A 115,343-nucleotide genomic window follows, 5' to 3' on the forward strand; every position below is an offset into this window, starting at 1 on the left:
CTGGGCCTGGATTTCGTCAACGATTGCGTTCACCTGCGGTTCTGATCCACCAGAGACAATCAAGAAGGCGTCGGTAACGCCCAAGCGGTCGGCAACGTCAAGCGCGACCATGTTTTCTGCCAACTTTTCAGACGCTGCGTGCGCAGCGATCTTCACGAGGGCAATTGAATCTGCATGTGCTCCCATTGAGTGGGGTGTCTCCTTGTTAGAGGTGTAGATCGAGAATCTTATTGTGCTATGAAATTAGTTGCCCAGCAACATGATCAACCCGGCGATCAAGGCTGCTCCGCCTAGGCTCAGTGCAACAATCATGGCGATGAGCATATTGTTGGCACGTCGCACGCCGTGAGTCTGAACGTCTAACGGTTCTAGACCTTGGGCATTGACGGCGTTAATGCGAGGCATTTCAACAGCAGATGCATCCGATGCCGCTTCCGGCTTCGACTGCGAAGCAGCAGGCTGACCGGTAGTCTTCGCTACGGGTTTTGGGGCCACGTCACTGGCAACCTTAGCGGCAGGCTTGGCCGCTGGTTTACCTGCTGCTTTCGGTGCTGGCATAGGAGTCTGCTTTGGACCAGGCTTCGCGGTAGCAGTCGGCTTAGCCGCTGGCTTTTTTGCTGCAGGGGCAGCATGATCCTTCTTCGAAGAAATCTTGCCATCTGGGTCAAGGTTCAATGAGACGCTTTGGGTCTTTGGACCTTGAACGCCAGTCTTCGCGATTCGATCCTCGACCTCGCGGATGTTACCCATCGCGCCGGTGAATGGATCTGAAGATTTGTCGTCTTTGCCCCGCTTTGCGTTTTCTACACGCAGACGTTCACGTTCAGCAGCACGGCGGGAAATAATCGCCGCGCGTGCTGCCATTTCGCGCTGATGCGCAAGGACTTCGAGATCGATCTCGGAGTCATCCTCGCCAATGAGGTTCGGATCAATAGCCGCTTTCGGGGCGTGGGCCCGCCGTGCTGCCAACGCCTGCTCAACGCTCATGACGGTGGTCGCCGGCGAGTCATCTTGGTCAGCTTGCTTCTTCTGCGGCTTTGCTACTGGCTTTGGCGCTGAAGCTGCCGGGGTGCCGCTCTTACCTTGGTCCGCTAGCGCTTGAAGGCGAAGCTGACGACGGGTCAGCGGCTTTGGATCATCACCGGGATCAACGGTCGGGATGTGAGTTGTGAGGGCATCGACTTCGCCTTCAAGGCGACGACGCTCACGAAGAGCTTCGCGGTTACGAGCACGGCGTAGCGATGCTCGCTCCCCCGTTGATTCTTCGCTCTTGGTTTCCTGACTTGGCTGGTCAGCCTTAGCCCCTGGCTGCTGCTTTGGCGCGACCTGGTTTTTTGCTTCGGTGACCGAGGACTGCGCAGGTTTCTGGGGCGCTACAACCTTGGGCTTAGGCGCAACAGCACTCTCTGGCTTTTGCGCGGCTTTGTTTGCAGGGGCCGATTTGGCAGCCTGAGCGTCAGCTTGCGTGCTAGGAGCGCCCTGCTTAGGTGCGGGGTTCTGAGCCGGCTTGTTTGCACCTGTTGCGGTGGGCTTGGCCTCTGCAGGCACTACTGGAGTCGAAGATTTAGGAGCTGACTTCTGCGCTGGCTTTGACTCAGTCGTCGAGACCTTTTTTTCAGCTACAGGTTTAGCATCTCCAGCTGGCGCTTGAGGCTTCGCCGGTGCTGGCTTTGGGCTCAACTTTTGGGCAGAACCTGAATCAGTGTTCGCCGGCTTGGCCGATTTCTCGGACTTCCCGGTGTCCTTCTGATCTGCAAGTTCTTTAGCTTCTTGTTCAGCCTTGCTACTTGCTAGCAAAGCTTCCATTTCGGCACGTCGCTTTTCGCGCAGAGCTCGCCTGCTAGAAACTGGCTGCGAGTTATCGCTCATCCTGTACTTCTCCCGACCGCATAGACAAATACCGTCACCCTTACCTAGAGATTATGCCGTGTTACGTTACCGAATATGAGGTTACGACGCGGTATACAGCCCATATTTTGCAATGTACTGCACCACACCATCAGGCACAAGGTACCAAACTGGCTTATCCGCAGCGACTCGTTCGCGGCAATCCGTAGAAGAAATCGCCAGTGCTGGAATTTCGAGCTGTGACACATTCTCTCGCCCCAAATCGCTCATCACGTAACCTGGGCGACTGACGCCAACAAAATGCGCAAGATCCCACACCTCATCGATGTCACGCCAACTCATGATTTGGCTCATCGCGTCCGCGCCGGTGATGAAAAAGAGCTCCGCTTCCGGGCGTTGTGCTCGTAAATCCAACAAGGTATCGCGCGTATAGGTTGCACCTTCGCGGTCGATGTCCACGCGGCTCACTGTGAACCGAGGATTCGAAGCCGTCGCAATGACAGTCATCAAGTAACGGTGCTCAGCACTGGTTACTTGCTTGTCTGCCTTCTGCCACGGTTGACCGGTGGGTACAAAAACTACCTCATCCAAATCTAGCTCAGCAGCTACTTCACTGGCTGCCACCAAGTGGCCATTATGGATGGGGTCAAAAGTACCGCCCATCACGCCGAGGCGTAATGGGCGGTTACGAGGCTGCCGCTCAGTCAAGACTAGTGACTGTGTGGTTCGTGAGTCTTGAACTGGCGGTGGATGTCTTGGTCTTCTTCCTTAGCAGGATGACGGTTGCCCACGTTGGTGTAGGAAACGGTGATCAGAAGCAAGATCATCAAAGCAACAAAGATGCCGCCACCGATAAGCAGGGACCAGGTATGCCCACTGATGCCAGTGGTAGAGGCTTCAGAGGCCAGAATCAGCGCGTTCAAGTAATTCTCCAGTCGTATCCACGGAGTCAATTGGCCCAGCAACTCGTGCTACTGGCTCAATGTTCCGAAAAGTAACGGTACGTTTCTTCTACATCCTACCGAAAAGCGCCGTCAGAAACTATTTACGAACGTGGCCGTCACCTTGAACGATCCACTTGGTGGTGGTGAGCTCGGTCAGACCCATAGGGCCACGAGCGTGCATCTTCTGGGTCGAGATTCCAACCTCTGCACCCAAGCCGAGCTGGCCACCGTCGGTGAATCGAGTTGATGCGTTCACGATGACCGCAGCCGATTCAATTTCAGCGATGAACAGTTCAGAGTTCGCCAGTGACGAAGTCAGGATGGCTTCGGTGTGACCGGTGGAGTATTCACGGATGTGATCAAGGGCTTCGTCGATGTCATCAACGACCTTGACCGCAAGATCCAAGTCCATGTACTCAGTGCTCCAGTCTTCCTCCTGCGCAGCAACGGTCTGAAGCCCCGGAACTAGAGCCGCGGCACGCTCATCAGCGTGCAGGGTCACCCCAGCTGCAGACAGGGCCTTGAGCACCGCCGCGGCAGCAGTTGAATCCTTATGAATCAACAAGGTCTCCACGGTGTTGCACACACTGGGACGCTGGGTCTTGGCGTTGGTCAGGATATCGATTGCCATCTGCTCTTGTGCATCAGCATCCAAAAAGATGTGCACGTTACCTTCACCGGTTTCAATCACTGGCACCTTTGCGGTGGTGACAACACGCTGAATCAGCTCACGTCCGCCACGAGGAATCAGTACATCTACTTTGCCACGTGCGCCCATCAACGCATCAGCACCATCGCGACCGTACTGATCAATTGACGCCACCAGATCTCGCGGAAGCGAAACAGATTCCAAGGCGTCACGAATAATTGAAACCAGCGCCTGGTTCGAGTTGAACGCAGCTGTGCCACCACGCAATAGCACAGCGTTGCCACTCTTGAGCGAGAGGCCAGCGATGTCTACGGTAACGTTGGGACGAGCCTCGTAAATTGTTCCGATGACTCCCATAGGCACGTTGACCTGTCGCATGCGTAGACCATTTGGTAGCGTCTCGCCTCGGACAACGCGTCCTACTGGATCTGGCAGACCTGCTAGTTCGTGCAGGGCGGCAATCAGCCCGTCAATGCGTTTGTCGTCAAGCTTCAAGCGGTCCAGCATTGCTGGCGACGTGCCGTTGTTCCGGCCAACTTCTAAGTCTTTTTTGTTTTCTTCAATGATCCTGGCACGGCCCGAGTCGATCCCGGAGGCCATGGCAAGTAGCGCACGGTCTTTCCAGTCCCGGTTGGCACGCTTGAGAACTCGCGATGCACGGCGAGCTCGATCAGCGAGCTGATAGACCGAAGCGGTAACGTCGGTGATCTGTTCTTCTGTTCGTACTGCGTCGATACTCATAGTTTCCATCCTAGAAAATAGGTTCGATCAAAGCTAGGTCGTCGACATGCACCACAGACTTGTCGTAACCTTCACCCAATTCGGCGACCAGTTCGTTGGTGCTATGCCCCAGCATCTCTGGGAGTTCTTCTGAAGAGAAGTTCACTAGTCCACGAGCAAACGGAAGGTGATCCGAGCCACAGATTTCTACTGCGTCACCAGCTTCAAAGGCGCCCTCAACTGCAACAATGCCGGCAGCAAGCAGTGAGTTGGTCCCCTTGGCGATCGCCTTGACGGCACCATCATCGAGGATCAGCTTTCCCTCGATACCAGCGAGGTAAGCAAGCCAGACGTCGCGGGCAGAACGGCGCGAGTTGCGGGCAGCAAACCACGTACCCACATCGTGGCCACGCAAAGCCTTGGCTGCGTTGTCCGTGCTGGTCACCAGCGTCGGGATTCCTGCCGATGAGCTAAGAGTAGCTGCGTCAACTTTGGTGATCATTCCTCCAGTTCCAACCCCGGCTGCGCCAGGGGTACCCAGGTCAACGGCTTCAAGCTCGTCAGGATGCTCAATGGTGCTGATGCGGTTTCCGCCGTCATCAGGATGAGCGTCATAGACGGAGTCGACGTCGGAGAAAAGCAACAGGGCATCGGCCTTCACCAGGTGAGCTACCAAGGACGCCAAACGGTCATTGTCACCAAAACGAATTTCACGTGTTGCTACCGCATCGTTTTCGTTCACGATCGGCAAGACACCGAGGTTTAACAAACGAACCAATGAACGTAAGGCGTTGGTGTACGAAGAGCGACGCATGAGGTCATCTGCGGTCAGCAGGACCTGGCCGACTCGAAGGTCATGCTCTTCAAAAAGTTGCGTGTACTCGGCCAGCAGCAGTCCTTGACCTACTGCGGCCGCGGCCTGCTGGGTTGCCAAGTCCTTTGGACGCTTTGGCAATCCCAGCGGGGCCAACCCGGCTGCAATTGCACCGGAGGAAACGAGGATAACCTCAGTCCCGTTATTCACGGTCTCGGCGAGAGTGTCCACCAAGAACTTCAGTCTTTCATGAGATATTCCCCCGCTAACCGTAGTAAGCGAGCTGGATCCGACCTTGACCACGAGCCGCCGCGCTTCTGGCAGTTCGTGAGGAGAGGTAATGGCTGAAATGGTCTTAGTGGCACTTTCACTCATACTTTAATTTTCCTCCTGGGCTGCCTTCTTTTCTGCAGCCTTTTTGTTGCGTTTTGCGTTCACCGATTCAGTCCAAATGCCAGCCTTGCGCTCAGCTTCTAGCTCGGCACGAGCTTCAGCCTTGGCAATCTTGCGATCTTCGTGATCGGCGCGCTTTTCTTCGCGGGTCTTACGGTTTCCACGGTCTTCTAGTCGTACGTCCTCACCGCGTCGGCTTCCGCCGAGCAGTTCAGCACCTGCGGCCATGGTTGGCTCCCAGTCGAAGACCACGGAATCTTCTTCGGAACCAATGACGACTGCGTCGCCCGGCTTGGCTCCGGCCTTGAATAGTTTGTTCTCTACCCCCAGTTTTGCTAAGCGGTCGGCTAGGTAGCCAACTGCCTCATCATTACGGAAGTCGGTCTGCATGATCCAGCGTTCTGGCTTTTCACCAATAACGCGCCACAGTGGTTCCAGGTTTTGTTCTTCACGGCGGATGTAGAACTCTTCCTGCTTGGCAGCTCGTGGACGAATCACCGGCACCTCAACTACTGGTGCTTCGATAACCTGTTCAGCACGGGCCTGTTCTACCAATTCAGCCATAGCGAAGGACAGTTCACGTAATCCATTACGTGAGAGTGCAGAGATTTCGAAGACGCGGTATCCGCGCTGTTCCAGCTCTGGACGGACAAATTCAGCCATTTCGGCGCCGTCTGGCATGTCAACTTTATTCAGGGCGATCAGCTTTGGACGCTCGATCAGTGGCACGATGGTTCCATCGGTGCCGGCGAAGGTGGAGTCAGCTTCATAGTTGGCCAACTCTGCTTCGATAATGTCTAGGTCGGTCAGCGGGTCACGATCAGATTCCAGTGACGCACAGTCCAAAACGTGCACGATGGCTGCACAACGCTCAACGTGGCGCAGGAACTCGTGGCCGAGCCCCTTGCCCTCCGAGGCGCCTGGGATCAAGCCAGGTACGTCAGCGACGGTGAAGCGAGTCTCTCCAGCCTGAACTACACCTAGGTTAGGGACCAGAGTGGTGAACGGGTAGTCGGCAATCTTCGGACGTGCTGCCGAAACTGCGGCGATCAAAGAAGACTTGCCAGCTGAGGGGTAGCCAACGAGGGCAATATCCGCCATGGACTTCAGTTCCAGGACAATGTCCTGGCTGGTGCCGGGAATACCCAGCAATGCGAAGCCTGGAGCCTTGCGCTTATCCGAAGAGATCGCAGCGTTGCCCAGACCACCCATGCCACCAATTGCGGCGATGTACTCGTCGCCGATGTTCACCAGGTCGCCAAGGATGTCACCATCTTTGGACTTAATCACGGTGCCGGCAGGAACGCCGAGGACCAGATCCTCACCGTGCTTGCCCGGGTGCAGTCCACCCTTGCCTGGTTCACCGTTGCTAGCCTTACGGTGCGGCAGATGGTGGAAGTCCAGCAGCGTGGTGACCTGAGGGTCGACGCGAAGGATGATGTCGCCACCCTTGCCGCCGTTACCGCCATCGGGTCCGCCGAGCGGTTTGAATTTCTCGCGCTTGATGGACACACAACCGTGGCCACCATTACCTGCGGTGACATGAAGGGTTACGCGATCAACGAATGCAGCCACGGGGCCATCTTCTCCTAGTACGGGGTTGCGAGCTGTGCTCGCAGAAAAGTCTAACTATGCACGCAAGGGGCGGACCGAAAAACGGCCCACCCCTTGTGTACTAAAAAATTTGCCTGTTGCCTAAATTAGGCTGCAGCAACAATGTTCACCACGCGGCGACCACGACGGGTGCCGAACTCGACTGCACCAGCAGCCAGGGCGAACAGGGTGTCATCCTTGCCACGACCTACGCCGGCGCCTGGGTGGAAGTGGGTGCCACGCTGACGAACGATAATTTCGCCTGCCTTGACTTCCTGACCACCAAAGCGCTTTACGCCTAGGTACTGTGCGTTGGAATCGCGACCGTTGCGAGTGGAACTCGCACCTTTCTTATGTGCCATGCCTTTTAGCCTCTTTCGCTACAAAAATGGATATTACGATCGGCCCAATTAGGCGATCGAGGTGACCTTGACCTTGGTCAGAGCGGCACGGAAGCCCTGGCGCTTCTTGTAACCGGTCTTGTTCTTGTACTTCTGGATAACGATCTTCTCGCCGCGAAGGTTTTCTACAACCTCAGCGGTGACCTTGACCTTAGCCAGGTCAGCAGCTGCGGAAGTTACCTTCTCGCCATCTACCAACAGCAAAGCTGGAAGCTCGATGGAGCTACCTGGGGCAGCCTGAAGACGGTCAACGGTGATGAGGTCTCCAACGGAAACCTTCTCCTGGTGGCCGCCTGCGCGGACAATTGCGTACACCACGTGGGTACTCACTTCTACTCGACGTTTATTGTCTTACCGGCGCAGATATCGACCCGAACATCCAACCAAGGATGCGAAACCCGGGGATCTCATGCGCTTGTGCCTTGACGCCGAGCGGACGAAAAGTCCGTGATCTTGGCGTTTAGCACCGATCAACTAGATTACGCTAGTGACCACCGCTGGGGCAAATACAAAGTGCCCCAGCGGGGTAAGCGTGACCAAGTTCATCTATTTCAGTTCGCGTACGGGAACACCAACTCCGAGCATTACCGGTTGCCCGGCAGGCTCAGCTGACTGTTCCTTCTTCGAACTGGAGACATCCATTTGAACTACCGAACCGGTAGCTTCGGATACCTCAGCCACGAGAACTTCTGCTTTGGCGTCGCCCTGAGCCGAGGTGGCTCGACGACTGCGTCGCTTCGGTTTCGTGGAACTCTGTGGGGCCACCGCACTAGCGGTAGCCGATGCTTGGACTGGAGCGTTAACCTCAGTGGCAATGGGAGCGTTTGCTGCCGGCATGGCCAATCCGGTAAGTACCGGCTGGTCTTGTTGCGACTGCACTACCCCACTGCCGCCCTGCGGACGTGAAGCACGGCGTGAGCGCTTACGAGGCTGCACATCAGCCTTCGGCTCTTCCTGAAGTTCTACCGCGGCCGGTTGAACGTCTTGGGCGGGAGCCTCTGACTGATCAGCTTTGGCCTCTGCTGCCTGCGAGTCGCCCTGAGAACGATTCCGTCCCCGGGAGCGTGAGCGACGGCGTGACTTACGTCCGCCCTCATTCTCTTCCTCGGCTCCATCCTTACCCGGCAAGGCAGCCTCAAGCGCCTCGAGAGTGACCGACACGTCGCCGTGAGGCAATGCACTGGTCTTGATCACAGGAATCTGTTCGCCTTCGATGTTCACCGCATTTTCAGCGTGTACCTCTAAGTGTGAAGCAGCAGCGATGCTAGCCAACGCATTACGGGTGGCCTCATCTTTCTCGCCCTCGCCATTATTCTCCTGCTTGGCAGCTGGCTTGGTCTCATCTTTCTCGCCACCACGACGGCGACGGGAGTTACGAGCAGGCTTCTCATTGAACTTCTTCACATGAGCTTCGCCGGCGGAATTGAAGGTACGGCGGGACTCTACTGGCTCCTCGTGGGTGATCACACCGGCACCAGCGCAATGCTCGCACTCTTCTCCAAAGACTTCCAGCAGGCCGGTGCCCATACGCTTACGAGTCATCTGAACTAGACCCAGCGAGGTCACCTCGGCCACCTGGTGCTTGGTGCGATCCCGACCAAGGCACTCAACCAAGCGACGCAAGACGAGGTCTCGGTTAGATTCCAGAACCATGTCGATGAAGTCGATGACGATGATGCCACCGATATCGCGTAGGCGAAGCTGACGGACAACTTCCTCGGCCGCTTCCAAGTTATTCTTGGTCACGGTTTCTTCGAGGTTGCCGCCGGAACCGGTGAACTTACCGGTATTCACGTCAACGACGGTCATTGCTTCGGTTCGGTCAATTACCAATGAACCACCCGAAGGCAGGTATACCTTGCGGTCCAGCGCCTTGGCGATCTGCTCGTCAACACGGTAGTTGGTGAAGATGTCTTCTTCGGACTCCCACTTTTCCAAGCGTCCCATCAAATCCGGTGCCACATACATGACATAGGCCTCGATGGTGTCCCAAGCGTGCTCGCCGGAAACGATCAACTTGGTGAAGTCTTCATTGAAGACATCGCGCACTACCTTGATGGTTAGATCTGGTTCCGAGTACAAAAGCTCAGGCGCCAAAGTCTTAGTCGAGGTCGACTGCTCTTCAATACCTTCCCACTGCGCGCGCAGGCGGTTGATATCGTTGGTCAACTCTTCTTCCGAAGCGCCTTCAGCGGCGGTACGAACAATCACTCCAGCGTTCTCCGGCAGGTGATCCTTCAAGATCTTCTTTAGGCGCTGACGCTCAACATCTGGCAGCTTGCGCGAAATACCGGTCATTGACCCGCCCGGTACGTACACCAAGTAGCGACCAGGCAACGAGATCTGACTAGTCAGGCGTGCACCCTTGTGGCCCACCGGATCCTTGGTGACCTGCACGAGTACCGAGTCGCCGGCCTTCAATGCGTTTTCGATGCGACGTGGCTGACCTTCGAGGGCAGCAATGTCCCAGTTAACCTCGCCTGCATAAAGCACAGCATTGCGGCCACGTCCGATATCCACGAAAGCAGCTTCCATCGATGGCAGTACATTCTGTACCTTGCCAACGTAGACATTGCCAATCAACGAGTCCTGCTGGGTCTTGGAAACGAAATGCTCTGCGAGCACACCATCTTCTAGGACACCAATCTGGATGCGGTCTTCACGCTGGCGAACGATCATCTTGCGTTCCACGGATTCGCGACGTGCCAAGAACTCGGCTTCGGTGATCACCTGACGACGACGACCGGTCTCGCGAGATTCACGGCGACGCTGACGCTTGGCTTCCAGGCGGGTCGAGCCGCGTACCGAGGTGACCTGATCGCTGGCGGCGAGATGACTCTCGACGTTGGCGCGTGGGGCACGAACACGAGTGACGGTGTTGGGCGGATCGTCCTGCGAGCCACCCTCAAGTTCCAAATCCACATCCCCGCGACGTCGTCGGCGACGACGACGTGAGGTCACATCCTCGGCATCCGAATCAGAGGTGGCTGCTTCGCGACGTGCTGGCTCATGCTTCTTAGCCACGGCCTGCGCCAGAACTGCCTGCGCGGTTTCTGGAACGGCGAAGGGGTTAAGGATCATAGAGCTTCCGTGCTCGGCAAGCAGTAACCCGGTATGGTCCTCGACTACAGGTGCTTCCACCTGAGGTACTACGGTCTCTTCGGTCGAGGTAGCGGAGGCGACCTGCTGATCGCGCTCGTGAGCTTCTTCTCGTGTTGCTGCTTGCTCGACCGCTTCGTCACTGGCAACGTGGCGCGCAACCTGAGCCTTGCGCTCAGCCTGACGACTAGCGCGCTTGGTGGAATCAGGGGTGGCTACCTGGGTGCGTCGAGTAGCCCTCCAACGGTATGGGCTCTCTTCGACTCCGGCAGCAGCATTGAGCTCTGCCAAAGTCATGGCACGACGCAGTGGCCGTGCTGGGGTGGTGGAAACGCTGGTACGACGGGCACGTGTTGAACGATTGCCTCGCTTGTTACCTTGCGCCCCGCCCTTTCGTTGATTAGCTGCGCTCATTAGATTCGCGTACTCCTACTTTGTCCCGCTTAGGCATCCTCCACAGACGGCGCCTTAGCTGAAACTACAATCATCACGTGTCACTTGGCCGACTAGTTGTCATCGGTCAGACACAAAAGCTCTCTATTTTCCGCAAGATTGCCACTAACCCTGTAATAGAGCTGGACGCAATTCCTGCGGATCAACGTGGCCCATGAAAACCGGCTGCTTTCCTTTGCAGCCCTACGATCCGCGGTATTCCCTCGGGAGGCGCACGTATTGGGCACTCAACCGAAGCGATTCATCGCCAGTCGATCTGTTGTTTCAAAAGTCTGTCGTCGGGTTGAAAGCAGACTGTGGATCCGCGAGCAACCATCACCATTCTCTCATATATAGTTCACACCACGTTCATCGCTTCTCATCAGTTCCACAGAATCACTTCCTAATATGAAAAGGCTCAATGCGGAAACTCCCGCTTTCCTACAAATTTATGGAATAGTCGAAACATGGTTTCATCACTAGAAAAGAGCCACAACCCGGGCGTGTTGCCGTGGTGGGCTAAAGAACGCGGTTTCGGACTGCTCTTGGTAATCACGGGATTCATTTCATGGTTAGCAGCCGGAATTCTCGTATTAGAGCGATTAGAGCTTTACAAGAATCCTGACTACGTCACTAGCTGCGACATTAACCCGTGGATCTCTTGTGGCACTGTGATGAGATCAGCGCAGGCCGGGATCTTTGGTTTTCCCAATCCGTTTTTTGGCATCGTGTGCTTCGCCGTAGTAGTGACCATCGGCGCGGTACTTCTGGCCGGAGCTTCGAACTTCCAGCGCTGGTTCTGGATCTGTTTCCAAGTCGGCGTTACCGCCGCTATGGGCTTGGTCATTTGGTTCTGGTCGCAGGCGCTGTATGAAATCAACGCACTTTGCCCTTACTGCATGGTCGTGTGGGCCATGGTTATTCCGCTATTCGTCTTTACGACAGCGCGTAACGTCGTCACTGGTGTGATCCCTGCCGGCGAAGGGCTCAAGCGCTTCTTCGCCGAGTGGAGCTGGATCATTACCGCAGTTCTTTGGATTCTGGTCGCAGCTTCAATCGTTCTTCGTTTCCCTAACGCATTCTTCGGCTAAGCCTGGACAACCAATCCCTTCAGCCGGGTCGTTGTTTTTACAACGACCCGGCTGATTCTTTTAACCAGCGCCAACCGACCGATCACCCCATTTCAAACGCTTGCTCAGCTATGTCTCGGTTTCGCCGGTCGTGATCATTCGACTACTTCTGAGCAATGACCGGTAGATTGAGTACATGGCAAGTGACATATGGAACACAGAAAATGCCCAAAATTATGGAATCGATCTACTGATTTCTGATCAATTACGCCTACGTGAGTTACAAGAGGAAGATCTCGCATTCCTCACTCAGTGGTGGAATAGCCCAGAATTCATGGCGCTTCAAGGGAGCCTTGTACTCCCCCATCCGGTCAATGAAGCCGCCTCGCTGTTTAAATCCCGTAGCTTGAATCGTGGAACCACCGACGGAGTCGGACTGTCCATCACGCTGCCCGATGACACGTTAATCGGTCACACCGCGCTCTACGACTACAACGCTCCAGCACGATCGGCCGAACTGATGATCATGATCGGTGGCTCTAATGTGGGCCAAGGCTACGGTACGTTGGCCACCAAAATGATCATTGATTATGGTTTCCGAGAAATGGGTCTGAACCGGATCGGTTTGAATGTTTGGGCTTATAACGAGCGAGCTTTGCGCACGTTCATTAGCGCCGGCTTCCACGAAGAAGGACGAATCCGCCAAGCAGGCTTCCACGATGGGAAGTTCCACGACAAGATCGTCATGGGCCTTCTAGCTGAGGAATACTTCAAGGCTTAAAGTCGCACACTGTTTCAGGTGATCACTGAGTCAAGAGTGATCACCTGATCTCGTTAATGAATAATCTCACCTAATGAAACGTCTATCTTTTGATCACCTCAGGTCTTCTTCGCATTAGATTCACTGATGCGAAATTGGTAGACGCTGTGGTGTCGGCCTAGGTGCGAGTCAACCTGTTGACCTATGGTTAGAACTAAATTAGTACAAGCTATGAGGAGCAACAATGGCTTTGTTCGGCAAGGGTAAATCCCAACCGCCAAAGAAGAAACAGATAGATTCAGTAAAAACTTCAGCACACACTCAGCAATTGGCCTCAGGCGAGGCAAGCCCGGAATTCACCGTCGGTGGACTATGGACAGATCTTTTGGGCCGGCTTGGTATCCGTAGCGCCCAGCTCCTCATTGTGGGAGCGCTGGCCGGATTCCTCATTATCGGCATGCTCCGGCTGACGATGATCGTGATCCCCACCCTCTTGGCAGTGATCATTTCTTGCGCACTCTGGCCCCTTGTAGTGAAGCTGCGCAAGACTTTCTCACCAATGCTTTCGGCCTGGATCGTTTTCCTTGGCACATTCTTGGTTCTCGGAGGCATCGGCACCGGCCTTGTTTTCTCGGTGATCAATGAATGGCCGAAATTGGTAGACAAGGCTGTTCAAGGTTTCAATCAGCTCAATGACATGGTTCAGACCCTGCTGGGTGATCTTCCTTTCCAGATTGATCAGAGCCAGATTGATGACGCGGTCAAGACGGTCACGAACTTCATTACTAGCTCACAGTTCGGCACTGGAGCGCTCAATACGCTCAGCGCTGCCGGCAGCTTCTTGACCGGTTTGGTTCTTCTTCTGGTGATCCTGTTCTTCTTCTTGAAGGATGGGGACCGCATTTGGGCCTTTGCTGTTTCATGGACTCCTTCGCACTACCGCAATAAGTGGATCCAGTCCGGGGACCGCGCTTTGAAGACTTTCGGCGGTTACATTCGTGGCACTGCCACCGTGGCCCTTGTGGATGCCATCGGCATTACTGCGACGTTGTTGATTGTTCGTGTGCCCTTGGCTATCCCGCTGGGTGTCATAGTTTTCCTCGGGTCTTTCGTACCCATGGTTGGTGCCACCGTCGCCGGTGTCTTGGCCACACTGATCGCCTTGGTGACTAATGGCCCGGTCGTAGCCTTGATCGTTCTAGCATCCGTGATCGTCGTCAACCAGCTAGAGGGCAACTTCCTGCAACCGGTGGTTATGGCCAGCGCCTTGAACCTGCACCCATTGGTCGTACTGCTGGCTTTGACTGGCGGTACCGTACTGGCAGGCATCATTGGTGCGGTACTCGCTGTCCCACTAGTAGCCGCAGCGTGGGCGGTTATTAAAGTCTGGACTGGCAGAGACAAGTCCAATCCGGTAGCGGAGGCTAGTGCCGACATTCAAACCGAAGCAGAGATCGAAGAGGAAGATGAAGCCTTGGATAACAAGGATCATGACTTGGACGACTCAGCCGAAGCACCAAAAGGCTAGCAACGCCTGATGGTTTACTCTCCGGTGAAGCATCCCTGAGTTTCAGGGTGGTTTACCGGAGAGTTTTCCTTTACCCATCGTGTCCCAAGTAGTATTACGATGAGCTTCGCCGATGAAATAGTCGCTGACTATTCAACGCAGGCCCACCTACTAATCACATCAGTAGTTATATTCTCTTCTAAACAACGTTGTCACGAGACTAGGCTTTGTGTTTAATGTGACGTAGGTAAGGGAAACTTTCCACCCCCGGAGGTTTCACTTGAAACGCGATATTGCATTTCCTGATCCGGCTACATCTCGCTTCAGGAGAACACTGCATGAGCGACTGGAAGGATTGTATATGTCGAATTTTGATCACGGGCCAGCTGATGATGTTTTTCCACATCTGGCCGACTCAATAGCAGAGCATCACCAAGTCGTCACGATAGGATCGCCCGAAGAACAGCAACTGGATCACCGGAGCGACAGCGACCCACAGGCGACCGAAAGCCTTGACGACTGGCTGTAAGGATCCACAGACGCAAAGAATCCCGGCAGATCATGAGATCTGTCGGGATTCTTTACATTCAGCTTATTTGCCGAACCAGATACCAATTTCACGTTCTGCAGACTCTACGGAGTCCGAACCGTGAACGAGGTTCTGCTGAACCTTCAGGCCCCAGTCTCGTCCGAAGTCTCCACGGATGGTGCCTGGCGCTGCGGTGGTTGGGTCGGTGGTACCAGCCAGGGAACGGAAACCAGGGATAACGCCCTGACCTTCAGCAACAATGGCGACCACCGGACCGGAGAGCATGAACTCAACCAGTGGTTCGTAGAATGGTTTGCCTTCGTGCTCTGCGTAGTGCTCGGCCAGAAGCTCGCGAGTAGCTTCCACCTGCTGCAGCTTGGCAATGGTGTAGCCCTTAGCTTCAATGCGGGCAAGAATCTGTCCGGTCAGGGCGCGCTTAACGCCATCAGGCTTGACCAAGATCAGGGTACGTTCAGTCATTTGACTACCTCTTCGTATCGTTGATGTATTACTAGGTTATTAAGCTTGTTCTGGGTGCGCTTGGTCCCAAGCTTCTTGGGCTGCGGCGCGACGTCGATTTTCAACGTCAATTTCTTCACCCTTTGATAGTGCATACCACCAGCACAGGGCGAATGCCGCGGCAAGATAGAACATGTCCACCAAAATGAAGCCACTGAGGAAAAAGACCAGCTGTAGGACCCATCCGATGATGAATCCGATTCTCTTTGACAACAATGCACAGGTAACAATGCAGAGCAAGGCGATGACTGCACCAAGGCCTAGCACTACCGCTGGCTCTCCCCCACGCTTGAGTCCGAAAGCCGCCAAGGTGACAAAAACAGCCAACAGAGCTTCACAAACCAACACGGTGGAAGCAAACATCGTTTTAGTGGAACGCTGCTTCTTTTTCATACCGGGACGCCACTCGCGCTGCGCACGGGTGAGTTTGGCCATTACGATTCACTTCCTTTGAGCAACAAAGAAATCTCGCCCACCAGTGTAATCGAACCGGTGACCAGCACGCCGCCGCCGAGATCTTCCCCAGCTTCGGCGCGGCCTACAGACCACTCCACTGCATCTTCAAGATCTTCGGTGACGTGGATGTCTTCTTCAGGCCAGCCTGCGTTCATGGCCATATTGGCCAACTCTCCAGCGGGGATAGCACGCGGTGAAGATGACTGGGTAATGCAGAGATCTTCAACCATGTCGCCGTACTCTTCACGCATGGTGTAGAGCATGGCCTCAGCATCTTTTTCCTGCAAAATGCCAACCATTAGCACCAGTCGAGTGAACCCGAATGATTCCTTCACGGCATCAGCTGAAACGCGAATTCCTTCCGGATTGTGTCCGGCATCCACCAGGATGCTCGGCGCACTACGCACCAGTTCAAGCCGCCCAGGGCTGGAAGTTGCCGCGAAACCTTGGCGGACAAGGTCCGCATTCAGCTCGCGCTGGCCTCCACCGAGGAATGCTTCAACGGCAGCCAACGCCACCGTGGCATTTTGTGCCTGATGGGCGCCAAAAAGCGGCAAGAAGATCTCGTCGTAGCGTCCGGCCTGTCCCTGAATAGACAAGAGCTGACCGCCAACACCTAATTTGCGCTCCAAGAGTTTGAAGTCCAAGGTGTCAAAAGCTGCGGGAACTTCGAGTTCACGCGCACGCCCCAGCAGCACGTCGGCCGCATCCGATGGTTGCACCGAAGAGACTAGGCATCCTCCTGGCTTAAGGATCCCCACTTTTTCTTCGGCAATTAGCTCGGTGGTATCACCCAGCAGGTCTGTGTGGTCCAACGAAATCGGGGTGAACACCGAAACATCGCCATCGGCCACATTTGTGGCATCGGTGATCCCGCCCAATCCAACTTCGAGCACTACCACGTCCACCGGCACCTCGGCGAAGATCGCGAAAGCCAGGATAGTGACCGCTTCAAAGTAGGTCAGCTTGTTTTCACCGCGCTCAACGAGCTCAGCATCCACCAGGTCGATGAATGGCAGGATCTCATCCCATACGCGGACAAAAGTTTCGTCGTCGACGGGTTCGCCGTCAATGCTGATTCGTTCGGTGACCGAAACCAAATGAGGCGAAGAGTATCGCCCGGTGCGCAGGTCATGAGCACCGAGCAATGACTCGATCATGCGTGCTGTTGAGGTCTTGCCGTTGGTTCCGGTGATATGAATTACCGGACAGGACTTATTGGGTTCCCCCAAAATTTCCATGGCACGGAACATCGGATCCATCCGAGGTTCCATCTTGTTTTCGGGCGCTCGGGCCAGCAACTGGCCGTAAACCCGCTGTAGTTCGCTCACTAGTTAGCCTCTACTGTGGTGGTGTCCAGCTTCTGTACGCTCACGCTTTCAGCCTTTGCGTTCTCATCGACTCGCAACTCCAACTGCGCGGTCAAAGTTTCACCGGAGATCAGCTCGCGGTTAGCTTCCAGCGCTGCGATGGTGGCAGCGTTGGCGGTGATCACGGTCTGGATACGGTCCGATACCTGCAGGTCTGCGTCCTTACGTGCCGACTGAATGGAACGGATCATGTCACGTGCGGTACCTTCGGCAGCCAGCGCGTCAGTAACTTCGGTGTCCAGCACCAGGAAGCCACCGTCGATCACTGCTGCAGCGATCTCGCCTTCGGCATCTACCACGGTGTCCAAGGTGTACTCACCTTCGACGAGTTCCAAACCACCGGCGGTCACGACTCCGTCGGTCACTGACCAGTCGCCGGACTTGGCGCCCTTGATAGCCTGCTGAACATTCTTGCCCAATCGTGGACCGGCTGCACGAGCGTTGACTACCAACTGCTGACTGATACCGTAGCTAGCCGCATCGACGCCTTCAGCGTCAATCAAGGTCACAGCCTTGAGGTTCAGTTCGTCCTTGATGATCGATGCGTAGGTGCCATCCAGGCGAGCAGCGTCGGTGAGAACAATCTTCAGCTCAGCCAGCGGCAAACGCACGCGTAAGTTCTTAGCCTTGCGCAACGAAGAACCCACCGAGCAGATCTTGCGAGTGGTTTCCATGGTTTCGAGCATTGAAGTGTCGGTAGGGAAATCGTTAGCATCTGGCCAATCGGTCAGGTGTACCGAACGTTCACCGGTGAGCCCACGGTAGATCTCTTCGCTGGCCAGTGGCAGCAACGAAGCGGTGACTTTCACTAGGGTTTCCAGTGCGGTGTACAGGGTGTCGAAAGCCTGGGTGTCTTCGTCGAAGAAACGCTGACGGGACCGGCGCACGTACCAGTTGGTCAGGGTGTCCATGTACTGGCGAACAGCCTCGGTTGCGTCGGAAACCTCGTAGGTATCAAGGGCAACTGTGACCTCGCGTACCAGCTGACCGGTTGCGGCAAGCATGTACTGATCCAACGGATCGGTGGAGGCGGTCGAACGCTTTGCCTCGTAACCTGCCCCGTTGTTGGCGGAGTTGGTGTAGAGGTTGAAGAAGTGCCAGACGTTCCACAGTGGCAGCAGCACCTGGCGCACGCCGTCGCGAATGCCCTGTTCGGTAACCACCAGGTTGCCGCCGCGCAGGATCGGGCTGGCCATCAGGAACCAACGCATCGCATCGGAACCATCGCGGTCAAGAACCTCGGTGACATCCGGGTAATTGCGCAGGGACTTAGACATCTTCTGACCATCGGAACCCAAGACGATTCCGTGCGAGATCACGTTGGTGAAGGCTGGGCGGTCAAAGAGCGCGGTGGACAAGATGTGGAGCATGTAGAACCAGCCACGGGTCTGGCCGATGTATTCCACAATGAAGTCGGCAGGGTTATGACCGTTCTCAAACCAATCACGGTTCTCGAATGGGTAATGCACCTGAGCGAAAGGCATGGAACCGGAATCGAACCATACATCCATGACGTCTTCCACGCGCACCAAGGTGCCACCAGCTGCACAGCCTTCATGGGCTTTGGTCAGCTCGTCGATAAATGGGCGATGAAGATCTGGCTGGCCCTCATGGTTCACTGGCAGTCGTCCGAAGAAGTTCTTCAGTTCCTCTAGCGAGCCGAAGACTTCACGATGAGTACAATCGGCACCGGTGCACTCCCATACCGGGATGGGCGAGCCCCAGAAACGGTTGCGGGAGATGGACCAGTCACGGGCATTTTCTAGCCACTTACCAAACTGTCCATGCTTCACGTTGCCCGGAATCCAGTTGATCTGTTCGTTCAGTTCCAACATGCGGTCCTTGAACGCGGTGACCTCTACGTACCAGGAGGAGATCGCACGGTAGATCAGCGGGGTGCGGCAACGCCAGCAGTGTGGGTAGGAGTGCTCGTAGGAAGCCTGCTTTACCAGCTTTGCTTCGTCCTTGAGCACATTGGTGATGGTCTTATTTGCGTCGAAGACCTGAACACCAACAATGTCGTTGAGCGGACCATCGGCGAAGACGGAAAGGAACTTGGCGCCTTCGTCGACTGAGAGGATGACCGGAATGCCGTTTTCTTCGCAGACCTTTTGGTCATCTTCACCGTAGGCAGGTGCCTGGTGGACGATGCCGGTACCGTCTGCGACAGTTACGTAGTCCGCGGTGACGATCTGCCAAGCGTTCTCGGTACCGTACTTTTCGGTATCGGTGTAGGTATCCCACAACGGCTGGTAACGTACGCCGGCCAGATCCGCGCCAGCGAAGGTGGCGGTGATCGCGGCGGTAGCTTCCTTGACGTCCTTGTAACCAAGGTCCTTGGCGTAGGATCCGAGCAGGTCCTTAGCCAATAGGAATGGACCGGCAGCGTCCGAGGCCTTCACACCAGCTTCACCAGCCGGTACAACGACGTATTCGATCGATGGGTGCACAGCCAACGCGGCGTTGGTTGGCAGAGTCCACGGAGTGGTGGTCCAAGCCAGAGCTTGAACGCCAGCTAGTGCCTTGGAAGCTTCGGTTTGCCCGGCAAGGATGGTGAAACCGACGGTGACAGTCTGATCCTGGCGGTTCTTGTAAACGTCGTCGTCCATACGCAGCTCGTGGTTGGACAGTGGGGTCTCGTCCTTCCAGCAGTATGGAAGCACGCGGAAGCCCTGGTAAGTCAGGCCCTTGTCCGAGAGTTGTTTGAACGCCCAGATCACCGACTCCATGTACTCAACGTTCAGGGTCTTGTAGTCGTTTTCGAAGTCGACCCAACGAGCCTGACGGTTCACATACTCTTTCCACTCATCGGCGTACTTCATCACCGAGGTGCGGCAGGCGTCGTTGAACTTATCGATGCCCATGGCTTCGATCTGCTTCTTGTCGTTCATGCCAAGCTGCTTCATGGCTTCCAGCTCGGCGGGCAGACCGTGGGTGTCCCAACCGAAGCGACGCTCAACACGCTTGCCACGCTGGGTCTGGTAACGAGCTACCAGGTCCTTGACATAGCCGGTAAGCAGGTGGCCGTAGTGTGGCAGGCCGTTAGCGAAGGGAGGGCCATCGTAGAAGACGAACTCTTCGCCCTCACGCTGATCAATGGAGGCCTGGAAAGTGTCATCGTTCTTCCAGTATTCGAGGACGCGCTTTTCTAGTTCTGGGAAGCGCGGTGAAGCCGGGGTCGAACCGGATGGGTCAGAGGTGACCTTCGGGTAAAAGCTCATCGAATGGGCCGTCCTTCAAGCGTAGGGTCGATAAATCCTTGCCTACGAGGACGGCAGAATTGCCGCGGTACCACCCCGCTTATCCCCCACCAAATGATAGGGAACCACTTATCATCAGCTGTGACGGGCTGGTCCCGTTCGGTTCTACTAAGCGAGCATGAAGCTCACCTTTCTTCCGAAGGCTCCCCGGTGATGGCCGGATCAATACCTGAATACATCTATCGTACCGCGTGATGCCCGTGCTGAAAATTCGCCAGAACGTCACTGAACACAAGTGAGTGCAGGCTCACAACACAACATCTGAATGCCAAGCCTTCACTTCCTACATTTTCAGAATAGCGCGTACAGGGGGTCTTGCCGCAAGGCCCCACCTATGGTTCATAATCAATGACTTCCGCTTTGAAATCCGCCTACGTCCGGGAGTCTACGTGCCATTAAGAACCAACATCGAAAGTTATTTTGAGATTTCCGCACAGCAAGCCATGACCGATGCGGCACTTAGCATCGCCGAGGATGACCAGCGGTTGATCGCTATTGCCTTGCGCGTTGAGCAACTCCGAGCTGAAACATTGAACCGAATTGTTCGACGGGGCCAGGACCACGCCGGAAAATTGCAGCAGTCCTTGGAACGCGATGTTGAACTGAGCGAGTTAGCCCAACAACTTCGCCAGTTAGAGCGCACCGGCCCCTTAGCGTGCTTAGGGTTCATGGAGAATGCCGAGACCGGCGAGCGCCAGTACGTTGGACGCATCGGGCTGAGCAATGATCACGGAAAACAACTCATGCTTGATTGGCGAACGGCAGCTGCCGAACCATTTTTCGCGGCCACCCACGAAAGAACTTACGGACTGTCAATGCGTCGGCGTTATAAATGGCGTCGCCAACTCATCACAGATTTTTGGGATGAGGTATTCGAACCTTCACTCTTAGCTTCACATTCGAAGTTAGATGATCACTCTTCGTTTCTTGCTTCATTGGACACTGCCCGGTCATCCAAAATGCAGGATGTACTTTCAACGATCCAATCGGATCAAGACGCCATCATTCGTGCCAGCTCCAAGGGAGCCTTGGTCGTGGACGGCGGACCTGGAACTGGCAAGACAGTGGTGGCGTTACATCGGGCCGCTTACCTGCTGTATGCAGACCCGCGCTTGCGCAGTCAAGGCGGCAGGGTCTTGGTAGTGAGTCCACACGATGCCTATTCGGCGTACGTCTCGGATGTTCTGCCGAATCTTGGAGAGGACGAAGTACAGATATCCACTCTTTCGAACATAGTTTCGATTCATGATGAAGTGCTAGCTGAGACGGATCCGGAACTCAGCCAAATTAAGTCAACTGGCTCAATGCTTCGAACCATCAAAAGGGCCGTGCAGGTTTTCCAAGAACCGCCTTCCACCAGTCTAGAAATTCAACTTACCGACGGCACGGTGAGCATCTGTGTCTCTTTGTGGCGTAGTGCCATATCAATGATCGATGCCACGGCGCCCCACAATGAAGCACGGGGTCAATTACGTAATGCCCTTCTGGAGCTAATACTCCCCCGGCTTACAAATGACCAGTCCCGTAAGCAGAGCTTGCACCGCGAACTCGAAAGCAGCACCGACTTCAACGAGTATCTGAACGAGTTCTGGCCACTACTAGATCCGATGAATCTGTTGCGTACCCTCTATACGACGCCAGCACTGTTGCATTACAGCGGGGTCGAGCTAAACAGCGCGCAGATCCAGAAACTGCTGGACGCTGGGTCAGCACTCTCGTGGACTACAGCGGATCTCCCGCTCATCGACTACGCACGTTTCTTGACCGGCGATCTTTCCATTGAAGCGCAACATCGGCACCGTCAGGCGGTTCAGCATGCAGAACGTCAGCAGTGGAAGGAGGTGATCTCCGATTTGCTAGAGTCCGCCGACGACAAGGAAGATCTCAGCTCTCAATTGATCCACGCTGACCTTCAGGAACAACTGATCAGTCAACACCTAGAACCGGAGCACGCGCCTGAACGTTTTGACGGCCCCTATTCACATATCGTCGTTGATGAAGCCCAAGATCTCACCGATGCGCAGTGGGCCATGATCCTGCGTAGATGCCCTTCCGGGAGTTTAACTATTGTCGGTGATAGGGCTCAGGCATCGGCAGGCTTTGTTGGTACATGGGAGCAACGCTTAAAGAAGCTAGGGATTAAAGAGCTCACCGTGTCCGAGTTGAAGGTGAACTACCGTAGCACTGCCCAGATTATGGAAGTTGCCGCCGAACAGGTCCGTGAGCAAATACCACATGCCAATATTCCAGAATCCTTGAGAACTAACGGAGAACCTGTTCACTTTGCGCTTCCTGATCAGTTGACACCACTACTTGAACAGTGGCTAAGCACTCACCCTGAAGGAACCGCAGCAGTTATCGGGCATCCGAACTTCGAATCAACAGATCGGGTAAGTTCCCTGTCCGTGGAGAACGCCAAAGGTCTTGAATTCGATTTTGTTGCAGTCTACCGACCAGAGAGATTCGGCCAGGGTCAATCTGGTGCGGTGCGCCGATACATCGCCATGACCCGAGCAACAGCTCAAATGGTGGTGTTCACAGGTCAGTAGAGGTTCACGAATTTAGTAGGCTGGCTTCATGAGTACACCTGAGCAGCTACGACTGGACGCCCACATCCAGCAGCATTCTTTTGCCTCGCCAAGAGTGCTGCTGTGGGGGCAACATTTGGTCACTGCGATCTTGCTGGTGATTGCACTGCTTCGCCAAGTTTCAACACCAGATCATCTGTGGACCGCAATCCTTGTGTCGGTGCTCTTTGCGGGCTGGTATGCAGTGGGATTTATCCCTTTCAGCAAGAACAAAATCGTCAACAAACCTGCCTGGTGGCTCGCGATACTACTGGTCATCTGGATTTCAAGCCTGTTTATCTCGGCAGAATTCATGTGGCTGGCCTTCAGCCTGTGGCTGTTACTTGGTCATCAGCTTCCCTTCGTGCCCTCCATCCTTTGGTCCTTGGTGGTCTATGCATTCACCCTGATCGCACCGTACCTGCAACACAGTGAACTAAGTGTCGCCGCCGCGGCTGGCCCGTTGGTTGGTGGACTGTTCGCTTGGGGCATCTCGCGTGGGTATCTCCAGATGGAACGTGACGCTCAAGAGCGCACCTCATTGCTCAACTCCCTGATCCGCGCTCAGGAAGAAACCTCAGCATTGCAAGAGGAGTTGGCCCGCTCGCAACGAGAGGCAGGCATAGCAGCTGAACGTACTCGTCTAGCCCGAGAAATCCACGACACCATAGCGCAACAACTTTCCTCGATAGGACTACATGCTAAAGCCGCCAACGCAGCAAACAATTACGAGGCCGCACATGAAGCCTTAGAGCGCATCGACCATCTTTCCGGACAGGCCCTGAGCGATCTTCGTCGAATCATCGCCGCCCTAGCTCCAGCGGAGCTTGATTCCCAAGCGCTCGCCGGAGCCTTGTCCCGAATTCTTGACGACTTCGCGGTGGATTCAGGTGTACGAACGAGGATCGATATAGAACCAGGCTTGCCGTTGCTAGACCCCAGCGTGCAAATAGCCTTGCTTCGCACTGCCCAGTCAGCGTTGTCCAATGTCCGCCGCCATGCACGAGCCACGGCTGTAGTGCTGAGCTTGAGCTACAGTGACGACGAGGTACGTTTGGACATCGTGGATGATGGATGTGGCTTCACCCCACCGACCGGACGCCTGCAACACAATCCCGCTGTGGGTGGTTTCGGTCTGACCGCCATGAACCGTCGGCTTAAAGAGCTTGGCGGCGGACTTGACGTCGAAAGTGCCCTGGGTGAGGGAACAGCCCTCTGCGCTCATCTTCCGCTTCGCTTCGCAAAGGAAATTTCATGATCCAAATCTTGTTGGTTGATGACCACCCCATCGTTCGTACCGGCCTACGTGCATTGTTGGACAACTATGAAGATATCGAAGTTGTTGGTGAGGTCTCTACCGGCGAGCAAGCCGTAGACTTCGTCAGAAACGCAACGGTTGATGTTGTCCTGTGCGATCTTCGCTTGGGTGCCGGCATGAACGGCGCACAAACAACAGCCGTGCTCCGAAAGCTTCCCAAGGCTCCACAAGTCTTGATCTTGACGACCTTTGATAAGGACGCAGAGATTTTGGCATGTATCGAAGCCGGTGCCTGCGGTTATCTGCTCAAGGATGTCAGCGCACAAACCATTGTTGATTCTCTGCGGCAAGCCGCCGCCGGACACATGGTTTTGGCCCCTGAAATGACTCTTCGTGTGGTCGAGGGCATGCGCCGCCCCAAGGTGGAACTGACTGCACGTGAACGAGATGTGCTTTCTCAACTTGCTACGGGAGCCGGCAATAAACAAATTGCCAAGGCACTTTTTGTCTCTGAAGCTACGGTCAAAACCCATCTGGTTCACATTTTCGACAAGCTTCAGGCTACTACCCGAACTGATGCCATCAACAAGGCCAAAGACCACGGACTGCTCTAGTACTAAACTTGCTCGACTAGACACGCCAAAACCCGCCTCAACCTTTCGGTTGATCTTTTATTCAGCTATTTCCACGATGGATGAACCGGCAAAATCTCGTTGACTGGAACTATGAAAGTTTCAGTCGTAACTCGGGTCGCTCAATCATTGACCGGCCGCCGCGGTGCCCGGATCTGGCTCGCCGCGATCATCGCATGTATCGCCATTCTTTTTGGTGCCTTGAGCAGTCTCGAAGCGCCTGCCCGCTCTGACAGCTCTATCGTGAACGGCTCCGATTCGGCCCAGGTTCATCAGATCTTGGACGAAAATTCTACGGACACGCAAACATCCGCACTGTTGGTCGCCACGCGATCAGACAATTCGGCGCTGGGCAATAAAGAGATTGCCGCTTTTGAGGCCGAGGCCAAAGTCCTCAGCAAAAACACCAACGTGTCTGGTGGAGGTCTTCTTGTCAGCGAAGATGAACAAGCAGCCATGCTTCCCCTGACCTGGAGCACGGTGTCTACCGAAGCCGACAGGGAAACCCTGAAAGAACTGCGCAGTTGGATACAAGAAAATCCGGTCCCAGGTCTTGACGTGCAAATCACCGGTTCCACCGCCTTTGCGGTTGATATCACCAATGCCTTCGCAGGTGCTGACTTCACGTTGCTGGCAGTCACGGTAAGCATCGTCGCTGTCTTGCTCATCCTGACATACCGTTCACCAGTGCTGTGGTTGATTCCGCTCGCGGTTGTTGGAATCGCCGACCGAAGCGCTTCGCTTATTGCCAATCTTCTTGGCAACCTCTGGGATTTGAGCTTTGATTCGGGAGTACTCAGTGTTCTGGTCTTTGGCGCCGGCACCAACTACGCGTTGTTGCTGATCTCCCGCTACCGTGACGAACTGCAGAAGACCACCGATCATCGTCGCGCCCTGGCTAAAGCTTGGGCCGCCAGCTTAGAGGCCATTCTGACTTCCAACCTCACCGTTGTCCTTGCACTGTTGACGTTGGGGCTGGCAGTTATGAATGACACCCGGGGTCTGGGTATTGTCTGCGCTGCAGGTCTATTGATCGCTGCCATTTTCGTCCTCCTCCTGCTACCACCAGTCCTAGCAATGAGCGGGCGTAAAGCATTCTGGCCGCTGATTCCTCGACCTGGAAGCGAGATCAAGAAGGACAATTTCTTCTCTCGTGCGGCACGACTTGTGATGCACCGTCCTGCGCTTAATCTGGCTGCTCTAGTAGTGCTACTGCTGGTACTTGCCAGCGCGTTGGCCGGCACTCGTATCGGTTTGTCACAGACCCAACAATTCCGTACTGCGACTGAGTCTTCGTCAGCGATGGAAGAACTCGCTGCCCACTTCCCTGCTGGTGAAGCGCAACCACTGACCGTTCTCGCTCAAGCCGATCAAGTTGATGCGCTGAACAGTGAGTTCGAGAACGTTGCTGGCGTGAAGCGAATTGGCAAGGCTACACAGGTCGGCGATTCATCCTGGCAGCAGTTCTCTGTGGTTCCTGAGATGGATCCAAATTCTTCTCAGGCTCAGGATTTGGTAGCTGAGCTTCGCACCATGGCGACAGACAATGGGCAAGTACTCATTGGTGGGCAGACGGCCGCGCAACTTGATTCTCATCAAATGCATCTACGCGACTTGTACGTGATTGCGCCGTTGATCATGGTGATCTGCTTTGTCATGCTCGGCTGGCTCACTCGCTCATGGAAGACCGCCCTGACTCTGGGGCTAGTCAATCTACTGAGTGCGGCAGCAGCTGTGGGCCTCGGATCCCTCGTTTCGTCATTCGTCTTTGACGCCAAGGCTCTAGATGTCCAAGTTCCGTTGTTGGCCTTCGTCTTCTTGGTCGCCCTCGGCGTGGACTACACGATCTTCTTCACACAACGTGTCCGACAGGATGTACAGACCCTTGAGCTTCGTGAGGCTGTGAAGCAAGCCGCAAGTCGTACCGGCTCCGTCATCACCAGCGCCGGACTCGTTCTAGCCGGAGTGTTTGCAGCGTTGGCAACGCTACCGTTGACCGTTTTGGGTCAGCTGGGATTGATCGTTGGACTCGGCGTCTTGCTTGACACCTTCATCGTTCGAACCCTGCTACTCCCCTCACTGTTCGCAGTACTGGGATCAGGGCAACGACCAATTTTCGGCAAAACACGGGCACCTGCAACGCTGACTGCGGAGCCATCAGATCTCAAAGAAAGCGAAATCAATGCGTAAGCTCGTCAACTTCTCCTTCATCTACATGATCCTTGGCGTTGCCTCGGGATTGTTCTACCGCGAATTCACAAAAATCAATGACTTTCCCGAAGATCAATGGACACAGCTTTCGGTAGTGCATACGCACTTCTTGATCCTCGGGTTCGTCATGCTGCTATTGGTCTTGCTCCTGGAAAAGGCCTTCGCGTTGAGCAAGCACGGTAAGCTCTTCGCATGGTTCATGGGCACCTACAACGCAGGGGTAATTCTCACTGCAGGAATGCAGCTTACTCATGGCATCATGACCGTGCTCGGAGTTGAGTCGTCCAAGATGATCTCCGGCATCGCAGGTCTTGGACACATGTCCATCACCGCGGGTATGGTCTTGCTGTTTGTTATCCTGCGTCGCAGCGTGAGCGAAAACAAGAACTTCGAAGAAGCCGCCGTCACAAACTAAGCGATAGTGGCACACTGTCGCCCGTCGGAAGAGCCCAGACCGTGAAGGTCTGGGCTGTCTTCATTCTGTCTACCAAGTACCTCCCAAACTAGGGTGTGCCTCTGCTATACATTGAGGCAAGGACATTCATCAAAGGGGAGATCATTGAGCAGTGAATTATTCTCCATTGTAGACACGGAAACCACGGGACTCTTCCCTGGCGGAAACGACCGTATCGCCGAGATCGCTGTCGTTACTATGACCCGTTCCGGAGAAGTAGTTGAGAAATGGGAAACGTTAGTAAACCCTCAGCGTGACCTCGGTAAACAAACAATTCACGGGATCCAGAGTAGAGACCTACTCAATGCACCGACGTTTAAAGAGGTTGCTGAAGAACTGCATTGGAGGCTATCCGGTACAGTTTTGGTAGCTCATAACCTCTCTTTTGATGCCAGGTTCTTGCAGGCGGAATTCAGAAACAGTTCCAAACCCGTTCCAGATGAGTTTCTAAATCAGGGCATTTGCACTATGCGACTGTCGCATCGGTATTTGCAGGGCGCCGGTCGCTCTCTACAAGACTGTTGCGATTCATTTGGTATCGAGCTTCTGAACTCTCACAGCGCTGCTGGCGATGCCGTAGCAACAGCAACGCTACTTGCCCGGTATATGGAACTAGATCCTTACGAACGCGAATGGGACACAAGACTTCAAATGGCGTCGGCCAACGCTTGGAATCCTTCAAGGCCACAAAGTCATTTCGTTCCCGTGATTCGCCGATCTTCCCACGATAAATCTTCGGATCATTTTCTCGAAAAATTAGCGACTCAACTTCCCGAGTTCGAAGGAACAGCATCTGAAGAAAACTACCTGGCGCTGCTCGACCTCGCACTCATGGACCGATATCTCTCCGCTCACGAAGAGAAGCAATTGATTCAAGCCGCCGGGGAAATCGGCCTTGACAGGAACAGAGCTCTGGCGTTACACGAGATCTATTTCAGACAGCTCGTAGATGCCGCTTGGTCAGACGGGATTCTCACTGATGATGAAATTTCAGATCTAAAAAAGGTTGTCACCTTGCTCGGACTACCCGCGGCGATGATCGAGGCGGTTCCAGATACTCCAACTAAGCACGAATCTGAGCAACCTACGTCTACTGGGCAAAAGAGCGCCCGAATCACGCCGGGATCCTTGGTCGTCTTGACCGGTGATATGAGTCAACCACGTTCTGAGATCGAGAAAAAGCTCAACGCGGCCGGATTTACGCCGCATAGAGCCATAACGAAGAAGGTAGCGTTGTTGGTTGCCGCCGATCCTGACTCGCTCTCCGGCAAAGCGAAAAAGGCCCGGGACTACGGAATACCTGTAGTCGGCGAAGACTACCTGTGGAACTCGCTACTGTAGATCAACAATCTAACCACAGACACGAATGGCGGTGACCGCTGGCATTTTCGTGCCAGCGATCACCGCCATTGAGCAACTTGAGTCTGGGGTGAGACTTACAGACTCTCAGCTAATTTTTTTGCGCGAGAGATTTCTAGGAGTTCTTCACGCTCGACAACCTTCACGCGATCACGGGTGATGTCACCGAAGCGAGTCGAGACGGTACCAGCGGCAGTGCCCAAAGACTTCTCGTGCTCATCTAGGGTCTTCCAACCATTCCAGTCCGAATATGCAACTTCGCGGCTTTCAAGCAACTCTGAAATCGTCTGCTCTGACTCTGGCTGAGCCAGGTTGCCCAAATCTTCGAGCAAGTGGGTGATGGTCTCTAGTGCGTCACCCTTGGTGTGACCGATCAGGCCGATTGGGCCACGCTTGATCCAGCCGGTTGCGTACAGACCCGAAACGTGGGTTCCCGAAGCGTCCAGCACTCGTCCTTCAACGTTGGGAAGAACACCCTTGGCGCCGTCGTATTCAATCTCTTCAACGGCTGAGCCAAAGTAGCCAACTGCACGGTAAATTGCCTGCAGAGGGTATTCAACAAATTCGCCGGTGCCGCGGGCCCCGCCATTGCCGTCAAGCTCGTTGCGTTCCACCTTCAGACCGGTCACCTTACCGTCTTCGCCCAGAACCTCAACTGGGGACTGCAGGAAGTGCAGGTGCAGGCGACGTGAAGCGCTTGGTGCCTCTTCGCGTTCTTCCTGCTCAATGAGCCAGTTAGTCAGGGTGGAAACCATAGTCTTGGTCTGGTTGTTAGTCTTCATTGCTTCGTCTGAAGCTTTATCGAATTCAAAGTCCTCTGGGTAGAGAACAATGTCGACGTCCTTCGAGTGTGAAAGTTCGCGCAGTTCCAGCGGGGTGAACTTCACCTGGGCTGGACCACGACGACCAAAGACGTGCACGTCGGTGACGGCAGAGTCATTGAGCTGTTCGTAAATGTGCTCAGGGATTTCGGTTTCCAACAGCTGGTCAGCGTGCTTGGAGAGGATTCGAGCAACGTCTAGTGCCACGTTGCCGTTACCTATAACAGCAACTTCCTTGGCTGACAGATCCCAGGTCTTATCTGCATCTGGGTGTGCGTCGTACCAAGAAACGAAGTCAGCTCCTCCGAAGGAACCTTCGAAGTCGATACCTGGGATGTTCAGGTCTGCGTCCTTCTGCGCACCGGTGGAGATGATCACGGCGTCGTAGCGTGCGCGTAGATCTTCTAGGCTGATGTCGCGGCCAAGGCCAACGTTGCCGTAGAAATCAATCCAGTCGTTATCTAGCACCTTGTGCAAGGCGTTGATAATGCCCTTGATTCGTGGGTGGTCTGGAGACACACCGTAACGAATCAGACCAAAAGGAGTAGGCAACTCGTCGAAAAGGTCTACATGTAGCTTCAGGTCACCTGAGGCAACCGGCTGGCTCTTGTTCAGCAAGTCTGCGGCGTAGATGCCCGCAGGACCGGCGCCAACGATGGCTACACGCAGTGCGCGGGAGCTGAGGTGCTCTGGGACGATAATTTCACTCATCAAACAACTTCTCTTTCTTAGTCAACGAATGAGGCCGGCTCGGTAGCATCGGCGTTCTCTAGCGGCAGGAGGTCTACCAGTTGGTCGGAGGCTTCCGGGGCTAGCCGAACGACATCACCAATAACGATGACGGCCGGATTCGCCACTGCGGCCTTGCGGGCGCGCACTACAATCTCTTCTAGCGTACCGATAGTTGTGCGTTGCGTCTGTGAGTAACCTCGCTCTACTATCGCAATCGGCGTACTTGACGGCAAACCTCGGGTAAGCAATGTCTCAACAATTTGTGGCAAATTAGATACGCCCATCAACACCGCAAGCGTGTGGTCCGGACGGATCGGAACATCTGAAAGTTCAGTATGGCCACTAATCACCGTGAAACCTTTGGCGATTCCTCGGTGGGTCACCGGAATTCCAGCGGCACCTGGCACAGAAATCGCACTGGTAATCCCGGGAATGACACGGGTGGAAATCCCGTATTGAGCAGCGAAGAGAACTTCTTCCCCGCCACGACCCAGGACGAACGGGTCTCCACCTTTGAGGCGAACAACATGTTTGCCTTCCAACGCGAATTTAACCAGCAACTCATTGGTCTCGTCTTGAGTCTTGACGTGACAGCCCGGGCCCTTACCCACGTCGATCACGGTGACATCTTCGGCCAGGTCAGCCAACAATGCGGTGGGCCCCAAACGATCAGCGAGAACCACATCTGCGGAAAGCAAGGCTTTGTAACCGGCTACGGTAATCAGTTCGGGGTCACCCGGGCCACCACCGATGAGTGTGATATGTCCTTTAGCCATTGTTCTCCCCTGTTCGGCTCATGCCACGATCACGCAAAAGCTTGCGTTCGATTGGAGCAAAGACAGCCAGCTCAATCAATACGCCCACCAGCAAGATGGTCAGGATGACCAACATGACCAGTGAAAGATCAGCCAGATCTCGTCCGCGCTGCAACAAGGAACCCACGCCCAGGGCCAACGATCCGCCGACGGCAATTAGTTCCGCTGCCATCAACGAACGCCAAGCGAAAGCCCAACCCTGTCGAAGGCCAGCCACATAGCCTGGCATCGCAGCCGGCAATTCAATGTGGAGCACATGCTCCCACTTGGAGGCGCCCAGTACCTTGGACAGCGACTTGTACTGCGAAGGGATCATGTCAATGCCGGAGAGCAGACCATTGATGATCGAAGGAATCGCGCCCAACAGCAACACCGTATAGATGGTGGCATCGCTCAGGCCAAACAGAATGATCGCTGCTGGCACCCAAGCAATGGATGGAAGCACCTGCATGGCCGAAACCAACGGGCCTACACCCTTGCGCAGCAGCGGCTGGTGAGCCAGAAGCAAAGCAATTGGCGTCGCAATCACGACGGCGATCACAAAACCGCTAATTGCACGGAACAGTGAGTTACCTACCGCGGAAGCCAGTGACCCGTCAGCCAGTAGCTGCGGCAACTTCTGAGCGACAGACAGTGGACCAGGGAATAGGTCTTCACGTAACGGGCTCACCCACGAAACGATCTGCCAGAGGCTCACGAGGACCACGACGGTGAGAATTGGAGCAACCACTGCATCAAGACGCCCGCTTGGACGTAACTTGATAGCTCGCACGGGCCTCACGTTAGTTCGAGATTCGGTCAGTGAGCTCATGTTTACGTTGCTCCTTTCTAAGTATCGTGGTGAGTTCGTCGGCCAAGGCTGCTGCCTGAGCCGGATTGTTACGAAGGTCATCGGTGATGCGACGCGTTTCAAGAATGCGGCCCGGATGTGAGGACAAAACCAGAATCCGCCCCGAGAGGCGAATTGCCTCACGTACGTTGTGCGTCACGAAGATGATGGTCTTGCCGGTCTGTTCCCACAATGCTCGAAGCTGTTCGTGCAACATGTCTCGGGTAATGGCATCAAGGGCCGCAAATGGCTCATCCATCAGCAGTACCTGCCGGTCCTGGGCTAACGCTCTGGCCAGTGCTACACGCTGGCGCATACCGCCCGAAAGCTCATGTGGCTTCTTATCGCTAGCATGACCAAGCTGGACAAGCTTGAGCAGTTCATCGACTCGTTGTGCTCGTTCTTTGACCGGGTGACCGGCAAGCTTGAGCGCCAAGTCGACATTCTCGCTCGCGGTGAGCCACGGCAGCAGATTGGCATCCTGGAACATGAAAGCAGCACCATCTTGTGGAACTTCTAACCAACCAGAGGTCGGTGCCAGAAGCCCGGCAATCATATTCAGCAGTGAAGACTTGCCACAGCCCGAAGCACCAAGGACGGCGATGAATTCGCCATCTTCAATTTCTGTACTGAGCCGGTCAATGACCAGTCCCGTGCCAGGGTAGCTGAGGGAAACTTCGTTGAGTAGTACTCCCATTACCGCTCCTGATTATCGAGAAAACGAGTGTCAACAAGTCCGTCAGCATCTCCGCCAGATCCAACGCCTACGGCCAGAGCATGATCAACAAGCTCCTGATAGGTCTCAGGCAATGGGTCCGAACTGAAGTTAACTTCCTTCAAAGCAGCGGCCATTACCGCTTCATCAAAAGTGCTGCCGTTGGCCTTAGCCAATGCCTCTTGCACTGCTTTCAATTTTTCTTTGTCATCGGCGCTGTTCAGCCAATCAATCGCTTCCGTATTGGCGTCCACCAATTTCTGAACGGTTGAAGGGTGGCTGGCCATGAAGTCTTTCGACACAACTAAAACAGTTGTCGGGAACTTACCTTCGGGCCAAAGATCGGCTTCGTTCACCAAGCGGTGAGCGTCGTTTTTCTCTACCAGCAAGGATGCGTATGGTTCAGGAAGCCAAGCCCCATCAATTTCCCCACGCCCAAAGAGCTGCGCAACGGTGCCATTGGAGCTTGGTGTTACCGTAGCTTCCTGTTTCAGTTTCAGATCCTTGAGGTGACTGCGTAGAGCCACGTCTTGGGTTCCACCAAACTGCGGGCTAGCTAGATTAGTTCCTGCCAACTGCTCAGGCTTGGTGATCTTGTCGTTGACCACCAAACTCGCCCCGCCGTAAGCGACACCGGAAACTACATTCAAAGACTCACCGTGGCTGGACAAGTAACTGTTCAGCGCAGGGTTCGGCCCCAGATAGGCGGCATCGATAGCCCCTGAATTCAGTGCTTCAACTGCCGCCGGTCCGGCATTGAAGATCTGCGATTCAATCTTCGTACCGTCTTGATCCAGCTGATTTTTCAGAATCCCTTGGGACTGCGAAATCAGTGCTGGAGCGTGGGTGAGATTGGCAAAGTAACCAATCTTCAACTCCTTAGCCGGCCCCTTGTCCGCAGCCTGGGCCTGAATCTCATTGGGTCCAGGCAAGAAGGTTGTGACCACTGCGGCGGCGGCCAGCACGCCCACTGCGACTAGTCCTAGGAACCGACCCCGGTACCCGGACTTACCACTATTAGCGGTAAGACGAACTCGATCCTTATTTTCTGCCGGCTGGGGCAGGTCAGGCTGCTTCATTGTTTTCCTCGATGATCCCAGCAGCCAGGGTGCGCCCAGAGGTAGGATCAATCAGCAAGAAGCTTCCGCCAGTGCGTGAAGTAGCGTACTGCTCGATGGCCAACGCTGCCTGGCTACGCAAGGTGATACGACCCAGATCGTTCAGTTCCAAGCTTTCGGCAGGCTGCTGCGAGTAATCTGCAACGTTGATGACGTAATCGATGGTGGACAGCTTGGCTGCGGAAACTTTGGTGCCGTGCTTGATCAACAGACGCTGACCATTGGTGAGCTTGGCTGAATCAAGAACGCAGATATTGGCTTGGAATTCACGATGGGCCGTTGGCAACTCGCCAGCCACAATCGTGTCACCACGAGCAATGTCGAGGTTGGTCTCTAGTTCAACAACGATGGCGTCACCGGCTTGAGCCTGCTGTGCTTCACCAGCTGGGGTGCTGATGCCCTTAACTCGGCTGGCCACTGGCTGCCCGTTGGAGAGCACCTGAACGTTGTCCCCCACCGTCAAGATGCCATCGACCAAGGTTCCAGCGTAGCCGCGGTAGTCGCGGTACTGTTCTGGGTCTAGCCCTGGGGCCAATCCACCCTGCGGACGGATCACATACTGAACGTCTAGACGAGCGGTCCCGCCACCCAGCTTTGGCTCAATATCTTCGAGCAGGCCAAGCAAGGTTGGGCCGGTGTACCAAGGTGCTACCTGCGAAGGCTCAACGATGTTGTCGCCCTGAAGTGCAGAAACTGGGATTACGGTAGTGGAGATAATGCCCAGCTCGTCTGCCAGCGCCAGTACTTCGGCTTCGATTTGACCGAAGGCCTTCTCATCCCAGTCGATCAAGTCCATCTTGTTCACTGCTACAACCAGGCGTGGAACACGCAGCAGGGCGAGCACGCCAAGGTGGCGACGGGTCTGCTCTAGTACACCGTTACGTGCATCAACAAGCACGATCGCTGCATCTGCAGTGGATGCGCCGGTGACGGTGTTACGTGTGTACTGTACGTGACCTGGGCAGTCGGCGAGGATGAAGGAACGCTTATCGGTTGAGAAGTAGCGGTACGCGACATCGATGGTGATGCCCTGCTCGCGTTCTGCGCGCAGACCATCGGTGACCAAGGCTAGGTCGAGGGTTCCCTCGGTGCCACCGAAGCCACGTTCTGCGCTGGTACGAGCGATGTCATCCAAGGAATCCGCCAGAATTGCTTTGGCATCGTGCAACAGGCGGCCAACCAGGGTTGATTTGCCGTCGTCGACCGAACCGGCGGTAGCAATACGCAATAGTGTGGTGGTCATTTTAGAAGTACCCTTCGGTCTTGCGGTCTTCCATACCCGCTGCGGAAATACGATCATCGGCACGGGTAGCGCCGCGTTCAGTCACGGTGGCGATGGCCAATTCGTCCAGCACCTTGCTCACGTTGTCAGCCGCTGAAAGCACGGCGCCGGTGCAGCTGGCGTCGCCCACGGTACGGTAGCGAACCTGCTTGAGCTCTACTGGCTCGTTCTCATTGGGCAGACTGACCGGAGTGACCGCGCGCCACATGCCATCACGTTCAAATACTTCGCGAGTGTGCGCAAAGTAGATCGGTGGCAGCTCAATGTTTTCGCGCTCGATGTAGGCCCAGATATCGCGTTCGGTCCAGTTGGAGATCGGGAAGGCGCGCACGTGCCAGTCCGGCTCGTGGCGACCGTTATACAGGCTCCACAGTTCAGGGCGCTGGTTACGTGGATCCCACACACCAAACTCATCACGCAACGAAAGAATACGTTCCTTGGCGCGGGCCTTGTCTTCGTCACGGCGTGCACCGCCAAAAACAACATCAAAGCCGTTATTTTCAATGGTGTCCAACAAGACGCGAGTCTGCAGGCGGTTACGGGTACCGTCAGGCAGTTCGGTCAGTTCACCGCGGTCGATGTATTCCTGCACGGAACCAACCACGAGGTTCAGGCCGTACTTTTCAACTACCGAGTCACGGAACTTGATGACTTCATCAAAGTTGTGGCCAGTGTCGATGTGCGCCACTGGGATGGGAACGCGCAGCGGTGCTACGGCCTTGGCCAGCAGGTGCAGGACAACAACGGAATCTTTGCCGCCGGAGAAGAGCAGTCCTGGCTTCTCAAATTCGGCGAGTACTTCGCGGATGATGTGAATTGATTCGGCTTCCAGGGCGTCCAAGACGCTGCGCTGGGTGCCGGTTGGGGCGTTAGCGATGGTAGTCAAGGCATTTTCCTTAGATGTGGAGGCCGCATTCGGTCTTGTTTAGTCCTGCCCAACGGCCGGCGCGTGGGTCTTCCCCCTCGGCCACTGGCTTGGTGCATGGCTCGCAACCGATGGATGGGTATCCGTTAGATAGCAGTAGGTTGACCGGCACCTTGTGCTCGGTGGCGTAGTCGATCAGTTCGTCAAAGGACCATGGGGCCACCGGGTTGAACTTGATCAGGCCGTTCTTTTCGTCAAAGGTGACCAGCGGAGTATTGGTTCGAGTTGGTGCCTCATCACGGCGAACACCGGTGAACCAGGCACTGTAGCCAGTTAGCGACTTGGCCAATGGGTCAACCTTGCGCATCTGGCAGCAAGCTGCAGGATTGCTGGCAAAGAGGTCCTTGCCGTACTTCTCATCCTGCTGGGCGACAGTGAGTTCCGGGAGGACATCAACGATGTTGACATTCAAGGTGCGGGCTACTTCATCGCGGGTGCTGCGCGTTTCCACGAAGTGATATCCGGTGTCGAGGAAGAGCACGTCAACATTTGGCAGCTGCTCGGCCACCAAGTGTGGGAGAACAGCGTCTGCCATGGAGCAGGCCACTGCAACTTCGTCGGCACCTAAATGCTTGGCCGCAAAGGCAACAACCTCGGCTGCAGTGGCATCCCATCCCAATTCCTCGGCGCCGAGTTCGGCGATCTCGCGCAGCTGCGCTTCGCTACGGGTGCGGGTTGGAGTCTGATTGCTCATTTCAGTTCATCCTCTTCTGCTCGGTGCGCCCACGCGGCGAATGATTCACCGTCGGTGGCGGTTTCCGAATAGTTCTTAACAACTCGTTCAACGTATTGAGGCAATTCATCGGCGGCGACCTTCAGGCCTCGAACCGTCCGTCCCAGGGCGGCTTCACCATTTTCATAACCAGCAAGTGTTCCGCCCAGGTGAACCTGGAAACCGGAGACTTGTTCACCTTGGTCGTTGGTGATCAGCTGACCCTTAAATCCAATATCTGCAGTCTGGATTCGTGCACAGGAGTTCGGGCAACCATTAACGTGCAGGCTCAAGGCACGTGGCAGTTTTCCTTCGTGGTCTTTGAGACGATCCTCGATCTTCGCCACTGCGTCGATGGTGGTGTCTTTGGTGTCCACAATGGCCAACTTGCAGAATTCGATGCCGGTGCAGGCAATAGCCGAACGCTTAAACAAGCTAGGGTAGGCCTCTAGTTTCAGCTGGCGAGCAGCACCGACAAAGTCCTTCACATGCTCCTGCGGAATATCCAGGGCGATGATCTTTTGGTGCGGGGTGGTGCGCAGTCGGGTAGACCCATGGGACTCAACCAGATCGGCCAATGCGATCAGCGAGGTGCCGGAGACACGACCAGCCGGAGCGGTTAGTCCGATGTAGAACTTGCCGTCGTTCTGCTCGTGCACCCCGCTGTGGTCCCCCGCTTCTTCTGGCTGTGCAGGTAGTGGACCATCTGGCAGTTCATAGCCCAGGTATTCGTCCTGCAGGATCTGGCGGAACTTCTCGGTTCCCCACTCTGCAAGCAAGAACTTCAGGCGTGCACGGTTACGCAGGCGGCGGAAGCCATAGTCACGGAAAATTGAGACGACACCTTCCCAAACATCTGGTGCCTGCTCTTCGGTGACAAACGCACCAAGGCGTTCACCGAGGCGTGGGTTCGCTGAAAGGCCCCCACCGACCCACAGGTCATACCCTGGGCCGAGTTCTGGGTGAACCGCGCCGATCAAACCGATGTCGTTAATCTCGTGCACAACGTCTTGGTTTGGGTGGCCGGTGATTGCAGTCTTGAACTTACGAGGCAGGTTCGCAAACTCTGGGCGACCGATGTAGCGGCGAGAGATCTCTGCGATGACCGGTGTTGGATCGATGATTTCGTCTTTGCTGATGCCGGCCACTGGCGAACCAAGGATGACGCGCGGCACGTCGCCGCAGGCCTCAGTTGTGTGTAGGCCAACAGCTTCAAGGCGCTGCCAAATCTCGGGGACGTCGATAACGTCAATCCAGTGCAGCTGGATGTTCTGGCGGTCAGTTAAATCCGCGGTGTCACGGGCGAAGTCGCTGGAAATCTGACCGATGACGCGCAACTGCTCAGTTGTTAGCGCGCCACCATCGATGCGCACGCGCAACATGAAGTAGCTGTCTTCTAATTCTTCGGGGCTTAGCGTCGCAGTCTTGCCGCCAGGGATGCCCTGGGCGCGCTGGGTGTAAAGACCCCACCAGCGAAAGCGCCCGTGCAGGTCCTCGGGATCAATGGAGTCGAAACCTTGCTTAGAGTAAACGTTCTCAATACGTTCACGAACATTTAGGCCGTTGTCTTTGGCCTTCATCTCTTCGTTGGCGTTCAGCGGCTCGGTGCCGTCGATCTTCCATTGGCCGTTGGGCTTGGACGCCCTTTTTGGACGAGCGGGTGTGGTTGTCTGCGTCATGCATTCAAGCGTAGAAACCCACCCTAGGGGGTCAGCAAACGCGTTCGGTCATATGACCGCTCAATGACTAAGAAGTTAGAACTTCTTCATCTGGCGTCATAAAACCGGCCTTTTTCAACGTCTCTTTAAGTCGCATAAGGAAACATTGAGCAATAGTTACGTCAGGTAACAGTGGTCTTGTCACAACATCGGCGCCCGTGCTAACGAGCTTGTGCTGGAAGTATCCCTCGGCGAGCAAGGAACTCAAAACAACGACCGGGCGTTTCATCGCTTCGTCCACGACTTGAGCAATATGCGGTTTTGCACCTGCGCAGTAGCCGACCTCAACATCACGTTCTAGAATCTTGGCGATTTGGCGCGCAAGTTCTTTTGCTTGTTCCTGCCCGACTTCCAAACGCGTCCCTGCCGCGGCCAGAGCAACCATTGGGTCATTCTCCAAATGCTCCTTCGCGCGATCGGCAAGCAGTTGAGCTAATTGCGGTAACGGGCCTAGTGGGCTTGCAGCTAGAGTGTTTTCACGTGACTGTACCGCCTGTGCAATATCCAAGGTCGTATGGACTCCGTCCGAGACCAACAAGGGCAAGACCACCGCTGGTTCCAAGGTAGGTAGTCCAGCTACAACAGCGTCGAGCGACGGCTCTTGCACATCGACGTAAGCCTCGTGCCACCGAAGCTCTATCGATAGCTCTTGCTTGGCCAGGTCCTCGAGCTGATCGCGAAGATCATGAATTAGCTGTTGTCCATAGGCGTTGTCGGTGCCGTGTGATGTAGCAACAACGTGAATCGTGCACTGCTTTGTTTCGGTCATTGGCTGAGTCCTCACCAGTGGAATGCTGAACGTTTATTACGCGTTGCGAATGAGCTTGTGGTTAGCGGCCTGAGCCTGCGGGCGGATCACAATTTCATCCAGATTCACATGTGCCGGTGCACTGACCGCGTAACGAATAACTTCAGCTACGTCCTCAGCGGACAGCGGGTTCTCGACTCCTGCATAGACGCTGTCTGCGGCGCTCTGGTTACCAAGGCGACGCAGCGAGAATTCTTCGGTGTGTACTAAGCCAGGCAGAATTTCGATGACGCGAATTCCATGTTCAACTTCTTCTAGACGCAAGGCCTTCGTCATCGCTCGTTCGGCAGCCTTGGCCGCGTTATATCCGCTTCCACCTTCATAACTGGCCAGTGCAGCAGTTGAAGTCACATTCAAAACTGTTCCCCGGGCATGGCGAAGTTGTGGCAGTAGTGCACGGGTCAGACGCATCGTGCCCATCACGTTGGCCTGCCACATAAAGTCCCAGTCTTCATCGATGGCATCGGCCCAGTATTCCGTGCCGCGTGCGCCACCGGCACAGTTGATCAAAGTATCTGCCCCTCCGGCCGATTCAACAGTTTTTGCCAAAACATCCACATCCGTCTGTACGCTAACGTCGGCCGGAACAGAGATTGCCCCAGTTTCTTTGGCCAAGTTTTCTAGACGGTCGGCGCGACGCGCGACGGCAAAAACGGTCCATCCTTGGTTTCGGAGCGCGCGCACAGTAGCTTGGCCAATTCCACTGGAGGCTCCAGTGACAACGGCGGAGCGCGGACTTTCAGTTTCAAAGTTATTCATGCTTCTAACTGTAGGACTAGTTGATTACCAGTTGGTAAGGCATGAATTTCTCTTACGTTTCATTGTCCCGCCCTTTTTGTTCTGTTGCGCAGTTTGAAAATCACCAAATCGACCTGCTGTATCGCCAGGGCTGAGAGAGAATTATTGGGCTATCCGCTCACGGTACTGATCGCCTTGCCAGCCGTCGTGGTGCAGGCCATGGGAATGAATGCCAAGGCACCGTCCAAAACATGAAAGAATAAGGCTATGGCAGAAGAAAACTTGGGCACAGACACGCCCGCAACAGTTTCCGTTCCTGACAAGCCCGCTTTGGAAGGCTTGGAAGAACGTCTTTCGTCCCGGTGGCGCACCGAGGGCACCTATCACTTCAACGAAGACACGACCCGCGAGGCCGTGTACTCCATCGACACTCCCCCACCAACGGCATCCGGTTCCCTGCACGTAGGACACATGTTCTCCTACACCCAGACCGACGTTTTGGCTCGATACCAGCGCATGACTGGCAAGAACGTGTTCTACCCACTTGGCTGGGATGACAATGGTCTTCCCACTGAGCGTCGAGTACAAAACTACTTTGGCGTCCGTTGCGACCCGACCAAGCCTTACATTGAGGGCTACCGTCCACCAGAGAAGCCGGCCAAGAACCAGCGCGACTGGGATGTCATTAGCCGTAAGAACTTTATTGAGGTCTGTGAGCAACTTGCCGTTGAAGACGAAAAGGTCTTCGAGCAGCTCTTCACCACCCTGGGCCTGTCGGTTGACTGGCGCATGACTTACCGCACCATCGATGACAACTCGCGCGCCGCTTCGCAGCGTGCTTTCTTGGACAACTTGAACAAGGGCGATGCCTACATGGCAGAAGCTCCAACCCTGTGGGACGTCACGTTCCGTACCGCAGTGGCTCAGGCTGAACTCGAAGACCGCGAAATGCCAGGTGCTTACTACCGTTATGCATTCAACGCAGAGAACGGCGAGCAGGTCTTCATCGAGACCACTCGTCCAGAACTGCTGGCGGCCTGCGCCGCACTGGTTGCACACCCAGATGACGAACGCTACCAGCACCTGTTTGGTAAGACCGTCACCTCACCAATCTTCGGCGTACCAGTTACCGTTCACCCACACCCATTGGCTCAAGCCGATAAGGGTTCGGGCATCGCAATGGTGTGTACCTTCGGCGACCTGACCGACGTGACTTGGTGGCGTGAACTGCAATTACCTACCCGCCCAATCATCGGACGCGATGGCCGCATCCTGGCTGACACGCCAGAGTGGATCACCACCGAGGCTGGCAAAGAAGCTTACGCACAGATCTCTACGAAGACCGTGTTCTCGGCTAAGGAAACTGTCGTAGAGATGCTTTCCGAAGCGGGTCTACTTGACGGTGAACCTAAAAAGATTTCCCGTCCGGTGAACTTCTTCGAAAAGGGCGATAAGCCTCTGGAAATTGTCACCTCGCGTCAGTGGTACATCCGCAACGGTGGCCGCGACGAAGAACGACGAAACCAGATGATCGCTCGTGGCCAGGAAATTGATTTCCATCCATCGTTCATGCGCTCGCGCTATGAAAACTGGGTTTCTGGTCTGAACGGTGACTGGCTTGTTTCTCGTCAGCGTTTCTTCGGTGTTCCAGTACCAGTGTGGTACCAGGTTAACGAACATGGCGAGCCAAATTACGACGCCCCGATCCTCCCAACCATCGATGCTCTGCCGGTTGACCCAGCCGCAGATGCTCCGTCCGGTTATACCGAGGACCAGCGTGGAGCTGCCAACGGCTTCATTGGTGACGCCGACGTTCTAGATACGTGGGCTACTAGCTCACTGACACCACAAATTGTTGGTCGTTGGGGTCGAGACGACGAGTTCTTCTCAAAGGTCTACCCATTTGACCTGCGCCCACAGGGCCACGACATCATCCGCACCTGGCTATTCTCCACTGCGGTTCGCGCGGATTCATTGCACGATAGCGCACCATGGAAGCATGCTGCGATTTCGGGTTGGATTCTGGATCCAGACCGTAAGAAGATGTCTAAGTCCAAGGGCAACGTGGTTGTTCCTAACGAGGTTTTGGACAAGTTTGGTGCAGACGCGGTGCGTTATTGGGCTGCCAGCGCCAAGCTAGGTGCAGATACCGCGTATGAGATCAACCAGATGAAGATCGGCCGCCGACTGGCGATCAAGATTCTCAACGCCTCGAAGTTCGTATTGAACTTGGGTGCCACCGAAGCTAACGTCCTCACCGACGATGCTGCGGTAGTCACCAATGGGTTGGACCGTTCATTGTTGGTCCGCCTGTCCACCGTGATCGATGACGCACAGCGTGCTTTCGAGAACTACGACTATGCACGGGCTCTGGATATCACCGAGTCATTCTTCTGGTCGTTCACTGATGACTACGTAGAGCTGGTCAAGGACCGCGCCTACGGTGGTCACGGCGAAGCCGAACAGGCTAGCGTCTTGGCTACTTTGGCGACGACGTTGGACTCGGTTCTGCGCCTGTTTGCGCCATTCTTGCCATTTGCTACCGAAGAGGTATGGGGATGGTGGCGCACCGGTTCGGTTCACTTGACCCAGTGGCCAAGCACCGATCACCTGTCTTCGGCAGTGCAGGGTGCAGATCCTGCGATCTTGCCTCTGGTCGGTGTTGCTCTCTCGGGCATCCGCAAGGCAAAGTCTGATGCAAAGGTCAAGCAGCGCACGGAAGTTCTCTCCGGAGAAATTCATGCACCAGCTGCACAGGTGGAGCAGCTTCGAGCTGGTTTCGAAGACCTAAAGTCCGCGGCCAATGCCCGCGAGCTGTCGCTAGTCGAAGCCGAGGGCGAGGGCGAGCTAACGGTCACCAACGTCGAGTTGGCTGAAACCGAAGAGGCCTAGCCCAAAGCCGATATGGTCTGGTTGCCATTCCGTTAGCGGAATGACAACCAGACCATATTTTTACCCTTATTTCTCCCCCGTGGAGTCCTGCGCATCCTCCGAGGGTCCCGGGCGGGTGATCTTGCGTGGTTGAGCACTGCGTCGACGATCTTCAGTGAAATATTCTTGCTGTTCGTCTACGCCGCAGTCTAGGCGATGCCTTTGAACGGGAACATCGTTCCCATCTTTTGACGAGTGATCTGTTCGCATCGTCCCTACTTTCTCGATTGTTATCGGTGAAAAGCCCCATCGAATCCTCTTCACCGACGGTTTATCGATTAGCTCTGTGCGTTCTGGTAAGCCTGCTGGATGACTGAACCCCAGTATGGACCGAACATCGTGTTACGCACGGTGTTGTAGCCGAAGCTGTTGACCGAGTTCTGGTAGCCCGACGAACCGGAACCTAAGAACCAAGGTCCACCCGAGGAACCACCGGTCATGGTGCAAGGAATACCTTGCGACTGAGTTTCACCAAATGGATCGTCAGTTGCAGTTCCCGAGCACGACTGAAGGGTTTCACCGTTGAATGGCGAAGCTGCAGGGTATCCGTAAGCTTTGTACGCCAAGCCACGTGCCTGGTTGAAGGCCACACCGGAGGCTCCAACTGTGTCGGTCAGGGTTGCACCGCTGCTGTTGGAAACTACGGCGAAGCCGGTGTCGTAAGTGATGTCACCACTACCGGACCACTGCGATGTGGTCACCAGTTCTGTCGCGGCGAAAGTTCCGTATGGAGTCTTACCATTTTCGTACGCTGGTGCGAAGACCCACCGAGTAGCGAATGCGCCTGGGCCTTCATTCAGGCAATGCCCGGCAGTGGAAACAGTAGATTCGTTTGCGGAGACGACCGCGTTGCCGGAGCAAACGTAATCGGAACCACCAAGGGTGAAGAACACCTTACCGATGTGTGAAACTGGGCTTTCTGCACTTGCCCGAGTCTTGCCACCGGTTGCGCTTTTCAATACTCCCGCGTTGGCCTTGGCTGCATGACCAGGCACCTTTGCGGACTTGCCAGACTCCACCTTCGCTGCGGAACCTGACTTACCTTTGACGAGTGAGTCAGCGTTCTTGGCCGCTTTCATACGATCAGCAGTCCAGTAGTCGATGGCACTGTCGGCCTTCTGGGAGGATATCTTAATCGACTGGATGTCATCGTTGGGTGCTTGAGGCGCTGCGGTGGCCATCGGCGCGGAACAGAGCATCAATGCTCCTGCGAAAAGCGCTGCTCCGGCCAACTTGCGTCGACCCTTGAGCCTTGCTGAATCCGCCTTTTGCATACGAACTTGCACGATATAACTCCTTGTCCAGTGGCACTTGACCACTATCGATGGGGGTGCTGTAGCACTCGTGCAAATTAGTCAAACACACACTTCACACAAATTCCATAGGAATCTTTTCCTCCGTTGATCACTGACGTATCAACGAATTACCTTTTGAATATGAAGTAATTCAGCGTGCTCATGGCTAGGCGATGATCGGAAACTATGGCTCTAGGCGCGACAGGAAACAACGCTAAATTTACCCAGAGGTGACTTTTCCTCTAGAAATCAGTTTTGTGATGCGTGTCATCTGCTCGTGCAAGGTCCCTTGGAACGCGTCGATGGTTGATGGTAAGTATGAAGCGAAATAGTCGGTATCGGATACTTTGCCATTGCTTCGCGGTGGCTCACCCGGTGAAAAATTTTTTGCCGGCGCTCGGATGAATTAGGACTAATTGTCGTATTTGCCCACTCATAGAAAGCGTAGGCACCCTAGACAGGACAGTCCCCCAGCCCTCGAGGATCAGGTAAGGTCCTGCGAAAACAGTGTCATCACTGTTGCGCGGCTATGCCATGCGTACTTTGTGACCGCGACCAAGACCTGACCAGAGGTAACGATGCGACCCCCAGGATCGCCGACACAATAGCCGTCACCAACAAGCCAGTTGCTAGGCCATGACTGACTTGATCGAAAATATCCCTTGATAGTTCACGAGTGAAGTGGGAAAGTAGTCGCTCTTGAATGTAGTCGGGCACTAGTGTCTTCAGCGCGATGTAGCTCAGTCCGGTTGTCGCGGTTAGCCAAAGACATGCCTTGGACAGGTAGCGCGGTGCGAGCGTCACACCGGCAAGCAGCAAGGCACCATTGATGTAAATGGCCCACGGTCCAACCGATTGAATCAGCAGGTAGACCTTTTGAATTGTTGGTAGTGCGTCTTCTTGGACAAGATCTAGGCTCCACGAGAAGTTGCCGATAGCAGGCAAACCTGCAATCCCTAAGGCACCAAGACTCTTTGTCACACCAGCGAACACGTCATCGAATCGGAAGCTTAGCTTTCCTGCCTGGTCCAGATCGGCCGTGCCTTGTTCGTTGAAGATCCGGTCCGTGGTTTGGTGACTAGTCCGCAAGGTCGACTGCCACGTCGCGGCGAAGCTTTCGGACTGCACGATCCGCAAAGTACTGGACTGAATGACTTCGTCGGCCTTGTTAGCCAGTTCATCGGCCGGTAACAGTTGGGACAATAGACCGTCACCGGTAACTGCCATGATGTTGTCTTCTATTTGCAACTTACCCGAAATTGACGTGGTGACTTGCTCTGCCACCAAATCTTGTAAACCTTGATTATTAGCCAGCGGCCCCAAGGTTTCCACGAATCCGTCAGTATTCGTGATGTGGTTGGAAGCCCAGAGACCAGCTATTGAAATCGGAGCAATGATCACACTTAGTATGATGCAAAGGCTCGATACTGTGCGACGCCACAGCGCTGGTTGCGAACTGAAAACCACGTTGACTTCTTTCAAGAGCAGACTTAGCTGAATCGAATCGGCGGCTAGCAACATTGATAAGCCGAGCAGTAAGGGCACGTTTGGATCTACGACCGGTTACGCGTTAAAGCGTTGAAGGACATTTCCTCAGCAATTGGAAATGCCCTTCAACAATTTAGCAGTCAACCCTAGTCAAATACTGGGCTTTCTGTACGAGTACGCTTCATTTCGAAGAAGTACGGGAACGATGCCAACTGTGCGGCCGCGTCAAACAGCTTACCCGCTTCTTCGCCCTGCGGAATACGGGTGATGACTGGACCAAAGAATGCGACGCCGTCGACGGCAACAACCGGAGTTCCAACGTCCTGGCCAACCTTGCTGATGCCGTTTTCGTGGCTGGTTCGCAGTGCTTCGTCGTAAGCATCGGCGTGAGCCGCTTCAGCGAGCTCAGCTGGAAGACCTGTCTTCTCCAGAGCTTTTTTGATAACTTCGTCGCGGTCGGTGATCTTGTCGTAGTGCAGGAGTTCACCCATGGCGGTGTAAAGACTATCAACGACCTCTTCACCATGATCCTGTGCAGCTTTGATTACCACCCGCACTGGGCCCCAAGACGAGTCCATCATGGCGCGGTAATCTTCTGGAAGGTCGCGTCCTTCGTTGAGCACCGATAGGCTCATGACGTGCCACGAAACATCAATGTCGCGGACTTTTTCTACTTCCTTGATCCACCGGCTAGTCGCCCACGCGAATGGGCAGACCGGATCAAACCAAAAATCGACTTGCTGGCGCTCCGCCATGTGATTCCAACCTTTCAGAGAAAATAATCTTGCGATTGTTATACAGGTTACGCAGACTTTTTGTCGCGCTTGGCCACCATTGCGTGAGTCAGCATCGCTGGCTCCTCACCATCAAGAACGGTGGCACGAGTCACCAGAACTTCAGCTACGTCTTCACGGCTAGGAAGATCAAACATGACCCCGCCCAGAGTTTCCTCCAAGATCGAGCGCAAACCACGAGCTCCTGTCTCACGCTCAATAGCCTTCTCAGCGACGGCATCGAGTGCGGACTGATCGAAATTCAAAGCGACGCCGTCCATTTGGAACATCTTCTGATATTGCTTCAGCAGCGCGTTTTTTGGTTCCGTCAATACTCGGACGAGTGCATCTTTATCAAGGTGCTCAACAGTCGTGATTACCGGCAGACGACCAATGAACTCTGGAATCAAACCAAACTTCAATAGATCCTCAGGGCGTACATCCGAGTACGACGCCGTTTCGCTCTTCAGCGCGGTTAATGGTGCACCGAAACCGATACCCTTTTGCCCTGCGCGAGAAGAGATAATTTCTTCTAGCCCAGCAAAAGCACCGGCAACGATGAACAAGATGTTGGTAGTGTCCAACTGAATAAAATCTTGGTGCGGGTGCTTACGCCCTCCCTGAGGCGGAACAGCCGCTACGGTTCCCTCGAGGATCTTCAGCAATGCCTGCTGTACACCTTCACCGGAAACATCTCGGGTGATAGATGGATTTTCGCTCTTACGGGAAATCTTATCGATCTCGTCGATGTAGATGATTCCAGTTTCTGCTTTTTTGACGTCATAGTCAGCGGCCTGGAGCAACTTCAGGAGAATGTTCTCAACGTCTTCGCCAACATAGCCCGCTTCGGTGAGGCTAGTGGCGTCAGCGACAGCGAAAGGAACATTAAGTTTCTTGGCCAGAGACTGCGCAAGATAAGTTTTGCCGCAACCAGTCGGACCAATGAGCATGATGTTCGACTTTGAAACTTCGACTTCGCCCAACGGATCATCGTTGGTCAATGCAGCCACGGGACCATGATCTTGGTTTCCGTGGATTCGCTTGTAGTGGTTATAGACTGCCACTGAAAGCGCGCGCTTGGCGTTCTCTTGACCAATAACGTAATCCTGCAAGGAATCGAAGATCTCGCGAGGCTTGGCTAAGGAGAATTCCTCATGCACCTGCTCTTCTGCAAATTCCTCTGCAATGATTTCGTTGCAAAGCTCGATGCATTCAGTACAGATGTAAACCCCATGGCCTGCAATTAGCTTCTTAACCTGCTTTTGACTCTTTCCGCAGAAAGAGCATTTCAGTAGATCTGAGCCTTCACCCATGCGTCCCATCGCACCATTCTCCCGTTTACTTGAGTAGCTGTGGACTTACTCAATTCTAGGCTAGTTGTACCCCAAATTAGATGAATATGGCGGTTTACCTGTGTTGCGCGACTTCACGAATGTAAAGTCGCGCCCCTAGGGTAAACCGCCATTCATCGGGGATTATTCCGTTTTAGTTTTAGCTTCCCAGCTGAGCACGGTTCAGCTTACGTGGAGTCAGAACCTCATCCACGATGCCGTAGGTCTTTGCCTCGGCGGCAGTCATGAACAAGTCACGCTCCACGTCATCGCGAACCTTCTCTACGTCTTGACCCGAATGCGACGCCAGAGTCTCTTCCAGCCACGAGCGCATACGCATGACTTCTTCGGCCTGGATCTGCAGGTCAGTTGCAGTGCCACGTTCGCCACCACCCATAGCGGGCTGGTGGATCAGAACTCGTGCGTTTGGCAGCGCAAGACGCTTACCTGGGGTACCTGCTGCAAGCAGGACCGCGGCAGCGGAGGCTGCCTGTCCCAAACAAACGGTCTGAACCTCGGGACGGATGAACTGAATCGTGTCGTAGATCGCAGTCATTGCAGTGAACGAACCACCTGGCGAGTTGATGTAAAGGGTTACATCGCGTTCTGGATCCATAGATTCCAGAACCAGCAACTGAGCCATTACGTCATCTGCCGAAGCGTCATCAACCTGTGCACCGAGGAAAATGATGCGGTCTTCAAATAGCTTTGCGTATGGATCCTGGCGCTTAAATCCGTATGGGGTGCGCTCTTCGAACTGAGGAAGAATGTAGCGAGCCGATGGCATCTGGCCACTGACTGCTTCAGGATTGAAGTTCATGGTTTTCTCCTTGGACAAATCTTTGGGTATGAAGTGGTGGATTCGACTACTGAGGCTCTACGCCGCCGCCACCAGTAACAGACCCTGCGTTCTTTGCGACCTGGTCAACGAAGCCGTATGCCAAACCTTCTTCAGCGGTGAACCACTTGTCACGCTGGTTGTCGATGAGGATTTGCTCCACAGTCTGACCGGTCTGCTCAGCGGTCAGTTCACTCATGACCTTCTTCATGTGCATGATTAGCTCAGCCTGGATCTTGATGTCCGAGGCGGTACCGCCAATGCCACCTGAAGGCTGGTGCATCAGAATGCGAGCGTTAGGAGTCGCGAAGCGCTTGCCCGGGGTACCCGAGGAAAGCAGGAACTGCCCCATGGACGCTGCCAGGCCGGTTGCTACGGTGACCACATCGTTCGGGATGAAGTTCATCGTGTCGTAGATGGCCATACCTGCAGTGATCGATCCACCTGGTGAGTTGATGTACAGGTAAATATCCTTCTCAGGATCTTCTGCCGAGAGCAGGAGCAACTGCGAGCAAATGGCGTTCGCATTGTCATCGCGGACTTCGGAGCCCAGCCAGATGATGCGCTCCTTGAGCAAGCGGTTGTAAATGTAGTCGTCACGGCTGGCCGGATCAACGGCGGCCATAGTAGGAGTGCGCGAATCATTTGACATGTTCTCTACCTCTTCCAAACGTGTAGATCAGATTCTGGGATTTCTGTTTCCAACCCCAAAGCTGCAACTGGTTACTTTGAGATTACTTACTTCAATGCGTTCATGGGTGGTTTCATGCCCCTGTTTCGCTCACGGCGCATGATGCACGCCTGGAGCGAACAAAAATGGCCATTGACCGCCTTTGGAGGCGGCCAATGGCCATCAAAGTATGAGTGAAGACTACTTAGCTTCTTCGGTTTCAACCTCAGCAACTGCTTCTTCTTCGCCCGCTGGGTTCACGAAGGAAGTCAAATCCACTGCTTCACCCTTGGAATCGGTGACCTTAGCGAACTCAAGAACCTTAGCCAGAGCCTTGCGACGACGAACCTCGCCCATCAGCATTGGAACCTGGCCGGCACCATCGAGCATCTGTGCGAACTGGTTTGGCTCCATGCCGTACTGACCAGCGGTCTGAACGATGTAATCGATCAGCTCGGACTGCTCAACTCCAACTTCCTCGGCGTCAGCAACTGCGTCCAAGATGATTTCGTTCTTGAAAGCACGTTCGGTGTTTTCACGAACTTCAGCGCGGTGCTCTTCGGTGTCGTGGCCCTCTTCAGAGTTTGGAGCATTGAAGTGCTGTTCAATCTGCTCGTCGATAACCGAGGCAGGAACAGGAACCTCAACCAGTTCAACCAACTTGTCGAGAACCAATTCGCGTGCCTCTACACCCTGCTCAACAACCTTGCCTTCAGCAGCGTCCTTGGTCAGGTTTTCGCGCAATTCAGCGATGGTGTCGAACTCGGAAGCTAGCTGAGCGAAGTCATCATTAGCTTCTGGAAGTTCACGCTGCTTAACAGCATTGATAACAACCTTGACGGTCGCAGCCTTGCCGGCGTGCTCGCCGCCAGCCAGGGTGGTTTCGAAGGTTGCATCTTCGCCGGCGGACAGGCCAGTAACAGCCTCGTCCATGCCCTCAAGCATGTTGCCGGAACCGATCTGGTAGGACAGGCCCTGCGCGGAGTCAACTTCTTCGCCCTCAACCGACGCGGTGAGATCGATGGTAACGAAGGAGTCTGCAACTGCTGGAGCTTCAACTTCCTTCAGGGTGCCGAAGCGGCCACGCAGGTCGTCGAGAGCCTTCTCGACATCCTCGTCAGCAACTTCCTTGGCTTCAACAGCAACCTCGATGCCCTTGTAGTCCGGAAGTTCAACCTTCGGACGGATGTCTACCTCAAGGGTGAATACCAGCTGGCCCTCGCCCTCCTTCTCGATGGAAGGCAGTTCGGTGATGTCAACCTCTGGGCGGGACAGTGGGGTCAGCTCGTTCTCGACCATTGCCTGCTGGTAGTAATCGTTCAGACCTTCGTTGACTGCAGTCTCGATGACATAGCCACGACCAACGCGCTGATCGATCAGGCGGGTGGGAACCTTACCCTTGCGGAAGCCTGGGACCTGAATCTGCTGAGCGATGGTCTTGTACGCCTCATCGACGCGGGGCTTCAGTTCCTCGTAAGGAACTTCAACGGTCAGCTTAACCCGAGTCGGGTTGACGTTTTCGACGGCGCTCTTCACAGCGTTGTACTCCTGAGTTGTCTAATATTAGGTCTAATCTGCAAAAAACCCCGCAACATGGTGGCGTTGCGGGGTTGTTCGACAGAGTCGGGGTGACAGGATTCGAACCTGCGACCTCACGCTCCCAAAGCGCGCGCTCTAGCCAAGCTGAGCTATACCCCGATAAAGTTCGGAAAACCTAACTTCATCTGGACTTTCCGTCCTGCGTTCAACTTAGGAATCAATTGTTTCCCGTGCTGATCACAAGAAACTAAGTTACACGGGTTCGGACCAAAAGCAAAATCGAAACCTACGCATGTCGAACAATCACTTACGCATGATTCCGCGTATATACGCGAAATTCGCGCCCTAAAAGCCAAACTTTACGACTTCACGTGAGTTGAATTACAGAATTTCACTGCCAAATCGGCTCACATGCACGAGAAAACAACTTTGCCGGAAATCAAGATCCGACTAGCATCACCCGCCGAGCAACGCCCACTTCGTTTCGAGTGCAGTTACCCTGAGGCTACTGCCCTAAGGTGTCGATGCATTTTCGTCTAACACCAAAGCCGAGTTACAGGTATCGATTCAATCCGGCAGAAGAGCCTGAGAGACTAAGAGAAGCATTGCAAAGGCGAATTCATGCCCTGCTCAACGATGGCGGCACGTGCGCACGAGAGCGGATGCAATCTTCAACAAAACAAAAAACTCCGACTCTCAAGTTGAGAGCCGGAGCCTTTTTTCCGAGGGGATGACGGGAATCGAACCCGCGTAATCAGTTTGGAAGACTGAGGCTTTACCATTAAGCTACATCCCCATTTCGAAGCTTTATCGCTTCGAACAAGATTGAGTCTAGACCATAAAAGATACGCTTTGCAAATCGAGGATTCCCGTTCTCACTTGGAGCCTCTCAACTAGCATCTGTTTTGGGCATCTCAAAGCAATACACGCCGTCATCTGCGTAGCAAAACTGTTTCGCTCATCGCATCCCTGCGACGGCTCAGCCCTTTACCGCCGCCGCGCGGGGCATTTTCTGGCAGCGCGGGCACCAGTAGAGCTTGCGCGCCGCAACTTCCATGAGGGAAATACTGCCACTGCAGCGTCGACATCCTTGACCCTGGCGTTGATAAACGTAATACGCATTATCAGGCCATAGAGGGAGTCCAGCTTGACGGTCTTCAGGCAGAGTCGTGATGATTTTTCCATCATTTACTCCGTCTTCCATAACGCTGACAATGTCGTTCCATAGCTGTCGCGCTTTGCGAGGAGTCAGGAGGTTGGCCGGCAACGCTGGCGCAATACGATTGCGGAATAGTGACTCGGCACGATAAATATTTCCAACTCCGCTGATCATGCTTTGGTTCATCAGAGCAATGCCGATAGGAGTTTTCGTCCTGGAGAGATTTTCTTTAAACTCCCGATAGCCCATTTCCATCACCGACTCTGATGCCGGCAACTCTTCGGCGGATTTCGCTGCTCTGAATTCATTAGCAGCACGCGCGAGTGGATCTGGACCTAAATTGTCGAGGTGTTTCTGTACATGTAAATAGTCGAGGACCTCACAGGCCGTCGGACCGCGCAAATCTGCCCACCCATGTTCAGAAACGATCCGCGCACGAACTGCGCCTATCGGCGCTGGAGGGCCGAGGTACTCCCCCACTTCAGGCTGAGAACCTAGTTCCTTCTCACCGATCTTGCGTGGAGCACCGATGGAAGAATAACCGCTGAAGTACTCGTCTCCGCCAAAGCTAAATGCCCCATACAGCCCCAGGTGTACTCGGAGGTACAAGTCATTTGAGAAGCGACAGAAAAGTTGTTTTCCTTTTGCAAAAGCGATTTCCAGGACTTGACCATCGATGCGTAATGCGTCTGTGGCGAACCTGCCCTGCGGAGAGGATAGATACACGACTTGCCCGCCAAAGACGTCATCAAATTGGCGGGCAAGTCGGTGTAGTGAGTGGCCTTCTGGCACGGTTAGTCGATGACCTCGCCGGTGGTTTCGTACGAAGCAATCTTGCCGATTCGGCGCACGTGACGCTCAGCTTCGCTAAATGGTTCTGTCAAGAAAGCTTCGATGAGTTCGGCAGCTTCTTCAACGGAGTGCTGACGGCCACCAACTGCGATCACGTTGGCGTTATTGTGTTCGCGAGCCAACTTAGCGGTATCCAGATTCCAAGCCAACGCAGCGCGAACCCCTTCGACCTTGTTGGCAGCGATCTGTTCCCCGTTGCCGGAGCCGCCTAAGACAATGCCTAGAGAATCCAATCCTTCACGCTGCTCCTTCACAACCGCTTTCGCTGCGTTGATGCAGAACGCAGGGTAGTCGTCTTCAGGATCATATGACTCCGGACCATGGTTGACCATTTCGTACCCTTTGCCGGTTAGGTACTTCACCAAGTGGTCACTGAGCTCTAGTCCGGCATGGTCGGTAGCAATATGCACGCGCATAGTCTGTTGCCTCTTTTTTGCTTGGAGGGGCTATTACTGTCCCATCTAGCTTAGCGATGTCCTGCGAACTCCTTGTCATGTAACGATGTTCTGTCGGTAATATCGCCATCTTTTCTCACCAATTGAGATCGAGTTCTTGAAGTTTTCCGCTGATCTGAAGCATCTGCGTAAATTGTTCTCCAGATGACTTGCTTTACACCCCGTCAGAAGTGACACAATATATAAATATTCAGTATCCGTTTCATAACTGTCTCGGACGCACACTTCATCAAGAACTGGAGACCCAATGCCAGGAATGAACCTCACCCGCGCTGAGGCCACCGAACGCGCAGGACTGCTCAATGTCGACAGCTATGAGGTGAATCTGGATCTCACTCGTGGAGAGCGGGTTTTCACATCCAAAACTACTGTTCGATTCACCGCCACAGAAGGTGTATCGACCTTCATCGATGCCGTCACCGATACCGTACGTTCGATCAACCTCAACGGTGTGGAACTTGATCCGACATCCCATGCAGACGGCATCCGCATTCAGCTTCCCAACTTGGCAGCACAAAACGTCTTGGTCATTGACGCCGACGCTTTGTATATGAACACCGGAGAAGGCCTACACCGCTTTGTGGACCCAGTTGACAAAGAGGTCTATCTCTACACTCAGTTTGAAGTCGCCGACTGCCGTCGAATGTTCGCAGTCTTTGAGCAGCCAGATCTCAAGGCGACCTTCCAATTCACCGTCACGGCGCCAAAGTACTGGAATGTAGTGTCTAACGCTCCAACGCCGACTCCCGAAGAACAAGGTGATTCTGCAACCTGGTCCTTCGCACCAACTCAGCGCATCTCCTGTTACATCACGGCACTGATTGCTGGGCCTTACCAGGTTGCCCGCGATTCACTTGTTTCCGCCAGTGGGCGCACCGTGGAACTGGGCGTATTTGCACGCGCTTCCATGATGGAGTACCTCGACGTAGAAAATATCGTGACCATCACTCGTCAAGGATTCGAGTTCTATGAGAAGAACTTCGGCACTCCTTATCCGTTCGAGAAGTACGACCAACTCTTTGTACCGGAATTCAACGCCGGAGCCATGGAGAACGCAGGTGCAGTCACCTTCCTTGAAGAATATGTGTTCCGTTCCCGTCCAACCGGTGCCATGGTTGAGCGCCGTGCAATCACCGTGCTGCACGAGTTGGCACACATGTGGTTCGGCGACCTAGTGACCATGAAGTGGTGGAACGATCTTTGGCTCAACGAGTCATTTGCTGAATTCATGTCTACCTTGGCAGCAGCCCAGAACACCGAATTTACCAGCGCGTGGACCACCTTTAACACCTTGGAAAAGAACTGGGCCTACCGCCAGGACCAGCTGCCTTCAACTCACCCAATCGTGGCGCCAATCAACGACCTTGAGGATGTTGAAGTTAACTTCGATGGCATTACCTACGCTAAGGGTGCTAGCGTTCTGCGACAGCTTGTTGCCTTCGTTGGTCAGGAAGAATTCATGGCTGGCGTGCGTGAGTATTTCGCGAAACACGCATGGAAGAATACTGAACTTCCAGATCTACTCTCCGAACTCGAAGCGTCCAGTGGTCGTGACCTGAGCGATTGGGGTGCGCAATGGCTTGAGACCGCCGGCGTTAATACGCTGAGGGCTCAGATCTCAACCGATGAGTCCGGCGCAATCACTACCTTTAACATCAACCAGAGCGCCGCGTCTGACTACCCCACACTTCGCCAGCACCGTCTTGCCGTTGGCTTTTACAGTCTTGATGAAAGTGGCGCATTGCAGCGGGTTCATCGTGAAGAGCTAGACGTCATCGGCGAATCCACCCCAGTTCCTTCCTTGGTGGGACTCAGCCAGCCTGACCTGGTACTGCTCAACGATGATGACTTGACCTACGCGAAGATTCGCCTCGACGAGCGTTCGCTGGCGACGGCAACTGAACATCTCAAGGACTTCCAGGAGTCACTGCCTCGAACGTTAGTCTGGTCGGCCGCATGGGACTCGGTCCGAGATGCGGAATCCCCCGCCAGCACTTACGTCCAGCTGTTGCTGAATAACATTGGGCACGAGGTTGATTCAACGCTCATCATGGTTCTTTTGCGCCAGTTGAACACTTCTTTGGACAGCTACGTTGCCGATGACCGCAGCGAGGCATTGTCCGTTCAGGCCGCGGATCGCTTGTGGCAACTGGCAACCGAGGCTCAGGCTGGCTCTGACGCACAGTTACAGCTAGCCAAAGCTTTCGCCCATCGTTCCCGCACTGCTGAACAGCTTGAAATCGTTCAGGGGCTCTTCGATGGCTCGCAGACCCTAGACGGACTGACCATCGATACCGATCTAAGGTGGTCGTTGACCATCGCACTCAGCGCCGGCGGGCGATTCTCAGCAGAGCAGATTGATGAAGTTCTCGCCAAAGATGACACCGCAAAGGGTAAAGCCTCGTGGTACACCGCTCGCGCTTCGCGCCCCCTGCCAGAGGCTAAAGCCCAAGCATTTGAAGCAGCGACGTCTGCAACGTTGTCTAACGATCAGCAAAGTGCCGTGATTTCAGGCTTCAACAACACCCATAACAAAGGCCTGATCGCAGACTACTCAGATAAGTACTTCGACCTGCTGGTCAACGCTTGGGAAAGTTTCTCCCACGAGATGGCCAAGCAGATTGTTTTGGGCTTCTACCCAAGCTCGCAGGTCTCCCGATCCACTTTGGAAAAGACTGAGGCCTTCTTGGAATCGTTGGGCGAAAAGCATCCAGCCCTTCGCCGCCTGCTGTCCGAGTCCTCAGCCGATGTACGACGCGCGTTGGCTGCTCGTCAAGCCGATATCTAGGCTGTAGTAACTGGAGATTGTTCAGGGATGTACGCATAGCTCGCCAAGCTCGTGCGTACATCCCTGGCCAGTTAAAGATGCGACAATATTTTCATGGACCTTTCGCATCACCAGTACCGTGTCAGTCTCGAATGGACCGGCAATCGCGGTACCGGAACCGATACCTATCGAAGCTACGGTCGAGACCATATTGTGCGCGCACAGGGCCTACCCGATCTTCCAGGAACCGCGGACCCCACCTTCCATGGTGATAGGGATCGTTGGAACCCCGAACAGCTACTTCTCGCAGCGTTGAGCCAATGCCATATGCTTTCCTACCTGCATATCGCAGTAAATCACGGCGTGAGGGTCACCGCATATACCGACTCAGCTCAGGGCACGCTCCGACTGAACGCAGACAACAGTGGCGAATTCACCCAGGCCGTGCTCCGTCCGGACATCCAACTGGCCGACGAATCACAGCGTGAACTAGCCAACTCTCTGCACGAACAAGCCAACAAGGTGTGTTTCATTGCAAGGTCCGTCAACTTCCCGGTCCTTCATGAACCGGTACTTCCGAGCAATTCTTGAGGAACAAAAATGAGTGAACATCCGCAGATCCCGCACAGCGTAAAGCAGGATCCTTTCAGCAAGCCTCTCGTTTTAGGCGCTTCAAGCCAAGAGTTTCTTGATCTGGCTGAGCAACCTGTAGACGCCTCCCTCTACCCGGGAACCTTCTACAACGAAGTGGGCGGTCGCGAAGTATTCGCGAAATTGACCAAGAATTTCTATGATTCGGTTGCCCAGGACGAGGATTTCCGAGCCATGTACCCGGAAAAGGACTTGCACCCAGCTCAGGTGCGACTTCAACTATTCCTCGAGCAGTACTGGGGTGGCCCGAGCACTTATTCGGAGCATCGTGGACACCCACGTCTACGGATGCGTCATGGCAATTTCACGGTCAACTCGCACTACCGCGATGTGTGGCTGGGCCATATGAACAAGGCCATAGATCAGCTCGAATTGCCACCGCTACAAGCTGAAACGCTCCGTGATTACTTCGAGCGTGCGGCCCACTCAATGATGAACACGCCGGGCTAATCCAACGTAAATACCAAGGAAGGGTCTGAAACCATACACGGTTTCAGACCCTTTCTTGATCTAACAAGACTTTAGCCCAGCAGCGAAGATTGACGTACTACCGCGTGACCGAGCCCATTGCTCACGCGGTACCAGGTTCCACGGCGCAAGATTCGACTTTGCCCATCTTTGGTCAAAAAACCAAGTGCATGCATTGCGAAGGCAGCCCCCATTGGTAGAGGCGTGTCTTGACCCTCAATTTCTGAGGACCAGATTCGTTGGCGAATTTGCGCAATGACAGGTTTTCCGGGATTCTCTGGCAACGCCTGGGCAACGGCGTCGATTCCGGTTTGGGCCGCACGCGATAGCTCGCTGTCAAGGACGCTCCCCGATTCTTCCCACTGCGTCATTGGCACTGAAATCCCAGCCCAACGAGCGGTAGCTTCTACAGGAGGCACGGTGAATTCCACTGACGTGTCCCCCATCCTGGCTAGTCGGTCCTGAATTGAGGCCATTGAGTAACTCGTGTTAAGTTCGGCAGGCTGGGCCAGTCGATGCACTCGCATTCCCAGGACCGTGTACTGTCCTTGTCCCAATTCAGCTGGAACGAGTACTGGCACGTAGACGGCCAGCGCGGTTCCCCTTGCAACGAATAGCGCTGCATCATCTTCAATAGTCTTGGCCCGACTAATGAAGTTTGAAAGGTCACTGACGGAATTTACATCGTCAAAAATCAAAACGTCGCTTGCCATGGATTAATGTTCTCACGGTCGCACGCTCGCCCTGCCACAAATTAGCTACCGGCGTGAACAGCACCCTAATAATCGTATAGTTTACGTACAGGCAGGTCCGCCCGACGAAATGATACTTTCGAGTAACATTGGGTAAAGATATACACCATAAAAATTTTCAAGGAGTTTATGCCGTGACCGGAGACCTTGGTACCACTCAGGCACTACTGGAGTTGCTAAATTTGGATGGCGAGAATCAGGCTCGAACCGATGAGGATATCTTTATCGGACGTATGCCTAAACAGAATCGCAAGCGCGTATTCGGCGGCCAAGTACTCGCACAGTCCGTCATGGCGGCATCTCGCACTGTTGACCCAGAACGAGCCATCCATTCCCTTCACGGCTACTTCCTTCGACCTGGTGATCCTGCGCAAAACATCACCTTCGGGGTGCAACGTCTACGCGATGGACGTTCTTTTTCGGCCCGCAGAGTCCATGCGTATCAGAACGGCGATCCTATTCTCTCCATGATCGCTTCTTTCCAAGAGCCTGCACAGGGCTTGGAACATTCTGATCCAATGCCTATCAACGCTCCCGATCCAGAGTCGCTTCCTACCACCGCTGAACTCGTAGGGCACCTTGATCACCCGGTAGCGAAAGAATGGGCATTTGAGCGTCCCTTCGATGTTCGTCATGTATCCGAGCCTATCTACCTGTCTGGCGATCAGACTAAGAGCGCCGATACGGCTGTCTGGCTGCGGACCACTTCAGCCATGCCAGACGCCCCCACCTTCCACCGCGCAGCACTGGCCTATGCCAGCGACTACGTGTTGCTCGAACCAATCTTGAAGGCCCATGGCTTGGCTTGGATTCATCCAGGATTGAGCATCGCGAGTTTGGACCACGCCATGTGGTGGCACAGGGATTTCAGGGTCGACGAGTGGCTTCTTTACGTCCTACATTCGCCTTCGGCTTCCTCTGCGCGCGGATTAGGCACCGGACAATTCTTTAATCGCCGTGGTCAGCTTGTGGCAACAGTTGCTCAAGAAGGCATGGTGCGACTTCCCGAATTCGGTGCCAAGAAATAATCTAGGCACCACCACTCCTAGAGCTCCAGCTCCACGTCGCCATTAGGTACGCCCACGCAGGTAAGGATCTTGCCCTGTGTAATCGGGGCGCTGGGTTCCATGGGATAGCTCACGTTGCCTCTGAGCAAAGTAACTGCACATTCACCACACGATCCGGCTTGGCATGAGCTCGGGGCGCTGATTCCGCGTGACTGCAATGCATCAAGCAGAACGCCGTCTACCGGCTGCCAGGTCATTTCCTTTCCGGATTTAGCGCAGCTTACTTGGGCTTGGTCAAAATCCTGGAACAGACTACTGAAGTCCTTTTGGGGTGAAACAAACGCCTCAGTGTGGACGCGGCTGGAGTCGATACCTTCAACGCGACAGATCTCTCGGACCATCGAGGTGAACTGCCCGGGGCCGCAGATCATGACGCTGTCACAGCCCTTCACGACTTGAGCAATGGCTTCAATGTCCGGACGTGCCACGGTGGTATCAAAGTGCAACACCGTGGATTCAGTTGCCGCTTGTTCGACCTGCTGCTTGGCCCTTAAAAAGAGTTCACTAGGTGCCCCGCGTTCAACGTGTAGCAACCTCAAATTGGGCTTTTGAGACGAAGCCTGAAAATTTCGAAGTAAACCCAGCACCGGAGTAATGCCGATGCCGGCAGTGACAAATGCCGTACGTTCTCCCAGCACTCTATCGGCTGTAACCGTCCCGTAGGGACCCGATATCAACAGTTCGTCACCTGCTTGCAGCTGCGAAACCTTCTTGGAAACTCTTCCCTGAATTCTTACGGCAATTGTGACGTCCTGGCCGTGGACTGCGGTGATCGTATAGTTCCGCCACACAGGGTCCGGGAAGTGAATTCGTAAATGTGATCCCGGCTCGTCATGTTCGCTCAACCAGCCGTGCGCATCACGTAAGGTGACTTCAACAATGTCCACGGAGACCTTCTTGGTTTTCTGAATTGTGGCATACCGTGGAGAGCGTTTAGCGGGCACAAGATGTGAAATATCTTCGCTTGGCATCTCAATGTCAATCTCATTGCCAACTTCGAGAACGCCAGGGTCCAGAACCGTGCCGTAGATTCCGCAATGCAAATGGCCAAAATGAGTAGCTAACAATCGCGGCCCATTAGTATCAACGTCTGTACTTTCGGGATTCACCGAGGTCGCTGAGCAACGCTCGATTGATTTAGAGATGGCTATTCGCGCTTCACCAATGCGTAGAACCTTTCCGATAAGCCCAAACTCGGCAAACGCAGGTAATCCTTCAACGAGGATATTGCCACGGTACCGACGCGGATCCATGATGATCTCGCCGGCGGCAGAAAGCCTTTCAACCGTCCTAGGGTTGATGATTGAAATACCTGAACGCTGTGAATCAAACATTCCCTGCGACATTGTCACTGCACGTCGTTGCACGGAGCCTTGTGTAGGAAGGTGCTCAGCAAGATAGTCTCCTAGCCGTTCGACTCCCTCACGAGTAGATGAGTCGAATGTCAACGAAGACCCAGAATTATCGGTGGGTGCCGATACAGTGATAAGTGGCGGAACGGAGCTAACTCGCCACTTTTGAAGGCTTTTGTTGTTCTTCAGGACCGTGAAACTATGGCAATTCCCCCACTGGCCATCAAGAATTTCAACTGTTCCGTTGGTGAACGCAATGCCCCGATCGCCTCGAATTCCACCACCAACGCACACTGCGCCCGAACTAATTGGCTCTCCGGGTAGTCCTTTGATGGGAAACCGAAATAACTGCGCGATCTTCATGGGATGAGTCTAGTGAACTGCGAGAAGCCTCGACCACAACGTGAAGACTAGCCGTCATCTTTTTGCTCATCGATGTTTTCAAGTCGACGTGCACCGGAGCCATCTTTCGAGAGTTGGTCTTCTGGATTGAGCAGTCCGCATGCCTGCATTGAAAGACAGCCGCACCCGATGCATCCCATAAGTCGATTTTCTAGTTCTTCAATGGCCCGACGACGAGTTTCCAACACCAGTTTCCACTCTTCGGAGGCCCGAAGCCAATCCGATTCTGAGGGGACCCGACCCATCGGCACCGGAGTTAAGGCCCGTTTGATGTCACTTAGGGAGATTCCTAGTTTCCGACCTACTGTGATCAACGAGATCCGGCGAAGCAGGTGTCGCGGATATCGGCGTTGATTTCCACCTGTGCGCAGGGACGAGATCAGTCCGACTTCTTCGTAGTAGTGAAGCGCTGAGCGGGCGACTCCCGTTCGGTCACTGACCTGTCCGATTGTCAGCTGCTCTTCGGCTGGAATTTCTTCTGGGTCACTTTCAGGGTGCTCTGTGCGAATCATCACGACTCCCCTCCTTGACCTCAAGTTTACTTGAGGTCTTAGGGTGGAAGTAATCAATATCGTTGGTGGAAGCCCGCAAAACTTCCACATCAGCAACTGGACCATTGAACTATGATCCAGGCGAAGGAGCCACCGGATGAGCCAATTGTCAGATGATTTTCGTACCGCATTCCGTCATCATCCAGCTGGTGTTGCCCTGATTACTGCAACCGTTGACGAGGTGCCTTACGGGCTGACGATCTCTTCCTTAGCTTCTCTGTCGATCAACCCGGTAGCGGTGTCTTTCTCGCTTGCCAAGGAGTCCGGAGCAGCCGGCGCAGTATTGGCAGCGCCTAGTTTTGTCATCCACATGCTCAGTGAACAGCAAGAGGAGCTAGCGACGAACTTCGCAAGGCCCGGGGCCCCACGCTTTACCCCGGAGCAAGATTTCCATTTCCTGCCAACTGGTGAACCACATTTTGTTCAGGCGCCAGTCGCATTTCGGGCCACGATTCATTCTTCGGTGAGTGTTGGCGGATCACGCCTGATCGCAGCCGAGGTTCACGAGATCTTGCAGGGGCGTTCGGGACAGCATCTAGCTCATCAGAATCGTGAGTACCTACGAATTTCGGAATTGTTCAGCGTTTCAGAGACACAATAATTCTCCCGTGATCCCACGGTTGTTACATAGCAATGGCCGCCACTTTAGTGGCGGCCATTGCTATGTACTTTATTAGTCGCGAGTAAGGCGACGGTGGGTTACACGATGCGGCTTGGCCGCATCGGCGCCCAGACGCTCAACCTTGTTCTCTTCGTAGGACTCGAAGTTGCCCTCGAACCAGTACCAGTTCGACGGGTTTTCTTCGGTACCCTCATAAGCCAAGATGTGGGTAGCAACTCGGTCCAGGAACCAACGGTCGTGCGAGACCACGACGGCGCAGCCTGGGAAGTCGAGTAAGGCGTTTTCCAAAGAGGAAAGGGTCTCAACGTCCAAGTCGTTGGTAGGCTCATCGAGAAGCAAGAGGTTGCCACCCTGCTTCAAAGTCAAAGCCAAGTTCAGACGGTTGCGCTCACCACCGGAAAGCACGCCAGCCTTCTTCTGCTGGTCTGGGCCCTTGAATCCGAAAGCCGAAACGTAAGCACGCGATGGCATTTCAACCTGGCCAACATTGATGTAGTCCAGGCCATCCGAAACAACTTCCCACAGGGACTTCGCCGGATCAATATTTTCACGGTTCTGGTCAACGTACGAGATCTTGACGGTTTCGCCAACCTTCAGCGAACCACCATCCAGCTCTTCCATGCCGACAATGGTCTTGAACAGAGTCGACTTACCAACACCGTTCGGACCAATGACACCGACGATGCCGTTGCGTGGCAACGAGAAGGACAGGCCGTCAATCAGTACACGATCTCCGAAGCCCTTCTTCAAATCGGTCGCCTCAATGACGACCTGCCCCAGACGCGGGCCAGGTGGAATCTGGATCTCTTCGAAGTCAAGCTTGCGCGTGCGCTCGGCTTCCGCAGCCATTTCTTCGTATCGAGCCAAACGGGCTTTGGACTTGGTCTGACGTCCCTTAGCGTTCGAACGAACCCATTCGAGTTCTTCAGCTAGACGCTTCGCCAGCTTCTGGTCCTTCTTACCCTGAACTTCCATACGCTCGCGCTTCTTCTCCAAGTAAGTGGAGTAGTTGCCTTCGTATGGGTGCAGGCGACCGCGGTCAACTTCACAGATCCACTCGGCGACGTGGTCCAAGAAATAACGGTCGTGAGTAACTGCCAATACTGCGCCTGGGTATGCAGCTAGGTGCTGTTCCAACCACAGTACGGACTCTGCGTCCAAGTGGTTGGTAGGCTCATCGAGCAGCAACAGATCTGGCTTTTGCAGCAACAGCTTACAAAGAGCGACACGACGTCGCTCACCACCGGAAAGGTGAGTTACCATTTCGTCACCTGGTGGGCAACGCAAAGCATCCATGGCCTGCTCAAGCTGGCTATCGATGTCCCACGCATCTGCTGCGTCAATAGCTTCCTGGAGCTTGCCCATTTCTTCAAGAAGTGCGTCGAAGTCGGCGCCGTCCTGAGCCATCTCTTCGGAAATCTCGTTGAATCGGGTGATCTTCTGGTAGATCTCGCCTACACCTTCCTGGACGTTGCCCAGGACGGTCTTTTCTTCGTTCAATGGTGGCTCCTGCATCAGGATGCCTACCGAATATCCTGGCGAGAGTCGTGCCTCGCCATTGGACGGGGTATCGAGACCCGCCATGATCTTCAAGATCGTTGACTTACCAGCACCGTTCGGCCCGACAACACCAATTTTGGCGCCTGGGAAAAACGACATGCTGACATTGTCAAGGATGACTTTGTCACCAACGGCCTTGCGAGCCTTGGTCATCGTATAAATGAATTCCGCCATGTTGTTAAGGCTAGTCGGTGTTGGGGGTCAAATCCGAATCCGAACTGAACTATTTTGGCTTGGCGGTGCTCGGATTCACACAAGGAGACCAACCACCGCCATCCAACCCCCACCTAAGCAGCTTGTCCCTGACCTTTCGGCCAACTACCGTCAGAGTCAGCCTGCGATTCGGAATGCGATACACGTTCGATTTCTGAAGTGTCTGTGCGAACCCTAGTGAAGGTGCTCGTGCCAAAACGGAGGTCATGCCCAACACTAAATGCTTCAATATCGGCACTAGTTCCTCGTGTGCCGTCAGCTCTCTCAAATTCCCTGATTTGCAACTTGCCGAAGATCACGACGTGATCTCCTTGGGCCAGTGACTCCATGGTGTTTTCCGCTAATCCCCTGAAAGCAGATACGGAAAACCAGTTTGTCGGCCCATCTACCCACTGGCCCGATTCGGGTTCACGCTTCCGCTCATGAGTAGCAGCGCGAAACTTCAAAACAGAAACGCCCTTTTGGGTAATGGTCAATTGCGGGTCCGTGCCGACGATCGCACGGATGGTCACTAGATCACTCAAGGGATCTACTCCTTCTAGTCCAGACACCAAGGACTGTTCCCGGTGTTAGACCTCATGATGCTGCTCTGCCATAAGCGATGGACCGCCGGATTTACGGATTGTGGATATTTACCGAGCAAAAGCTGAAGGGCGAGGCCCTCAGCAACCGCTCCGTGACTTGGCGTGGCCAGGGACCATCTGCTTCGCGACACAACGGACTCTACGAATCCTGTCTACACACGCATTGCACTGAGTCAGAATCGAAAGCACCCGACCATCAAGTGAGCTCAAGTCGTACTTTTAGGAGGCAATGAGCTAAACTATTTTTCGGTTAAGCCTCCGTAGCTCAGCTGGATAGAGCAAGAGCCTTCTAATCTCTAGGTCGTGGGTTCGAATCCCGCCGGGGGCACACTCAAACCGCTGTTCACTTAGCAAATTAAGTGAGCAGCGGTTTCTCATACCCCTCACCTAATGCACCGCATCAGCACTCAAAAAGTCCAAATCTCACGATGCCTGCGGAGATTCACAAGGCGTATTTCGATTCTTTGAGTTCCACACTCTGAACGGCTGACAGTGCCGTGCCACACTCGACTCTGTGCACCGGCTTAACACGAGCCTTGCATCTTCGCTGAATCAATAGGACAGGCAACTGGACGGTAACTTTGGCATGAAATTTGCGATAAACTCTAGAGAATATAGAAATCGAGAGGGCAGCACTTTTTCATGATTCAACTGGTCGCCACTAGAGAGCGACTCGTCCCGTCTGAACGCACCAGTATCAACCTAATATTCCTGCTTGCAGGACTATCTTTCGCTTCATGGGCCGGTCGACTGTCGATCATCGATACAGTTCTAGGACTTTCCGGGTTAGGCCTAGGCTCATTCCTACTTTGTATGACAGTTGGAACGCTCGTTGGCTTAAGCATCATTCCGACAATCAGCCGATTTGTTCCAACGAAGCGACTTCTTTGCTCACTACCGCTGGGGCTCGCGCTGTGCCTACCCATACTTGGCATCGCAATTTCAGTCACGCAAAACACCGCACTGGCTTACGTTGCCTTGTTCATCAACGGGATCATTTTCGGCTGCCTGGACATCATGATGAACGTCAGTGGTGCACGAATTGAACGCGAATTGGGACGCAGTATCATGCCGTCTCTGCATGGCTTCTTTAGTCTAGGGTCTTTGATTGGCGCCGGGATAGCAACAGCTTCTATCGCGCTGCATATCCAGAGTATCTGGCACTTTGTGTTCGTCTCCGTTCTCATCATCGCCCTAGCCTTCGTCGCTCATCTCGGATTAGCTTCGTGGGAAAACGAGAATTTCGCCAACCGCGCCAAGAAAAAATCCGAGGAAGGATCCCACAATCCCCGCAAGCTTGGGCTGCTGATACTTTTGGGTCTGATGGTCGCTGGGCTAAGTTTTGCCGAAGGCGCAGCCAACGACTGGATTGCGGTGGCCAGTGTCGACGGCCACGGCTTGAAGCACCAAGAAGGTGCCCTGATGTTCACGCTGTTCGTCGGCGCCATGACCATTGGGCGATTTGTCGGTGGCATGCTCGTAGACCGTCTCGGACACAAATACACGCTGCTGCTTATGGGATCCGTTGGTTTGATCGGCGTTTGTCTATTCATCACCAGCGCTAATCCATATCTCATCGGAATGGGCTCAGCGATGTGGGGATTGGGCAGCTCATTAGGCTTCCCCGTTGGAATGAGTATCGCCGCGGCGAGGAGCGAGCGACTTGGCCCCAAAGCAGTAAGCATTATTAGTGCATTCGGTTACGGGGCGATGCTTGGCGGTCCCCCACTAATCGGGCTCATCGTCGATAGCGTCGGGCTGCCACAGGCCCTGTGGGTCTGTGCCGTTGTTTTGGTCATGTCACTTCTTCTGACACCCCGGGTCAGCCGGCGTCCCAAATAGAATTTTCTTGCTGCCTTAGACGGGAATTACGGCTCGCTCCTTAATATTGCGCATCACGATGGTGCTGGTTAGTTTCTCGACTCCTGGCAATCCCACCAACACATCGTCGTAAACGCGCTGAAAGTGACTTAGATCTTCGGCAAGCACGCGAAGCAGGAAGTCGGGATCCCCGAAAAGCCGCTGCGCGTCCACGATGAGATCTACTTCCTCAACGGCCGCTTCAAAATCTTTAAGCTCGGCCCGGTTTTTCAGGGTTGCAAACACCAGCGCCTCAAACCCTAGGCCCACGCGATCGGCCGCGATCACTGCCTGATACCCAGTGATGATTCCGCTACGCTCCAGCTCTCGAATACGACGGTGGCAGGGAGCCACCGACAAACCGACTTTTGCAGCAAGCGCCGTTGCGCTTATTCGACCATCGAGCTGCAGTTCAGCGAGGATCGCACGATCTAAATCATCCATAGATTTAGCCTATCGCACAAAATTCTTGCGCAAGATTCCTTCTATATAGATGTTTTTTGCTTGGATATCGAATTCTAACCAAAAATCAGCAAACACATTTTGGCCGAAATTTCCTAAGGTTGATTCAACGCCAACAACCCCTAGGAGAGACTGCTATGGAACTCACTCAATTTGCCGGATTCCTCCTAGTATCAGTAGCGCTGTCATGCACTCCTGGCGCGGACTGGGCCTACGTAATTTCATCCGCGTTAGGGCAACGCAGTTACCGCCCAGCCGTCTGGGGTCTGATCTCCGGCTACTTGCTCCACACCGCCTTGCTGGTTTGTGGCATCGCAGCGCTGGTCGCGAGCTCACCAATGGCATTGTTGTGGCTAACCGTTGCTGGATCGTTCTACTTGTTGTGGCTGGGAATCTCGACACTGGTGTCGTTCAAAAAAGCTAAGTTTTACGACGCGGACCAAGCGACCGCTTCTTCTACAGACAAAGTTGAGCTTTCAACACCTGTAGCCGAACACGAACCTTCAATGAGCGGGTCCGTTGCTGTACTGACAAGAACCAAAAAGATCAAGACCCACCCGTCCCCTTTTCTTCGCGGTCTGCTCACCAGTGGCACCAATCCCAAAGCCCTCCTTCTGTACGTGGCTTTGATCCCGCAGTACTTCAACCCCTCGGCCTCGTTGCCAATATCCCTCCAAACTCTGATCTTGGGGCTAACACACGTAGGCGTCTCGATCATCGTTTACTTTTGTGTTGCCGTGACAGCTCGAGCTTTGTTGCGCTCACGCCCAAGGGTCGCGCGAGGTGTCACGCTGTGTTCCGGCATCATCATGGTCTGTCTAGCATTAGGCCTGATCTACGAACAATTTTTCGTCGCATAACTCATTTATTGAACACTGATCAAGACAATTGAACGGTGATCAAGTATGCTCTGTATCGGCGGTATTTCGACCGTCCGATCCGTTAGCCAGATTGACCTCGCCACCGCTTGGGTTTGCATCTGGCTCAGAGCATCACGCTGGAGCTTTTGTGGAACTACCCCCGATCCGCATCGAGAACGTCACCGTTCGTTATGACGAGCGCGACGTACTCAAAGACGTCAACATCACGCTAGATGAGCGACGTATCGGCATCATTGGCGCTAACGGTGCCGGAAAGAGCACGCTGTCCCGATTGCTCAATGGTCTAGTGCTTCCCACGGTTGGAACAGTTCGCATCGGCGAGTTGTCTACGAAAGAACACGCTAAGCAAATCAGGCGTGAAGTTGGCTTCGTCTTTCAGAATCCAGCCAATCAAATCATCATGCCGATAGTCTCAGAAGATATCGCCTTTGGACTCAAGAACCTTGGACTGCCAAAGAACGAACGACAGCTACGTGTGTCCACAACACTTTCTGAACTAGGCATCTCTCACCTCTCAGACCGTGAAAGCCACACTCTCTCAGGTGGCGAGCAGCAGATGGTCGCCCTCGCGTCGGTGCTGGCCATGCGCCCTAAGACCGTTGTATTCGATGAACCCACCACCATGCTGGACCTACGCAATCGACTCGGCTTCCAACGTGAAATAGCCAAGTTGGAGCAAAGAGCCATCGTGATCACCCACGACTTGGAAATCCTCGAGGACTTTGAACGCGTACTTGTTGTAACCAACGGTCAGGTGTCCTTTGACGGCCTCCCCCAGGCCGCAATAGACCATTACCGCGCTTGGAGCCACGCATGAGCGCGGCTCACAACGCTTCCTACCTATCGAGGATCAAGCCTGGCTGGAAGTTTGGAAGTCTGCTCGTATTGAGTATCGGACTATACCTAATCAGTTCGTGGCAAGTGCTCCTGGTGGCATTCATCCTCAGTGTCGCCCTGCTGGCCTCAGCGCGAGTGGATCTGAAACAACTTCGAGCCCCATTGATCTCAATCGTGATCATTCTCGGTGTCGTTTTCATCCTGTTAGGGATTCAAACAAATTGGCTAAACGCAGTGTCTTCAGTTCTGCGCCTACTAACCATGTGCCTGCTGGCCTATTCAGTCAGTCTGAGCACACGCTTTTCCGAAATGCTGGAGCTGTTTCAACAAGTTGCTTCTCCAATACGCGTCGTCGGCGGAAATCCTGATCAAGTCGCGTTAGCCCTATCCATGACCATTCGTTTCATCCCCGAACTCAAAAAGGTCTACAACGAAGTCCGAGAAGCCCAACACGCCCGCGGTCTGGCTAACAATCCCTTAGCTGTCACCGTGCCATTGGTCATTCGATCTTTGAAGATCGCTGATGAAACTGCTGAGGCACTAGATGCCCGCGGCTTCGACTCGGCACCGGCCAACCACTAGCTGCACCACCTCATCCACTCTCACTCGCTCTGCCAAGGAAAACCATGTCGCTCTCCACTTCTACATCCCAGACCAAGAACACCGTTTACATTGCTATCTTCGCCGCCATGATTGCCGCTATGGGACTACTTCCACCTATTACCCTTGGCATCATTCCAGTGCCTATCACCTTGCAAACCTTGGGCGTCATGTTGGCCGGGGCACTGCTTGGTCCTTGGCGCGGTGCGATGGCGTCACTGGTTGTGGTTGTGCTGGCATTGGCCGGGCTACCATTACTGGCCGGCGGACGTGGCGGACTTGGAGTACTGCTAGGCCCAACCGGTGGATACTTGGTTGGCTGGATTCTGGGTTCTTTCATTATCGGAGCATTGTTCAAGTACTGGGTCCTTCGCGTTACCGGCAAAACGGCACAATTCCTCGCTGGGCTAGCCTCAGTCACCGCCGGAGGAATCGGCGGTATTTATCTTTGTGGTGTCCCGTGGACCGCAATGGTTACCGGTCTTGATTTCGGCACTTCATTGCTTGGCTCGGCAGCGTTCCTCCCAGGAGACCTTTTCAAAGCGGTTGTGACCACTCTGGTGGCCTTGACGGTTCACCGCAGTTACCGCGGGCTGATGAAGTAACAGCATGGATTTTTGGGACGCTCTGGTTCACTGGGCGCGGGTGCGACCACATCATTTTGCTGTGCGCACTGCTAGTCATGAACTGACCTATGCGCAGCTAGCTGACCTTACGGCTCAGTTAGCCACTACGTTGGCTGAGGTTCCACACCAACGCGTCGGAATCTTGACTAGCGAGCCAGCCCACATGGCTCTTGGTTTTCAAGCATGCGCGCTATCGGGCAAGACGCTGGTGGTGCTCGATCCCGCGTGGCCCGCGTCCCTATTAAGCGACATGGTCGCCCGGCTTGGGTGCACCCATCTGATTGCTCAGGATCTTCCAGCAGCACTACTAGAAAACAATCTGAGCCTTATTGACGTACCCCAGAGTAGTTCGGGCTGTGAGCTGAGCCCGTGTTCAAATGTGCCGGAGCGTGAGTTGCTGATTATTTGCACTTCGGGCACAACCTCACACCCCAAAGCAATCTTGAGAAGTGCACAGTCTTGGACAAAGTCCATCAATGCCGGCGCCTCGATTTTGGGGGCCACCGATCAATGTGTCACGCTGTCCCCCGGACCGGTTTCGCACGGTCTTGGTCTGTATTCGTTAGTGGAGTCCTTACAGACCGGTGGAACATTCGTTGGCGCAGGCCGTTGGGATGCTAACCGGACCGCTTCCCTCCTTCGGCGCGTTAGCTGCAATCGAATAGTCAGCGTTCCCACTATTCTTCAACGGATGCTCGATAGCCTAGATTCGGAGCTGGTCAACGAAATTACTTGCGTTGTCAGTGGCGGCGAATCATTGAGTGCCGAGTTGGTGGACCGGCTATACGATCTACCTAAAATGAAACGTTGCGTTGAATACTTCGGCAGTAGCGAACACAGTTTGATCGCCTACTCGCAACGGGCGCCTCGAGGGGCGAACCTGGGAAGCTTTACTGGGGTCTTATTCCCCGGAGTAAAAGTTCACCTCCATGACCACGACACACCCACTGGTACGGGCCAGGTCTATGTAGACAGTCCTTTTAATGCCAAGGGCTATCTCACAGAGACTGCTCCACCAATAGCCCGATGCAACAAATCAACAAGCATTGGCGATCGAGCCAGCCTGGTAGGGCAACAAGGAATAGTTTTCCAGCCACGTTCGGACGGTATGTTGATTCTGAACGGCAACAACATTTATGTGCAGGAGCTAGAGCAAGTCTTCGCACAAATCGGCCTGCCACAGGTCAAAATCCGAGTTTCTGATGGTCGTGATCAAGCGTGTCTGATCGCCTACGTATGTTCGGCCCCGGTCGATGAACAAAGTCTTCAGAAACAACTCGCACAACTCTTACCGACGTACAAGATTCCCCACGAAATTGTCTTTCTCAGCCAGTGGCCACAAACCTTCAGCGGAAAAGCAAAAATCCCATCACCACTGGAACAAGCCAACGAAATCATGAAAAGGGTGCGATTAAGATGACTGACGCCTTCATTATCAATGCGTTACGCACTCCCATCGTCCGGGCCGGAAAAGAATATGCCCGCACCACTGCCGAGCGCCTGCTGGCACCGGTTTTTGATGCCCTGCTTCAATGTAGCTCGATTGCTCCCGCTTCTGTAGATCATGTGTTTGCTGGCAACGCCGCCGGGCCCGGAGGTAATATCGCCAGGGTTGCAGCGCTGGCGTCAAAGCTCCCGTCATCGGTGGGAGCTACCAGCCTCGATGCACAGTGTGCCAGCGCATTAGAGGCCATTGCAGCCGGAGCGAGGATGATCAGCTGTGGTGAGGCGGATGTAGTGCTCGCTGGTGGCGTGGAATCAGTGAGCACAGCCCCGTGGCGAGTCGAAAAGCAGACCTCGATGATCGCGCCGCCGAAATTATATTCCCGGGCACGTTTTACTCCACGCCCCGATCCAGATCCTGATATGGGTACAGCGGCGGAAAACATCGCTCAACGGTTCGTTGTCACTCGTGAACGTCAGGATGCTTTCGCTCTGCAAAGTCATCAGCGGGCCGTTCAGGCTCAAGCGGCGGGAATTTTTCGCGATGAAGTTGTGCCAATCCAGACCGCGTCGTCACTAGTTGGAGCGGACACCTGTCCGCGACCAACGCTCAGCGCAAGTAAGCTGGCCGCGCTCAAACCAGCGTTCGCGGAAGGTGGCAGCGTCACTGCGGGAAATTCTTGCCCGATCAATGACGGGGCCAGCGCAGTGCTTCTTGTTAGCGAAAGGGTGCTTGAACAGATACAGCCTGATTTCGCCTTGCGTTATCTTGGTTCATCCTCCGCAGGTTGCGATCCAGAAGTTCTAGGAATGGCCGCTACTCCCGCCTATCAAAAGCTCATCAAACTATTGGGCGCCGAGACACAAGAGCAATCGCCACTGATCGAGTTTAATGAAGCCTTCGCCGTTCAAGCGCTCGCTTGTCTCGATGAACTGGGCATCGCTACCGACACAGTAAATCGGGAAGGTGGCGCATTAGCGCTGGGACATCCGTACGGAGCCAGCGGCGCGGTGCTACTCACCAGGCTTTTCTCGCAAGCCCGAAGAAAGAAACTTCCAGGGCAGAGGTCTATCGCACTTATGGCAGCTGCCGGTGGGACTGGTAGTGCAATAGGTTTTGAATCCGTGTGCCTGTAGCAACAGATACATAAAGCGCGAGGCGCTACCGACCCCGTGGGGTTGGTAGCGCCTCGCGCTTTAGAGCTGGTGCTTAGATATTGAACCCAAGGGCTCGCATCTGATCGCGGCCGTCATCGGTAATACGTTCTGGACCCCAAGGTGGCATCCAGACCCAGTTCAGACGGTGATCATCGACAATGCTCTCCAGTGCCTTGGCAACCTGCTCCTCGATAATATCGGTGAGCGGGCAAGCAGCGGTGGTCAAGGTGAGATCCAGCAGTAGAACTCCGTCTTCTGCGTACTTCAAGCCGTAGAGCAGCCCTAGATCGACGATATTAACACCGAGTTCCGGGTCAATAACGTCTTTTAGTGCTTCCTCAACGTCTTCCAGTGGAGTCGAGACGGCTCCCTGGCTCTGTTCGGTTGATTCACTCATGAAAAATACCCTTAGGCCTTGACGTTCAGGTAACGGTCGTAGCCTTCTTCTTCCAGACGGTCGGCAAGTTCCGGGCCGCCCTGTTCTGCTACGTGACCATCCACAAACACGTGGACGAACTGTGGCTTGATGTAGCGCAGGATACGGGTGTAGTGGGTGATCAAAAGAGTACCCATCTCGTTCTCATCCTGAGCGCGGTTAACGCCCTCGGATACGATCTTCAGCGCGTCAACGTCAAGGCCCGAGTCGGTCTCGTCGAGAATTGCAAACTTAGGCTTGAACAGCTCAAGCTGAAGGATCTCAACGCGCTTCTTCTCGCCACCGGAGAAGCCTTCGTTGACGTTACGGCCAGCGAAGTCTGCATCGATCTTCAGCTTGCTGAATGCTTCCTTGACGTCCTTGGTCCAGGTACGCAGCTTCGGAGCTTCTCCGTCGATGGCGGTCTTGGCGGTACGCAGGAAGTTGGTCATGGTTACGCCTGGTACCTCAACTGGGTACTGCATAGCCAAGAACAAGCCAGCCTTGGCGCGCTCGTCAACGCTCATCTCCAGTACATCTTCACCATCGAGGGTGATGGAACCGGAGGTGACGGTGTAGCGTGGGTGGCCGGCAATCGTCGAAGCCAAGGTCGACTTGCCTGAACCGTTAGGACCCATGATTGCGTGGGTCTCGCCGGTGTTAATGGTGAGGGTTACACCCTTGAGAATTTCCTTCTCGCCCTGCTCGGTTTCAATCGAGACGTGCAGGTCTTTGATTTCCAGAGTAGACATACGTCGTTCCGTTTCTTTCTAAAAAGCTCTGAGGCTAAAAAGCTGGTGAAGCGAGCACTACCTAGTTCTCGGTAGCAGCCAGTTCTTCTTCGATGGTCTCGGTCAGGCGCTCCTGAAGAGCTTCGTCGCCGATTTGCTGAACGATTTCGTTCAAGAAACCACGCACTACCAAGCGGCGTGCGGTCTTTTCATCGATACCGCGGGCCATCAGGTAGAACAGGTGTTCGTCATCGAAGCGGCCGGTGGTCGATGCGTGTCCAGCACCATCAATCAGACCAGTTTCGATTTCCAGGTTAGGAACCGAGTCAGCACGTGCACCGTCGGTCAATACCAAGTTGCGGTTAGCTTCGTAGGAATCGGTGCCCACAGCTGCCTTCTGAATCAGCACGTCGCCAACCCAAACGGTGTGTGCGTCCTTGCCCTGCAACGCACCCTTGTACAGTACGTTGGACTTGCAGTTAGGGACTGCGTGGTCAACGAACAGACGGTGCTCAAGGTGCTGACCAGCATCTGCGAAGTACAAGCCGTAAAGCTCAATCTCCGCACGTTCGCCTGCAAAGCGAGCCGATGGGTTCACGCGAACCAGGTCACCACCGAAGGATACGGCGATGTGCTTGAACGAAGCACCCTGGGCCACCACTGCCTGCTGTGAGGAAGCGTGCACTGCGTCATCTTCCCAAGCCTGAAGTGAAACCACGGTCAAGCGAGCGTTGGCTCGAACATCAAATTCGACGTTCTGCGCCAGCACTGCCGAACCAACGTGGTCCAAGATCACGGTAGCTTCCGAGTTCTCTTCAGCAACAATGATCAGGTGCTGGGCTGCAGGAACCAGTGACTCGCCGGTGATGCGAAGGCTAGCGTTCGCGCCCTCAGCATTCTTTGGAATGGTCACTACCTGAGTCTGGGAAGCAAACTTCCAAGCATTGGCAGAAACACGATCATCGGGAGTGTGCGCAACACCGTTGAGCGAATCCTCAGCCGAGATTACCGAAAGCTGAGCGATGTCGTTTCCGGTGAGTTCAACCTTTGGAGCAGCACCGGTGAGATCCTCACTGTGCAGACCCAACAGGCGCTTCAGCGGGGTGAAACGCCAGTCCTCTTCGCGACCGGTCAACTTGGCGAAATCCTCAACGTTGGTGCTGGTCAAACGACCGGCACGCGAAGAATCAGGAGTTTCGACTCCGCCACCGTGGCTGTGTGCCTTGGTAGACGCACCGCCTAGTGGCGAGTTGTCATTGTCGTTGATTGGCGAAAGGTCTTCGCCCTCTTCGGTGAAACCAGGGATGGATGGTGCGCCAATGCGTACCTTCTCGTCTGGGATGTGGGTGGTGGTCTCCGACATTCTTAACCGACCGATCCTTCCATCTGAAGTTCAATAAGGCGGTTCAGTTCCAGCGCGTATTCCATAGGAAGCTCGCGAGCAATTGGCTCAACGAAGCCACGCACGATCATCGCCATGGCTTCGTCCTCGGCCATGCCGCGGGACATCAGGTAGAACAGCTGCTCTTCGGAAACACGTGAAACGGTAGCCTCGTGGCCCATGGTGACATCGTCTTCACGAACGTCAATGTATGGGTAGGTATCTGAACGCGAAATCTGGTCAACCAGCAGTGCGTCACAAACCACCGAGTTCTTGGTGCCCTTGGCACCTTCCTGAACCTGAACCAGACCACGGTAAGCCGAGCGTCCACCGTTACGAGCCACCGACTTGGCCACAATGGCCGAGGAAGTGTTCGGAGCGATGTGAACCATCTTGGAACCGGTGTCCTGGTGCTGGCCCTCGCCGGCGAAAGCGATGGACAAGGTCTCGCCCTTAGCGTGCTCGCCAACCAGGTAAACCGCTGGGTACTTCATGGTGACCTTGGAACCGATGTTGCCATCGACCCATTCCATGGTTGCGCCTTCTTCACAGACGGCGCGCTTGGTCACCAGGTTGTACACGTTGTTCGACCAGTTCTGGATCGTCGTGTAGCGAACGCGGGCGTTCTTCTTCACGATGATTTCCACAACGGCCGAGTGCAGCGAGTCCGACTGGTAGATCGGGGCGGTGCAACCCTCAATGTAGTGAACGTACGAGCCCTCATCGGCGATGATCAGGGTGCGTTCGAACTGACCCATGTTCTCCGTATTGATACGGAAGTAGGCCTGCAGTGGAATTTCTACGTGTACGCCCTTAGGAACGTAAACGAAGGATCCACCAGACCATACGGCGGTGTTCAGCGAAGCGAACTTGTTATCGCCAGCAGGGATAACCGAACCGAAGTACTCTTCGAAGATCTCTGGGTGTTCCTTCAGACCGGTATCGGTATCAAGGAAGATCACACCCTGAGCTTCAAGGTCTTCACGCAACTGGTGGTAAACAACCTCAGACTCGTACTGAGCGGCAACGCCGGAAACCAGGCGCTGCTTTTCAGCCTCAGGAATACCCAACTTGTCGTAGGTGTTCTTGATGTCTTCTGGAAGCTCATCCCAAGTAGCAGCCTGCTTCTCGGTGGAACGCACGAAGTACTTGATGTTGTCGAAGTCAATGCCCGAGAGGTCTGGACCCCAGGTTGGCATTGGCTTGCGATCGAAGTACTTCAGCGCCTTCTGGCGGCGGTCGAGCATCCATTCTGGCTCGGACTTCAGTGACGAAATATTCGCCACTACATCCTTGTCAACGCCGCGGCGAGCGTTAGCACCCGCGTCGTTCTTATCTGACCAGCCATATTCGTAATTGCCGATTCCGTGGAGTTCGGGGTTCTTCTCCAGAATTTCGGAAATTACACCTGGGTCTGCTGACTCCTGTGCAATCTGATCCGTCATCGCGGCCTCTCCTGCTTCGTGAACTGAATTCGAGTTCTCTTCTCGGCGCGCATTGGCGCCTTTTCACGCCCCACGGGGATGTGGGTCGTGCACACGTGGCCGCCGCCGGCAAGGGTCGACAATCGTCGAACGTCGACTCCTATTAGTCGGGCGAACATTTCGGTTTCGATGTCGCAAAACACCGGAAACTCACGTGCCAAGTCTTGTATCGGGCAGTGCCCCTGACACAGCTGAACGCTGTGCATCAAAGCGGTTGCAACTTTTGTATCTACTTTTCGGCTGTACCCCACGAACCCATCGGCGCTAAGGAGATTGCTTAGTACCTCGGCTCGTGCTTCCAGTCCTTCGACTCCGATGAGCGCCTTGGCGTATCGGGTCTCCATTTCGGCGAAGCGATTTTTCGCAAAGGTGCGAATCGCCTCGTCTCCGGCTGCGTTACCAAGCATCTTTAGTGCATCAGTGGCAATTTCCAGGTAGTCGTTTCCGAGCTTCGCCTGGCCACGGTGCGAAAGCACGTAACGCCGCGATGGGCGCCCGGCGCCAGTCTTCTGGTTTGCCACCAATTTCACTTCGACAAGTCCCGACTTCGAGAGCGCGTCAAGGTGTCGGCGAACTGCTGCTGGAGTGAAACCAAGCTTGTTGCCAAGCTCCGCCGCACTCACAGGTCCGTCCTCTAGCACTGCGTAGAGAACACGATCGCGCGTGCGTTCTTCGGTATCCCCAACTGCACCAACTGTTTCGGCAGTGGAGCTATTAGCTGAGTCTAAATTTGATGAATACACAACACAATCATGCGTAAATTTTTGCTCTAGGTCTAGTAAGGAAGGGCTTACTAAGTGAGAGCTTGCCCACCCCGCTCCTGGGTCCCTATTGATCCGTACTGCGATACTCATTCTCTCGCTGGTAGTCAAGAACTGCGAGTGATGGTGACATGGTCCTCAAAATTCCAACTTCGACATGTCGTAGAATGTTTTGGTGTCTTCCCATACTCCCAGTCTGATCATCAATGAACTGGCCAAAGATCTAGGGCCCGTACCGGCCTTAGACAACCGCATGTTGCGCGTCCTTGAATCGGTGTCTCTGAAGGCTTATCCCGGCAAAGTCACCACATTGCTCGGGGCAAACGGCGCAGGTAAATCTACAACGCTTGCCTGTGCTCAGGGATTATTGCAGCCAAACGGTGGAACGGTAGAACTGCTGGGGCAAGATCCTTACGGCGATAACCCGGACCTGCGCTCACGCGTTGGGGTCATGCTTCAAGATGGTGGGCTTCCACCATCCATGCGCCCAATTCCATTGCTGCGTCACGTAGCTTCCTTATATAAGAACCCTATCGACATTGATTCGTTGATCACACGCCTGGATCTTGAATCCTTCGGAACGCGCACCATTCGTCGCCTCTCCGGCGGTCAGAAGCAGCGCGTTGCCATGGCTATTGCTCTGGCAGGCGATCCCGAAGTTCTTTTCCTCGATGAGCCTAGCGCGGGGTTGGACCCGCAGTCCCGCCAAGTAGTTTTCGATTTGATCACCGAGTTGCGTGATGCTGGCAAGGCGATCATTCTCACTACCCATCTCATGGATGATGCCCAGCGGTTGAGTGACTACGTCTACATCATCGACAAGGGCTGCACTGTGGCTCAAGGCACCGTGGCAGAACTAATCGAGCGAGCCGCCGAAGATCAGGACACTCGCCCAATTGCCTTTGCAGGACCTGCAGGCTTGGTACTTCCAGAACCCCCAACGGGTCTACATCTTTCAGAAACTTCGGCCGGTGAATACCGTCTAGACGGCGTTAACTCCCCCGAGCACCTGAACTGGCTCACTACCTGGTGGGTCAAGGAAAACATCTTGCCGACACAGCTGAACCTTCAGTCGCGCAGCTTGGAAGACGTGTTCCTCGAATTCGCACAGAAGGAGGAACGGGCATGAGCCAGCAAGTTATAGCGTCGAACGCCACGTCCCCACTCAAACGTATTCTTGCTCAGGGCAAGTACGAGTCCATTCAAATGCTCAGCAACGGCGAGCAGCTGATCCTGGCAGTAGTAATGCCACTGATCGCCTTGATCGTATTGAGCGTCACCGACCTGCTCAACGGTGTAGCTGAACGAAGCATTGACGCAGCAGTTCCTGGAGTATTGGCACTATGTGTCATCTCTACAGCGTTTACCGGTCAGGGCATCGGTACAGGCTTTGACCGTCGTTATGGCGTACTCAAGATGTTCTCTACTACTCCCCTGGGCAAAGCCGGTCTGATCTTCGGCAAGGTAATCGCTGTTTTGACTGTTTTGGTCATCCAGGTCATTTTGATCAGTGTCGTAGGTCTGTTCATGGGCTGGGAACCAAATCTAGTGGGTATAGTTCCAGCGATCTTGTTCTTGCTACTTGGCGCGGCAGCATTCACCTCACTGGGATTGCTCATTGCAGGGACCGTACGGCCAGAAGCGACACTTGCCATCACCAATCTGGCTTGGATCCTCTTGGCCGGTGCCGGTGGAGTTCTCTATCCGCTGAGCATGGCACCAGACTGGATCCAACCCACGCTTAACGCGTTGCCATCTGCCGCGCTAGGTGACGCGATGCGCGATGCACTCATTTCAGGGCACTTCAGCATCGCCGGCTTGATTTTCCTAGTTCTGTGGTCCGCAGCCGCGTCCTTTGCAGCGATCAAACTATTCAAGTGGAACTAACCCACCATCCCAACCTCTAAGGGAGATTCCCATGTCCTCTGACCTAGCCGCATCAAGCTGGGCCGAGAAGTTGCCCACGAAAGTCACACCTCTCGTGCACGGTCTGGCGATCGCATCGCTGATCTCACAGATCGGCATCATCGTCACCGGTGGCGCTGTGCGACTTACTAAGTCTGGTTTGGGATGCTCAAGCTGGCCGAACTGCGTTCCCGGGTCTATGACTCCGGTTCCGGCGATGGGCATTCACGGCATTATCGAGTTTGCGAACCGCACGTTGACTTTTGTATTGCTGTTCATTGCCATCGCATTCATTGTTTCGGTTTGGTCAATGCGACGCAGCCACCCAACCATCTTCAAATTGGGACTCGTACTTCTCCTAGGTATCCCGGCTCAAGGCGTCATCGGTGGAATTACCGTGCTTACCGGCTTGAATCCATGGATTGTTTCGTTGCACTTCTTACTCTCTGGAACCTTGGTTACGCTGGCAACCTTGCTGGTCAACAGGACAAGAACTGAACTCAAGAGGCTGTCCTTTCCAACAACAACAAGGACCATCCGTCAGGTTTCAATCGCGGCTTGGATCTTCTCGATCATTTCGGTCATTCTGGGGACCATCGTCACAGGTACCGGCCCTCACGCTGGTGATGCCACAGCACCTCGTCATATGTTTGATCCACTGCTCGTGACACGCATGCACACCGCTCCTGTCTACCTTTTGGTGCTTGCCACTATTGCGTTGTTAGTACTGATTTCACGGTCTACAGCGGATCGCCACTTGCGCGCTCCGGTGCTGTGGCTTGTAGCAGTTATCGCCCTTCAGGCCGCCATCGGTTATGTCCAGCATTTCACCGGACTACCTATCGGGTTGGTCCTACTTCATATGCTTGGCGCGAGCCTGCTCCTAGTTGCCAGTGGCGACGTATGGGACCGGGCGACCTTGCTTCCAAAGTACAAGCGCGTCCAGAACTAATAACTGTCCAACTACACTTCGGGCGGCCATGCGTATTGCATGGCCGCCCGAAGTGTAGTTGAAAATAAATGACCGCCTCAGCTCACTGCAAGACTGTGGTAGAAACGGCACGCCGGTCACTGAACCACAAGAGGCCGTACAAACCAAAGAAAAAGTACATGATGCCACCAAGCCAAAAAGCTGCCATCAGCATACCTTGATCTATGATCGCCATGACCATGAGCAAACCACCGGTGATACATGCCAGCCACTGCGCGAATCGGAATGATTTGAGGTAGCCGACACTGCAGGCAAGCCCAAGGGCCACGAAGATATATGGGCCTACCCCTAGGACCGAACCCGACAAAATACCGGCAACGGCCAGACTCGATGGAAGCAACAACGCAATGCCCCCGACTATTCTCACTGTTCTTGAACGCCGATCCCTTTGATCCGCACCCATTTTTAGGTTGTTGGCCCCGGCTAACAACCAGGCAGCCACCATCGATGGAACAAAGAACATCCCCAACCCAGTGCCACAGATGATCACCACAACCGTCATTACGATGGCGGCTGCAACGCTGTAGCTACGCGCTATCCTCGGCCTCATTACTGAGGACGCGGCGACCATCAGCCCTAAAGAGATAAATATGAGCAACTGGCTCGCTGCAAAAATATCTGAATACCCATAGTTGATGCTTGCGCCCTGCATTTCTGTGGGGCCAAAGGTCATGTTGATGACAGTGGAATCTGAAGAGCGCGAAACGATCGCTGCAAAAAGTCCCGTAACAAACGCGACGATACCTAGCACCCGGCGGTTGCGCTTCATTGTCGGTGCCGCACCGCGCAGAAGAACTTCTTCCAGCACCGGGGCCGCCACAGACTCAGCATTACCTAGCGCGGTCACTATCTCGCGATCACTGCGGCCTTGTTCGCGACCCTCGTCAATGTGCTCGGCGATATCGGCCACGAGCTCGTGCCTTAGCTGAACCGGAACATGGCGAAGAAGATGATTTAACTCGCGGAGATACTCCTCTACGCTCGGTGTCTCAACTACCTTCGCCATTTTGCCCTCCAAGTATTTGTTCAACCTGCCCTGCTATCTCGGTCCATACTGCACGGAACTCATTGAGCATCTGGTGTCCGTGGGCCGTGATCGAATAGTACTTTCGCTTCCTACCGGTTCCGCCTTCATGCCATTGGGTTTCTACTAGTCCCGCCGCCTTCATTCGCGCCAGCAAGGGATACAAGCTACCTTCACCCGCCGTCAGGTTCAGCTCTGTGAGCTGTTCTGCGAGCTCCAGCCCATATTTGTCCCCGCTGGACAGCGATCCCAACACGCAGTACTCAAGTACACCCTTGCGTATGTTGGTAGCGATCTTTTCGCGCTGTTCAAACATATAGAATATTTTACCTTGCATAACAAGGCTTGCATAGCATGACTCAATGACAAGCTCTAACCATGAACGTCTTTCAACCAAGAGATCTCATAGTTCTACGACTCAGAACCCGCGTGAACCTTCGAACCAACAACGACGATCCCAAACACAAAAACCCTCGCACTCATTCGAAAGAATGAGCACGAGGGTTTTTAGAGAAGTGCGAACTAGTCGCGATCTAGCCGAACAGTGGGCTTCCAACAAAAGGATCAAATGCCAACGCCAAGAAGACAATCGTCAGGTAGGTAATGGAGATATGGAAGACCTTCATAGCCTTACGGTTGACCACCGCAGGCTTATGTTCGTCCCGGGCTTCGCGATAAAGAACGTGCGACTCAACAATGAACCAGATGCCGGCTCCGCCCGCAATGGCCGTGTAGAGAATGCCAGCGTGACCCAGTGGGACCAATAGCAACGAACAAACAACCGTGGCCCACGCGTACAGAACGACCTGGACTGAAACTCGACGAGCATTGGCTATAGCGCCGAGCATAGGAACCGAGGCAGCGTTGTAATCATCCGCATACTTCATGGACAGAGGCCAGTAATGCGGTGGCGTCCACAAGAAAATCACCAAAAAGAGAATGACAGCTGGCCACTCTACCTTTTCAGTAACTGCCGCCCAGGCGATCAACACAGGCATGCAACCGGCAATACCACCCCAGACTATATTCTGGGCCGTTCGACGCTTCAAGATCATCGTGTAGAAGACGACGTAAAGAAGAATTGCAGCGAGGCCCAATGCAGTGGTCAGCGGATTGGTGCCAAACCATAGAACAACGAGAGATGCAATCGCCAGAACCCACGAGAAAATCAAAGCCTCTTTTGGCGTGAGATCTCCTGTAACAAGCGGGCGCCCCTTGGTGCGCTTCATCAGCTTGTCCATATCACGGTCGATGTAGCAGTTGAATGCGCCTGAAGCGCCGGCTGCCATAGCACCGCCAACGAGAGTGGAGATCATTAACCACAACGGCGGCATGCCACGCTCGGCGAAAATCATGGTCGGGAAGGTGCTCACCAGCAGCAACTCGATAACACGAGGCTTAGTCAACGCCAAATAAGCGCTGGCCTTGCGCTTCACATAGTCTCCGGCGCTTTCACCAGGCTGACGCGAGGCGCGCGACACTGATGCTCCGGCGACACTTTGAGTCTTCAATTAAACGCACTCAGTTCTTCACGGGTACAAGATAGACACACTCATTCTACGCCCGATAGAAATTCTTTGAAACTCCTTAGCGCGTGGTTCCTGTCCAATTCTTGGTGATCTCGATCAACCCTCCTGTTGAGATGGGTATCAGCATCGGTACACCGGACGGATGTTGATCGTGAGGTGATTTTTGGTGACTGGTCGGGGAAGCAGGCGCGTCATGAAGTCTCAATATTTGAACTCCCCGCCCCTTAGCGCGGCAACCAGGCACGCAAACTAGGTTTTCGATTGTTAGATTTTTGAAACTTCTCGCTGCCGAGTCATTGATTCTCGGAACTCAAACGGCGAATACGACATTTAACTTATGTACTACTACTGATAACAAAGTCCAGTCTTTGTCTTATCGGATTCGCCGGCTCGGTGACAGTTTGTTGTCTGGAGGTTAAATCCAGCCCCACGAACTGCGTTGTGACGAATGAAACACCGCCGCAATCCAAAGCAATCAGGCGAACGAAATTTATCTGTGGTGAATCCACCGTTACCCTGCGGAAATAAAGTTGGACGTCATCTTGCTATAACCAACACGCGAACCTCTGTTTTCGCGATAGAGTTGAGCGAGATTGCGCCGTCGCAACCTAGAACTTCTTGAGCCGCAAAGCATCAGGAATCTATAGGAGGCGACGGCGTATTGCGTGTCAGCGGGAAATAGCTCCCGTCCAAGCCTGAATGGAAGGAACGCCACTGTGGCGACTGAATCCTTAGTAGAAGAGTTTTCACTGACTGAGTTGGATCGTAAGGCCATCGACACCGCACGTGTCTTGGCAGCCGACGCTGTTGAAAAAGTTGGCAATGGCCACCCGGGTACCGCCATGAGCTTGGCACCGGCCGCCTACTTGATTTTCCAGAAGCACTTGCGTCACGACCCTAAGGATCCAAACTGGATCGGCCGCGACCGCTTCGTCCTCTCCCCAGGTCACACTTCCTTGACCTTGTACCTACAGCTGTTCCTCTCCGGCTACGGCCTAGAGATGGAAGACATCGAAGCACTGCGTACTTGGGGCGCAAAGACTCCAGGTCACCCAGAAGTGGGCCACACTGCCGGTGTAGAGATCACCACCGGACCACTGGGTCAGGGTCTGGCCTCCGCCGTTGGTTTCGCTTACTCGCAGCGCCGCATGCGTGGCCTGCTGGACCCAGCTGCCGAAGCTGGCACCAGCCCGTTTGATCACACCGTGTATGTCATCGCTTCCGATGGCGACCTTCAGGAAGGTGTCACCTCAGAGGCATCGTCGCTGGCCGGTCACCAGGAACTTGGCAACCTCGTCGTAATTTACGATGACAATAAGATCTCCATTGAGAACGACACCGACATCGCCTTCACCGAAGATGTTCTGGGTCGCTACGACTCCTACGGCTGGCACACCCAGCGCGTTGACTGGACTGTCACCGGCGAATATGTTGAAGACCTTAAAGCACTGGACGAGGCCATCCGCGCTGCCAAGGCCGAGACCTCCCGCCCATCGATCATCGCCCTGCGCACCGTGATCGGCTGGCCAGCACCAACCAAGCAGAACACCGGCGGCATCCACGGCTCCAAGCTCGGAACCGAAGAAGTCGCAGGCCTGAAGGAAGTTCTGGGCTTCGACCCAGCAAAGAACTTCCACATCGATCAGGAAGTACTGGATCACGCACGCGAAGTAGTTACCCGCGGTGCAGAACTTCACGAATCATGGAACGCGGACTTCAACATTTGGAAGAGCGCTAACCCAGAAGAGGCTGCTCTGCTTGAGCGCCTGCAGGCTGGCAAGCTTCCAGAAGGCTGGACCGAAAAGCTTCCAGTATTCGAGCCAGGTTCCACCATGGCGACCCGCTCGGCATCGGGCAAGGTTATCAACGCTATCGCTGATGAATTGCCAGAACTTTGGGGCGGCTCGGCTGACCTCGCAGGTTCGAACAACACCACCATCGATACCGCGAAGTCCTTCGCGCCGCAGCGTCGCTCCACCGCTTCGTGGGATGCAAGCCCTTACGGTCGTGTCCTGCACTTCGGTATCCGCGAACATGCTGCTGCCTCGATTGTGAACGGCATTGTGCTTTCAAGCCCTACCCGTGCATTCTCCGGCACCTTCCTGATCTTCTCGGACTACCAGCGCCCAGCAATCCGCTTGGCTGCACTGATGGGTGTTCCATCGATCTTCGTATGGACCCACGACTCCATCGGTCTGGGCGAAGACGGCCCAACCCACCAGCCAGTTGAGCAGCTTGCCAGCTTGCGCGTCATCCCTAACTTCGACGTAGTTCGCCCAGCGGATGCCAACGAAGTTGCCTACGCATGGCGCGGCATGCTGGAACTGACCGACACCCCATCGGGTATCGTTCTCTCCCGTCAGAACCTGCCAATCTACGACCGTGAAGCTGCAGGCTTCCGTGGCGCAGAAGGCACCTTGAAGGGTGGTTACATCCTGGCTGAAGCTGTTCGCGACGGCGCCGAGGTTACCCCGGATGTCATCTTGCTCGCTACCGGTTCCGAGGTAGAACTGGCAGTTGAGGCGCGCGAAGAACTAGCCGCAAAGAACATCGCAGCCCGCGTAGTTTCCCTGCCTTCCCTTGAGTGGTTCGCCAAGCAGGATGCTGCCTACCGTGAAGAGGTTCTGCCAGCAGCAATCACCGCGCGCGTGTCGGTTGAAGCTGGTGTAGCCCAGGGCTGGCGCGAGCTGGTCGGTGCACATGGCGAGATCATCTCCCTAGACCACTTCGGCGCTTCCGCCGATTACAAGAAGCTGTACTCCGAGTTCGGTATCACCACCGCGGCCGTTGTTGCCGCTGCCGAAACCTCCGTACAGAACGCCGCAAAGTAAGGAACTGAAGTACACATTATGAGCAACCCAAATACCCAGGCCCTGTCCGACGCCGGCGTTTCCATCTGGCTTGATGACCTTTCCCGCGAACGACTGACCAGCGGCTCGCTGGCCAAGCTGATCGAAGAGAAGAACGTTGTTGGCGTTACCACCAACCCAGCCATCTTCGCCGCTTCACTGTCCAAGGCTGAGGTGTACGGCGAAGCGATTGCTGAGCAGCGTGAAAAGTCCGTGGAAGATGCGATTACCGAGATCACCAGTGACGACGTTGCTGCAGCTTGCGACCTGTTCAAGGGTGTCTACGAGTCCTCCAAGGGCTTCGATGGCCGTGTCTCGATCGAGGTTGATCCTCGTCTAGCTCACGAAACCGCACCAACCATCGCACAGGCCAAAGCCCTGTACGAGCGGGTTAACCGCGACAACGTCCTGATCAAGATTCCAGCCACCCTCGAAGGTCTGGAAGCTATCACCGAGACCATCGCCGAAGGCATTTCGGTCAACGTGACCCTGATCTTCTCGCTGGAACGCTACCGCGAAGTAATCAACGCGTACCTGATCGGTCTGGAGAAGGCTCACGCCAAGGGCTTGGATCTGTCCAAGATCCATTCGGTCGCTTCCTTCTTCGTTTCCCGTGTTGACTCCGAAATCGACAAGCGTCTTGAAGCTATCGGTACCGACGCAGCCACCGCATTGCGCGGCCAGGCTGGCGTAGCGAACGCACGCTTGGCCTACCAGGTCTTCGAAGAGACCTTCGCTTCGGCACGCTACGAGGTGCTGGCTGCCGCTGGCGCCAACGTTCAGCGTCCGCTGTGGGCCTCGACCGGTGTGAAGGACCCTGCGTACCCATCGACCTTGTACGTCACCGAGTTGGTTGCTGCCAACACCGTGAACACCATGCCAGAAAAGACCCTTGACGCTACCGCTGCTGAGGCCGAGGTTCGCGGCGACACCATCTCGGGTAGCTACGAAGCAGCTAATCACGTACTGGACAAGCTGGCCGCCCAGGGCATCGACTACAACGAGGTTGTTAACCTGCTTGAGGTTGAAGGCGTCGACAAGTTCGAGGTTGCTTGGAACGAGTTGCTCGAAGACATGTCAGTGGCTCTGAAGGGAGCCAAGTAAATGGAACTCGGACTGGTTACTACCGGTGCGGCACTCGCCTCTGTTGACCAGCTGCTTCCACAGCTAATCGAAGAGAAGATTGCCAGCCGCATTACCGCCGGCGACGCCACCATCTGGGGTCCAGAGGCTGAAGCAGAATCAGCGATCCGCCTTGGCTGGGTGAACCCTTTCCAGGCGGCAGCAAAACTGATTCCAGAAATCTTGGCACTGCGTGAAGAACTGGTGAAGGAAAACCTGACCCGCATTGTCCTTTGTGGCATGGGCGGCTCCTCGCTGGCTCCAGAAGTCATCGCCGCCAATGACGAGATCGAACTGGTCATCTGCGACACCACCGACCCTTCGATGGTCAAGGACATCGTGGAAACCGATCTTCAGCGCACCGTAGTGGTCGTTTCCTCCAAGTCCGGCTCCACCGTGGAAACCGACTCGCAGCGTCGTGCCTTCACCGCAGCGTTCAACGCTGCCGGAATTGATCCAGCAACCCGTCTGGTGCTGGTCACCGATCCAGGTTCGCCGATGGACAAGGCAGAGGGCGTACGCGCAGTTTTCAACGCCGACCCACATGTGGGTGGCCGCTACTCCGCATTGACCGCCTTCGGCCTGGTACCTTCGGGTCTTGCCGGTGCGGACATCGAAGCATTGGTTGAAGAAGCAGGGCTGATCAGCGACATCTTGGCCGCCGACGATGAGGACAACATCGCGTTGCACCTCGGCGCCGCAATGGCCACCGCAGGCCGTGACAAGCTACTGATCTCCTGCGTGGGCCAGGCACTGCCAGGCTTCGGCGACTGGGCAGAACAGCTCATCGCAGAATCCACCGGCAAGTCCGGCAAGGGCGTTCTGCCTGTTGCCGCACATGTAGGTGCACCCGAGCTGAAGGACGTTGCTTCCGACGTACTGCCGCTGTTCGTTTACGAAGAGCTTCCAGAAGAACTTGATGAGGACGCCACCGCCGTGCACATTAGTGCACCGTTGGGCACCTCCTTCATGATCTTCGAGTACGCCACCGCCATTGCCGGTTACCTGCTGGGCATCAGCCCATTTGACCAGCCAGATGTTGAAGCCGCTAAGGTTGCAGCACGCTCGATGCTCGACGCTCCAGCGCAAACGGCGCCGGATGCCACCGACGGTGCGGTGCAGTTGTACGGCACCACCGCCAGCACCCTGGCAGAGGCTCTGGATCAGCTCACCGCGCAGTTGCCAGAAGATGGTTACTTCGCAATTCAGGCTTACCTGAACCGTCTTTCGGATCAGCAGTTAGAGCAACTGCGTGACCTCTTCGCCGAAAAGACCGGTCGCCCGGTCACCTTCGGTTGGGGTCCACGCTTCTTGCACTCCACCGGCCAGTACCACAAGGGTGGACCGGCTCAGGGTGTATTCCTGCAGATCACCGCGGACCACAAGGATGACCTTGAGATCCCGGATCGTCCATACTCCTTCGGCTCTTTGATCACCGCCCAGGCCATTGGCGACGGTGCAGTGCTCTCAGACGCCGAACACAACCGCCCAGTGCTGCGCGTGAACCTCACGGATCGCGCAGCCGGCATCGCAGCACTGCTAGAGGCTGCGAAGTAAGGCTCGAATGAACAACCCACTACGCGACGCTCGCGACCGGCGGCTTAACCGCATCGCCGGTCCGGGCGCGCTGGTGTTCTTCGGAATCACCGGCGACCTCGCCCGCAAAAAACTGATGCCAGCGGTCTACGACCTGGCTAACCGCGGACTTCTCCCCCCAAACTTTGCCATCGTCGGCTTTGGCCGTCGCGACTGGAGCGCTGAAGACTTCACCGCTCAGGCACGCGAATGGATCCTCGCCAGCTCCCGAACCCCGTTTAACGAGACGGTGTTCGCCCAGCTGGCCTCCGGAATGCGTTTTATTTCCGGTGCCTTCGATGATGACGACGCTTATCGGAAGCTCGCTGAAACCCTGGATGAACTCGCGGAATCGCGTTCCACCGGACGTAACCACGCCTTCTACCTCTCGATCCCACCAAGCTGGTTCGAAATTGTTTGCCAGAAGCTCTCCGAGCACCACCTGGCCAATGATTCCAACCCAGGTTGGGAACGTGTGGTCATCGAAAAGCCATTTGGTCACAACCTGCAAAGCGCCCGCGAACTGAACGAAATCGTGGAGTCCGTTTTCCCAGCAGACCAGGTCTTCCGCATCGACCACTACCTGGGCAAGGAGACCGTACAAAACCTATTGGCTCTGCGTTTTGGTAACCAGATGTTTGAGCCACTGTGGAACAACAAATATGTGGACCACGTACAGATCACCATGGCCGAGGATATCGGCATTGGTGGACGTGCCAGCTACTATGACGGCGTGGGTGCTGCCCGCGATGTCATCCAGAATCACCTGCTCCAGTTGCTGGCACTGACTGCGATGGAGGAGCCAATCTCCTTCAATGCCGATCACTTGCGTAGCGAGAAGGAAAAGGTACTCTCGGCGGTGGAACTGCCCGAGGATCTTGGCGCAGCTAGTGCCCGCGGTCAGTACACCTCAGGCTGGCAGGGTGCAGAAGAAGTGGTTGGCTTCCTTGATGAGGAAGGCTTCAACCCGAAGTCCAAGACCGAAACCTATGCGGCCGTTCGTTTGAACATCAAGACCCGTCGCTGGGATGGGGTACCGTTCTACCTGCGCGCAGGTAAGCGTTTGGGCCGCCGCGTCACAGAAATCGCTGTGGTGTTCAAGAAGGCCCCGAACCTGCTTTTCGGAGATCATGATTCCGACGAGTTCGGTCAGAACGCCTTCGTGATCCGTGTGCAGCCAGATGAAGGTGCCACCATCCGTATTGCATCGAAGGTGCCTGGCACCCAGATGGAGATTCGCGATGTCACCATGGACTTCGGCTACGGTAACGCGTTCACCGAGTCATCCCCAGAAGCTTACGAGCGTCTGATCTTGGATGTACTTTTGGGCGAACCACCACTATTCCCCCGTCATGAAGAGGTCGAGCAGTCCTGGCGAATCCTTGATCCGTTCGAGGAGTACTGGGCTTCACAGCCTAGCCAGCCTGACCCGTACGCGCCGGGCTCCTGGGGACCAGCCAGCAGCGATGAGCTAATGGCCAAAGATGGAAGGACGTGGCGACGCCCATGATGATCGATCTTCCCGATACCACCACTTCCAAGGTGGCCAAGAAGCTGATTTCTTCACGTCGAACCCATGGCGTGGTGGCACTCTCCCGTGTGCTGACCTTGGTGGTCATCACCCGCGAAGGCTTCGCGGAAAACGCTATCGAGGCGGCCAACCTGGCTAGTCGCGAGCACCCATGCCGCATCATCGTTGTGGTTCGTGGCAATACCAGCGCAAAGAACCGCCTCGATGTGCAGATCCGTGTTGGCGGAGACGCCGGTGCATCCGAAGTTATCGTCATGCGTACCTTTGGTCCAGACGTTGTAGCCGATGAAGCACTGATCTCAGCCTTGCTTCTGCCAGATGCACCGATCGTGGCTTGGTGGCCACATGGTGTGCCGAAGGATCCTTACGCGACCGCTTTGGGTAAGTTGGCTCACCGTCGCATTACCGATTCAGCCGAAGAGTCCGATCCGGTCTCCTCGCTATACGGCCGTGCATCCAGCTACCAAGCCGGCGATACCGACCTAGCTTGGACCCGCCTGACCTACTGGCGCGGACAGCTGGCGAGCATCATCGATTTGGTGGGCACCGAGGATCTGACCAGCGTCACCGTGAAGGGCGCAGAGAATTCGCCATCCACCGCGTTACTGGCCGCTTGGCTGACCATGACCCTCAATGTCCCGGTCGCCATTGCTGCAGATAACACCACCGGTGGCCTCTCCAGCGTGCGGCTGAGCCGTGAATCCGGCGATGTTGAGCTTTCGCGTCCTTCCGGCGCGGTAGCTCATCTGTACCTGCCAGGTTCAGCTCCTCAGCGCATTTCGCTGCCACGCCGGTCGGTCGCCGACTGCTTGGCCGAAGAAATGCGTCGCTTGGATGCTGACGAGGTCTTTGGTGACGTGATCACCAAGGGACTGGAAATGACTCAGCTCAGGAGCGTTGTTCCCAGTGATCGCTAGGCAAATCACCATTCATGACGATGTCTCGGCGACCGCTCATGCCATCGCTGCTCGGCTGATCACCTCGATCACCGATGCGGTCAGTGCACGCGGGGTGGCCCACATCGTGGTTACCGGTGGCACCCTAGGCATCGCGGCACTGGTAGCTGTGGCGCAGAACCCAGCCAAAGCTTCGGTGAACTGGTCTGCAGTGCACTTCTGGTGGGGTGATGAGCGTTTTGTCGCTGCCGACAGTGCGGATCGCAACGTACTCCAGGCCGAGCCACTGTTTGCAGCGCTGGATGAGTTGGGGCTGGACCGTGCCACCGTGCACGCTATGGGCTCCACTGATCAGTACGAAACCGCTGAAGAGGCAGCAGTTGCCTACACGCGGTTGCTAGCCGCCGAAGCCTCCGTAGGAGCTGCTTCTCCGGTGTTCGATGTTTTGATGTTGGGCATGGGTCCAGACTCACATGTCGCCTCGCTGTTCCCGAACCACACCCGTTCGGATGAGCTTGGTGCCATTGCGGTTCACGACTCCCCCAAGCCACCACCGCATCGTGTCTCACTGACCATGGGCACCATCAATACCGCGCGTGAAGTGTGGCTGATTGTTGCTGGCGCAGATAAGGCCCCCGCCTTGGCTGCCGCAGCCCATGAGGTCAACGAAGTTGCTGTGCCGGCTAGCGCCGTGCGTGGCACCGAAGCAACTCGGTGGATCGTGGATCGAGCAGCCTCCACGCTGCTCTAACTGATAGGCTCAGGCCGGCGTGGTGAACCCATTGGTTCACCACGCCGGCCTTTGCCCTAACCATTAGATTTCTAGAGGAAAAATGTCTGATCTTAGCTCCCTGCTCAGAGTCACCGTCATCGGTGCCGGTGTCATAGGCCTATCCACCGCCTACGAACTAGCCTCACACGGTCACAAAGTCACCGTGGTGAGCGATCAAGAACCTCTCCAGACTGTTTCGGCGGTCTCCGCAGCTATTTGGTTCCCCTACCATTCCGAGAACTCCCCTGCCGCAGATCTTCTCCTTGCACACACCCTGGAACGTTTTGAAGCCTTGTCGCTGATCCCAGAGACCGGTGTTGACCTACGCTTCGGAATGGACATTGAACGACGTACGGATGCTGATCGGTCCTGGACTAGGCACGTCGCCGATGCCACAGTCGTAGACCCACAGCTCTTGCCTGAGGGCGCTCTTTCTGCCACCAGTGGCACTGTTCCGGTGATTACCATGCCCACATATCTGGGCTGGTTGCAAAACCAATGCCGACAGCTGGGCGTAAAGTTTGAGCAGCGCACCATCACCTCCATCGACGAACTTGCCGCCGAAGCTGACACGGTTGTGCTGGCCGCCGGAATCCGTGGAGGGGAATTACTCGGAGATGATGAGACCGTCTACCCGATTCGAGGCCAAGTGATCCGGTTGGCGAACACCGCAGGTCTTCATGAATGGCTCAGTGACGACGATCATCCACTGGGAGTTTCCTACATCATTCCACGTCGCGAGGACATCATCGTTGGTGGAACGGACGTTGATTACGACACCAACCTGAAGGTGGACGAACAAATCGCCACCGACATGCTCAGCCGAGCTATCTCCATGGTTCCCGAATTAGCCCAGTGCGAAGTTCTCGAACACAAGGTTGGTTTGCGTCCTGCGCGTGAAACTGTCCGATTAGAGCGAATTTCGGCCCATGAAGTCCCCGTCATCGCCGCCTACGGGCACGGCGGAGGTGGCGTCACGATGTCTTGGGGCACAGCTAGACGTGTTCTGGAATTACTAGAGGCTTAACTCAGTTTTCTGAAACCCTAAATTCACCTGAATTCTAGATAAACCCTTCTTTGACGGTGGCTAAATCGTCGCCGTCGGGCACATCATTATTGTTCCGGACATTGCCCCATACACCTGTTCCGTGTGCAGCCTTACGCCGTATTCATCGCGGTAAAGGCTGCACAACGAAATCGACAATTTCTCAAATTTACGCGCTCGTTCCAAGGATTGCTTTAAAGTATCCGCCTTGGCCAACGGCGCGTTTTTGCTGTTCTCTTCCGGATTTATACCGTCAACAATGGAGAGATTTTTGGGTCTATTTCTCGGCGTCACCTTTGATGACGCATTGATGTAACCATCGAAGACAGACCGCAGGCCATAGAGTAATCTCACATTTAATGCACGACCACTCGAATCCGATGCATCACTTTAGTCATTGAGGGCAACAAATGTCGCAATCATTCGATACCCGAAAACTGAACGCTAATGAAACAGTGAATTCTGCCCCAGCGTTTCGTCAGGCCTTGCTTCGTCATTTGCAGTACACCGTGGGCAAGAGCCCGCAAAAGGCATCTATTTTTGACTGGCGCATGGCCCTTTCACATACCGTCCGTGATTATGCCGTAGACCCTTGGTTCGATGCCACACGTCGCACGTGGGACGAAGACCGCAAACGGGTCTACTACCTCTCGATGGAATTTCTCATCGGTCGCTTGCTGGAAGATCAAGCGATCAACCTAGGGTTGCGCGATGTCATCGTGCGAGTTCTCTCTGAATTTGGTTTGAGCTTCGCGGACATCGCCGAAGGTGAACCCGATGCCGCGTTGGGCAATGGTGGATTGGGGCGTTTGGCCGCTTGCTACTTGGATTCCATGTCCACCGTAGGTTGCCCTGCCTATGGCTACGGGCTGCGCTACGAGCACGGTCTTTTCCGCCAGCATTTTGAGCATGGACGGCAGATCGAAACCCCCGAAAATTGGTTGGCCACGGATAACCCTTGGGATTTCAACCGTCCCGAGGCCGCCTACAACGTTGGTTTTGGCGGCGGACTGGCCGAGCAGGACGGTACTTCGATTTGGACTCCAGGTTCCAAGGTAATCGCTTCAGCCCACGACACCCCAGTGGTTGGCTACGCAGGCCAATGGGCCAATACTCTTCGCCTCTGGGCAGCAATGCCAAGCGCAGACTTGTTCGACTTAAATCGCTTTAACGCTGGCGACTTCGCTGCAGCCTCTGAGCCAGAGGCCCTAGCCAGAAGCCTCAGCCGGGTACTTTATCCCAATGACACCACTGAAGGTGGCAAGGAACTTCGACTCTCACAGGAGTACTTCCTGACCTCGGCTTCGGTTCAAGATATCCTGCGCCGCTACCTCGCTGGGCACGAGAATCTACTCAAGCTTCCAGAGTTTGTCGCCATTCAGATGAACGACACCCACCCGGCAATTGCTGGCCCTGAGCTGATTCGCTTATTGGTAGACGAGCACAAGATGGACTTCGACACCTCGGTTTCCACTGTTACCGACGTCTTGGGCTATACCAACCACACGCTGCTGCCCGAGGCGTTAGAACGATGGAGCGTGGGGTTGATGCGCAAGGTCCTACCGCGCCACCTGCAGATTATTGAAACGCTAGACACCCAGTTCATCGAGCTACAGGGGGCGAAGGAAAATCCTGTTCGCCTGATCAACAATGATCAGGTCAGCATGGGTGACCTAGCCTTCACCACCAGCCACAAGATCAATGGGGTCTCGGCCCTGCACACCGAACTGGTCAGTCAAGACCTCTTTCCAGTTCACAACGAATTGCATCCCGGGCGCATCGTGAACATCACCAACGGCATCACCCCGCGTCGCTGGCTGAAACTGGCCAACCCGGCCTTGGCCTCTCTCATTACCGACACCATAGGCGCCGGATGGGAAACGGATCTGGAACGTCTTCGCGAGTTGGAACCGTACGCCAATGACTCTGCGTTCCGCGAGGCCTTCGGCCGGAGCAAGGCCGCTGCCAAAGAACACTTCATTCAATGGCTCGCCAAGGAACATGGCATCCAGTTACCGGCCGAGGCTTTATTTGATGCCCAAGTGAAACGCTTACATGAATACAAGCGCCAACTACTCAACATCTTATGGACCATCGCTCACTATCAACGGATCAAACGCGACCCGCAGGCAGGGTGGGTCCCCCGGGTTAAGATCTTAGGCGGAAAGGCGGCACCGAGCTATCACATGGCCAAACTGATCATTCAGCTCATCAACGACGTGGCCGAGGTAGTTAACAACGATCCGGAAACACAGCACCTGTTGCGCGTTGTTTATCCTCCAAACTATGGGGTCTCCATGGCAGAAAAGCTGATCCCCGCCGCGGATCTCTCCGAACAAATTTCCACCGCTGGAATGGAGGCCTCTGGTACTGGAAATATGAAGTTTGCGCTCAACGGAGCGCTGACCATTGGAACCCTAGACGGGGCAAATGTTGAAATCCGCGAACAAGTCGGGGCCGAGAACTTCTTCCTCTTCGGCCTGAGTACCGAACAGGTTGCGCAGCGAAGAGCTCAAGAAGGCCATGCTCGTACAGCGTTGGAAGCCAGCCAAACCTTGCGTGATGTGCTGCAGGCAATCGCAGAGGGTACTTTCAGCCCCGATGACCACCACCGTTATGACGGTTTGCTCGATGCCATGTGGAACAGTGACTGGTTCTTGGTGGCCTCAGATTTTGAGGATTACGACCGGGCGCAAACCGAGGTCGCCGAATGCTACGCGGATGCTGAACGTTGGCAACGCATGGCGATTCTTAACGTCGCACGCATGGGGTATTTCAGTTCTGACCGCTCGATTCGTCAGTACATGAATCAAATTTGGGATGTCGAATCTGCTCTGTAAGTCGAAGCGGTCGTTCACACTAAGTCATACTGCCATGAGCTGCGTCATGTTAACGTGACCTAAATCTTATTGTGCTTGGATGAGATCAAATGACGAGGCAAGGAGCCGAGGTGCCAAAAGAGGACTGCATCACTGCGATACTGGGCCCCCAACAGGTTAGCTTGTTGGCCCGGGGAGAGCACCCTGATCCCTTTGCTGCGCTGGGCCCAACTGCAGACGGAGCGCATGTAGTTCTCCGCTTCCCAGGGGCCGAGCAAGTATGGCTGTTTAACAAGACTGACCAGGTGAAGGCCACCGCTCATCCAGCGGATCCCGTAGTCTTCGTTGCGGCGTTCCTGCCTTACTATCGGATCCGCATCCAATGGGCGTCCGGATACGTTGAAGAACGCGAAGACCCCTACCGCTTTGGACCGGTCATTGGCCAGTTCGATGAACATCTGATCGGTGAAGGTGAGCACCACGGCCTCTGGAAGGCGCTGGGTGCTCACCTGATCACCCACGAAGACATCGCCGGCGTACACTTCGCCCTGTGGGCACCAAACGCTCAACGTGTTTCAGTTCTAGGCGACTTTAACGGCTGGAATGGCACCGTGCACCCAATGCGCTCACGCGGTGCCACTGGGGTCTGGGAGATCTTCCTGCCCGGGCTTGAGGAAGGCACCGTCTACAAATACGAGATCCTTGGCGCCAACGGCGAGGTGTTGCCGCTGAAGGCGGACCCGGTCGGCTTCGGCTCCGAGCTCGCGCCGGCAAATGGTTCAGTGGTTCGCCCATTGGGCACCCATAAATGGAACGATCAGCAATGGGTCACCGAACGAGCACAGATCAATGCCGTCGATGCTCCCGTCAGCATCTACGAGGTGCATTTGGGGTCTTGGCGCAGACTCGCCGAAAACAATCGGTCTCTGAGCTACCTTGAGCTAGCTCAGGAACTCGTCGACTACGCCGCCGACATGGGCTTCACCCATACTGAAGTACTCCCGGTCACCGAGCACCCCTTTGACGGGTCCTGGGGTTACCAGCCGATCGGGCTCTTCGCACCGACCGTTCGTTATGGCACACCACAAGAATTTGCCGCCTTTGTTGACGCCGCCCATGCGCGCGGTCTCGGGGTGATCGCGGACTGGGTTCCGGGACACTTCCCCACCGACGAACATGGTCTGGGCCGGTTCGACGGTACCGCGCTATACGAGCATCAAGATCCTCGCGAAGGCTTTCACCCGGACTGGAACACGCTGATCTATAACTATGGGCGCCCTGAAGTCCGCAATTATCTTGTGGCCAATGCGCTGTATTGGCTGGAGGAATACCACCTGGACGGGCTGCGCGTGGATGCTGTCGCCTCGATGATCAACCGCGACTACTCGCGAGCGGAAGGTGAATGGGTCGCCAACAAGGATGGCGGGAAAGAGAACTACGAAGCCCTGGAATTCTTGAAGCAGACCAATGTGGCTAGCTATGCGCAGCATCCCGGCATCGCAATGATCGCCGAAGATTCCACCGCCTACCCCGGTGTCACCCGCCCGGTAGATGCCGGAGGCCTAGGTTTCGGCTTCAAGTGGAACCTAGGCTGGATGAATGACTCGCTGGAGTACTTCGGCAAGGATCCGGTCTACCGCAAGCACCACCACAATCAGCTCACCTTCGGCATCACCTATGCCTTCAGCGAGAATTTCTTGCTCCCGATCAGCCACGATGAGGTCGTGCACGGCAAAGGGTCAATGTATTCACGCATGCCAGGCAACCATGCCGACAAGTTGGGAAACCTCAAAGCGTTCTACGCTTACATGTGGGGCTACCCCGGCAAGAAACTGTTGTTCATGGGGCAAGAGTTCGGGCAAAAATCCGAATGGAACTACCAGAGCCAACTGGACTGGGACGTACTGGACGATCCGGGCCACGCCGGGGTTCAAACACTGGTGCGCGATCTGAATACGCTCTATCGTCAACAGCCTGCCTTACACCGCAGAGATCATCGCGGCGACGGATTTAGCTGGCTTCTGGTCGATGATGTAGAACACCAGGTGTTCGCATGGCTGCGACGCGGCGAACCAGGCGACGCCCATGTTGTAGTCATCGTGAATCTCACCCCGGTGGAACGCACTGGCTTCCGCATTGGGTTCCCGGTGCCCGGCCGCTGGATCGAAGCGCTTAATACAGACTCCGAGCGTTACCACGGGGCCAATCGCGGTCACGGCGGAGCCGTCGAAACCGAAGCCGTTGCCTGTGGCAACGAAGCCCAATCTGCTCTACTCACACTCCCACCTTTATCGGCACTCTATTTTGTGGAGGAACAATCATGAATATCAATTCCGGTACTCGCGGTGTCACCGGCGCACCTCCGCGCCTCTCAAGCCAAGCGATGGCCTTTGTTCTCGCTGGCGGACGTGGCAGCCGTCTAGAGGAGCTCACCGATCGCCGTGCCAAACCCGCCGTGCACTTCGGCGGCAAGTCTCGCATTATTGATTTCCCACTGTCCAATGCCTATAACTCTGGTGTGCGCAAGATGGCAGTAGCCACCCAGTACAAGGCACACTCCTTGATCCGCCACATGCAACGCGGATGGAATTTCTTCCGTGCCGAGCGAAATGAATACCTCGATATTCTGCCAGCCAGCCAGCGCGTCCAAGAAAACAAGTGGTACTTGGGTACTGCGGATGCAGTGACCCAGAATATCGACATCGTTGATGATTATGATGTCGAGTACGTGATCATCTTGGCCGGCGATCACGTCTACAAGATGGACTACGAGATCATGTTGCGTCAGCACGTGGATACCCGCGCTGACGTCACCATCGGTTGCCTGACAGTACCTCGCGAAGAAGCTACCGGCTTCGGTGTCATGCACGTGAACGAGGCCGGACGTGTCGTGGATTTCCTCGAGAAACCAGCAGATCCTCCGGGCATGCCAGAAGATCCTTCCATGGCATTGGCTTCCATGGGTATCTACGTCTTCAACTGGAAGTTCCTGCGTGAACTGTTGCTCGAGGATGCGGAAGAAGCCAACTCCAGCCACGACTTTGGCCACGATCTAATCCCGCACATCGTCAAAAGCGGTAGCGCCTACGCGCACAAATTCACCGACTCCTGCGTGATGACCGGACTAGAAACCGAACCCTACTGGCGCGATGTGGGCACTATTGATTCCTTCTGGCGAGCCAATCTGGATCTAACGGAGGTCGTGCCCTCACTGGACCTCTACGACAATAGTTGGCCTATCTGGACCTATGCGGAGTTGACCCCACCGGCAAAGTTCATCCACGACGATGAATCACGACGGGGACAAGCAGTCGAATCGCTGATCTCAGGAAACTGCATCCTTTCCGGCGCCGACGTACATAAGTCCTTGCTGTTCACAGGCAACCGGGCCCACTCCTTCTCCAAGCTTGATCAGGTAGTGTCACTGCCCAACGTAGATGTGGGTCGCAACGCGGATCTGACAAAGTGCGTGATTGACAGCCGAGTGCGCATTCCAGAGGGTTTGGTCGTCGGTCAGGACCCCGTGGAAGATTCTAAGTGGTTCCGACGTACCGCCTCTGGTGTCGTACTCATTACCCAACCCATGCTGGACCAACGAGCTGCAGTACTCGCTGGCGATCTGAAACTCAACCCTGAACAATTGGAGGGGAAGTAAGCGCCCATGGCCGCAAAAAATCGCCGAGTGCTCTCCGTAGCCTCCGAGTGTGCTCCGCTGATCAAAACTGGCGGACTGGCCGACGTGGTCGGTGCGCTCCCCTCCGCGCTTGAACCTCTCGGATGGCGCACCCGGATCCTCATGCCGGCCTACCCAGGCCTACTAGAGAAAGTCGGGCGCACTCGGCGGATTTGGCGTCACGATAATATCTTTGGCGGTCCGGCCTCGGTCCGTTCGGGGCGCCACGCTGGGCTGGATCTGCTCTTACTGGACGCACCGCACCTCTTTGACCGTCCCGGCGGACCCTATGTAGTCGACGGGCACGATCACCACGATAACCATGTGCGCTTTGCCGCGCTGTCTTGGGTGGGCGCCCAACTGGCCATCAACGGCACCAGTGACCGATGGCGACCAGATATCGTGCACGCCCACGACTGGCAGGCAGGCCTGGTACCGTCCTACCTCAAGTATGCGGGCTCCACGATTCCCAGCGTCCTGACTATTCACAACATCGCCTTCCAAGGTATTTTCGGCCCGGACCAGCTCGATGACCTTCAGCTGCCCACCTGGGACTTCCACCCTGATGCGTTGGAGTACCACGGGCTGGTGAGCACCTTGAAGGCAGGAATGATTCATGCCTCGACAGTGAGCACCGTCAGTCCAACGTACGCTCACGAGCTGACCACTGACGACTTCGGCTTCGGCCTACAAGGCGTCGTCTCTATGCGACGCGACCGTGGCGAGCTCAAGGGCATCCTCAACGGCATTGATACGGAGGTGTGGAATCCTGCCACCGATGCGAACATCACCAACTTCGACGCCGAGAATCCGGCAGCCAAGACGGTTAACCGTACCGCGTTGCTTGACGAATTCGAGCTCGATGAACCATCCGGTCCGCTAGCCGTGGTGGTGACCCGACTGACCCATCAAAAAGGCGTCGATCTACTGCTTGAACAGCTACCCACCTTTATTGAAGCCGGCGGTGCTGTGGTGGTCCTCGGTTCCGGCGACCCGAGCTACGAATACGCACTGAGCGAGCTAGCCGCGCGGTATCCGCGCAGTGTCGGACTACGCATCGGATATGACGAGCCGCTGAGTCACCGACTCTACGCTGGAGCCGATCTGGTGTTAGTTCCTTCCCGGTTTGAACCCTGCGGGCTGACGCAGCTGATCGGCCTACGTTACGGCGCGATCCCACTCGTAGCGGCCACCGGCGGGCTCAAGGACACGGTGGTTGACGCAACACCTGAGAACCTGTCCAACAAGACCGCCACCGGTTTTACCTTTAGCGACATCGATGCTGGCGGGCTAGGCTTTGCTCTGGGCAGATCGATCGACCTGTATCAGGACCAGGACTCGTGGCAGCAATTGCGCGCGCAAGCCTTGCATGCGCCGGTTGATTGGGGCACATCAGCAGCCGAATACGCGAACCTGTTCACGGAACTCACTTCATGACCGAAGCCAAAATTCCTCCGGTAGGTGTTGGTCGCCCGTGGCCGCTAGGCGTCACCATTGACTCGACCGGGGTCAACGTGGCGGTCTATGCTCCGCAGGCCACGGCCGTGTATTTTTGCCTGTTCGGACAGGACGGTCAGCAGCCAGAGCATCGCCTGTCGCTGCCCTACCACCAGGACGGAATCTGGCATGCCCACGTTGAGGGTATTGCGGCGGGGATGCGTTACGGTTTGCGTGCCGAGGGACCCTTCCGCCCCGATGAGGGCTTGGTTTTTAACGTTGAGAAACTGCTCATTGACCCTTACGCCCGCGCCTTAGACCGCCCGGTGGCCCACCATGATCTGATGTTGGGCACCACGCTGGGCGAGGACGATCAGTTCGAGGCCGATCCGCGCGATAGTGCCAGTGTTGTTCCCAAGGGCATCATCACCAGTGCCCCCACCACAGCCGACCCGACAAGTAATCGTCCGGGTCATGAGCTGGCGGATCTGGTCATCTACGAGACTCACCTCAAGGGCATTTCGGCGGCGCACCCAGCAGTACCGGAAGAACTGCGCGGAACGTACGCAGGGATGGCTCACCGGGCGGTCATCGAGTATTTGCAGTCCTTGGGCGTCACCGCGGTGGAGCTGTTGCCTATCCAGAGCTTCATCGACGATGAATTTCTGGTAGATAAGGGGTTGAGAAACTACTGGGGATACCAGCCGATGGCTTGGTTTGCCCCGGATCCTCGTTACGCCCACGTTGATGCCACCGATGAGCTGCGGCAATTGGTGTACACGCTGCACGAGGCCGGGATCGAAGTCATTGTTGACGTGGTGTATAACCACAATGGCGAAGGCAACGGACTCGGGCCTACCCTGAGCCTTCGCGGACTGGATAACACTGGTTACTTCCGCTTCACCGACGACGAGCATCACCACTATATTAATGACAGCGGGACTGGCAATACCTTAGCCGTCGAAAACCCCATGGTTCTACGATTAGTGCTCGACAGTTTGCGCTATTGGGCGCAAACCTTCGGAGTCGACGGTTTCCGCTTCGACTTGGCCACGGCGGTCGCCCGCAGCCCACAAGGTTTCGAACCGCAGGGCAGCTTCTTGCAGACCATCGCCCAAGATCCTGTGCTCGGCGAGCTGAAACTTATCGCCGAACCGTGGGATCTGGGTCCCGGTGGTTACCAAGTGGGAAACTTCCCTGCCCCGTTTGCCCAGTGGAACGATCGCTTCCGCGACGGGGTGCGACGAATCTGGCGTGGCGACTCGCTCGGGGAAGCGAACTTCGGCTCACTGCTTCTTGGTTCCGCGGACCTCTTTGACCATTCCGGACGCACTACCACTGCAGGAATCAACTTCATCAGTGCTCATGACGGGTTTACCTTGCGCGACACTGTCTCGTACTCGCATAAGCACAATGAGGCCAATGGCGAAGAAAATCGAGACGGTCACAACGAGAACCTCAGTGATAACTTCGGGGTGGAAGGCGCTACCGACGACGCTGGAATCGCTCAGGCTCGGAGCCTGCGTGTACGCGGCATGCTCACCACGCTGTTCCTCGCGCAGGGTGTACCAATGCTCCTGGCCGGAGATGAGCTCGGTAATAGCCAGTTAGGCAATAACAATGCCTATGCCCAGGACAATGTCTTGGGTTGGGTCGACTGGTCAGAGACTGATCAGGAACTCACGCGTTATGTACGGCGACTCATCGATTTACGCGGCCGTCTACCGCTACTGCGTCAGCGAGGCTTCTTACATGGACAGTTACGCACGGACGGGTTCCCGGATGTGCGATGGTTGTGTCCTGATGGAACCGCGCCCACCGCAGAGCATTGGCAGGACCCGGAATTTCGTTCATTAGCGCTTCAGTTGCGCGGCGTCGCCCAGGACCCACGGGGTGAAGCGCTCAACGGAAGTGTCCTGATCATTTTTAACCTTAGCGCGCAATGTGAGTTTCAGTTGCCTTCCTTAGAAGGTGAAGCTCAATGGCGCTTCGAGATAGACAGCGCCGATCCTCAACGGTCTACTGGAACCGTTTCGGGAGACTATGTTGCCGCTGCTCATTCTGTCGTGGTGCTCAGCTGCCACGGGTAACACCACCGGTTTAAACTCAATGGGCGCCTTCCACATATCGTGGAAGGCGCCCTTTGGCTGGCTTTTGCCTTAAGGCTTCAATTAGCCTTCAGCGCTGAATCTCAGGACCAGAGCTAGACCGAGATCGGGAACTTACCCGAAAAAATATTCAGCGCGTCTTTGCAGGACGAGGTCTCAACTCGCACTATCGCTTCTTCCTCAGCAAAAGACGCACCAGCACCCAAACAATGAATGCCAGCAGCCCCGCTAAGAGGTTTCGCGATAAGGCGTCGAGCGAATAAGGCACGTTTACGAGGCCCAAAGAAAGTATCAGTAGGATGGCCAAGACAATTAGTGACGAACCTCTGGTCACGAATACCACGGGCCTATCAGTAGCCCCGCAATGAAGAAGGCCCCTCCAGTCGCCACCGAACAGTCAAAAGGTCGCTTGCCACACCATTCGTTAAGGCTCTTATATGTTCGCGTATCTACAACGCGGTTCATTTTTCCGTCGTTGCGACGCAACACCAGATATGAACCCTTGCAAGGATTTGTTCCGGATTTGAACTTCACCCACATGCTTCGTGCATAGGTTTGTCCTATGGTCGAACACGTTCGCTGCCAACCGGCCACTGCTGCACAAGCGGGATTCACCGGTTGAAGTTCAGATTTACCCGTGGCATCCGAATGTTCTCGCGAGTTAATTGATTGTGTGTCTAATACCGCTGAACACGGAGTCGTCGCAGCCGGTATATCAACTGCTCCCATCGGCTCGATTGCTTGCGCAGGCACACAAAGTCGACCCAGACCCAGTAAGACAGTTGTCGAAACCGCGGCCATTCGCTTTATCAATTGCTTCAAAAGTATCCCATCGACATTGCGAGTGTCGAATATTACAGATCAAAATATACTTGCAATAATATGGCCTGACAAGATTCTTTGCATTAGTTCAAACAAACCGTTCTCTATCAACAGCTAAGTTGTTGAAGGAGTTAGCCCTGTCATTTTGCAGAAGGGAGAACTCACAACGCACCGGGACTAAAATTTAGTCATAGCCAGATAGCAAAAACATGTTCAAAGGGAGAAGCGCAAGTCAAAAAACGAATGCGCATCTGAGCGACTCAAACTTATAGGAACAATCCACCCAAATTTCGGCTTCTGATTTAGGGAGACGAATTTGTAGTTGCAATGCTGGTCTTGATCGGCGGTCTTGTTTAACACGGGAAGTTCCGCGCTGACCATGTGCTATCCAATTCATTGGAGGCGGTTGTACAAGACTGTTTTGAGGCTGTAAGCAGCGCATAAAGTATCGCCTAAGCTGCTCACAATACATTCATGGCCCTGGCCAACAGCTACACACTGGCGCCAGTGGTTCCGACATGCGACCGCACCTGACAACACTTACAAGACACACAAATGCCACGGACAAAAGCCCTGGTTTAAACCAAAAAGGGCGCCTTCCACATCAGTGGAAGGCACCCATTGGCTGCTTTTTGGCTAAAGGCTGTAACTAGCCTTCAGCGCTGAATCTCAGGACTAGGGCTAGACCGATAATTACGGCGCCCCACACAACACCAAGAATGATGGTGACGCGATTCAGGTTGCGCTCGGCAACGCCTGAAGAGCCCATTGAGCTGGTCATACCGCCGCCGAACATGTCCGACATACCGCCACCACGACCCTTATGAAGCAGGATCAGGAGGGTTAGCAGGACACTTGTGATGCCCAGCAGTACCTGCAGAATGATCTTGATAATATCCAAGTCGACGGTTCCTTAGCTAGATTCAGTCGGTTACGAGGTGTTGCTCGAACCTGACAATATTAGCAAACTCTTCGGCGTCGAGGCTCGCTCCGCCAACCAACACGCCGTCAACGTCACGCTCACGCATGATCGATGCCGCGTTCGCAGCCTTAACACTACCGCCGTAGAGCAGCTGAGTCTTCTCGGCAATTTCTGCTCCGAAACGTTCAGCCAATGCGCCGCGAATTGCTGCACACATTTCCTGAGCGTCGGCAGGACCAGCAACTTCACCGGTACCGATAGCCCACACTGGTTCGTAAGCAATGACCAGGTTTTCTGCCTGCTCAGCGCTGACGCCTTCCAAGGACTCAGCCAGTTGGTTCAGCGTGAAAGCAACGTGCTCTCCTGCCTTACGGACCTCTAGGCCTTCTCCAACGCAGAGCATTGGAGTGACCTCATGACGGTACGCAGCAGCCAGCTTGGCAGCAATAACGTCGTTGGTTTCGTTGTGGTATTCACGACGCTCGGAGTGACCTACAAGCACGTAGGTGCAACCAAGCTTCTTCAGGAACTGACCCGAAATTTCGCCGGTGTACGCGCCCGAGTCCTGTGCCGACAAATCCTGTGCGCCGTAAACGACGTCCAGCTTGTCACCCAGAACTAAGGTCTGAACTCCACGGATGTCCGTGAATGGCGGGAATACAGCAACTTCAGCACGATCGTAGTTGTGTTCGTGGTCCTTGAGGGTCCACGCAAGCTTCTGGACGAGGGTGATGCCCTGGACATGGTCCATGTTCATCTTCCAGTTGCCAGCGATCAGTGGCTGGCGCACAAAGGCGCCGTTCTGCGAAATGGTCATTTCTTAACCTTCCAATGCGGCAACGCCCGGCAGGGTCTTGCCTTCGAGGTACTCCAGGGATGCTCCGCCACCGGTGGAGATGTGACCGAAGTCCTCCTCCGAGAAGCCCAAAGCGCGTACGGCTGCGGCAGAATCGCCACCGCCGACAACGCTGAATGCTTCCGAGTTTGCCAGTGCCTGCGCAACAGTGCGGGTACCCTCAGCGAACGCTGGGATCTCAAATACGCCCATTGGGCCATTCCAGAACACGGTGTTAGCGCTGGTGATGTAGCTTGCGAACTGCTGCGCCGACTTTGGTCCGATATCCAGACCCAATCCGGTGGAGCCGAAGCTTGCTTCCTCGATCTTGTCAGCTGGCAAGATTTCGTGTGCGGCGTCCGCACCGAACTTCTCAGCCACAACAACATCGACAGGAACGATGATTTCGCAACCCAGTTCCTGTGCGCGCTTCAAGTAATCCTGGCAGACAGCAATCTGATCTTCTTCAAGCAAGGAACCACCAATGGCGTAACCCTGAGCCTTGAGGAAGGTGAAGGCCATACCTCCACCGATCAGCAGCTGATCAGCCTTACCAAGAAGGTTGTCGATAACTGCAAGCTTGTCCGAGACCTTCGAACCGCCCAAAACCACCACGTAAGGGCGCTTTGGTGCCTCGGTCAGGGTCTTGAGAACCTTGACTTCGGTAGCTACGAGGTCGCCCTGGTAGCTAGGCAGCAGGCTGGCAATGTCGTACACGGAAGCGTGCTTGCGGTGCACGGCGCCAAAAGCGTCGTTCACGTAAGCACCGTTCTCACCGGTCAGTGCGGCTAGTTCCTTGGCGAACTCTTCACGTTCTGCATCCACCTTGGAGGTTTCGCGAGCGTCGAAGCGAACGTTCTCAAGAACTAGTACCGAACCTTCAGCAAGGTTTGCCGCTGCGTTGCGAGCGGATTCGCCCACTACATCTTCGGCGACCGTTACTTCAAAGTCAGCAAGTTCGTTCAAGCGCTGAGCTGCAGGTGCGATCGAGTACTTCGCATCGAACTGCCCCTTCGGGCGGCCCAGGTGCGCCATTACGATGACCTTGGCACCTGCTTCAACCAGCTTGGAGATGACCGGCAAAGATGCGCGTACGCGGCCGTCATCGGTCACAGTTGCACCGTCGAGCGGCACGTTCAGGTCACTTCGGACCAGAACGTGCCGTCCGCGGACACCGTTGTCAGCGATCAATTCGTCAATAGTGTGAGAAGACATATCTCTAGGTTATCGACTAGAGGCTTGATCCCACGAATCCAACAAGGTCAACAAGTCGTGAGGAGTAGCCCCACTCGTTGTCGTACCACGAAACAACCTTCACGCTGTTGCCCATAACGGTGGTCAGACCGGAGTCGAAGATCGACGAGTTAGGGTTGGTGACGATGTCCGAGGAAACCAGTGGATCGGTCGAGTACTCCAGAACGTCCTTCAGTGGACCTTCGGAAGCGGCCTTCTCGAATGCAGCGTTGATTTCTTCAGCGGTTGCGGTGCGAGCGAGGTTGACGGTCAGGTCAGTTGCCGAGCCGGTTGGAACTGGAACGCGCATTGCGTAGCCGTGCAGCTTGCCCTTGAGCTCTGGAAGTACAACGCCGATGGCCTTAGCAGCACCGGTCGAGGTAGGAATCAGGTTCAGTGCAGCGGCACGTGCACGACGTGGATCGCTGTGTGGAGCATCCTGCAGGCGCTGGTCAGCGGTGTATGCGTGGATGGTGGTCATCAGGCCATCAACAATGCCGAACTCGTCGTTCAGAACCTTAGCCAGTGGGGCCAGGCAGTTGGTGGTGCATGATGCGTTCGAGATGATGTTGTGGTTTGCAGGATCGTACTTGTCCTGGTTAACACCCATCACGATGGTGATGTCTTCATCGGATGCTGGAGCCGAGATGATGACCTTCTTGGCGCCTGCAGCGATGTGCTTCTTAGCGTCAGCAGCCTTGGTGAAGAAACCGGTCGACTCGATGACGACGTCGACGTTCAATTCACCCCAAGGAAGGTTTGCTGGGTCGCGCTCGGAAAGTACCTTGATGCGACGTTCGCCGACGACGATGGTGTCACCATCTACGGATACTGCCTCGCCCACTGGGCCGAGTACAGAGTCAAACTTCACCAGGTGAGCAAGCGAATCGATTGAACCAAGGTCGTTGACGGCGACAATTTCGATGTCTGCCTTGTGTGCCAATACTGCACGCAGGAAGTTGCGTCCGATACGGCCAAAACCATTGATACCAACACGAGTTGTCACGTGACTATCTCCTCTAAACGGGATGATTGTGCCACGACCGTTCGCAAACGGAAGTGGCCTTCTTTGAAGGACACTCCGTTGTGCCGTGCTTTGCGGATCCCAGCAAATCGCCGGGATCCGCAACACACTTGAAACATACTACGCTATTTCAGCGCAGAATGTGAGCTAACTTACCAGATTACTTATTTGCCTGGAACGATTAGCGATGCGGCGCCCTGACGAGCAGCCTCAAAACGTGCCTGAACGTCTGCCCAGTTCACAATGTTCCAGAACGCCTTAACGTAGTCAGCCTTTACGTTGACGTAGTCCAGGTAGAAGGCGTGCTCCCACATGTCCAGCATCAGCAGTGGGGTGGTTGCTACTGGAACGTTGCCCTGCTGATCGTAAAGCTGCTCGATGACCAGCTGGCCACCGATAGCGTCGTATGCCAGTACAGCCCAGCCCGAGCCCTGCAGGCTCATAGCTGCTGCGGTGAAGTGACCGCGGAAACCGTCGAAGGAGCCGAAGAACTCGTCAATTGCTGCGGACAGCTCGCCCTCTGGCTTGTCGCCACCCTCTGGGGACAGGTTGTTCCAGAAGATCGAGTGGTTGGTGTGACCGCCCAGGTGGAATGCCAGGTCCTTGGACAGCTTCGGGATGTTACCGAATTCGCCCTTTTCGCGGGCTTCAGCCAGCTGCTCCAGTGCCGAGTTAGCGCCAGCAACGTAGGTCGCGTGGTGCTTGGAGTGGTGCAGCTCCATGATGCGAGCCGAGATGTTTGGCTCGAGTGCAGCGTAGTCGTACTGCAGTTCTGGCAGTGAATATACAGCCATGATTCTCCTCAATTTTCTCTTTCGGATGAATCTCCACAGGAGGGCTCCTGCGGGGACACTTTTACTGTTCCAGTTCGTCTACTGGAACGCTGGACTCCGTGCCTGGTATTCCCAGATCACTGGCCTTCTTGTCGGCCATGGCCAACAAGCGACGAATCCGGCCAGCTATGGCGTCCTTAGTCATTGGGGGCTCAGCCATACGGCCAAGCTCGTCGAGGGAAGCTTGCTTATGCTCCAGGCGAAGCAGTCCTGCGTAGCGAAGGTGCTCGGGAACTTCTTCTCCCAGAATGCTCAGCGCACGTTCTACACGAGCACCGGCTGCAACTGCCGCCTGAGCGCTTCGACGTAGGTTCGCATCATCAAAGTTTGCCAGCCTATTGGCAGTGGCACGAACTTCTTTACGCATTCGGCGTTCTTCCCACACCATCAGTGCGTCGTGGGCACCCATACGGGTCAGCAGCTGGGCAATAGCGTCTCCATCGCGGATCACCACACGGTCCACACCACGCACTTCGCGCGCCTTCACCGTGAGTCCCAGACGTCGCGCCGCACCAACAAGGGCCAAGGCGGCTTCTGGGCCAGGGCACGTAATTTCCAGTGCGGAACTTCGCCCGGGTTCGGTTAAGGAACCGTGAGACAGGAAGGCTCCACGCCAGACTGCCTCAGCGTCAGCGGTGGATCCGTTAACAATCACCGATGGCAGACCTCTAACTGGCCGGCCTCGCTGGTCCAGTAACCCTGTCTGTCGAGCCAACACTTCGCCGTCTTTTGCTACACGGACGATGTAACGGCTGCCTTTGCGGATGCCGGAACCTGAGACCATGACGATCTCTGCCTCGTGTCCATACAACTCGCCGATGGCCATCTTAAGCCGTCGGGCAGTTGCGGCAAGATCCACCTCGGCTTCAATGACAATTCGCCCGGAGACAATATGAAGTCCCCCGCTGAAGCGCAGCATCGTCGAAACCTCGGCCTTACGCACCGATGGCTTGCGAATTTCTACCCGCGACAGCTCGTCTTTGACGGAAGCCGTCAATGCCATGAATCAAACTCCCTTACTAGGATCTTCCTAAGATCCGATCGCGGTAAACACCTCGTGATAGGCCGCCGCTAGTCGCAACGGGTCGTGCACCGCACGACCGTCAGATACTCCTACTGTACTAAAAAAGACGCGCGCACCCAGATTTTGCGCTGCCAGCTCAAATCTCTGACGATTCACGATCTTGGACTCATCTGCGATAATCGCATCAAATTTAACTTCTGGCGCATAACGGCTGAGCACTTCAAGATGCGCCGCCGCGTCCATGCCGCTGGTCTCATCGGTATCCATCGCCAAGTTCATCGTCAGCACTTTTTTGGCGGTAGTAGAAGCAATCGCTTGACGCATGTCGGTCAACAGCAAATGCGGTAACACCGAGGTGTACCAAGATCCAGGTCCCAAGATTACCCAGTCAGCAAGCTCAATGGACTCCAGCGCCTCGGAACAAGCTGGTGCATCCGCTGGTTCAAGCAAAACGTTAGTCACCAAACCGCCAGCGCCGGCCCGAGCCAATTTCGCTTGGCCTTCGATACGTCGTCGAACCAAAACATCATTCTCATCGGATTCGAGAATGTCACCGTGGATAGACAACGGAACGGTGCTCATCGGCAATACTTGACCGCGTGCACCAAGCAAGGCACCGGCCCAACGCAATCCGGCGACAGGATTATCAAGCAGTTCCCACAACGCCAAGATCAGCAGATTTCCAACAGCGTGGCCGTTCAGTGGCTCTTGGAGGTTCGAGTCTGACGCGAAGCGGTGCTGCATGACATCCCGCCAGGTACGGCCCCAGTCAGTGTCGTCACACAGAGCAGCCAACGCCATGCGCAGGTCACCCGGGGGCAAAACCTCGAAGGAGCCGCGAAGACGCCCGGAGCTTCCGCCATCATCGGCAACTGTGACCACGGCGGTCAGTTCTGTAGTTAAGCGTCGAAGAGCAGAGAGCGAAGCAGACAAACCGTGTCCGCCACCCAAGGCGACCACCGATGGGTTGCGTTGATCGTTCGCGCGGGATAGTCCTTGGATCGAAATGGGTCCCGTTGCAAATGCCATGGCGTTACTCGCGACCTAGATCGCGGTGGCTGACGCTCACACGAACGTTGGGGAACTGAGCCAATCGACGACCAAGTTCAATGGTGGTAGCAACCGAACGGTGCTTACCGCCGGTGCACCCAACAGCAATTGTGGCGTAGTGCTTGTTTTCGCGTCGGTAACCTTCAAAAACGGGTTCTAGCGCTTTGAGATAGTTTTCAATGAAGTCGCTAGTTCCCTCTTGGCCCAAAACGTAGTCCGAAACTTCTTTGTCTTGCCCGGTCTGCGGACGTAACTCTGGAACCCAGTGAGGATTAGGGATGAAACGAACGTCCGCAACGTAATTTGCATCGGTCGGCAGACCGTACTTAAAACCGAAGCTCATCACGTTAATTCGCAGAATGATTGGACCGGACTCGCTGAAGAGCTCGTTGACCGCTCTGGCCAAATCGTGCACCGACATGGTTGAAGAATCCAGAACGATTTCAGCTGCTTCGCGCAACTGATCGGTAATTCCGCGTTCTTTAGTGATCCCGTCAACGATGCGACCGTCACCCTGCAACGGATGCGGGCGGCGGCCTTGCTCAAAGCGTCGTACCAAGACTTCGTCACTAGCGTTGAGGTAGACCAACCGGTATTTGACTCCACCAGCAGTCAAATTCGCTAGGGCATCGCGAATCTCAGGGAACATTTCCTTAGAACGCACGTCCATAACGACGGCCAACTTCGGGATTGATCCCTGTGAACGGCTCATCATTTCTGTCAGTGGGCCCAGCATGGCCGGTGGCAGGTTCTCCACCACATACCACCCTTGATCTTCCAAGGCGTGGGCAACGGTGGTTCGACCGGCACCTGACATGCCAGTTACGATCACCAGTTCAGACTCAGGCGGCTTCACAGCTTCATACTCAGCGGTCATATTCCAAGGCTAGTCGACAATTTCGCCTGTCGTCATATTCACGCCGCTAAGTGAAGTGTCTTCTAAAGATTCTTTGATGATTGTCGCAAGTTTCTGGCCAACTCCGGGTACTTCGACGAGTTCTTCGATACTGGCCGCTCGTATCTTCTTCATCGATCCAAAGTGCTTACGCAATGCGGCCTGCTTAGCTTTGCCGAGGCCCGGCACAGCATCCAACTCGGAAGCAATCATCGATTTGGCACGCTTTTCACGGTGGAACGTGATGGCGAATCGGTGCGCCTCATCTCGCAATCGTTGCACGAGGTACAGTGCGTCGGAAGCGCGCGGCAAAATCACCGGGAACGGATCATCAGGCAGCCACAGTTCTTCCAGTCGCTTAGCCAGACCAACGACGGGAATATCGTCGATCCCCAGGTCGTCCATGGCCTTTTGCGAAGCTGCCACCTGCGGCGGGCCACCGTCAACGATCACCAAGGAAGGTGGGTAGGAGAACTTCTTCTTGGCACCTTCAACCAGATCATCGTCGCTGACTGCACCAGTCGCGAATGAGGAAGGATCGATTTTTTCTTTGAGGTACCTACTGAACCGGCGGTAAATCACGTCATACATGCTCGCGGTATCGTCGCGCGCTGCATCCCCGGTGATTGAAAACTTTCGGTATTCGCTCTTTTTAGGCAATCCATCTTCAAAGACCACCATTGAGGCAACCACATTGGTCCCCTGGGTGTGCGAAGCGTCGTAGCATTCGATGCGCAACAGGGCTTGTTCGGTCCCGAGGGCCTCTTGAAGTTCTTGCATCGCGAGAGAACGAGTGGTGATATCTCCGGCTCGTTTGGACTTGTGCAATCGCAAGGCCTGCTCAGCGTTTTCTTTCACGGTCGCTGCCAAGGCAGCTTTATCGCCGCGTTGAGCAATGCGCAATGAGACCTTGGAACCGCGTAGCTCAGAAAGCCACGCAGTGACATCATTGATATCTTCAGGCAAAGACGGCACGAGAATTTCGCGAGGAATACGATCCGCATGGTCGGCATAAATCTGCGTCAGCAACTGCTCAATAAATTCTGCATCGCTGACGTCGGCAACCTTTTCGACGACCCAACCACGCTGCGATCGGATCCGACCATCCCGCACATGGAATACCTGCACCGCGGCTTCAAGTTCGTCACCGTGAACGGCAAAGATGTCAGCTTCGGTACGGTCGTCCAAGACCACTGCATTTCGTTCAAACACCCGGTTCAATGCTGCGATGTCATCACGGTAGCGTGCAGCTTTTTCATATTCGAGTTCAGCGACGGCATCTTGCATTTTTACTGTTAGCGCCTTGGTGAACTTGGTTGCTTCGCCACCCATGAAGGTGCACAAATCATCGGCGAGCTGCCGGTGGTCTTCCTCGCTAATACGTCCTACACAAGGTGCCGAGCATTTATCGATATATCCCAGCAAGCATGGCCGGCCCGAGGCCTCGGCACGTTTGAAAACGCCTGGCGCACAACTGCGGACCGGAAAAACGCGCAATAGAGTATCAAGGGTTTCGCGAATAGCCTTGGCAGGATAGAACGGCCCAAAATACTTGACGCCCTTGCGCTTATCCCCGCGCATGACTAGCGCGCGCGGGTATTTCTCGTTGAGCGTGATGGCCAAATATGGGTAAGTCTTGTCGTCTCTAAAGACGATATTAAAGCGGGGGTTGTATTCCTTGATCCAGACAAACTCCAGCTGCAGGGCTTCAAGCTCTGAGCCGACTACAGTCCACTCCACGCTGTTCGCGGTGTAAACCATCGTCCGGGTCTTGGGGGTGAGGCGATCCGGGTTGGCGAAGTATGAGGTGAGACGATTCCGCAGAACCTTGGCTTTGCCAACATAGATGACCCGGCCGTGTTCATCGCGAAAACGGTACACACCCGGATTTGTTGGAATGTCCGAAGTTTTCGGACGGTAGCTTGCTGGTTCAGCCATGGGTCATTTCGCGTCTGGTGGTAACTGGTTGTATGAATCCACGCGTTCTTGACCAGACAAAGCAGCAATAGCATCCACGATCTGATCAGTTGCCTGACGTCGCTGAGGCAACGGATGCTTGCGTCCGAGCTGGTCGAACTGAAGTGGTTCACCATAATGAATCTTGAATTTTGCGGGTCTGAAGCCTTTGGAACCGGCAGGCTGCAATTTTTCGGTACCGATCAGCCCGACCGGAACCACAGGAACGCCAGTGGTCAGCGCAAGCCAACCCACACCGGTGCGGCCACGGTAGAGTTTTCCGTCACGCGATCGGGTGCCTTCGGGATAGATCCCGATGCCTCCCCCGGTTTCGATAATCTCAACTAGCGAATCCAGGGCAGCCACTGAAGCTGCCTGTTCGCCGCGTTGCACCGGGATGGATCCGACGGATTCGAAGAAAGTCTTCATTAACTTTCCTTTGACTCCCGGAGTCGTGAAGTATTCTGCCTTGGCAAAAAATGCGACATCACGTGGCGTCAATGCCTGAATGATGAGCGAGTCAAAGAATGAGAGGTGGTTGGAGGCGACTATAAATCCGCCCTCTTTTGGGACATTCTCGAGTCCGGTGACCTCAGCACGACATACGCCATGGATGACGCCACGAATCGAAGAACGGGTCATGGTGTAGATGCTCACTTATTTAGCACCTTCCTGCACGCCGTTGTTTTCAGATTCGAGTGTTTGGGCTATCTGCTCCCCCAAAAGAGCTACCGCCAATTGGCCGGTGGTATCTACTAATAGGTCAGCATGGGAAAGTTCGTTGTCCTGGGCAAAGCCCCAAGATACGCCGATGGACGCGACAGAATTTTCTCGTGCTGCATCCACATCGTAGTATCGATCACCGATCACCACGCTTGACGACGCGTCGAGATCAGCATCTTTCAATGCGGCCGCAACGATGTGAGTCTTGCTTGAGCCCATCTCACCGTGTTCGCTTTCATTGCCATGAATCGCATCGAGGTGCTCAGTCAGACCTTTTCGGTCCAACAACTTGCGGGCGATGTTTACTGGTTTGGCCGTCGTCACAGCGACATAGATATTAGCGCGGCGCAATGCTTGTAAGAGCTGGATAACGCCGGGATAAATTTTCGATTCATCCATGCCAAATTCTTCGTAGCGACTGCGATAGGTGGCGATGATTTTCTCGATGTTCTCATCGGTAACGCCGTCAATGGTACGAAGCCCGACCTGTAGTGGCGGGCCGACCAAAGCCTCAACTTGCGCCTCTCCTGGATCGGCCAATCCGTGAGCCACCAGGGCATGGCGAATTCCCGAAGTAATTGCACCTGCAGGGTCTACCAGAGTCCCATCAAGGTCAAAGAGCGCACTTGTTACCGACATATTCACTTAGCTATCTTCCCATGAAGCGGGCGCGGGTCAGGAATCCATGACCGAAAAGGCATATTTCCCTGATCCGCGCCACATATTCTAGAGGATTTCGGCGAGGAATTTTCCGGTATGCGAAGCACTCACCTTGGCCACCTTTTCCGGGGTGCCGGTGGCAAGAATGGTGCCACCTCCGGAACCGCCTTCGGGTCCCAGATCGATGACCCAGTCAGCTGACTTGATGACATCCAAATTGTGCTCAATGGTCAGGACAGTATTGCCCTTGTCCACCAGTCCTTGCAGCACCAACAGCAATTTACGAATGTCTTCGAAGTGCAGACCCGTGGTCGGCTCATCAAGGACATAAATAGAGCGACCGTTGGAACGCTTCTGCAACTCTGCGGCAAGCTTCACGCGCTGCGCTTCGCCGCCGGACAAGGTGGTGGCAGGTTGTCCCAGACGAACATAGCCCAAGCCCACATCAACCAACGTGCGCAGGTGACGGGCGATCGGAGTGAAGGCGCTAAAGAATTCTGCGCCTTCGGCGATCGGCATGTCCAATACGTCCGCGATGTTTTTGCCCTTGTAAAGAACCTGCAAGGTTTCGCGATTGTAGCGCGCTCCATGGCAGACCTCGCACGGAACATAAACGTCCGGCAGGAAGTTCATCTCAATCTTGAGTGTGCCGTCACCCGAGCAGGCCTCGCAGCGTCCGCCCTTGACATTGAACGAGAAGCGTCCAGGCTGGTAACCACGTAGCTTCGCTTCATTGGTCTCTGCGAACAGTTTGCGAACGTGGTCAAACACGCCGGTGTAAGTGGCAGGGTTCGAACGCGGAGTTCGACCAATTGGCGACTGATCTACGTGCACCACTTTGTCTAGTTGTTCCAGACCCAATACGCGGGTGTGACGACCAGGAACCTGCTTGGCTCCATTGAGCTTGTTGGCCAGCACCTTGTACAAGATGTCGTTGACCAGCGTTGACTTTCCGGAACCGGAGACACCCGTGACTGCTGTGAGCACGCCCAGTGGAAATTCCACCGAAACATCCTGCAGGTTGTTCTCGTTGGCTCCAACGACCTTCAGCTTGCGATCCTTATCAATCTTGC

At 55.0% G+C, this 115,343-nt stretch carries 99 protein-coding genes and 3 tRNA genes (2 of these 102 cut by a window edge); 40 read left to right on the forward strand and 62 right to left on the reverse strand.

The features are described 5' to 3' along the window. The 10 genes from rsfS to FJV47_RS00805 form a co-directional block, all read right to left on the reverse strand. Positions 1-186 carry the 5' end (the start) of a ribosome silencing factor gene (rsfS, locus tag FJV47_RS00760; RefSeq protein ID WP_159609240.1) on the reverse strand. It extends 195 nt beyond the left edge of the window, so the window shows 186 of its 381 coding nt (coding positions 1-186); the start codon lies at positions 184-186; the stop codon falls past the left edge of the window. A 57-nt stretch (positions 187-243) separates the two neighbouring features. Further along, positions 244-1,869, reverse strand: a complete 1,626-nt coding sequence (locus tag FJV47_RS00765) for a hypothetical protein (protein WP_159609241.1) — start codon at positions 1,867-1,869, stop codon at positions 244-246. An 81-nt stretch (positions 1,870-1,950) separates the two neighbouring features. After that, the gene (gene nadD, locus FJV47_RS00770; protein WP_159609242.1) at positions 1,951-2,556 is read right to left on the reverse strand and encodes a nicotinate-nucleotide adenylyltransferase; all 606 of its coding nucleotides are present in this window, start codon (positions 2,554-2,556) and stop codon (positions 1,951-1,953) included. 2 nt (positions 2,557-2,558) lie between these two features. Further along, the gene (locus tag FJV47_RS00775) at positions 2,559-2,771 is read right to left on the reverse strand and encodes a hypothetical protein (protein ID WP_159609243.1); all 213 of its coding nucleotides are present in this window, start codon (positions 2,769-2,771) and stop codon (positions 2,559-2,561) included. Between the two features lie 118 nt (positions 2,772-2,889). Continuing rightward, positions 2,890-4,182, reverse strand: a complete 1,293-nt coding sequence (locus FJV47_RS00780) for a glutamate-5-semialdehyde dehydrogenase (RefSeq protein ID WP_235026293.1) — start codon at positions 4,180-4,182, stop codon at positions 2,890-2,892. Positions 4,183-4,192: 10 nt separating this feature from the next. Continuing rightward, positions 4,193-5,350 carry a glutamate 5-kinase gene (proB, locus tag FJV47_RS00785; RefSeq protein WP_159609245.1) on the reverse strand — a complete coding sequence of 386 codons (1,158 nt, stop codon included), beginning with the start codon at positions 5,348-5,350 and terminating at the stop codon, positions 4,193-4,195. Between the two features lie 3 nt (positions 5,351-5,353). Next, the gene (gene obgE / locus FJV47_RS00790) at positions 5,354-6,943 is read right to left on the reverse strand and encodes a GTPase ObgE (RefSeq protein ID WP_159609246.1); all 1,590 of its coding nucleotides are present in this window, start codon (positions 6,941-6,943) and stop codon (positions 5,354-5,356) included. A 125-nt stretch (positions 6,944-7,068) separates the two neighbouring features. Then, positions 7,069-7,323: a 50S ribosomal protein L27 gene (gene rpmA, locus FJV47_RS00795; protein ID WP_022875303.1), complete on the reverse strand. Its 255-nt coding sequence runs from the start codon at positions 7,321-7,323 to the stop codon at positions 7,069-7,071. Positions 7,324-7,371: 48 nt separating this feature from the next. Continuing rightward, positions 7,372-7,680, reverse strand: a complete 309-nt coding sequence (gene rplU / locus FJV47_RS00800) for a 50S ribosomal protein L21 (protein WP_022875304.1) — start codon at positions 7,678-7,680, stop codon at positions 7,372-7,374. Positions 7,681-7,908: 228 nt separating this feature from the next. Beyond that, complete coding sequence (locus FJV47_RS00805) at positions 7,909-10,875, reverse strand: Rne/Rng family ribonuclease (RefSeq protein ID WP_370514864.1); 2,967 nt, start codon at positions 10,873-10,875, stop codon at positions 7,909-7,911. A 485-nt stretch (positions 10,876-11,360) separates the two neighbouring features. On the opposite strand from FJV47_RS00805, the gene FJV47_RS00810 reads away from it, so the two are divergent. The 4 genes from FJV47_RS00810 to FJV47_RS00825 all read left to right on the forward strand — a co-directional run bounded on the left by FJV47_RS00810 (position 11,361) and on the right by FJV47_RS00825 (position 14,759). After that, positions 11,361-11,984: a vitamin K epoxide reductase family protein gene (locus tag FJV47_RS00810; protein ID WP_159609247.1), complete on the forward strand. Its 624-nt coding sequence runs from the start codon at positions 11,361-11,363 to the stop codon at positions 11,982-11,984. Positions 11,985-12,159: 175 nt separating this feature from the next. Next, positions 12,160-12,744 (forward strand): GNAT family N-acetyltransferase, encoded by a 585-nt coding sequence (locus tag FJV47_RS00815; protein WP_159609248.1) that lies wholly within the window; start codon positions 12,160-12,162, stop codon positions 12,742-12,744. A 223-nt stretch (positions 12,745-12,967) separates the two neighbouring features. Continuing rightward, the gene (locus FJV47_RS00820; protein WP_159609249.1) at positions 12,968-14,251 is read left to right on the forward strand and encodes an AI-2E family transporter; all 1,284 of its coding nucleotides are present in this window, start codon (positions 12,968-12,970) and stop codon (positions 14,249-14,251) included. A gap of 259 nt (positions 14,252-14,510) precedes the next feature. Next, positions 14,511-14,759, forward strand: a complete 249-nt coding sequence (locus FJV47_RS00825; protein WP_159609250.1) for a hypothetical protein — start codon at positions 14,511-14,513, stop codon at positions 14,757-14,759. 63 nt (positions 14,760-14,822) lie between these two features. Here the strand turns inward: FJV47_RS00825 and ndk are convergent, their stop codons facing one another. Genes ndk through ileS form a run of 4 tightly spaced genes read right to left on the reverse strand, consistent with a single transcriptional unit; the run spans position 14,823 to position 20,325 of the window. After that, entirely contained in the window at positions 14,823-15,239 is a 417-nt protein-coding gene (gene ndk, locus FJV47_RS00830; RefSeq protein ID WP_159609251.1) for a nucleoside-diphosphate kinase, read from the reverse strand. A 39-nt stretch (positions 15,240-15,278) separates the two neighbouring features. Continuing rightward, on the reverse strand, positions 15,279-15,713 hold the full coding sequence (locus tag FJV47_RS00835) for a DUF4233 domain-containing protein (protein ID WP_159609252.1): 435 nt from the start codon (positions 15,711-15,713) through the stop codon (positions 15,279-15,281). Then, positions 15,713-17,008: a folylpolyglutamate synthase/dihydrofolate synthase family protein gene (locus tag FJV47_RS00840; RefSeq protein ID WP_159610021.1), complete on the reverse strand. Its 1,296-nt coding sequence runs from the start codon at positions 17,006-17,008 to the stop codon at positions 15,713-15,715. Before FJV47_RS00840 ends, FJV47_RS00835 begins: the two co-directional genes overlap by 1 nt. Before the next feature lie 56 nt (positions 17,009-17,064). Then, positions 17,065-20,325: an isoleucine--tRNA ligase gene (gene ileS, locus FJV47_RS00845; protein WP_159609253.1), complete on the reverse strand. Its 3,261-nt coding sequence runs from the start codon at positions 20,323-20,325 to the stop codon at positions 17,065-17,067. A gap of 428 nt (positions 20,326-20,753) precedes the next feature. Between ileS and helR the strand changes: the two genes are divergently transcribed. The 6 genes from helR (at position 20,754) to FJV47_RS00875 (ending at position 28,827) form a co-directional block, all read left to right on the forward strand. Then, positions 20,754-22,913 carry an RNA polymerase recycling motor ATPase HelR gene (helR, locus tag FJV47_RS00850; RefSeq protein WP_159609254.1) on the forward strand — a complete coding sequence of 720 codons (2,160 nt, stop codon included), beginning with the start codon at positions 20,754-20,756 and terminating at the stop codon, positions 22,911-22,913. A gap of 28 nt (positions 22,914-22,941) precedes the next feature. Further along, complete coding sequence (locus FJV47_RS00855) at positions 22,942-24,189, forward strand: sensor histidine kinase (RefSeq protein WP_159609255.1); 1,248 nt, start codon at positions 22,942-22,944, stop codon at positions 24,187-24,189. Continuing rightward, entirely contained in the window at positions 24,186-24,803 is a 618-nt protein-coding gene (locus tag FJV47_RS00860) for a response regulator transcription factor (RefSeq protein WP_159609256.1), read from the forward strand. The genes FJV47_RS00855 and FJV47_RS00860 overlap by 4 nt, the downstream gene beginning before the upstream one ends. 111 nt (positions 24,804-24,914) lie before the next feature. Continuing rightward, positions 24,915-27,011 (forward strand): MMPL family transporter, encoded by a 2,097-nt coding sequence (locus tag FJV47_RS00865; RefSeq protein WP_159609257.1) that lies wholly within the window; start codon positions 24,915-24,917, stop codon positions 27,009-27,011. Continuing rightward, positions 27,004-27,447, forward strand: coding sequence for a DUF2871 domain-containing protein (locus FJV47_RS00870; RefSeq protein ID WP_159609258.1), 444 nt, complete (start codon positions 27,004-27,006; stop codon positions 27,445-27,447). The genes FJV47_RS00865 and FJV47_RS00870 overlap by 8 nt, the downstream gene beginning before the upstream one ends. Before the next feature lie 144 nt (positions 27,448-27,591). Beyond that, positions 27,592-28,827, forward strand: coding sequence for an exonuclease domain-containing protein (locus FJV47_RS00875; RefSeq protein ID WP_159609259.1), 1,236 nt, complete (start codon positions 27,592-27,594; stop codon positions 28,825-28,827). Between the two features lie 95 nt (positions 28,828-28,922). Here the strand turns inward: FJV47_RS00875 and FJV47_RS00880 are convergent, their stop codons facing one another. The 11 genes from FJV47_RS00880 to FJV47_RS00930 form a co-directional block, all read right to left on the reverse strand. Beyond that, complete coding sequence (locus tag FJV47_RS00880; protein ID WP_159609260.1) at positions 28,923-30,377, reverse strand: FAD-dependent oxidoreductase; 1,455 nt, start codon at positions 30,375-30,377, stop codon at positions 28,923-28,925. Between the two features lie 17 nt (positions 30,378-30,394). After that, positions 30,395-31,174, reverse strand: coding sequence for a uroporphyrinogen-III C-methyltransferase (gene cobA, locus FJV47_RS00885; protein ID WP_159609261.1), 780 nt, complete (start codon positions 31,172-31,174; stop codon positions 30,395-30,397). Next, on the reverse strand, positions 31,167-32,024 hold the full coding sequence (locus tag FJV47_RS00890; protein WP_159609262.1) for an ABC transporter permease: 858 nt from the start codon (positions 32,022-32,024) through the stop codon (positions 31,167-31,169). The genes cobA and FJV47_RS00890 overlap by 8 nt, the downstream gene beginning before the upstream one ends. Further along, a complete protein-coding gene (locus FJV47_RS00895; RefSeq protein ID WP_159609263.1) occupies positions 31,996-32,739 on the reverse strand; it encodes an ABC transporter ATP-binding protein in 744 nt (247 codons plus the stop codon). Before FJV47_RS00895 ends, FJV47_RS00890 begins: the two co-directional genes overlap by 29 nt. Further along, positions 32,739-33,836, reverse strand: a complete 1,098-nt coding sequence (locus tag FJV47_RS00900; protein ID WP_159609264.1) for an ABC transporter substrate-binding protein — start codon at positions 33,834-33,836, stop codon at positions 32,739-32,741. Before FJV47_RS00900 ends, FJV47_RS00895 begins: the two co-directional genes overlap by 1 nt. Continuing rightward, positions 33,823-35,118 (reverse strand): sulfate adenylyltransferase subunit 1, encoded by a 1,296-nt coding sequence (locus tag FJV47_RS00905; protein ID WP_159609265.1) that lies wholly within the window; start codon positions 35,116-35,118, stop codon positions 33,823-33,825. Before FJV47_RS00905 ends, FJV47_RS00900 begins: the two co-directional genes overlap by 14 nt. Before the next feature lies 1 nt (position 35,119). Next, on the reverse strand, positions 35,120-36,043 hold the full coding sequence (gene cysD, locus FJV47_RS00910) for a sulfate adenylyltransferase subunit CysD (protein WP_159609266.1): 924 nt from the start codon (positions 36,041-36,043) through the stop codon (positions 35,120-35,122). Between the two features lie 10 nt (positions 36,044-36,053). After that, positions 36,054-36,776 carry a phosphoadenylyl-sulfate reductase gene (locus tag FJV47_RS00915; RefSeq protein WP_159609267.1) on the reverse strand — a complete coding sequence of 241 codons (723 nt, stop codon included), beginning with the start codon at positions 36,774-36,776 and terminating at the stop codon, positions 36,054-36,056. Then, positions 36,773-38,473, reverse strand: a complete 1,701-nt coding sequence (locus tag FJV47_RS00920) for a nitrite/sulfite reductase (protein WP_159609268.1) — start codon at positions 38,471-38,473, stop codon at positions 36,773-36,775. The genes FJV47_RS00915 and FJV47_RS00920 overlap by 4 nt, the downstream gene beginning before the upstream one ends. A 67-nt stretch (positions 38,474-38,540) precedes the next feature. Beyond that, the gene (locus FJV47_RS00925; RefSeq protein ID WP_159609269.1) at positions 38,541-39,281 is read right to left on the reverse strand and encodes a sirohydrochlorin chelatase; all 741 of its coding nucleotides are present in this window, start codon (positions 39,279-39,281) and stop codon (positions 38,541-38,543) included. Positions 39,282-39,317: 36 nt separating this feature from the next. After that, positions 39,318-40,079: an SDR family oxidoreductase gene (locus FJV47_RS00930; protein ID WP_159609270.1), complete on the reverse strand. Its 762-nt coding sequence runs from the start codon at positions 40,077-40,079 to the stop codon at positions 39,318-39,320. Positions 40,080-40,325: 246 nt separating this feature from the next. Here FJV47_RS00930 and valS point away from each other — a divergent pair, with 246 nt between their 5' ends. Further along, positions 40,326-42,950 (forward strand): valine--tRNA ligase, encoded by a 2,625-nt coding sequence (gene valS, locus FJV47_RS00935; RefSeq protein WP_159609271.1) that lies wholly within the window; start codon positions 40,326-40,328, stop codon positions 42,948-42,950. Positions 42,951-43,267: 317 nt separating this feature from the next. On the opposite strand, the gene FJV47_RS00940 is transcribed toward valS, so the two are convergent. The 11 genes from FJV47_RS00940 to FJV47_RS00990 form a co-directional block, all read right to left on the reverse strand. Continuing rightward, positions 43,268-44,188 (reverse strand): serine protease, encoded by a 921-nt coding sequence (locus FJV47_RS00940; protein ID WP_370514906.1) that lies wholly within the window; start codon positions 44,186-44,188, stop codon positions 43,268-43,270. A 609-nt stretch (positions 44,189-44,797) separates the two neighbouring features. Then, positions 44,798-45,685 (reverse strand): hypothetical protein, encoded by an 888-nt coding sequence (locus tag FJV47_RS00945; RefSeq protein WP_159609273.1) that lies wholly within the window; start codon positions 45,683-45,685, stop codon positions 44,798-44,800. 233 nt (positions 45,686-45,918) lie between these two features. Continuing rightward, positions 45,919-46,527, reverse strand: coding sequence for a DsbA family protein (locus FJV47_RS00950; RefSeq protein ID WP_159609274.1), 609 nt, complete (start codon positions 46,525-46,527; stop codon positions 45,919-45,921). 47 nt (positions 46,528-46,574) lie between these two features. After that, positions 46,575-47,867, reverse strand: a complete 1,293-nt coding sequence (gene clpX, locus FJV47_RS00955) for an ATP-dependent Clp protease ATP-binding subunit ClpX (protein ID WP_159609275.1) — start codon at positions 47,865-47,867, stop codon at positions 46,575-46,577. Between the two features lie 169 nt (positions 47,868-48,036). Then, complete coding sequence (locus FJV47_RS00960; protein ID WP_159609276.1) at positions 48,037-48,696, reverse strand: ATP-dependent Clp protease proteolytic subunit; 660 nt, start codon at positions 48,694-48,696, stop codon at positions 48,037-48,039. Positions 48,697-48,742: 46 nt separating this feature from the next. Then, the gene (locus FJV47_RS00965; RefSeq protein ID WP_159610023.1) at positions 48,743-49,339 is read right to left on the reverse strand and encodes an ATP-dependent Clp protease proteolytic subunit; all 597 of its coding nucleotides are present in this window, start codon (positions 49,337-49,339) and stop codon (positions 48,743-48,745) included. A gap of 246 nt (positions 49,340-49,585) precedes the next feature. Then, complete coding sequence (tig, locus tag FJV47_RS00970; RefSeq protein ID WP_159609277.1) at positions 49,586-50,920, reverse strand: trigger factor; 1,335 nt, start codon at positions 50,918-50,920, stop codon at positions 49,586-49,588. 87 nt (positions 50,921-51,007) lie between these two features. Next, a tRNA-Pro gene (locus FJV47_RS00975) sits at positions 51,008-51,082 on the reverse strand. Positions 51,083-51,648: 566 nt separating this feature from the next. After that, positions 51,649-51,719: transfer RNA gene (locus FJV47_RS00980), tRNA-Gly, on the reverse strand. A 183-nt stretch (positions 51,720-51,902) separates the two neighbouring features. Beyond that, positions 51,903-52,874: an Fpg/Nei family DNA glycosylase gene (locus FJV47_RS00985; RefSeq protein WP_159609278.1), complete on the reverse strand. Its 972-nt coding sequence runs from the start codon at positions 52,872-52,874 to the stop codon at positions 51,903-51,905. Between the two features lie 2 nt (positions 52,875-52,876). Beyond that, a complete protein-coding gene (locus tag FJV47_RS00990; protein ID WP_159609279.1) occupies positions 52,877-53,350 on the reverse strand; it encodes a ribose-5-phosphate isomerase in 474 nt (157 codons plus the stop codon). Positions 53,351-53,636: 286 nt separating this feature from the next. On the opposite strand from FJV47_RS00990, the gene pepN reads away from it, so the two are divergent. The 3 genes from pepN (at position 53,637) to FJV47_RS01005 (ending at position 57,257) form a co-directional block, all read left to right on the forward strand. Beyond that, complete coding sequence (gene pepN / locus FJV47_RS00995) at positions 53,637-56,177, forward strand: aminopeptidase N (RefSeq protein WP_159609280.1); 2,541 nt, start codon at positions 53,637-53,639, stop codon at positions 56,175-56,177. A gap of 93 nt (positions 56,178-56,270) precedes the next feature. Next, complete coding sequence (locus FJV47_RS01000; protein WP_159609281.1) at positions 56,271-56,747, forward strand: OsmC family protein; 477 nt, start codon at positions 56,271-56,273, stop codon at positions 56,745-56,747. A gap of 9 nt (positions 56,748-56,756) precedes the next feature. Next, on the forward strand, positions 56,757-57,257 hold the full coding sequence (locus tag FJV47_RS01005) for a globin (protein ID WP_159609282.1): 501 nt from the start codon (positions 56,757-56,759) through the stop codon (positions 57,255-57,257). A 71-nt stretch (positions 57,258-57,328) separates the two neighbouring features. Here the strand turns inward: FJV47_RS01005 and FJV47_RS01010 are convergent, their stop codons facing one another. Next, complete coding sequence (locus FJV47_RS01010) at positions 57,329-57,988, reverse strand: hypothetical protein (RefSeq protein WP_159609283.1); 660 nt, start codon at positions 57,986-57,988, stop codon at positions 57,329-57,331. Positions 57,989-58,161: 173 nt separating this feature from the next. Between FJV47_RS01010 and FJV47_RS01015 the strand changes: the two genes are divergently transcribed. Next, the gene (locus tag FJV47_RS01015) at positions 58,162-59,055 is read left to right on the forward strand and encodes an acyl-CoA thioesterase II (protein WP_159609284.1); all 894 of its coding nucleotides are present in this window, start codon (positions 58,162-58,164) and stop codon (positions 59,053-59,055) included. Positions 59,056-59,072: 17 nt separating this feature from the next. Here FJV47_RS01015 and FJV47_RS01020 read toward each other — a convergent pair whose 3' ends face one another. Beyond that, on the reverse strand, positions 59,073-60,428 hold the full coding sequence (locus FJV47_RS01020) for a 2Fe-2S iron-sulfur cluster-binding protein (RefSeq protein ID WP_159609285.1): 1,356 nt from the start codon (positions 60,426-60,428) through the stop codon (positions 59,073-59,075). Between the two features lie 219 nt (positions 60,429-60,647). On the opposite strand from FJV47_RS01020, the gene FJV47_RS16665 reads away from it, so the two are divergent. Continuing rightward, positions 60,648-60,770, forward strand: a complete 123-nt coding sequence (locus FJV47_RS16665) for a hypothetical protein (protein WP_255474732.1) — start codon at positions 60,648-60,650, stop codon at positions 60,768-60,770. 86 nt (positions 60,771-60,856) lie between these two features. Here FJV47_RS16665 and soxR read toward each other — a convergent pair whose 3' ends face one another. Beyond that, positions 60,857-61,360: a redox-sensitive transcriptional activator SoxR gene (soxR, locus tag FJV47_RS01025; RefSeq protein WP_159610025.1), complete on the reverse strand. Its 504-nt coding sequence runs from the start codon at positions 61,358-61,360 to the stop codon at positions 60,857-60,859. A 136-nt stretch (positions 61,361-61,496) separates the two neighbouring features. On the opposite strand from soxR, the gene FJV47_RS01030 reads away from it, so the two are divergent. After that, positions 61,497-62,000 (forward strand): flavin reductase family protein, encoded by a 504-nt coding sequence (locus FJV47_RS01030; protein WP_159609286.1) that lies wholly within the window; start codon positions 61,497-61,499, stop codon positions 61,998-62,000. 72 nt (positions 62,001-62,072) lie between these two features. Here the strand turns inward: FJV47_RS01030 and ettA are convergent, their stop codons facing one another. Further along, a complete protein-coding gene (gene ettA, locus FJV47_RS01035) occupies positions 62,073-63,755 on the reverse strand; it encodes an energy-dependent translational throttle protein EttA (protein WP_159609287.1) in 1,683 nt (560 codons plus the stop codon). Between the two features lie 113 nt (positions 63,756-63,868). After that, the gene (locus FJV47_RS01040; RefSeq protein WP_159609288.1) at positions 63,869-64,318 is read right to left on the reverse strand and encodes a single-stranded DNA-binding protein; all 450 of its coding nucleotides are present in this window, start codon (positions 64,316-64,318) and stop codon (positions 63,869-63,871) included. Between the two features lie 314 nt (positions 64,319-64,632). Between FJV47_RS01040 and FJV47_RS01045 the strand changes: the two genes are divergently transcribed. Further along, positions 64,633-64,706 (forward strand) — tRNA-Arg (locus FJV47_RS01045). A 485-nt stretch (positions 64,707-65,191) separates the two neighbouring features. Further along, positions 65,192-66,220 (forward strand): MFS transporter, encoded by a 1,029-nt coding sequence (locus FJV47_RS01050; RefSeq protein WP_159609289.1) that lies wholly within the window; start codon positions 65,192-65,194, stop codon positions 66,218-66,220. A gap of 15 nt (positions 66,221-66,235) precedes the next feature. On the opposite strand, the gene FJV47_RS01055 is transcribed toward FJV47_RS01050, so the two are convergent. Further along, positions 66,236-66,682, reverse strand: coding sequence for an Lrp/AsnC family transcriptional regulator (locus tag FJV47_RS01055; protein WP_159609290.1), 447 nt, complete (start codon positions 66,680-66,682; stop codon positions 66,236-66,238). A gap of 155 nt (positions 66,683-66,837) precedes the next feature. On the opposite strand from FJV47_RS01055, the gene FJV47_RS01060 reads away from it, so the two are divergent. The 6 genes from FJV47_RS01060 (at position 66,838) to FJV47_RS01085 (ending at position 72,224) form a co-directional block, all read left to right on the forward strand. Next, a complete protein-coding gene (locus tag FJV47_RS01060; RefSeq protein ID WP_159609291.1) occupies positions 66,838-67,560 on the forward strand; it encodes a LysE family translocator in 723 nt (240 codons plus the stop codon). Positions 67,561-67,708: 148 nt separating this feature from the next. Continuing rightward, positions 67,709-68,398: an energy-coupling factor ABC transporter ATP-binding protein gene (locus tag FJV47_RS01065; RefSeq protein ID WP_159609292.1), complete on the forward strand. Its 690-nt coding sequence runs from the start codon at positions 67,709-67,711 to the stop codon at positions 68,396-68,398. After that, positions 68,395-69,000: an energy-coupling factor transporter transmembrane protein EcfT gene (locus FJV47_RS01070; RefSeq protein WP_159609293.1), complete on the forward strand. Its 606-nt coding sequence runs from the start codon at positions 68,395-68,397 to the stop codon at positions 68,998-69,000. Before FJV47_RS01065 ends, FJV47_RS01070 begins: the two co-directional genes overlap by 4 nt. 44 nt (positions 69,001-69,044) lie before the next feature. After that, entirely contained in the window at positions 69,045-69,623 is a 579-nt protein-coding gene (locus FJV47_RS01075) for a biotin transporter BioY (RefSeq protein WP_159609294.1), read from the forward strand. 4 nt (positions 69,624-69,627) lie between these two features. Continuing rightward, positions 69,628-71,064, forward strand: coding sequence for a class I adenylate-forming enzyme family protein (locus FJV47_RS01080; RefSeq protein ID WP_255474733.1), 1,437 nt, complete (start codon positions 69,628-69,630; stop codon positions 71,062-71,064). Next, positions 71,061-72,224 carry a thiolase family protein gene (locus FJV47_RS01085; protein ID WP_159609296.1) on the forward strand — a complete coding sequence of 388 codons (1,164 nt, stop codon included), beginning with the start codon at positions 71,061-71,063 and terminating at the stop codon, positions 72,222-72,224. The genes FJV47_RS01080 and FJV47_RS01085 overlap by 4 nt, the downstream gene beginning before the upstream one ends. A gap of 73 nt (positions 72,225-72,297) precedes the next feature. Here the strand turns inward: FJV47_RS01085 and FJV47_RS01090 are convergent, their stop codons facing one another. The 5 genes from FJV47_RS01090 to FJV47_RS01110 form a co-directional block, all read right to left on the reverse strand. Beyond that, positions 72,298-72,642, reverse strand: a complete 345-nt coding sequence (locus FJV47_RS01090) for a metal-sulfur cluster assembly factor (RefSeq protein ID WP_159609297.1) — start codon at positions 72,640-72,642, stop codon at positions 72,298-72,300. A gap of 11 nt (positions 72,643-72,653) precedes the next feature. Further along, positions 72,654-73,412, reverse strand: a complete 759-nt coding sequence (sufC, locus tag FJV47_RS01095) for a Fe-S cluster assembly ATPase SufC (protein ID WP_159609298.1) — start codon at positions 73,410-73,412, stop codon at positions 72,654-72,656. 61 nt (positions 73,413-73,473) lie between these two features. Further along, a complete protein-coding gene (gene sufD / locus FJV47_RS01100) occupies positions 73,474-74,754 on the reverse strand; it encodes a Fe-S cluster assembly protein SufD (protein WP_159609299.1) in 1,281 nt (426 codons plus the stop codon). 2 nt (positions 74,755-74,756) lie between these two features. Then, positions 74,757-76,217 carry a Fe-S cluster assembly protein SufB gene (gene sufB / locus FJV47_RS01105; protein ID WP_159609300.1) on the reverse strand — a complete coding sequence of 487 codons (1,461 nt, stop codon included), beginning with the start codon at positions 76,215-76,217 and terminating at the stop codon, positions 74,757-74,759. Beyond that, entirely contained in the window at positions 76,214-76,999 is a 786-nt protein-coding gene (locus FJV47_RS01110) for a metalloregulator ArsR/SmtB family transcription factor (RefSeq protein ID WP_159609301.1), read from the reverse strand. Before FJV47_RS01110 ends, sufB begins: the two co-directional genes overlap by 4 nt. A 190-nt stretch (positions 77,000-77,189) precedes the next feature. On the opposite strand from FJV47_RS01110, the gene FJV47_RS01115 reads away from it, so the two are divergent. Genes FJV47_RS01115 through FJV47_RS01125 form a run of 3 tightly spaced genes read left to right on the forward strand, consistent with a single transcriptional unit; the run spans position 77,190 to position 79,874 of the window. Further along, positions 77,190-78,146, forward strand: coding sequence for an ABC transporter ATP-binding protein (locus FJV47_RS01115; protein WP_159609302.1), 957 nt, complete (start codon positions 77,190-77,192; stop codon positions 78,144-78,146). Next, positions 78,143-78,904 (forward strand): ABC transporter permease, encoded by a 762-nt coding sequence (locus FJV47_RS01120; protein WP_159609303.1) that lies wholly within the window; start codon positions 78,143-78,145, stop codon positions 78,902-78,904. Before FJV47_RS01115 ends, FJV47_RS01120 begins: the two co-directional genes overlap by 4 nt. A gap of 31 nt (positions 78,905-78,935) precedes the next feature. Continuing rightward, positions 78,936-79,874: a heme A synthase gene (locus tag FJV47_RS01125; RefSeq protein WP_159609304.1), complete on the forward strand. Its 939-nt coding sequence runs from the start codon at positions 78,936-78,938 to the stop codon at positions 79,872-79,874. Between the two features lie 82 nt (positions 79,875-79,956). Here the strand turns inward: FJV47_RS01125 and FJV47_RS01130 are convergent, their stop codons facing one another. The 3 genes from FJV47_RS01130 to FJV47_RS01140 all read right to left on the reverse strand — a co-directional run bounded on the left by FJV47_RS01130 (position 79,957) and on the right by FJV47_RS01140 (position 82,418). Further along, positions 79,957-80,919, reverse strand: coding sequence for a DUF1700 domain-containing protein (locus tag FJV47_RS01130; RefSeq protein WP_159609305.1), 963 nt, complete (start codon positions 80,917-80,919; stop codon positions 79,957-79,959). Beyond that, on the reverse strand, positions 80,903-81,253 hold the full coding sequence (locus FJV47_RS01135) for a PadR family transcriptional regulator (protein ID WP_159609306.1): 351 nt from the start codon (positions 81,251-81,253) through the stop codon (positions 80,903-80,905). The genes FJV47_RS01130 and FJV47_RS01135 overlap by 17 nt, the downstream gene beginning before the upstream one ends. A gap of 217 nt (positions 81,254-81,470) precedes the next feature. Beyond that, positions 81,471-82,418, reverse strand: a complete 948-nt coding sequence (locus FJV47_RS01140) for a heme o synthase (RefSeq protein WP_255474737.1) — start codon at positions 82,416-82,418, stop codon at positions 81,471-81,473. A gap of 764 nt (positions 82,419-83,182) precedes the next feature. Here FJV47_RS01140 and tkt point away from each other — a divergent pair. From tkt to glgX, 12 genes are all read left to right on the forward strand, one after another. Further along, the gene (tkt, locus tag FJV47_RS01145) at positions 83,183-85,297 is read left to right on the forward strand and encodes a transketolase (RefSeq protein ID WP_159609307.1); all 2,115 of its coding nucleotides are present in this window, start codon (positions 83,183-83,185) and stop codon (positions 85,295-85,297) included. 18 nt (positions 85,298-85,315) lie between these two features. Further along, positions 85,316-86,419 carry a transaldolase gene (gene tal, locus FJV47_RS01150; RefSeq protein ID WP_159609308.1) on the forward strand — a complete coding sequence of 368 codons (1,104 nt, stop codon included), beginning with the start codon at positions 85,316-85,318 and terminating at the stop codon, positions 86,417-86,419. Continuing rightward, on the forward strand, positions 86,420-87,994 hold the full coding sequence (locus tag FJV47_RS01155) for a glucose-6-phosphate isomerase (protein WP_159609309.1): 1,575 nt from the start codon (positions 86,420-86,422) through the stop codon (positions 87,992-87,994). 7 nt (positions 87,995-88,001) lie between these two features. Beyond that, a complete protein-coding gene (gene zwf, locus FJV47_RS01160) occupies positions 88,002-89,522 on the forward strand; it encodes a glucose-6-phosphate dehydrogenase (protein WP_159609310.1) in 1,521 nt (506 codons plus the stop codon). Then, positions 89,519-90,460 carry a glucose-6-phosphate dehydrogenase assembly protein OpcA gene (locus tag FJV47_RS01165; protein WP_159609311.1) on the forward strand — a complete coding sequence of 314 codons (942 nt, stop codon included), beginning with the start codon at positions 89,519-89,521 and terminating at the stop codon, positions 90,458-90,460. The genes zwf and FJV47_RS01165 overlap by 4 nt, the downstream gene beginning before the upstream one ends. Continuing rightward, positions 90,450-91,190, forward strand: coding sequence for a 6-phosphogluconolactonase (gene pgl, locus FJV47_RS01170; RefSeq protein ID WP_159609312.1), 741 nt, complete (start codon positions 90,450-90,452; stop codon positions 91,188-91,190). Before FJV47_RS01165 ends, pgl begins: the two co-directional genes overlap by 11 nt. Positions 91,191-91,272: 82 nt before the next feature. Continuing rightward, positions 91,273-92,238: an FAD-dependent oxidoreductase gene (locus tag FJV47_RS01175; RefSeq protein WP_159609313.1), complete on the forward strand. Its 966-nt coding sequence runs from the start codon at positions 91,273-91,275 to the stop codon at positions 92,236-92,238. Between the two features lie 428 nt (positions 92,239-92,666). Beyond that, positions 92,667-95,096: a glycogen/starch/alpha-glucan phosphorylase gene (locus FJV47_RS01180; RefSeq protein ID WP_159609314.1), complete on the forward strand. Its 2,430-nt coding sequence runs from the start codon at positions 92,667-92,669 to the stop codon at positions 95,094-95,096. Positions 95,097-95,206: 110 nt separating this feature from the next. Further along, positions 95,207-97,399: a 1,4-alpha-glucan branching protein GlgB gene (glgB, locus tag FJV47_RS01185; RefSeq protein ID WP_235026295.1), complete on the forward strand. Its 2,193-nt coding sequence runs from the start codon at positions 95,207-95,209 to the stop codon at positions 97,397-97,399. Then, a complete protein-coding gene (glgC, locus tag FJV47_RS01190; protein ID WP_159609316.1) occupies positions 97,396-98,730 on the forward strand; it encodes a glucose-1-phosphate adenylyltransferase in 1,335 nt (444 codons plus the stop codon). Before glgB ends, glgC begins: the two co-directional genes overlap by 4 nt. A gap of 6 nt (positions 98,731-98,736) precedes the next feature. Then, positions 98,737-100,185 carry a glycogen synthase GlgA gene (gene glgA, locus FJV47_RS01195; RefSeq protein WP_159609317.1) on the forward strand — a complete coding sequence of 483 codons (1,449 nt, stop codon included), beginning with the start codon at positions 98,737-98,739 and terminating at the stop codon, positions 100,183-100,185. After that, positions 100,182-102,275 carry a glycogen debranching protein GlgX gene (gene glgX / locus FJV47_RS01200; protein WP_159609318.1) on the forward strand — a complete coding sequence of 698 codons (2,094 nt, stop codon included), beginning with the start codon at positions 100,182-100,184 and terminating at the stop codon, positions 102,273-102,275. Before glgA ends, glgX begins: the two co-directional genes overlap by 4 nt. A gap of 1,489 nt (positions 102,276-103,764) precedes the next feature. On the opposite strand, the gene secG is transcribed toward glgX, so the two are convergent. The 12 genes from secG to uvrA all read right to left on the reverse strand — a co-directional run. Further along, positions 103,765-104,016, reverse strand: coding sequence for a preprotein translocase subunit SecG (gene secG / locus FJV47_RS01205; RefSeq protein ID WP_159609319.1), 252 nt, complete (start codon positions 104,014-104,016; stop codon positions 103,765-103,767). Positions 104,017-104,038: 22 nt separating this feature from the next. Continuing rightward, the gene (gene tpiA / locus FJV47_RS01210) at positions 104,039-104,854 is read right to left on the reverse strand and encodes a triose-phosphate isomerase (RefSeq protein ID WP_159609320.1); all 816 of its coding nucleotides are present in this window, start codon (positions 104,852-104,854) and stop codon (positions 104,039-104,041) included. Positions 104,855-104,857: 3 nt separating this feature from the next. Beyond that, positions 104,858-106,087, reverse strand: a complete 1,230-nt coding sequence (gene pgk / locus FJV47_RS01215; protein ID WP_159609321.1) for a phosphoglycerate kinase — start codon at positions 106,085-106,087, stop codon at positions 104,858-104,860. Positions 106,088-106,103: 16 nt separating this feature from the next. Continuing rightward, positions 106,104-107,111: a type I glyceraldehyde-3-phosphate dehydrogenase gene (gap, locus tag FJV47_RS01220; protein WP_159609322.1), complete on the reverse strand. Its 1,008-nt coding sequence runs from the start codon at positions 107,109-107,111 to the stop codon at positions 106,104-106,106. A gap of 182 nt (positions 107,112-107,293) precedes the next feature. Beyond that, positions 107,294-107,923 carry a superoxide dismutase gene (locus FJV47_RS01225; RefSeq protein ID WP_159609323.1) on the reverse strand — a complete coding sequence of 210 codons (630 nt, stop codon included), beginning with the start codon at positions 107,921-107,923 and terminating at the stop codon, positions 107,294-107,296. Positions 107,924-107,984: 61 nt separating this feature from the next. Then, on the reverse strand, positions 107,985-108,965 hold the full coding sequence (gene whiA / locus FJV47_RS01230; RefSeq protein ID WP_159609324.1) for a DNA-binding protein WhiA: 981 nt from the start codon (positions 108,963-108,965) through the stop codon (positions 107,985-107,987). 27 nt (positions 108,966-108,992) lie between these two features. Continuing rightward, a complete protein-coding gene (yvcK, locus tag FJV47_RS01235; protein WP_159609325.1) occupies positions 108,993-110,015 on the reverse strand; it encodes a uridine diphosphate-N-acetylglucosamine-binding protein YvcK in 1,023 nt (340 codons plus the stop codon). A gap of 4 nt (positions 110,016-110,019) precedes the next feature. Then, positions 110,020-110,913 (reverse strand): RNase adapter RapZ, encoded by an 894-nt coding sequence (rapZ, locus tag FJV47_RS01240; RefSeq protein ID WP_159609326.1) that lies wholly within the window; start codon positions 110,911-110,913, stop codon positions 110,020-110,022. A 9-nt stretch (positions 110,914-110,922) separates the two neighbouring features. Further along, entirely contained in the window at positions 110,923-112,869 is a 1,947-nt protein-coding gene (gene uvrC, locus FJV47_RS01245; RefSeq protein WP_159609327.1) for an excinuclease ABC subunit UvrC, read from the reverse strand. Positions 112,870-112,872: 3 nt separating this feature from the next. After that, entirely contained in the window at positions 112,873-113,544 is a 672-nt protein-coding gene (locus FJV47_RS01250; protein WP_159609328.1) for a 1-acyl-sn-glycerol-3-phosphate acyltransferase, read from the reverse strand. Then, entirely contained in the window at positions 113,545-114,249 is a 705-nt protein-coding gene (locus FJV47_RS01255) for an HAD hydrolase-like protein (RefSeq protein ID WP_159610029.1), read from the reverse strand. An 87-nt stretch (positions 114,250-114,336) separates the two neighbouring features. Continuing rightward, positions 114,337-115,343: the 3' portion of an excinuclease ABC subunit UvrA gene (gene uvrA, locus FJV47_RS01260; RefSeq protein WP_159609329.1), read on the reverse strand. It continues 1,864 nt past the right edge of the window; the window shows 1,007 of its 2,871 coding nt (coding positions 1,865-2,871); its start codon lies beyond the right edge, outside the window; the stop codon is at positions 114,337-114,339.

The organism is Glutamicibacter sp. JC586, from assembly GCF_009805585.1.
Classification (GTDB): domain Bacteria; phylum Actinomycetota; class Actinomycetes; order Actinomycetales; family Micrococcaceae; genus Glutamicibacter.

Coding starts and splice junctions, on each gene's coding strand:
- FJV47_RS01120 (WP_159609303.1), top strand. CDS start 78,143: ATGAGCCAGCAAGTTATAGCGTCGAACGCCACGTCCCCACTCAAACGT.
- FJV47_RS00920 (WP_159609268.1), bottom strand. CDS start 38,473: ATGACGCAGACAACCACACCCGCTCGTCCAAAAAGGGCGTCCAAGCCC.
- FJV47_RS01080 (WP_255474733.1), top strand. CDS start 69,628: ATGGATTTTTGGGACGCTCTGGTTCACTGGGCGCGGGTGCGACCACAT.
- glgA (WP_159609317.1), top strand. CDS start 98,737: ATGGCCGCAAAAAATCGCCGAGTGCTCTCCGTAGCCTCCGAGTGTGCT.
- ettA (WP_159609287.1), bottom strand. CDS start 63,755: ATGGCGGAATTCATTTATACGATGACCAAGGCTCGCAAGGCCGTTGGT.
- FJV47_RS00925 (WP_159609269.1), bottom strand. CDS start 39,281: ATGACCGAAACAAAGCAGTGCACGATTCACGTTGTTGCTACATCACAC.
- FJV47_RS01125 (WP_159609304.1), top strand. CDS start 78,936: ATGTCCTCTGACCTAGCCGCATCAAGCTGGGCCGAGAAGTTGCCCACG.
- sufD (WP_159609299.1), bottom strand. CDS start 74,754: ATGTCGGAGACCACCACCCACATCCCAGACGAGAAGGTACGCATTGGC.
- FJV47_RS16665 (WP_255474732.1), top strand. CDS start 60,648: ATGGCAATTCCCCCACTGGCCATCAAGAATTTCAACTGTTCCGTTGGT.
- FJV47_RS00960 (WP_159609276.1), bottom strand. CDS start 48,696: ATGAACTTCAATCCTGAAGCAGTCAGTGGCCAGATGCCATCGGCTCGC.
- FJV47_RS01225 (WP_159609323.1), bottom strand. CDS start 107,923: ATGGCTGTATATTCACTGCCAGAACTGCAGTACGACTACGCTGCACTC.
- glgC (WP_159609316.1), top strand. CDS start 97,396: ATGAATATCAATTCCGGTACTCGCGGTGTCACCGGCGCACCTCCGCGC.
- uvrC (WP_159609327.1), bottom strand. CDS start 112,869: ATGGCTGAACCAGCAAGCTACCGTCCGAAAACTTCGGACATTCCAACA.
- FJV47_RS00880 (WP_159609260.1), bottom strand. CDS start 30,377: ATGAGTGAAATTATCGTCCCAGAGCACCTCAGCTCCCGCGCACTGCGT.
- FJV47_RS00990 (WP_159609279.1), bottom strand. CDS start 53,350: ATGCGCGTGCATATTGCTACCGACCATGCCGGACTAGAGCTCAGTGAC.
- tal (WP_159609308.1), top strand. CDS start 85,316: ATGAGCAACCCAAATACCCAGGCCCTGTCCGACGCCGGCGTTTCCATC.
- FJV47_RS00805 (WP_370514864.1), bottom strand. CDS start 10,875: ATGAGCGCAGCTAATCAACGAAAGGGCGGGGCGCAAGGTAACAAGCGA.
- FJV47_RS00895 (WP_159609263.1), bottom strand. CDS start 32,739: ATGGGAGTACTACTCAACGAAGTTTCCCTCAGCTACCCTGGCACGGGA.
- FJV47_RS01130 (WP_159609305.1), bottom strand. CDS start 80,919: ATGGCGAAGGTAGTTGAGACACCGAGCGTAGAGGAGTATCTCCGCGAG.
- pepN (WP_159609280.1), top strand. CDS start 53,637: ATGCCAGGAATGAACCTCACCCGCGCTGAGGCCACCGAACGCGCAGGA.
- FJV47_RS00870 (WP_159609258.1), top strand. CDS start 27,004: ATGCGTAAGCTCGTCAACTTCTCCTTCATCTACATGATCCTTGGCGTT.
- sufB (WP_159609300.1), bottom strand. CDS start 76,217: ATGACGGATCAGATTGCACAGGAGTCAGCAGACCCAGGTGTAATTTCC.
- FJV47_RS00965 (WP_159610023.1), bottom strand. CDS start 49,339: ATGGCCGCCGTTGATCCGGCCAGCCGTGACGACTACATTTACAACCGC.
- whiA (WP_159609324.1), bottom strand. CDS start 108,965: ATGGCATTGACGGCTTCCGTCAAAGACGAGCTGTCGCGGGTAGAAATT.
- glgX (WP_159609318.1), top strand. CDS start 100,182: ATGACCGAAGCCAAAATTCCTCCGGTAGGTGTTGGTCGCCCGTGGCCG.
- FJV47_RS01055 (WP_159609290.1), bottom strand. CDS start 66,682: ATGGATGATTTAGATCGTGCGATCCTCGCTGAACTGCAGCTCGATGGT.
- proB (WP_159609245.1), bottom strand. CDS start 5,350: ATGAGTGAAAGTGCCACTAAGACCATTTCAGCCATTACCTCTCCTCAC.
- ileS (WP_159609253.1), bottom strand. CDS start 20,325: ATGAGCTTTTACCCGAAGGTCACCTCTGACCCATCCGGTTCGACCCCG.
- FJV47_RS01075 (WP_159609294.1), top strand. CDS start 69,045: ATGTCGCTCTCCACTTCTACATCCCAGACCAAGAACACCGTTTACATT.
- FJV47_RS00905 (WP_159609265.1), bottom strand. CDS start 35,118: ATGACCACCACACTATTGCGTATTGCTACCGCCGGTTCGGTCGACGAC.
- FJV47_RS00765 (WP_159609241.1), bottom strand. CDS start 1,869: ATGAGCGATAACTCGCAGCCAGTTTCTAGCAGGCGAGCTCTGCGCGAA.
- soxR (WP_159610025.1), bottom strand. CDS start 61,360: ATGATTCGCACAGAGCACCCTGAAAGTGACCCAGAAGAAATTCCAGCC.
- sufC (WP_159609298.1), bottom strand. CDS start 73,412: ATGTCTACTCTGGAAATCAAAGACCTGCACGTCTCGATTGAAACCGAG.
- FJV47_RS00915 (WP_159609267.1), bottom strand. CDS start 36,776: ATGAGCAATCAGACTCCAACCCGCACCCGTAGCGAAGCGCAGCTGCGC.
- pgk (WP_159609321.1), bottom strand. CDS start 106,087: ATGTCTTCTCACACTATTGACGAATTGATCGCTGACAACGGTGTCCGC.
- FJV47_RS01050 (WP_159609289.1), top strand. CDS start 65,192: ATGACAGTTGGAACGCTCGTTGGCTTAAGCATCATTCCGACAATCAGC.
- FJV47_RS00865 (WP_159609257.1), top strand. CDS start 24,915: ATGAAAGTTTCAGTCGTAACTCGGGTCGCTCAATCATTGACCGGCCGC.
- FJV47_RS01085 (WP_159609296.1), top strand. CDS start 71,061: ATGACTGACGCCTTCATTATCAATGCGTTACGCACTCCCATCGTCCGG.
- FJV47_RS00860 (WP_159609256.1), top strand. CDS start 24,186: ATGATCCAAATCTTGTTGGTTGATGACCACCCCATCGTTCGTACCGGC.
- FJV47_RS00835 (WP_159609252.1), bottom strand. CDS start 15,713: ATGGCCAAACTCACCCGTGCGCAGCGCGAGTGGCGTCCCGGTATGAAA.
- FJV47_RS01255 (WP_159610029.1), bottom strand. CDS start 114,249: ATGTCGGTAACAAGTGCGCTCTTTGACCTTGATGGGACTCTGGTAGAC.
- FJV47_RS01060 (WP_159609291.1), top strand. CDS start 66,838: ATGGAACTCACTCAATTTGCCGGATTCCTCCTAGTATCAGTAGCGCTG.
- FJV47_RS00810 (WP_159609247.1), top strand. CDS start 11,361: ATGGTTTCATCACTAGAAAAGAGCCACAACCCGGGCGTGTTGCCGTGG.
- FJV47_RS01010 (WP_159609283.1), bottom strand. CDS start 57,988: ATGGCAAGCGACGTTTTGATTTTTGACGATGTAAATTCCGTCAGTGAC.
- FJV47_RS00815 (WP_159609248.1), top strand. CDS start 12,160: ATGGCAAGTGACATATGGAACACAGAAAATGCCCAAAATTATGGAATC.
- FJV47_RS00780 (WP_235026293.1), bottom strand. CDS start 4,182: ATGAGTATCGACGCAGTACGAACAGAAGAACAGATCACCGACGTTACC.
- clpX (WP_159609275.1), bottom strand. CDS start 47,867: ATGGGACGCATGGGTGAAGGCTCAGATCTACTGAAATGCTCTTTCTGC.
- rpmA (WP_022875303.1), bottom strand. CDS start 7,323: ATGGCACATAAGAAAGGTGCGAGTTCCACTCGCAACGGTCGCGATTCC.
- FJV47_RS01000 (WP_159609281.1), top strand. CDS start 56,271: ATGGACCTTTCGCATCACCAGTACCGTGTCAGTCTCGAATGGACCGGC.
- FJV47_RS00890 (WP_159609262.1), bottom strand. CDS start 32,024: ATGAGCTCACTGACCGAATCTCGAACTAACGTGAGGCCCGTGCGAGCT.
- FJV47_RS01090 (WP_159609297.1), bottom strand. CDS start 72,642: ATGAGTGAATCAACCGAACAGAGCCAGGGAGCCGTCTCGACTCCACTG.
- FJV47_RS01155 (WP_159609309.1), top strand. CDS start 86,420: ATGGAACTCGGACTGGTTACTACCGGTGCGGCACTCGCCTCTGTTGAC.
- tpiA (WP_159609320.1), bottom strand. CDS start 104,854: ATGACCATTTCGCAGAACGGCGCCTTTGTGCGCCAGCCACTGATCGCT.
- FJV47_RS01175 (WP_159609313.1), top strand. CDS start 91,273: ATGTCTGATCTTAGCTCCCTGCTCAGAGTCACCGTCATCGGTGCCGGT.
- cobA (WP_159609261.1), bottom strand. CDS start 31,174: ATGGCTAAAGGACATATCACACTCATCGGTGGTGGCCCGGGTGACCCC.
- zwf (WP_159609310.1), top strand. CDS start 88,002: ATGAACAACCCACTACGCGACGCTCGCGACCGGCGGCTTAACCGCATC.
- FJV47_RS01005 (WP_159609282.1), top strand. CDS start 56,757: ATGAGTGAACATCCGCAGATCCCGCACAGCGTAAAGCAGGATCCTTTC.
- FJV47_RS00855 (WP_159609255.1), top strand. CDS start 22,942: ATGAGTACACCTGAGCAGCTACGACTGGACGCCCACATCCAGCAGCAT.
- FJV47_RS01070 (WP_159609293.1), top strand. CDS start 68,395: ATGAGCGCGGCTCACAACGCTTCCTACCTATCGAGGATCAAGCCTGGC.
- valS (WP_159609271.1), top strand. CDS start 40,326: ATGGCAGAAGAAAACTTGGGCACAGACACGCCCGCAACAGTTTCCGTT.
- FJV47_RS01135 (WP_159609306.1), bottom strand. CDS start 81,253: ATGTTTGAACAGCGCGAAAAGATCGCTACCAACATACGCAAGGGTGTA.
- FJV47_RS01020 (WP_159609285.1), bottom strand. CDS start 60,428: ATGTTTGATTCACAGCGTTCAGGTATTTCAATCATCAACCCTAGGACG.
- FJV47_RS00930 (WP_159609270.1), bottom strand. CDS start 40,079: ATGAATAACTTTGAAACTGAAAGTCCGCGCTCCGCCGTTGTCACTGGA.
- FJV47_RS01030 (WP_159609286.1), top strand. CDS start 61,497: ATGAGCCAATTGTCAGATGATTTTCGTACCGCATTCCGTCATCATCCA.
- FJV47_RS00940 (WP_370514906.1), bottom strand. CDS start 44,188: ATGCTCTGTTCCGCGCCGATGGCCACCGCAGCGCCTCAAGCACCCAAC.
- yvcK (WP_159609325.1), bottom strand. CDS start 110,015: ATGGCATTTGCAACGGGACCCATTTCGATCCAAGGACTATCCCGCGCG.
- FJV47_RS00840 (WP_159610021.1), bottom strand. CDS start 17,008: ATGGAACCTCGGATGGATCCGATGTTCCGTGCCATGGAAATTTTGGGG.
- rapZ (WP_159609326.1), bottom strand. CDS start 110,913: ATGACCGCTGAGTATGAAGCTGTGAAGCCGCCTGAGTCTGAACTGGTG.
- FJV47_RS01180 (WP_159609314.1), top strand. CDS start 92,667: ATGTCGCAATCATTCGATACCCGAAAACTGAACGCTAATGAAACAGTG.
- FJV47_RS01165 (WP_159609311.1), top strand. CDS start 89,519: ATGATGATCGATCTTCCCGATACCACCACTTCCAAGGTGGCCAAGAAG.
- FJV47_RS00900 (WP_159609264.1), bottom strand. CDS start 33,836: ATGAAGCAGCCTGACCTGCCCCAGCCGGCAGAAAATAAGGATCGAGTT.
- ndk (WP_159609251.1), bottom strand. CDS start 15,239: ATGACTGAACGTACCCTGATCTTGGTCAAGCCTGATGGCGTTAAGCGC.
- FJV47_RS00820 (WP_159609249.1), top strand. CDS start 12,968: ATGGCTTTGTTCGGCAAGGGTAAATCCCAACCGCCAAAGAAGAAACAG.
- FJV47_RS00950 (WP_159609274.1), bottom strand. CDS start 46,527: ATGGCGGAGCGCCAGCAAGTCGATTTTTGGTTTGATCCGGTCTGCCCA.